This is a genomic window from Streptomyces beigongshangae, assembly GCF_019710745.1.
Classification (GTDB): Bacteria; Actinomycetota; Actinomycetes; order Streptomycetales; family Streptomycetaceae; genus Streptomyces; species Streptomyces beigongshangae.
The window spans coordinates 14,108-95,430 of the sequence record NZ_JAHKJW010000031.1; the positions used below are offsets into that span (position 1 = coordinate 14,108).

The window sequence follows — 81,323 nt, forward strand, 5'->3', positions numbered from 1 at the left end:
CACCACACTGGTAAAGAGCTTTCAGCTGTACCAGTAGGTGGACTGGATCCTTTCGTCGGATCCAGTCCACCCGTTTTCAAGCTGTTCGGGATACGCGATACCGCTGCGAACCCGTCACTGGAGGTGGAGTTGTCCGGGCGGGCTGGTAGCGGTCCTGCAGGTTGCCGTCGTTCCAGTGGTGGCCTCGCACGAAATATTCCACCCGGCCATCACACTCCACGCAGTCGGGATATGGGACATGCGCCCGCTTGTAGGCGGATGCAGCTGCTGCAGGCGGACGAAGCGCGGAAAAGTTACTTCTGGTCAGGAAGTCCTTTGGTGCCTACATCTGCGAAACGGACCCCGAGGAGGATCCAGATTCCGGCAGCGAGGGCGATAAGGATCCAGGCTTCGCTGATGCCTTGGGCCAGGCAGCAGGCGCACCTGCCGGGCACCCGTTCAGCAGTGCGGCACCTGGCCGGACGGCCGGAATACGTCCCAATTGGACCAACCGGTGACCCCCGTGGCGTTGTTGCGGTGGTAGTACCAGGTGGCGATTTTGTTCGGTTCGGTGTGGGGACCGTTCCGGTAGCAGTAGACGGTCGCGCCCTGTCCCGCGTAGCCGAGGCCAACGACCGTGGAGTTGCCGTCAGCTGCCGCTCGTATCCTGACGCCTGTTCCCAGATAGTCGCCTGGAGCAGCAGCCTCTTGGGCAGCGGCTGCGTGCATCTGCGGCGGAGCTTTCTCGACGGCCCCCGCCGCTGGGGCGGACAGGAGTAGGGCGCCGGTAGCTCCGACGACTGCGAGCAGCCCGAAAAGGCGGGCGCGGTGCTGTGTCTGCGTGTTCATGAATTCTCATTTCTCTGGTAGTTCGTGGGCTTGCAGTCGTAGACGATGATGAACCGCGTATGGGCGCCGCCGGTTATGGGGGGCGAGCACGGTCCTATTCGACAGGCACGCACGCCTTCTGCCCGAGGATCGTTGTCTGCGGTGAGCTGAGAACCTTAAGGATGGGATAGACGCATCCCGGAGCCAGGTAGGTGGGAGTGGTCTGAGTGCCGGTGCTTCCGCCGGCCCCGAGGGTATGGATCTCGGGATGCATGTTGGCGAGTCCCCCCTCGGTGTTCTGCCAGCCGAGCTGCACCCTGACCTGGGCGCCGGAATGTTTCCAGTAACCGACGCCGATGACACCGTTTTGCTTCTCGCTGCCGGTGATGTCGATGCACAACGTGCCGTTGCCGATGTCCGTGCACTTCTGCCTATACGCCTGAGTGATCTCCGGCGCTTCGGCATGGGCGGCTACCGGCACCATCGCGAGGCCGACAGCGACGGCCACCGCGGCGAGGGCGTGCAGAACGGGACGCACAGGCATGGGCCTCCTAGGAAATTCGAGGTCGGTTGCTACCGGTTCATGGTCCAGCCGGTGCTCGAAGTCTGCCTGCGCGCTGCCGTGTCCGCGCCTTGATTAGACCAGGTTCGAATGCTCGCCCATTCCGAATGACAGCCGAAAACGGCCATGCCCTCCGTCGGTAGCCCGTCCTACGATCAGGGCAGCCCTCCGGCACGGAGGGCCAGAAGACAGGGGACGCATGATCCGTGTGGAGATGCCCGCTGAGCGGCTGGCCGGTCTGCGGTGGGCCACCTCACCGGTGGGGGAGCTGGCTGCCGCACTGGTCGCCGTGGCCGAGGGCGCAGCACGGCCGTCCGCACCCGTCCAGTCCCCGGCGTCCGCCGAGGTTCGCGTCGCCCTGCGCACCGGCTGCTTTCCCACTCTGTCGGCCGTCGTCCAGGGCTATGTGGCCTATCTGCCGGAGTTGTTGACACCTTCTCCGCCCAGCTTTCTGCCATCGGTCGAGGAACAGCTCCACGCTGTGGCCACGGCACGAACGGAAGCGCTGCGGTCCCAGTTCACGGCGTTCCTCGCCGGGGGCGCCGCACGCCGCCGACGCTGCTCATGGTTGAGAGAAGGTGAACTGGGTGGAGTCGACGAACGCGTCCGTGCTCGCATTGAGGCCGCCGGCACCGATCTGCCCGACCGGCTGGCCGCTGAGCTTCACCTTCTGTGGTCGACGGTGTTCGCGACCAGATGGGCTGTCTTCACCGCGGGGTTCGAGGAATTCATCGAGCGGCACAGCGCGGTGACGGCCCGTGAGGGCCTGAGAAGTGCGCTCTCCGCTCTGCACTCCGCACTTAGCTGGCAGAACAGCGCTCTGGAGATCGCTTCGGAGCACCGGGGTTCGGTCACGGGCTCCCACCACATCACCCTGGTCCCCACCCTCTACCTGGGCCGAGTTGGACTGCACGCTCCCCAGCGTCCCGACGCCGCCCAACTCGTTGTCCCCTTGTCCCTTACCAGGACCGGCCCTCCACGTATGGAGCCTGTCCTGGGTGACACTCGGATGCGCCTTCTGCAAAGCATCGACCGGCCTCGGACCACCACAGAGCTGGCCGCACTGCATCACCTCACCCCCGCAACCGTCTCCTTCCACCTCTCCCGCCTTCTGGACGCGGACCTGGTCGGACGGCAACGCGAGGGGCGCCAGGTCCGCTACCACCGCACAGCCAGGGCCCATAACCTGCTGCGCGGCGCGGGCCGTCCTTAATGAGTGTTTTAGTCGGATTAGTGGCTGATTCTGGCGAATGCGCTCCGGTCCGCGGTGCTGGTCACTACCGTCGTGACCGGGGGCGCACGCGGCCTCGACTGCGGTGAGCCAGCCCGAGTCGGCGTCGAAGGCGACGGCCGCGACGTGCCCGGCCAGGTCCGGGGCGATGGCCACCCACCGCTCGCGCAGCGTGGCGTCGGCGGCCGGGAGTTCCCGGGCCCGCTCGGTGACCAGCGCCCCGAGGACGTCGCCCAGGCCCATCGGGTCGCGCCCGTCGCGCCGGGCAGGTGCGGGGCTTGGGCTGCTGCGCGCGGCCGCCGTTCTTGCGTGCCGCCTTCTTCGCGGCGCGCAGGGTGACCCGGGCCAGGTCAACGCCGCTGGGCTGCTGTTCCTGGGACATCAGGCCACCGCCCCGGCGAGCTCCTGAGCCCGGTGGCGGGCGCACACAGGGCGGCTCGGCAGGGGCGTGCGGCCGCACGGGGCATGCCCGTCCCGGCCCGAGCACACCCGCTCCGCGTTCACGCCCGGAGCCGGGGGCGCCTGGTCGGCGGCCAGGGCGGCGGCTTCCTCACGGCACAGCTTGCACAGGCCGTCCTCGAGGGCTCGGCCGGTCAGCATGATCCGCGCACCGCAGTCGCCGCAGTCACCGCGCGGCGGACCGTCCGGCACCCGCTGCTGCACCACCATGGCCGGGGCCGGCTTGGCGGTCGCGTCGTCCAGCTCGCACGCCGCGCAGCGCCCCGACGGGTTGGGACGGTTGCCGTGTTCGGGGCACAGGCCCCGGGCGATGCGCTGCTCGCGCTGCCGGGCGGCGGCCTTGTCCTGGACGACTTGCGCGCAGATCTCGCACGCAGCGCCGGTCCGCCAGATCACTCCGGCTTCGCAGTCCTGGTAGCCGCAGCCCCACCTGGGCAGAGCCACCCCCAGCAGCCAGCGGCCCGGGTCCCGGATGTCGCAGAGCATCACCTTGGCCCGCCGGGCGGTCAGCCGGTGCTGTAGCCGCTCCGGGTCGGTGCCCTCACGCAGCTGGCGGCCCACCTCACGGGCCACCTTCCGCGCCACGAAATCGTTCACCTGCTCCAGCAGGCAGTGCACCGGCTCCAGCACGGCGTAGATCTGCGCGTTCATCGCCAGCCGCGGGCCGTCGTACGACCGGGCCACGGCCCCGCTTCGACTGCTGCGGTTCTTCGGCTTCGAGGGAGAGGGCTGGGTTTGTCCACCCGCGCGAAGCGCGAGACCACCCTCGCCCGCGACAGCCGCAGCTTCACCACCGGCCGGGTTTTCCACAGCCCCAGCCGCCCTACCCACCTGTACCTCGCCTACGCCGGGTGACAAGAGCGCTCGCCCGTCATCAGGTGAGTCAGTCATAGGTACTTCCCTATTCGCGAGGGATCCCTCACCAACCGGGGAACCCGATCCCTCACCAACTTGGGAACTGGCCGCCCCCTCAGAACCACCGTTCACAGCCGCCTTACCGGCCTCCGGGACATCGCCGCGAGGGTCGGCGGGGACGTCCGCGCGGGCCTCCGGAGCAAGGTCGTGCGCGATGTACAGGTTCCGGCCCCGTGCCCCCGCACGCCGCTGCACTGTCATCCAGCGCGCCGCCTCCACCTCGTCCACGACCGCCGACGCCGCCGTCACCGATAGCGCCTCGCCGGTCTTCTTGCCCGAATGGTGCTGCAGACACGAGGCGAGTTCCGCCTCCGTCAGCTCGATCCCCCGCGCCTGCGCGTACGCCACCAGCGCGTACACCCGAAGCTGCCGGGGCGTGAGGTCCTCCGCAGTCGCCACAGGCAGCCACACGAACGCCTCCACGCGCGACATCGGCCGCACCGTGCGCACCGCCGACTGCCCCGTCCCGCCCGGCATCGTGCGTCGCTCCGAACGCAGCTCCACCACACCGTCCGGGCCCGGACGGCGCAGCTGGGTCATCCCCCGCTCCACCGACGCTGTGGACAGCCCCAGGTACGACGCGATCGTCTCCGTCCGCGCCTGGCAGCCCTCCGGCCGCGACGCCAACGCCTTCACCTTCACGTACACCGACAGTGCCACGTCCTGGTAGTACGGCGACCGGACCAGACTCATCGGCACACGAACCCGCTGCCGACGAACTAGACCCGCCGGCGCAGCTACCGGCTCCACGACAGCACTCACCGGCCCACCGCCCCGGCAGGAGCGGCGGATACCGCAAGGGCCGAACGTCGCAACATCGACTGTGTTGCCACCGGGCCGGTGTACACGCCGAAGCGGACACCTCCCGGAGCAGCCGGAACGCGCGATTCGTGATCCATCTGCTGACCGTGCACCGAACAGCCTGTGGACAGAGCCCGCGCAGCCCCGATCGCCCCCCGCGCTTCCGCCGGGCGGGCAACAATCTTGGAACCCGTCCCGTCACACGGGACGCTTCCCTCGAGGACGTCGTCGACGGGGGTGTGGACGAACTCCGCGAGCGGGTGGACGAACCGGGCAGCCGACGCCACGGTCGCGTCCGGCGAGCCCGCCCCGAAACCGCTGCTCTGCACGAAATGCACAAGAAGGGACGAGTCGGGCGACGATCCCGTCACACGGGAAGATCGCTGAGCCTGAACCGGGGCGAAACGGACAAGGTCGAGCTGACAGGGAACACCGTTCTCGTGCATTATTACGGGACACCAACCTTCATATGGACGCCCCGACCGCGACCAGGCCCCTGCCAAGGGACCCGACCACGGACGAGCGCTCTGTACGGACGGAGCCCCGAGCGCCGAACGGCCTGCCAAAGCCGCCGGAACCTGGGGTGACGCTGGTGGCTCAACAGAGGCCCCCTGCCAAAGGGGCTCCTGGAGAGCCGGGGTGGCCCGCTTGCCAAAGCGGACCGGGTGCCCGCCTGCCAAGGCGGGGTTTTGCTAGGTGAAGATCAGCTCCATGAGCTGGAGCCCAGAACCGGGGCCAACCGGGGACTGGGCGGCCGACCTGATGGTCGGCGAGACGGGCCGCGCGAGGCCAGTGGATGCCATTCCACCTATTGGCGCGCGCGGCCGATAGCCGCTAGGTCATCCCGACCCCCCTTTGGGGGCCGGCGTCGTGCTGCCCGCATCCAGCTCAGTGACATCGGGGAAACGCTCCGCGAGTCCCTTGAGCAAGTGAATGTAGACCGCGCGATGGGGCCGCCGGGGGTGGGTCTGACCTAGCTCCCAGCGGGCTACAGCCAGGCGCTTCACGCCCACGGCATCCGCGACTTCCTGCTGGGTGAGCCCCGCAGCGAGGCGCAGCTGCTGACGCACTCGCGGCGTCGGCAGGACGTCGTCGAGGAGAGCGTTGACCCGCTGCATGGGATCCGCGTCGGACATGCCCCAACCTCTCATGATCACTGAATCCCTGAAAGATACACCACGGGATCGATCTGGGCCACCATGCAGCGATACGCCGATAGGCCAGTGGGCATCAAGCCTCAGCATGGCTTCAGGACCGAGGCGTAGTAGGACGCGAGCACAGCTTCCGCCCCAGAGCCCTGCGCCGTCGTGACGCGTTGGAACTGCGCCGACCTCAAGTCGCCAGCGACCCGAATCCGAGGGTGCTGTTTGCCGGGAGGGCAGTAACCGTCCTCGCTCGAGGCGAGGCCCTCCAAACCCGCTGGCTTGTTGCCGAGATTGTTCAACAGAGTCTTGACGACGTAGGACTTGCGTTCACCTTGCCGGTCCTTGACCTGCAAGCTCCACTCGTCTCCGTAGGTCATCGGCGACAGGACGACGTGAGAGACGGGCGCGATGCGCACACGGTCATCCCCTGCGACTTCGGCGATCTTGTAGTCATCTGCCGGCGGACAGAGGACATGCAGCGTCGTTGAGCAATTCGGGTGGGTGCGGAGCCACGTTCCGAGGGGGCGGTCCCCTCCGAGGACGTAGGTCCGGCCTGCCAGGTCCGCAGGGTTGGTGCGCCACAGCGGAGGCACGGACATGCGTGCGGGAGCGCTGATCCAGTCGGCGTCGGGAGGGGCCAAGGCGGCCACACCAGTGGCGACCACGATCAGCTGTGCACTCAGTACGCGTCCGTCCTCGAGTACGAGCTCCGCTCGGTCGTCGTAGCCGCTAACCCTCGTCGCATGGCCCTGGACGATGGAGCATCGGTCAGCCTGCTGTAGACGGTCCAGGTCGGCGGCAAGGGCTTCAGCAAGTTGGGGGCCGGTCGACCAGTTGCCGGGGACGTTCTCCAGTGCCCCGATGACGTGCAGTTTTCCGCCTACCGAGTCAGCCTCCACGACGACCGTTCGAAGGTTCAGACTGGCCGCCATCACCGCGGCCGCCACGCCTGATGGGCCGGCGCCGACTACCAGCACATCCATCTCGTGCGGTGTGTTCATGCGTGGGCTCCCTGCGTTCCGCCGATTCGGGACAAGACCACTTCGCTCGTGATCAGTTGCTCAGCGCCGATGTTTCGGGAGGCGAGCAGGAGCGCGGCGTCGTGGTAGCGGGCGCCGCCGGTGGAGGCACAAGCGTCGGTGACGATCCACGGCCGGTATCCCGCCTGATAGGCGGCGACAGCGGAGTCGTATACACACGCGTCCGTGTCGATGCCGCACAGCACCAGATCGGTCCAACCCGCCTCGCGGATGGTCCGGGCGCCCTCAGGGGTGAACACTGACGCCTGGGGCTTGTCGATGATCGCGGCGGCACTGCCTGCGAAGGGGGCCAGTTCAGCAACGAGGGCTTGTTCCTCGGGAGTACGCAATCGCGTCCACTTCGTGATCGTTTCATACGGTGACCCGGCCTCATTGTGGAACCGCGACAGCACCACGGGAGCGCCGACTGCTTGCCAGCCCTCCACCAGCCGAACGACCGCAGGGATGACCCCGCGGCTGTGCTGGTTGATGAAGCCCTGTTGCACATCAATGACCAGCAGTGCTGTTGATCGAGGGTCCACCCACTCCGCCTTCCACATGGCCGTCACGGATTGCTGTCTCGGAGAGCATCCTGGGCGGCGCGCAGCCGATCAGGAAGTTCGCTGGTGGCCAGGATGGCCTCGCGCATCACCCGGTGTTGGGCGGTCTCAGTGGGGCGCGCGGTAGTGAGCCGGAAGTAGGCGCTGCGCAGGAAGCGCCAGCCGTAGGCCGTCGGCATCACCGGGTCCTGGCCGTCTTCGATCGTGTGCAGGATGTGCGACGAGAGGGCCCAGAGAGCCTGTACGTCAAGCTCAAGGGCCACGATCTGGCTCATGGTCAGAGCCCGCTCGTCCTGCTGCGGGTGATAGGCGACACCAGACCAGCCGACGACGCCGCGGGAGACTCCGCCGTCGAATGTCACAGCCTCGGGGTGAGCCCAGCCGTCACGGAACTTGGCTTCCTCTACGCCTGGCCCCAGCGGCACCACATCTGGGTTCTGCCGGTTGACCAGCACTGATGGCGTAGCGAGCAGTTGGAGAGCCGTGTCCAGACCGGCGCTTGACCAAGAATGCGTGCGGAGCTCGTAGGCCGATAGCACGTACTGGGGAATGAGTGACTGGGCAGGCTGGTGCTTGTCGTCGCCGTGGCGGGCCAGCAGGTGAGCCATCCGCTTGCCTACCCAGCCTGGTTCCTTCAGGTACGTGCGGTAACGCCACACCGCCAACTCGGTCAACGACTCGAGACGGTGGTGCTCTTCGAGATGCACCACCGCGACACCGCAGGCGTATATGTGGACCGTCGACGACTGCGCGGAGTGGTGGTCAGCCGGCAGGACTCGCTGCTCCAAGCCGCCTGGCCCTGGCTCGCTTGGCGAACCCACAGCGTAGAGAGGCGTACTGCACTCACCGAGGTACACCGGCAAGAACTTGTGGGAGACCACCATGCACGGTGCCGGACGCGCTGCCGGCTCCGGGATGAGGTGAGCTGACGTTCCACGCAGCGCTGCCAGACGGAGGCTGAACGCCTCCTGTTCCGCCGGGGTGCACTGAAGGAGCGTCGTGTCCAGGATCTGGGCCATCTGGGGACGACAGACGCTCGTCTTGTTCCGCTGCCAGTTCGAGACGGTCCGAGGGCTGATGCCGAGGCGGCCGGCGAACTCGCGCACAGACGCTCGCATCACCGACCTCAACAGCAGCGCCTCCTCACCTGTCCACCTGTCCACAGCGATCACTACACACCCCCTTGGCGGTCACCTTCCAGGCATCAACGGCCCTATTGCCACGCTGTTGCTACACCACTTCCACGGTCGGGCATCTCGCTCAAGGTCCTCGGTGCGGATGCTGGTTCTTGTTGATCCACACCCGCAGTTCCGGCCGGAGGAACCATGGCGATCCCGAGCACACTCCAGTGCCGTGCTCGCGTCGAGTCCTGCGTGCCGTCAGGCATCGAACTCGTAGTCCAGGACGTACGAGGCGGAATCGAGGGTCATCTCGTTGACCTCAACAACTCGCTGGTGGGCGTCGAAGGCTGTCCGGCACATTTTCAGGACAGGGCGCTCAGGGGACATGCCCAGCGTGGCCGCTTCCTCAGCAGTGGGCAGCCGTCCGCGGATCTCCTCCCGGAAGCGAACCGGTCCATGTCCGAGGTCAGCGAGGCGAGCGTAGGTTCCTCCTGGCCCTGTGTCGGCTTGGGTGATCGCCGAACCTTCCACCAGGGCGTAAGGCAGGTACGAGGTGGCGAGCATGACTGGCCGGCCGTCCAGGACGAAGCGCCGGGACCTGGCACAAGCGGTCTCGCCGGCATCCAGGTCGAGCATCTCGGCAATGCGCGCCGGTGGAACGACCTCCTGCACGGAGACCTGGTCGACTGTCAGAGGACGATCTTCGTCAGCCGACCAGATCGACTTCCCGGCACCCCACTGGTCCTGCGCCAGACGCTGAATACCGCGTCGCCGAATAGGGCGAAATGCCTGAACGAACACTCCAGCGCCCTTCCGCGCCTCCGCGAGCCCTTCGTTGGTGAGCGCGCGCAGTGCCCGCCGAGCCGTCATCACGGCAACGCCGTACTGCGGTGCAAGGGCGTTCTCCCCCGGCAGCCGATCACCGGGTCGGTAGTCCCCACGCTCGATCGCAGCCTTCAGCTCGTCAGCGATCTGGAGATATCTGGGCTGTTCAGAGCCCTTTCCGCCTGCCATGTGTCTCCTAACTTCGCTAGCGATCCTAAAGGCTTCGATGCTCAGCGTCAGCTACGGCTTGCGACTTGCATGGCGAGGAAGCATCTCTATCGAAGTTCTTGACATCGATAGAGATGTAACGCACCATCGTACTGCAACTTCGATATCGAAGTTGCGAAGGTGGTCGTCTCGTCAAGAACGACTGCCCCTGCAGCACTGATCAACAGCAGGAGTCACCGTCTCTCCGGAGGCGGGGCAATGGGGTCGAGCCCGCGCTCCCCCGGTCGAGACGCCTGTACCGAATAGCTCCACCCGAACCACCTCTGAACAGCGAAGTTGCGCTGTCTGTCCGCCAGGACCAAACCGGCCGCAAGGCCGGGCCTGGCGCGGCAGAGAGGGCAGCACTCGCCTCACTCGCCCGGAAGGAACGCGATGGCGAAGAACCGCAAGCGACCAGGTCGGACCCGCACCAAGCGCGACAACCGCCGCGAGCCGATGCTGCTCAGCAAGATCGACCCTCAGGAGATCAACGTCCGTGAAGGCGAGGCCAAGTCCCTCGTCTGCCCTGACTGCCGCACCTGGCGCCGGCTGATCGGCGACACGAAGCTAGTGATCCGCGAACACTGCGTCAGCGACAAGGTCACCGAAGGCCAGAAGCACGTCCGGTGCGACGGAAGCAACCAGGTCGTCCAGCTCGACATCCCGGTCGAGCAGTGGAGCGAGGCGATGCTCGCCGCCGACAGCACCGCGACCGGGCGCCGCTCCGCCCGCCAGCACTACAAGCCGCTCCCGGCCCCGGCCAAGACCGTCACCAAGCTGGCCGTGCCCACCGCGCAGACGGCCCTCGCCGCCTACCGGGAGCACTTCAAGAAGTGCCAGAGCAGCGGCGCACCCGGACGCTGCACCGGCAACCAGCGTTGCGCCGCAGGAGCGAAACTTGCCGCAGCCTACGAGCAGCGCAAGGTCCTGGACCGTGAGCGAACCCGATTCGACCGCTCCTACACCGCGGCCGCTGCGAAGAACACCGCAGCCGAGTGGGCCAAGCACCACGAGGCCACGGCCGACGCGAAGACGGCTCTGGCCAAGCGCAGCGGCACGACGGTCGAAGAGGCCAATAACGCCTGCCGAATCCGGCAGGCCGGCACGGTCTCCGAGTTCCGCGGCCCCCTGCTTCCGCTGGCGCCGAAGGACACGGCGGCGCACGAGCAGCGACAGGCCGAACCGGGCAAGCAGTACGCCCGGAAGGCCCCGGCGACGTCGGCCGCCTGACCCTGCACATCGAGACGAACGACCGCGGCCCCGGGATCGCACCCCAGGGCCGTTCAGCAGGTCAATCCGTGAGAGGAAAAACCTTGGCTCCCATCATGACATCTCCCGCGCCTCCCAGCGCACGGGCCGACAACAGCCCGGACATGGACGACATGCTGCGCCGGGCCCACATGGCCGACCAGCGCCGCTCGCAGCGGCCGGCTCTTCCGGCCCGCGTTGCGGGCCTGTACGTCCAGTACCGCGACCGCGGCTTCGTCGCCCACATCACCGCCTCCGAGGCCGCCTTCAGCACGGTGCGCGCCCTGACCGCGTCGGTACCGACGGCGTACGGGGCCGGCCAGGACAGTGCCGACACCGCTGCGTGGCTCGTCTCCGAGCTGTGCGGCAACGCCGTGCGGGCCTGCGGTGACCATGTGCCGCTGGTCGTGGAGGTGTACGTCACCGGGCGCAGCGTCCAGGTGAACGTGCATGACCCTGCCGCCACCGTGCTGCCGTGCCGCAGCACGGTGGCGGCAGCGATGGACAGCGACACCGCGGAGTCCGGGCGCGGCCTGGGCCTGCTGGACGTGCTGGCGCCCGGCTGGGACGTCGTGCCCTCCCCGGTCGGCAAGCAGATCCGCTGCCGCATCGCCCGGTAGTACAGCCCACCGCCCACCCATGAGACAGCCCCGGGGATACCGCCCCGGGGCTGTTTCGCACCCGGCCCTTCTGGGAGATCCACATGAAGCGAGTGTCCGTCGCCCTCGTACGCAGCCACGCCTACGCGCCCGTCTCCACCGCCGCACCGGACCGGCCCCGCGCCGCCTGCATCGGAGAGGACCCCGAGCTGTTCTTCCCGATCGGCGACACCGGCCCGGCGCTACTCCAGATCGAGGAGGCCAAGGCCGTCTGCCGACGCTGCCCCGTGATCGAGAGCTGCCTCCAGGGCGCGCTGGACCGCAACGAGTCGGGCGTGTGGGGCGGGCTGTCCGAGAAGGAGCGCCGCTCCCTCAAGCGCCGCGCGGCCCGCGGGCGCGCCGCGGCCGCCTCCGCCTGACGGGAGCAACAAGCAACTCACTGCCCGCCCTGCAGCACTGCCACCCAATGGCCGCCCGCACCACGGGCGGCCGGCCTTCCGCACGCCTCCAGCCCGGGAGAGTCTCGGGCCCGCATCCCCGCAGGAGAGCCCATGCGCAGCAGCACCCAGCCCGACACCGCGACGACCGGCGCCACGCTGCCGGACTCGCTGTGCACGCACACCCCGAAATGCCCCACGGCCGACAGCCCTGACGCGGAGGCCGCGCACGTCGTGGCCGCTCACCCGGAGCAGGGCTGGAGCCTGCTCTGCAACGCCGTCGTGCTCTTCGACGTTATGTCGATTTCCGGCGCCTGGCATGGCCGTTGAGCTGGAACGTTGCGTGATGGACATGTCTTGCTCGCGAACTGCTATGAGCCCGGATGTGACATCAGCAGCGGGACGGATGGTGCGGCTGCGGGGGCAGTTCTGCGGCTGCTTACTCCTGGGGCATCTCGCGGAGCATGGCCAGATTGCCCACGAGCAGGCCGCCTTCGACTGGCAGCGTCACTCCGGTGATCCATGCTGCGTCCGCGGAGGCGAGGAATGCGACGGCGGCAGCGATGTCGTCGGGTTCGCCGACTCGGCCCAACGGATAGTGACTGGCGGCGTGTTCAAGGGCCTCTTGACGGTTTTCCCAGGCGCTGGTGCGGATGGTGCCGGGTTCGACGAGATTGACACGGACGCCGCGCGGGGCGCATTCGACGGCGAGGGTTCGGGTGAGCGAGGCCAGCGCGGCTTTCGCTGCGCTGTAGGCGTGGCAACCGAAGTGCTGTTCAGCGTTGACCGAGCCGATGTTGACGATCGCCCCTCGCCCGCCGGCTGCTGCCAGATATGGCAAGGCGGCGCGAACGCAGCGGTAGGCGCCGTGCAAAGTGATCTCGAAGTCTTGATACCAGGGGCCGTCCTCATGATCCTCGAAGTGCGTGGGATCGGGATGGCACGAGTAGGCGTTGTTGACGAGAACGTCGAGGCTTCCGAAAGAAGCCACCGCCTGGGCAACAGCGGCTTCAACTGCGGTGCGGTCGGCAACGTCGCACGTATGCGATTCGGCTGTGCCGCCACTGTCGCGGATCGCGGCGGCCACACGCATTGCGCGCGAAGAGTCCCGGTCCGTGACGAGCACGTTCGCGCCGTCCGCCGCGAACCGTCGCGCAATTGCCTCACCGATGCCTTGGCCGGCGCCGGTGATCAATACCCCGTAGCCCTCGAAGCGTGTCATGCGCACACCCTAGGCAGGCGTGATCCGCGCCGACCATGGCACGCGGCAATGATCCGTTCCCTGATTCGAGGCCAATGCTCAGCGGCCACCGATCACGGGGCTCGCCTGCCCAACGGACAGGGCGCGGAGTCGTCGGATCTTGCTTCAGCCAGACGAAGAAGTCCCGCAGGTCGTACGCGTAGCTCTGCACCGTGTTCGGCGAGGAGCCCGTCGCAGCCAGGTACGCGAGGAACAACTCGATCGCGTCGACGGGCAGGCCGTCGCTCCCCACCACGGTGTACGAGACGGGAACGTCCTCGGACAGCCGCAACCTCTGAACAGCGAACGACACACCACACCCCAGGACGACATGGACAGGCGAACAGAGCCCGTCCATGTAGCGCCGAAAGGCCCTCCTGTGACAGCGAGTTGGACATCAAAGACACCCAGAAGGCTGATCGGCATAGTCGAGGACACCGGCGAGCTGCTCCCCGACGGACGCGTCGTCGCCCCGCACCGGCCCTTCGCGGTCGCGGCCTGACTGACGGTTGCCTGATCCGCCCGCACCGACCGCCGAACTCCGGCGGCCGGAACGGGCGGTGACTGAGAGCCGGACAGCCCGGACGACCGGCCCCGCCGGTGCACGCGATACGAGGAGAGCCCATGGCACAGCAGCCGCAGACACAGCCCGCCGTACGGCCGAAGACCCACTACATCAAGGGGGAGATAGTCCTGTTCCGCGACGTCGAGCGGTTCTGGCTCGGTCTGCCCGGCCACACCTTCGTCGGCCGGGTGGAGCGGTCCTGGACGAACGTCCACAACGGCAAGCTCCTCTACGACCTGACGGAGCTGAGCGGCAACCGCGCCCGCGCCGGGATCGACCCCGACTACATGCGGCCGCTCCCGGCGGCCGACGCGATGCACGACATCGACACCGCGCCGCTGAGCGAGCCGGACACCGGGGCGATGACCCCGGCCGCCGTCGCCTGGCTGCGCCAGCACCTCGCGCAGGACAACAGCACGCTGCCCGTCCGGCGCTGACCACCACAGCACAACGGCCCTCCGAGTCCCCGGCATTCAAGCTGCCGGGGCCCCGGAGGGCCTGGGGCGACCTTACCCACCACCGCAGATCCACGGTGCCCCTTCTCGGAGGCGCCCGGAAGAGAGAGGACATTCCGTGGCCACCAAGCCCGCCGCACGCCGCCGGCGCCCCGCGGCGAACCCGAAGCCCCCCAACGGGCGCGCCAAGGCACCGGCGCCACCGGCTTCCGTTCCCGCCCAGGCCGCCGCCCTCGAGGAGACGGTGCCGCTGGTGCACCCGGAGGCCGACCCGGTCCTGGCCGACGCCGCCGACCGGGCCGCCGACGTCATCGACCTCGCGCGTGAGGAGGCCGCCGCCCTCCAGGCGGAAGCCGAGAGTGCGGCCGCGCGTACGGTCGCCGCCACGCACGAGCAGGTCACCGTGCTGATGACCGAGGCGCAGACCCGCGCTGCGGGCATCACCGACGGTGCCGACCAGGAGGCCACCGCGCACCGCGCGGCGGCGAAGAAGGACCTGGAGGCGGCGCGCGGTGAAGCCGACCGGCTCCTGACGGAGGCCCGTGACCGTGCCAAGGCTCTGGTGACGGAGGCCCGAGCGCAGGTCGCTGACCTCACCGAGCTGGCCGCCACCGACCGCGCAGCCACGGCGACGGCGGTTGCCGAGCTGCGCCGCCTGGCGGAGGCCGACCTCACCGAGCTCGGTGCCCTGGTCGACCAGCGCCGCATCGAGGCCGGCCAGATCCTCGCCCGCGCCCAGGAGCAGGCCGCCGCCCTGGTGGCCGCGGCGCAGCGGGAGGTCGACCAGGCCCGCGAGCGGTTCGCTCAGCTCGCGGCGACGGCGGCTGAGCAGTACGACGGCCGCCGGGCGGAGGCGGAGGCGCTGTACGCGGACGCGGTCAAGGCCGCCGACGAACGGCGCCGCGAGGCCGACGACCGCGTCGCGGCCGCGCACTCCGAGGCGGAGGCCGCCCGCACCGAGCTGCGCGAGAAGCTGCGCGCGCTCACCGACCAGTTCGACGCGGAGGCCGCTGCCAAGCGCAAGGTCCTCACCGACGAACTCGCCGGACTCAAGGCCGCCTGCGACAAGCAGCGCGAGCGGCTGCGGGAGGAAGCCAAGACCGTCGCGGTGCAGCTGCGCCAGGCCGCCCAGAAGGAAGCGAGCCGCATCACCACCGAGGCGGAGCGCAAGGCGAAGACAGTCACCGAGCGGGCGAAGGCCGATGAGGCCCGTGCCCGCCGGCTGCTCGATGAGGCCCGCGAGGCGAAGAAGTCCGCCTCCCGCTGGAACGGCTGGCAGCAGAACATCAGCCGCAAGGCGTGGAAGACGGCCCCGTGGATCGCGCTCGCCGCCGGCGTCGGGCTCGCCGCCTCCGGCGAGTACGAGCTGGCCCGCATGGTCGGCATCAACCAGTACGTCGCCCCGCTGCTGCCGGTCAGCATCGACGTCTACTGCGTCACGGCGTTCCGGGCCAAGAAGGACATCCCGTACGCGCTGCTGCTGATGGCGTCGGCGAACGTGACCTACCACCTGTCCGAGCAGGCGCACCTCGTCAAGGATGGGCAGTCGGCTCCCTGGCAGCTGACGACGTTCGTGGTGCTGATCTTCGTGGCGGTCATCTGGCGCGTCCACACGCTCATGCACGACGACGGTACGAACAGCCACGGTGCTGCGGCCGCTGCGGTCGGCCGTACCGGTACGGACGGCGGAAACGGAATGCCCGCCCGTACAGGGACGCACCGGCGTACCGACGGATCGGACGCGGTGTCCTCCGGCCGTACAGAGGGCGCGAGCCACGACCTGTACGCCGCGCACAACGCGGTCCGCACCGACGGCGCGGGCACCGGATGGGACGGTACGGACCCTGTACGCCCCGCCTCGCACCCGCCGCATGACGGCGAGGCCGAAGCGGCGGTGACCAGGGCATACAGCGACCGTACAGGCGGCGTACACACCCCCTCCGAGGGGGCGGCGCGTACAGGTACGGCGGCTGCCGGGCGTACCGGGACGGCCAGCGCGACCGTACAGGGACGCACCGGTGCCATCAGCGTCCGTACACAGCCCAACGGCGAGGGTGTTCCGGGGGCCCGTACAGGTACGGATGGCGCGTCCTCTCCCGCAACCGGAACCACCGGTACGGGAGGTACGGAGCGTCCCGGTACGCCTGTACGGACGGACGAGGAACTCCTGCCGCTCGTACAGAACCTCCCACGCGGCCAGGACGGGTTCGTGACGCTCTACCAGGTCCGCAACCAGCTCTCCGTCAACAACAACCGCGCGGTGCGCCTGCTCTCCAAGGCCGGCCTGCTGCGCCCCGAGGACGCGGACAAGCACCTGACGTGATCCGAGTCCGGCACACACCAGTGAGGGCCAGCCCGAAGGAAGCGGGCTGGCCCTCACTGCGACTGCCGGAAGACAGTCGACAGCCCCCGAGTACAGCAGATCCGACCCCCACGGAGGACCCCGTGAGCACCGAAAACAACGGCCAGCCCTTCTTCGACGACCCGCATGCGGCGCTGCGCGAGATCGCGCAGAACCCCGACGCCTACGCGCACTACCTCGCGGACTTCCACCGGGTCGTGCTGGACATGCAGGCCAAGCTGGAGATCCTCCAGCGCGAGGCCCGCGTGCACTGCCGCGGGGTCCGCGTGGACGGTGACAAGTGGGGCCAGGCTTTCCTGCGCTCTTTCCCGGTGGAAAACTCGCTGAATGGAGTCCTCAAGGACCTCAAGAGCGTCACATCGGGACTGGAAAAGAGCACGCATAAGCGCCACGCCCACGACGAAAAGGTGAAGGAGGTTAAGAAGATTCGAAAGGAAAAGGCGCAGATCAAAGCGCGTAAGAACAATCCGACGCTCCAGGCCGCCCCGGAAAACCCGGGTCAGCAGGGTGCGCAGAGCCCGAATCCGGGCTATGGTGGTCCCACGTCGATTTACAATCTGGACCGCAAGGAGTCGGCGTGAGTGCAGGTCGCCCGCTCACGAAAGCAGAGCGGAAGGATTTCAACCGTGCGGAACACGAGCGCAAAATCAAACAGGATTTGGTTGAGCGGCACGGCAAGGACCTCGGCACTTTCTACGCCTGGCTTCGGATTGTGAATATCCGGGGCACGCAGGCTTCCCGCGACGGTGACACCGCGTACATCCGCGAGGTGGCACTCGCCCTGCACAACGTCCACAGCCGCCACGTCGGCTAGGCGGTGTCTTCAAATGATCATCCCTGGTGGATCATGACGGCGTGATACGTCGTCATGAACTGTCTGATGCTGAGTGGGAGTTCGTCCGGCCGTTGCTGCCCGTGTCGTTGCGGGGGCGGAAGCGGCTGGATGACCGCAGGGTCCTGAACGGGATCGTGTGGAAGTTCCGGACCGGGACGGCCTGGCGGGATGTGCCCGGGCGTTACGGGCCGTGGGCCACGCTGCATACACGTTTTCGCAGGTGGGCGACGGACGGGACGTTCGAGCGGATGCTGCGGGCCGCGCAGGCGAAGGCCGACGCGGCGGGCGACATCGACTGGCTGGTGTCGGTCGATTCCACGGTCGTCCGGGCCCATCAGCATGCCGCCGGGGCTCGAAAAGAGGGCTCTGCGACCCGGCCCTCGGCCGGTCCAGGGGCGGTCTGACCAGCAAGATCCACCTGGCCTGCGACGGCCGGGGCCGTCCGCTCGGCTTCGTCGTGACGGGCGGCAACACCAACGACTGCACCCGGTTCACCGCCGTGATGGAACAGATCCGGGTGCCCCGGATCGGACCCGGCCGTCCCCGCGTCCGGCCCGATCACGTCCTGGGCGACAAGGGCTACAGCTCGAAGGCGATCCGCACCTGGCTCCGCCGCCGCGGCATCCCGCACACGATTCCCGAGCGGGCCGACCAAATCGGCAACCGGGCCCGGCGGGGCAGCCGCGGCGGCCGGCCGCCAGCCTTCGACCGCGAGGCGTACAAGCACCGCAACGTCGTGGAGCGGTGCTTCAACCGCCTGAAGCAGTGGCGCGGCATCGCCACCCGCTACGACAAGACCACCCAGTCCTACGAAGCAGCCATCACTCTCGCCTCACTCCTGATGTGGGCGTGACATTTGACGACAGAACCTAGCTCCCCGCGCCCCGCACGAAGGGCCGCTCCCGATCCCCGGGAGCGGCCCTTCGGCGATCCCAACGCGTGCCGCGCGTGCCGCGTGCCGCGCGTGGCGTGCGCGCGCGTACGCGAGGCCGAAGCCGACTGTCAAGCCCAGGAGGAGGAGTCGCGTGTCCGACGACACCGACAGCAACGTCATCAACCTCCCCACTCGGGGCAGCGATTCCGGCGGAATGCCGGATGCCCCTGACGCCGGGGATCTCTTTTATTCCGAACCGTCCGGCAGCAGTGCGGACGACGGCGCTCCTCCGGACTCCCCGGAAATGGCGACCGGGGAACTTCCGGCCATTCGCGGCCCTATTTCCCCGGAAGTCGCATTGCGGGAAACGGGAATGCCTGACGCCCCGGATTCCGAGGAGGAAGAGTACGAAGAAGGCGAATACAAGCAGCCTCGTTCTCTCGCCGATCGCCTCGGTGACTGGCTGGAACTCCGTCTGGAAGTGGCGCGGGACCGGCACGCCGGTGAAGCGCCGTTCCGTGAGGCGGAAATTGCGCGTAAGGCCGCGCTTTTGGAGGCCCGCACCGCTCAGGAAACCGCGATGATGGAGCAGAATGCGAAGCTCCACACCGCGCAGATGAAAGCGAAGTCGGACAAGGCGGCGGCGCGCGGCAAGGCCGACGCGGCGCGGTCCTCCGGCTCCGGCCTGGGCGCAGACAAGGGCGGCCGCTCGAAGGCCGGCGGCGGGGGCGGCTCACGCGGAGGCGGCGGCAGCTCCGGTGGCTCCGGTCGCGGCAAATCCCCCAAGGGTGCCGGGAAGGGCTCTGACCGCTCCGCTGGCGGCGGCAAGGGCCCCAATCAGTCGTCCGGCGGCCCGAAAGGCCGCCAGAACGGCTCTGGAGGCTCCGGGTCGGGCAAGGCCGGTACAGGCAAGGGCAGTTCGGGCGGCTCCGGCGGCAAGAACGGCTCGGGCAGTACCGGGACCGGCAAGGGCGGCTCGAAGGGTGACGGCGGCAAGTCGAAGGACTCGCCGGCGGCCAGTCCCCGGGCCGAGCGGGCCCGCGGCCGCCAGGAGCGTGCCGCCGCCCGCCAGGCGGCACGCCAGCAGCGGCGCGGCGCCAACCAGGCCGCCAACCTCGCCGATCGCAGCAAGGACCGCGACCAGGACCGCGCCGCAGTCCAGGCGGCGCGCGAGGAACGCCGCAGGGCGAAAGCCGAGCGGAAGGCCGCGGCACGGGCGAAGCGGGAGGCGGCCAAGGCCGCCGACGACCGCACCACCCTGGGCGCGGCCGTCGGGCAGGAGGCGCAGCGCCGCTGGGACAAGCGCCGCGCGGCGGAGAAGGACAAGGCCGCGAAGGACGGCAAGGCCAGGGACGACGCCAAGGACGCCACCGGCGACAAGGACTCCGAGACCACCAAGAAGATGACCAGGGACGACCCTGAGAAGCCCTCAGACGGTCCGAAGGACGACTCCGCGACCAAGGAGCCGGAGGACGGCAAGAAGAGCGGCGAGAAGCCGTCTGACGCCTCCACGGACACGGACGCGAAGGACGGCACAGGGACGGACACCGACCCCAAGGCCGACGACGTCAAGGACCCGCCGGACGCCGACGACAGCGACGACGAGCGCTCCTTCAGGGAGTGGTTCAAGGACTTCTTCACCAAGGCCGGCGAGGACAACGCCCCGCCCGAGCCGGAGGAGTCCTCAAGGCTTCGGCCCGAGGACCTGGGCGACGTCACGGTGGAACGCCCCGGCGGCCCGACCCGCAGCCCGCAGCCCGAACCGACTGAGGACGACATCCCGGATGCGGTCATCGTCGACGACCCGTCCGACCCCTTCGGGGCGCACGTCAGCAGCCCGGCGAGCCTCCCCCGCGCGCCGGAGCCCCACACCCAGCGTCCCGGCACCAGCCGACCCACTGCACAGGAGGATCCCGTGGCATCGGAGGTCAACAAGCCCGCGTCGGGCCAGGCCCGGATGGCAGCCAAGCACCGCACCGACATCACCTTCGGCGAGTACCTGATGGAGATCGTGAACATCGCGATCGCCGCAGCCCTCGACAAGGACCGCGCCCAGGACCTGGCCGTCGCGCTCGGCAAGGTCGCCGACGCGCTGCGGGACATGGCGGCCGACCTGGTGGGCGATCACAACATCGCCACCGAGGTCGTCAACCAGATCACCGACCTGGCCGACGCCGCGGAGCGCATGAAGCAGCTGGCCGAACGGTGCGCCACCGAGTGCGAGATCGCCTCGGAGGCCGCCCGGCTCGCCGCCATGTCGGTCGGCCGCGTCTATGGCCAGGACGTCCAGGCCATGGACGACGCGGGCCTGGCCAACGCCTCCTCCGCCGCCCACCACGACTAGAAGGAAGGGTTCGCCGATGAGCGACCTCGCACCCACCACCGGCGGTGCCGCCCAGACGGACGGCGACAACCGCTACAAGGCCGTCCAGCAGAAGCTCAAGACGCTGGGTCAGGCCATGGACCTGGCCAGCAACGAACTCGAAGCGCTGCTGCGCAGCATGCGCACCAATGCCCAGCGCTCCGAGGGCCTGGCCGTCGACATCGCCAACGCGGAGCTGGACCGCAAGTTCGTCGAGATGACCAACCAGGTGTCCGTCGCCCTGGGCGGCGCCGCCGTCGAAGTGCGCAAGCTGCACGAGACGGCCCAGGAGGTTTCCGGTCTCGCCCACGACACGCGGCGCACCCATGCGCGGCTGTACGAGGGCCTGGACGACATCCGCTCCAGCCGCAGGGAGCGCACCCCCAAGCCGGGCTTCTTCGCCCGCTGACCCGCTCCCGCCGAAACCCCTGATGGGCGGTCCCTCCACGACGGAGGGGCCGCCCATCGCCACACCCCGAAGGAGAACCCCTGTGTCCGTGCCGCGCAGCGTCGCCCTGGAGCGCACCTTCTACACCCTGACCGCCCCGGTCCTCGCCGCGGCCCCGAACCTGTTCGCCGACAGCCCCGTCAACACGGTCGTGCAGCTGGCGGGCGCGGCCGGCGTCGGCGGCTGGGTCCTGGCAGCCAAGAGCGACGAGCCCGGTGCGGGACGCAAGATCCTGCGCTGGTCGCCGCTGGTGCTCGCGGCCGCCGTCGACATCGCCGCGCGGAACACGATCGGCTGGGGCCCGTGGTGCCTGGACGGCATCCTCGCCGCCGGCTGGGCGACGGCCGGCCTGCTGGTGATGCCCTTCTCCCGGCACACCCGCCGCCGTCACCGTCCCGCGCTCGCCGCCCCGGCCCCCGCCCCGCAGCTGCAGCCCGCCGCCGAGCCGTCCCTCGCGCAGCCGGACGACGGCGCCGACGCCTTCACCCGCCAGGTCCGCTGGCTGTGGGAGACCCGCGGCCTGCCCGGCCGCACCATCGTCATCACGGCCACCCCGCACGCGGGCATGCCCAACGACCTGTCCCTGCTGCTGCGCTCCTCCGAGGCCGGACGGCCGATCTCCAGTCTCACCGAGGAAGCGGTCGCCGCCGCGTTCGGTGTGGAGGTCGCCGACGTGCGGATCGAAGAGGTGGTCCGGCAGTACGGACGCGAGGGCGGACCCGGCTGGAGGGAAGTCCACGTCACCCCCGACATGAACGAGCGCCGCCGCAAGGCCCCCACCACCCACGAGTGGTGGGCCGACCGGATCGCCGGCGGGCCCGTACCCGGCTCGGAGTTCATCAAGAAGGTCCGCGATGGCGAGCGCAAGGTCACCCACTACATCGCCCAGGTCCCTGACGAGCTGGGTGAGCCGCGCGTCAACCAGCACACCCTGGCCGCCGCGCTGAAGACCAAGTACGACGAAGGCCGGCTGTTCGTCACCGTCGACGGCAACCAGGTCCTGGTCTCCCTGTGGGACTCCAGCCCGCTCGCACAGATCTTCCCTGCCACGAAGGAGTTGCTGACCCCGGACAAGGACGGCCGGTGGGTGACCGGCTACCTCGGCAACGGCCAGCCCGCCCGCAACCGCGTCTACACCGACCGGGGCGCCGCCCACGGCATCTTCGTCGCCCCGTCCGGAGGCGGCAAGACCCAGCTGATGGGCCTGCACATCGCCGCCGACGCCCTGTTCGGCGCCGTGGTCTGGCTGGCGGCGGAAGCCCTGGACGAGAAAGCCGCCAAGCTCGGTGAGTACACCGACCGCTACGGCATCGGCGCGCTCTACATGATCCGGCTCCTGCGCACCCTGGACGCGCTGATGGAGATCCGCGGCGAGATGCCGTGGGACGACGGCAGGGTCTACGACTGGGACCCCAGCCTGCCGGGCTGCCCCTACCGGATGCTGTCCGCCTACCTCGATGAGTTCCTCTCCGCCGCCCGCAACGGCGACTACGGCGCGGAGATCATGGACCTCGCCGAGAAGGTGTCGGTCAAGGGCCGCAAGTACGGCATCGGCCTGAAGGTGGCCGGCCAGTCCATCTACGTGCAGGACGGCTTCACGCAACTGCTGTGCGAGAACCTGCGCGAGAACTGCATCCCCGTCGTGCTGAAGGTGGCGCCGAAGAAGGTCGCCGACATGTTCAAGGCCCTCGGTATCTCCTCCGAGAACACCCCCGAACCGCTCCCCCGGTCGTTCTCTCCTGCCGAGGCGGGCCGGATCGAGCGGGTGATGCGCGGGGAGCCCGAGCCGCCCGCCGACTCCAACACCGGTGGTGCCGGGTGGATCGTCGAAGCCAAGCAGCCCGAGGTCCTGCGCACGCTGTTCATGGACTTCAAGGCCGGCCTCGACAACTACTTCCCCGACACCATCGCCACCCTCACCGACCACGAGATCCGCGAACTGGAAGCGCGGGACCTGTGGTTCGACTGGACCGAGCCGCCCCGGCCCGGCGAGTTCGGCGACGAGCCGAACAGCGACGAGGACGAGGACGACGAGCCCAAGAAGGGCGGCGGCAAGCGCCGCGGCGGCGGGGGCAAGTCCGCCACACGCCGCGACACGGTCACCTCGCCCCGCCAGGCACTGGAAGCCATCAAGAACCTCTCCGGCGTCTGACCCACCCCGCACACCCCGCAGGGCCCGGCCGCATCCCGGCCGGGCCCTGCTCACACCTGAAAAGGACACACCGCCCATGGCCGTATCGATCTCCGCAGTCGTCCTGCTCGGCATCGTCGTTTTCGTCCTCATCCGGGGCGGCTCCGTACGCCTCGGACCCGCCCTGGCCTGCGCCGCCTTCGGCTTCTTCCTCGCCTCCACCGGCGCCGCACCGTTCATCACCGACACGATCACCGCCGTCACCGGCTTCATCTCCAGCATCTGAACCCGCCCCGGCCGCCGGCGTTGAAGGCGCCACACCCCCCGCGCCTTCGACCGCCTCCAGGGAGCTGCTCCGATGCCTCAGACCCACTCCGCCGCAGACCAGGCCGCCCCGACCACGGCGCCGCCTGCGCCGCCGACGGCACTGTCCCTCGAGGAACGCCTGACGTTCACCAACGCGTTGATGACCGCGCGGCTGGACGAAGCGAAGGTCGCCTACGAGGTCAACGCGGCGTACATCGAGACCGAGCCCGTCGACCTCACCGACGTCGTCACCGTCCCGCTGACCCCGACACTCCAGCCTCCGCCGGAGTCCTACCCCACCCCGGTCGCGGCCCTCCTCCAGCGCGCCCACCACCGGCTGCTCACCGGCGGCTGGTGCTCCGGCGCCCTGGTCGACGAGGACGGTGCCCGCTGCATGCTCGGTGCCATCCGGACCGAGGCCCGCGGCGACCGCGGCCTGGAAGCGGATGCGGCCGCCGTGCTCCTGGACGCGATCCGCCGCACGTTCGGTGACCACGTCGACTCCGTGCCGTCTTTCAACGACGCGCACGGCTTCGGCCGCGTCCCGCTCCGCATGGTCGACCAGGCCGCACACCTCGCCAACGCCCGCGGCCTCTGACTGCTGCTCCGGACCACCTGCCTCGTACCTGAACCCTTCGCGGTCGGGTACGGGCCAGGCCCTCCGGCCTCGTGGCCAGTCGCAGCCGGTCCCGCCGCGGCCGTAGTCATCGACCCCGCCCCGAGGGCTGCCTGCTGACCGCAGCCATTGCCTCCAGGCCCGCCGCTCACCGCGTGGCCCACTCGCACTTCTCCCTGCCCACCCACCGACACTCTTGGAGTTGCCCCGTGCAGTCCAACGACCACACCCACGGCCAGAACCGCCAGGAGCTTGCCTACCTCCCCGTGCCCTTCCCGAAGGCGCCGCCCAAGGAGCTGCGGTTCGCCGCTCTGCACGCCTGGTGGGATACCGCATGGGAAGAGGACGGCGTTCTGCACAACATGTGGGCGGACATCCTCAGCGCCCCCGGCGCCGGCCTCCGGCACATGGCCCCCTGGATCCGCGCCGTGCTCATGACGGCCGGAGTCTCCTTCGCCGTGCTGATGGCCCAGGCCGCAGGCGAAGTCCTCCTCGATGCGCTGCACCAGCTGCTCACCGCCGTGCCCACGGTGCAGGTCGGCGTCGACACCTCCAGCGGCGTGGCCGCCGTCGTTGACCAGCCGGTGCGCACGTACATCGCGCAGCACTCCGCCGGCCTCCCGGTCGAAGCCTCCACCGTCTACACACTGTGGCTGCTCACCGGCCTCGTCGGCCTGGTCCTCGGCTACCTCTCCCGGAACAACGGTGTGCGCGCACTGTGGGCGGCACACGGCGCGGCCACCGTCGGGATGGTTGGGACGGCCACCCCGGACGCCAGCCGCGCCGTCGCGGTCGGCCTCGCGGTCCTCGCCTGGGCGTCCTTGTCCGCGTTCGCGCTGCGCGGCCTGACCCTGCGCCGCCGCGTCGGCTACCCGGCCCGTCCGGCGGTGACCGCTGCCCGGCCCGAGGTCTACGTCTACGTGACCACCCCGGCCGCGCCCGCCGACTAGCACCCGCACAGCAGCTGCCCCTTCCGCAACTGACCTCCGGTCGCTCCGCCTGGTCCTCGCCCACCCACTCCTGGGTGGGCGAGGACCGGACAGGCCGACCGGCCGCTTCACACCGCGCCCGCCGACGAACAACCGGCGGGCGCGGTGCTTGCTGTCCACCGACACCTGGAGGAACCGCTCGTGCTCATCCCCCGCCCGCGCCGCCGGATCGGCCGGCCCCGCCTGCAGCGCCCCGGCCCCCCGCTATCCCGCGCCCCGGCGTCGGCTCCCCGGTATCTGGAGCAGGTGATGGCCGACCAGGACGAGGACCTGGTCGACGTCGACCCGTACGACCCCAGCGACGGCTCCGTGCCGGTCTTCCGGTGGAAGCAGGCCGGGCGCGAGAACCTCGCGACCCGCCGCCAGCTGCGGGAGATGGGCCTGAGGCCGGGAGGCCACGGGCCCATCGCGCGGATCGAATGCCGCGGCGGCAAACGCTTCGCGTGGCTGTACCGGATCGACCTGGCGAAGCCGAAGCTGCCGATGACCCTCGCGAAGGAAGCCGCACTCGACAAGGCGATGGCCAAACGCCAGTCGTGTCCCGGCCCCTATGGCCGGCGCTACTTCCACTGCATCCCGCTGAAGACCTTGGGGTCGTGCCTGGAGTGCTTCGACGGCACGCCCGCCGACCCCGCCTCCTACATCGCTCCCCCGGTCAAGCACTTGCTGGACGCCTGATCGGAGAGGACACCCGCCCATGAGCACCCGGAGCGGCTGACCGGACCGGGTTCCGCCACACCGCACACACCATCGCCCCAGCCGGGCCGGCCGGGGCGATGGCATCGCACAGGGCGACCGCAGCATCGGCAAAGAAGGCTGGCCGCCCCGCTCCCTCACCCTTTCGAGATCAGGAGAAACCCAGCATGACGCATCGCTCCGCCCTCTTCGCCGCCGTCCTCGGCCTGGGCCGCGCCGGGTCGAACATCGGTGATCATTTCGTTCAGTCCGACTACTGCGCCCGCGTCAAGGGCGCCACCGACGACAAGCCCGTCCACTACGCCGCCACCCCGGACGACGAACCCACCATCCACGGCACAGCCGACGGCATCAAGGCCTGCGCCTGGCACGTCGCTTCTGTTGGGCTGGTGACCTAGGAGCCCTCCCCTCGGTAGGCATCTGTGCTGGTCAAAGTCTCAAGGACCGGTGCAACGGTGGCCGACAGATGTCGTGCATGGCATACGAGATCATGGGCGCGGACCGATCGGGGAAGACACAGGGGGTAGAGGAATCATGGTGGCGTTCCACGCATCCGCGCTGGACGGAGTGGCCCGAAATCCGGCGCTGCCGGAGTCGTTGCTGCTGCGCCTGCTCGCCTTCGGGGCAGACGGTGACCGTCCGCCCCGTGACGTTCTTCACCGGGCCGGACTCCCCGAGTCGGCCGTCGCGCTGATCCTGGCCCACCCGAACCCGGGGGCCCGGATCGATTTCGCCATGAGTGCCAGGGCGGAGCCTGCACAGCGGGCTCGGCTCGCGGACGATCCTTCTCCCAAGGTGCGGGCAGCTCTCGCATATGGACCCGAGGTGTACGGTCCGCGCGTAAAGGTCGCGCCGCTCCCGGATGTTGTGTGCGCCCGCCTGCTCGACGACCCGGATCATTCCGTACGCGCGGCCCTGCTGGAGTCGCCCCATCTGGCGCCATCGTTCGTGGCATCGATGGCCACTCATCACTGTGCGGCAGCGCGTCGGGAAGCGGTGCGTGCATGGGAGGCCCTGTCGGCGGGCGAGCGGTCGGCACTGCTGGCCGACCCCGACCTCGAGGTGCGGCGGGCCGCCGAGCTGCAGGAGTGCCGGCGGGACGCCCGCGTGACAGCCGACCTCCTCCGCGACCCGAAGTCCGCCGCCGAGGCGCTGCGCCGCGGACTCCTTGACCGTGCCGGCGCCGAGCGGTGCGTCGCCGAGCGGATGCACCTGACCTCCCTCGCCGAGAACCCGTCGCTGCCCGCCGACCTCGTAGAGAGGCTCGCCGTGGACCCCGAGGAGGCCGTACGGCTGGCCGTCTCCCTTCGGCCCGAGCTGGACGAGACGCGGCGTATGGCCATCGACTTCACGGCCGGGGACCTCGACAGGGGCGACGACGTGTGGTGGGTACGGGACGGGCTCGCCTACCCCGAGGTAATGCGCCGGGCCGCGACCTCCGCTCACCCGCTGCTCCAGCGCGCCGCCGCCCGAAGCCCCCATCTGCCGCCTGACCTGCTGCGCCTGCTTGCACGCGTCGAGGACCCGGTGGTGGAGAACCTTCTGGGCATTCACCACCCCGACACTCCGGAGGAGGTCCTGATGCGGGTGTTTGCGCGGCTGGGTGGGACGTTCTCCGCCTGGATGGCGGAGACGCACCCTCGGTTCCCCCGCGAGGGCCTAGCCACCCGCTACGCGAACCACCCCGACGGGAACTACCGCCGGCTGGCCGTACGGGATCCGGCCGCCACGCCGGAGCTGATCGAACGGCTCAGCCACGACCCCGTTGTCTGGACGCGTCAGGCGGCGGCCCGCGACCCGCGCCTCCCGTTCCACCGGCTCCGCGAGGCCCTCCTCGTCCCCGAACTGGCATCCAGCGCGGGTGCCAACCCGGCGCTCCCCCAGGACGAGATGGCCGCCGTCCTGGACCGGGCTGGCGTTCCCGCCTGACCGCCGGGCGGAACCGACTTGCTCGCACCCCAAAGTGAAGGCTGCGATCCACCGACCAGCGGTTGGTATCTGGGTTCGCAGGTCAGCGGGGGCGGTGAGGGGTGCTGATGAGTTGGGTCATCAACTGGCGGTTCGTGGCTCGGGATGCCTGGAGGTCTTCTTCGCGTTCGGAGAGCTGGTCGCGGAGCTCGGCGACTTGTTGTTCAAGGTGGTCGATCTTCCGCTGGAGGGTGTCGATGTCGGTGGGAGCGCCGAGGCCAGTGGCGCGCCAGGCGTCTTGGCCAAGGGCTTCGGACAGGCGTTGTTCGAGGCGGGCCACATGGCCCGCAAGGCGGGTGTTGCGTTCGGTGAGGTTGGCCAGATCGCTCAGCAGGGAGTTCCGGCTGACCTGCGGTCCGTTGGTGTTGTTGGGCGGCTGGGCGGCCTTGGCTGCCACGGCTGCGTGGAGGTCGCCGTGGCGGTAGATCAGGCTGCGGTGGACGCCGGCCAGGCGGGCGACGGCGGAGACGCTGATCGGCTGGCCGTCGCGGGTCAGGTCGTCGAGCGCGGCCAGCACGCGCCTGCGGCGGCGGGTGGAGTCATCGGTTCGGGCCTGGGCGAGCCGGTCAGCCGGAGAGGTTGGCTTCATGCTTTCCGTTCGAGTGGAAGGCCACCTGCGGCTGGCAGGAGGGTGGGCATGCCGAGCTGTACGGCGCGGGACCGGCGCAGGGCCGAGGTGGCCTGACGGATCTCCTCCCGTTCTTCGTCGGTGAGGGCGTCGAGGTTGCTCTCGACCCTGCGGATCAGACGCCGCAGGCGACTGATCTCCTCCTCGGACGGTGTTGCTTCCGCCCGAGCCCAAGCGTCGAGCTCGGTGGCCGCGGCCAGCCGTTCCCGGTCTCGAAGCAGGGTGTCCAGGTAGGTCCGCAGGTCCGGAAGGTAGGAGGGGTCGGTGCGGAAGTGATCACAGCCCAGGCATCGGAACCGGAACGGGCAGGCGTGTCCGCCGGCTTTGACGTTGCTGGGCTCGGCGCAGATCCCGAACGGTACGGCGACCTGCCCGATCCGCATCCGGGTGTGCTCGTGGTCCAGGAGGGCTTTGGCCTCGTCCCACAGCCGGCCGCCGTGTCGGTCGAACTGGAGGGTGACCAGCCGGTCGACGGCCTGACGCGTGCGCTTCTCGGAGACCCGGTAGTACGTCTGTGTAGTGCCGAGGGTCTTGTGTCCCATCAGCTCCCGCAGCACGTCTACCGGCGTTCCGGCATCGGCGTGCCGTTGGGCGTAACTGTGCCGGTAGGCGTAGAGCGTGATCCGTGCCTTGTCGAACTCCTCCCCCGCGGCGGTGAGCAGAGGCGGCATAGTGTTCAGCCACTCGCGATGGAGTTGGGAGAGGAACATCGACCGGTAGGGCTTGGTGCCGTCCGGGTTGAAGTTCGGGTTCGGGAACAGCGCGAGCTGGTCCGTGGGGGTGTCCGGGAAGCGGCCGCGGACGCGGTCGCGCTGCTCGCGGATCATCGAGGCGGTGGTGTCCGGGATCGGCAGCTGGCATCGCAGCCGGTTGTTCTTGAAGTCGGTGTAGACAAGGACGTGCTTGCCGTCCGCGTCGGTCTCCAGGCAGTCCCAGGGAAGTTTTTGCACCTCGTCTGGGCGGCGGCCGGTGTCGATAAGGATCTCTACCGCGATCCGGGCGTGCCGCCCTCCGGCCGGGGCTCCCGACCGGCCGTTGCGCCGGCTGGTCTCCAGGGTGTCCAGCCGTGCGCACAACTGGGCCAGGATCTCGTCCGGCAGAGCCCGCCCACCGCCCTCGTCCTCTGGTGGCCGGGGAATGTCGCCCTTGCGGAACGAGAAGTCGTCGGGCAGTCCGGCCAGCATCTGTCGGGGCCGGGTCAGACCCATCTCACGGATCTCGCGCAGGAACCGTGCGCACCATCGGCAGATCGTCACTCGCAGGTTCGGACTGATCTGCCCGGTGTGCTCCAGGTAGGCCAAGCGCTGCTGGAAGACCTCGACGTCGGTGCGGCGCAGCCGCTCCGGAGCGTCCCCGTGGTCCTCGCGGTTGATGCGCAGGCTGTCGGAGAGCCGCTCCAAGCAGACGACCATGGACATGAGGGAGTTGGGGATGTTCCGGCCGTAGCGGCGGGGAATGGCATCCACCACCCACGCCTTGGCCGCCCGCCGCAGCCACTCCTGACTCAGGCCGGTGAAGTTCATGGTGCGGCCCTTGCCCAGCCCGAAGACCTCCGCGTCCCACACGTCCTTCAGCTGCTCCAGTTCCGGCGTGGCCAGACCGACGCGGATGTCGGCCGTCATCGACTTCCACACCCCCGCCATCCGCGTGTTCGCCTCGACCATCAGCTGGCTCAGACTGGTGACCTGCTGGGCGCGCGCCGTGTCGCACAGGGCCTTGAACGCCGTGTGCAGCAGCCGGACGTGCCGGTCCAGGCGCTGCTGAGTCCCGAACAGCAACTCGGCGACGACGAGGTCCGGTAACCCGCGAAAGCTGATCAAGGTGCCGTCGTGGACCGCCGGCGCGGTCCGGGACCACAGCCCGAGATCGACGTCCGGATCCTTTCGCCTCGCTTCGTTCCAGCTCCAGCGGTGCCCCGCGCAGAATCCGCCGCGATCCTTACTCTGCCGGTGACACGCCGCCGCCGAGCACGGCTCCAACGCCGGCTTCGGCCCCACCCGCGGATCGAGGACGAAGTCCTCGATCGTCTCGATCCCGAGGCGGTACTTCTGATCCATGTGGCTGAGGCAGACCGGGTTGTCGAACGACCTCCAGACCCGCTCGCACCCCGGCACCCGGCACGGGCCATCGGTGCCCGTGAAGACCCGAACCGCTGTCGTCAGGAAGTCCTCCAAGTCCTGCTCGCCGGCCCGCCACCGTCCCCGGCAGGTGGCGCAGAGCGGAGCGGCACCGCCCAGACGGGCAGGCGCGATGCAGTTCCGCACGGCACAGGACCGGTACCCGATCAAGGGATGATCCGGCGACGGCCGTGCGATACGCAGCCGCTCGTCCCAGCCCAGCCCGACCAAGAAGTCCTGCCGCACTCGCGAGAACAGCCGCTCGGCCTGGGCGTCCTCCCGCCCGCTGTCGGGCGGCGGTGCCAGTGCGGCCTCACTGTTCATGAACGGACCTCCTCGACGAGCAATCCCACGCGGTCGACCGCGGCCCGCAGGCGCTGCGGCGACGGGTGGAGGTAGACCTGGGTGCTGGTCACCGAACGATGGCCCAGCAACTGCTGGACCTCGTCGATGGCGGCACCGGCCTCGACCACGTTGGTGGCGAAGGCGTGCCGCAGAGAGTGCGGATGAACCACCCGCTCCAACCCCGCCCGCCGGGAAAGCCGCACGAGCAACTCGTTGACCGCCCCAGGCTTCACCGGTGCCCCGGCCGGCGGCCGGGCCAGGTTCACCAACACCATGTCGCTGAGCGCAGCCTCAGCACATCTCGCACGCTCCACCGCGTACTGGTCGAACGCCTGGACCACCAGGAAGTCCACCGGTACCGCCCGCGACCGACGCGATTTCGCCCACGCACCCGAGCCGTTGTCCCGACGCACCACGTGAAGGTGCGAGCCCGGCACCGAACAACCCAGGTGTCGGGCATCCACGACGAAGTGGATGTCCTCTCGGCGCAGACCCACCGCTTCCCCGCGGCGCAGACCCGCGCGCGCCATCAGCAGCACGATCAGTCGATCCCGTGCCGTCCGGCAGGCCCGCAGCAGGGCCACGACTTCGTCGTCGCTGGCCCGGTCGACCGGTGCGTCCGGGACAGCGGCCCGATGCCGGGCCCGGGCGTAGTAGCGGGGCCCACTCGCCTCACCACGAACCTCGACAGGAAGGTCACGATCATCAGCGACTTCGTAGAGCATGCCCAGCACCGCCACCGGAGCGTTGCCCACGGCGACCTGGTGCTTCAAGAACTCCCGCACCCCGGCCAGGATCGTGTTCACCCGGCGGGGGCCTCGAACCGGCTGTTGCCCCGGGCCGGGGACCACCGGATCCCCATCCAGCCGGGCGTGCCGCAGCCAGAACATGAACGACCCGAGACGACCCGCGCACTCCCGCCAGTCGAGACCCGACCGGGCACACCAGGTCAGGAACAACTTCATCGCGCCTGCGTACGTCGCGGTCGTCGACTCGGCCTGGTCCCGGCCGAACCGCACGTGCCGCAGGAACTCATCCACCTCGGCAATCGGCGCGAGCTCGTCTTCGTCCAGCACCGTCCAGTACCGGTCACCCGACGGCATCCGTACCACGAACGGCCGCAACCGCACTTTCCTGTTCTCGATCACGGGCGCATCTCAGCAACAGGTGCAACGTCCGCGACACCGGTTCAGGAACTGTCGGCCACAGGTTCACCGCCCAGGGTGACGCGACAGTGCACGACACCTCCTGAAACCCAAGGGAACGTCGCCTCCTACACCGCCGTTCAGGTAGGCGCCGCTGTGGCCATCACGCGCTCCTTCGGCTACCGCGTCCCTGCCTCCGCCCTGCTGGCTGGGGCTGTCATCAACGGCCTGACCCACGCGATCATCGACCGGGGTGCCGCCTTTCTGTGGCTGGCCGACAAGACCCGCAAGCGCGGCTACATCAACCATTGCCAGGCCGTGCGTGTCGATGACGAGGGCGCCGTCAGCAAGGAGACCAACGGGCCGGGAACCGCCTGGATGGAGCTGGACGTTCTCTGCACCAAGCAGTCATGTGATGGCAACCACATCCTGGGACGACCATTGCACGTTTCGAGATTTTGACGCCTCTCTGTGGGGTGGAGCCCCAACGGAACGTTGGGGCTCCACCCCACAGAGAGGCAAAAAATCTTGCTGATGGCATTGCACGTTTTGAGCTTCAGGGCGCACTTGATAGATGACGGCAGGCTCCCGGCTTGGCTGTCTCAACGGGACCCCGCCGTCCCCACTCGGGCAAGGGTTGAAGGCGGCGGGGCCCAATAAAGATCGGATAAGTTCAGTAACTAGTCCACCCCGGCGGGTAGTTGTAGTACCCCGGGGTTTTTGTGCTGCCCGTGAATCGGTGAGAAAGTAGGCCCAGCCGATAGCCGGCCGGTCGCTTCGTTGCGCTTCGCCAACATGCCCGAGTGGGGACGACGGAGCGACCTTCACTAAGGGAGCCACGTCTTTGGCGCTCGTTAAATTCAATAGTGCGCTGTCCCGTTTCGAATCCATGCAGAGCATGGTTTCGTGTATGGGACTCACCGTATTCTCCTATCTGGCCGGAGTGATCTTTCAGGAGATTCCCCCGACCTTGGAGGAAGTGCGGATGGCTGGTCTGATCTGTGGGTGGGTCGGACTCGGCATCTGTCTTCTGGCGAACGGGTCCGTTAAGAGCTTGAAGCTGATCACGAAGATCGGTAACAAGTCTCTGGACTGGTGGGTTCGGAAGTTCTGGACGAGTTCAGCTCGTGCCGCTCGCATAGGAGCGGTGGAAGCGATTCATCCGGACTCCCCTCCGGTAGGAGATGAAAACTGACCGGGAGTGACCCGGAGGCGGCTCGGCCTCGATCGCCTGCGATCGAGGCCGAGATTGCTCGCATCGCTCACGACGAATTCCTCAATCTCAAGTCCTATCTGGTCAAGAGGCTAAAGGTCACGAAAGAGGACGCGGAGGAGGCTGCGCAGGACTCCATGCTGAGCCTTGTCAAGGCCGTGAGGAATGGCACGGAAATCGAGAATCCCCGAGCGTGGTTGCGCCTGGTGGCTTCACGCAGCGCCTTCCGAAAGTGGAACGATAGCGAGATTCCTCTGGGTGAATTCCCAGATTCCGAGGATGGGCCGACAGAGGATTACATCCTCACCCGACTCGTTCTGTATGACTTGATTAAGGAGATACCAGACGAGCAGAGGCAGGCATTCCTGCTTCATCTTGAGGGGTATCAATCCGTCGAGATAGCGATACTGCTTGGCAAAACTTCTGCGACTGTCAGGTCGAACATTCGCTATGCGCGGAAGCGTCTTCAAGCGTCTGTGGACTGGAGGGAATGAGAGGGCTGGTAACGGTCAATCGGGATGACTGGCCCTCAGCTGAGGGAGCCCTAGGTCGACTGGACTGTTGCGCGCGAAGCGTCGGGTCTGTTCGCGTTTGCCCCGAAGGAAGGTGAGCGTGAGGTCGATGCCCTCGACCTCACCTTGCCACTTCTCCAGAAGCGCTCGTTGTCGACGACCAATCAGGTCCTCCTCGATCTCATCGAGGCGGGACAGCATCTTGGGGTTGATGCTGAGCATCGGGCAGCGGATGCAGGCTTCTCTGAACTTCCGGCTCTTGTGTGGGACCAGTGCTCAGGCGTCAGGTTTGAATGGGAACGGCTTCCTCGTCTGGGCTAGTTCCCGAAGAATGAGGACCTTCGTGGCTTGCGGGGTTCGACCAACGACCTCCGTTTCAAAGAGGCATTCGAATGATGCATGCGATGATGCCAATTCTGCGCTCGTGGTCTCCGTGAGCAGCCTGGCCCCGGCCCAGCTGCCGTAACCGAAGCTACCTGCGACGATCAGGGTGGGAACCTGCGGGTTGAACGGGTTCCTGGTTTTCACCACGATCCCGTAGTCGGTTACTTCGCCCTGTCTCAGCAACCTGGGGGCGTAGGTCCGTTCAGTCTGGCTGTCTTGGATGGAGACATCGTGGGGAGTACGTTGCCTGAAGCCCAGTGAGCATGGCAGGCGCTTCATAATTTCATCTGTGATCGCGTTGGCGTCTGGCCCTCCGATCAGAATGAGGGGGTTGCGTCTTGCCTCACCGCCCACCCGGTCGCTATATGTGATCACGGGAGACGGCGCGCCAATTCGAACGAAGTGCTGCTGGATCTCGGATAGCGCGAAGGCGTCGCCCACTCCGATCAGACCTGACGGCTCCCATCTGGAAAACTGATGCAAGCCGACCACTAGTGTGAGATCAGGCTTGGCAAACTCGCGCCAGAATTCCCGGAATTGACGGCCTTTTGCTCGGCTTGCGGAAGCGGCTTGTCGAGGTGACTCTCGCAGTCGGTGCCGTGCTTCCAGCCAGGGTTTCGGGTCATGTCCGCATGCCTTGACGAACTTCTCCAAGGTGCTCGGTCGTGGGACATCGGTTGCACCGTTGATCATGCCGTGGATCGTCGAAGCGCTGAGCGTGCTCTCCGCAGCCAGCGCCTGAATACTCAACCCGCGTGCGTCGAACAGCCGTGCCAACTGCTCGATCAGATCTTCGCGACTGTGAATCTGATCCGGATTGATCCGCGCCATCTCATCCTCCGGATCGGGGCGTTCGCTGCCATTCGGAATGGTAACCCGAATGCCTTGTGACCTGGATAGATGAGCATTTTCGCGCGTTGTTGACCATTGCTGTCGCTTCAGAATGCTCGGAGCGTACAGCCTGTGCTCACCAGTCAGCATCGTTGACGAAGGAGTTTTGGTGAGCAGGAAGAAGGGTCGTCCGGTGCGCGACGCGGCACCGCCGAGCGACACAGTCACGCAAACGCTCGGCATCATCCTCGACAAGGCCATGGCCAGCTGGTCCGCTGTCCTGCGTCTCACTATGGCTTGCATCGCGCTGTGCCTGCCTGTGGCGGCAGCTGTAACGGTGTATCTCTTCCTTCACTGACCTTCAGCTGTAGTTCATGGTGGGTGGCAGGCGGTGACGCCGATGGCGGCGTTTCTCTGGATGTGATCAACGTTGCTTCACGCGAGATCCGCTGCTTGCGCCGATCTTCTGGGTGGGACGGGAATCCCGAGGTCGACAACCATGTGCCGTCCGGCGCGACGGTCGAGCTGGGCGAGTTTGTCCTCGGCTCCGGCGAGGCTGACCCGCAGGCCCTCGACCTCGCCGAGCCAGCCTTCCGTCTCGGCTTCGGCGATGCGGGCGATCAAGTTGTCGCGGATCTCGGCAAGCCGTGCCCGTTGGGCCGGGTCAGGTCGGAGGAGCGAGCATCTGACACAAGCGTGCTCATGAATGCAGGGGGATCCGAAGGCGCGTGCGCAGGTGCCGATGGACACCTTCCGCTTCTCGAAGTGGGCGAGGAAGGCGTCCCACTCATCCTCTGTCGGGATCCGGTACTCCTCGCCGGGGCGGGAGGCTCGTCGGCGGGCGATGAACGCCCGGTGGGCCTCGATCGTCTCGGCAGGGTAGATCGCCTTGTATCCGATCGTGGTGTCGATGTTCTTGTGACCGCAGATGACTTGGGCAATGTGCGGGGGCAGTCCGTTCATGATGGCGTCGGTGACGAAAATCCTTCGAAAGTCATGGGGAGAGAAGGACAGTGCCTCGCCTTCGGCGTTGGTCAGCCCGGTCGCGGCCAGCGCATTGATCAGCAGTTTGCGGATCGCGGTCGGTGTGAAAGCGCGGTGCTCGGAGCCGATGCCGCGCTGGAACAGCAGCGGCATCGGCGGGTTCCAGACCTTCTCGCGGACGTCATAGGCAGCCACCAGCGGAACCATCCCGCCGGGACCGCGCAGTCGACTGATGATGGCGCTGAGGACGTCGGCGAGTTCTGGGCTAACCAACAGGAGTCGCTCGGTGTCGGTCTTGGACGGAGCGATCTGCAGCAGCGGCACGACCTCGCCGGTGGCCGGGAGCCGGTACTGGGTGACGCTGTGGTGCGTGAGTTCCAGGAGTTCCTCGTTGCGAACGCCGGTCAGACGCAGGACCTCGATCGCGGCGAACGCCCAGAAGGCTTCCTCTTCTTCATAGGACAGGTTCCGTCGGCGCCCGCTGGAGGTCTCTTCGGCCCACGTGAGGTGGCCTGCGGCCTTCGGAGCGATGGCTCTGCGCAGGGCTCGGCCGGTGCCGGGGATCAGTTCTCCAGGCTCGGTGTCTCCCGCGACCTGGAGCAGGCCGGCGGCTTCACGGCGCCGTCGGTCGGTGGTGCTGACCAGGATGGGGAGGACGGGCAGCCGCTCGCGGGTACGCTGATCCATCCGGGCTTTGCGTCTCTTGCGTTCCTTTGCCTTGTGGATCTCGTCGTCGCTGATCGGGCAGGGCACGGCCCATGGCCCCCAGCGGGCCGGTTCCTCGGCCGCCCATTGCGCGATGTCGAGGTAGAACGCTCGGACGCGCATGAGTTCGTCCTTGGCGTTGAGTCGCGGGCTGGAGACCTCGACGCTCTTGCCGTCGGGACCGACGACGTTGCGCTTCTTGACTTTCAGGTCGTCCTTCCAGGCGCGAGCCACCGCCGGGGGTAGCCGCAGTGAGTCGATTCCCGGTGCCAGAGCTTCGATCCGGGCCCAGAACAGGCCCGCGAGCGTGCGCGAGATCGCGTCCAGGCTGGCGAAGTCCAGCGATGGTTGGCGCTCGCGCAGATAGTCCACGATCACGTCGCGTACCGGTTGGCACCGGATCCGGTAGCGGTCCACCAACTCTTCGATGCTCAACTGGCCCAGGGCGAGCCCGAAGGCACGAATCGTGGCAGGGGCATCCTCGGGGAAGATGCCCAGGGCCCGCAGCCGCAGGTAGAAGTCGACCTTCTTCTGCCCGCCGCGGGCGTGCACCCGGCGCTGGGTGTCGACGAGCTCCACGCAGTCGCCGACGGTGATGTCGCTGATCCGTCCGCCCTTGCAGGCCAGCAGGGTGGCGATCCGCGTCGCGGCGATCTGCGCATCCTTGCGCGAGGTCGCTGGCCCGGCGGCGGCCAGCTGGTGCAGGCGCGCGAATCCGTCCGGGTCTCGGACTTCGGCCATCACGGAGGCGAGATACCGGTGCGTGCGGGTGAGCATCCACGGCAGAGCAGGACGGATGACGTCTCCGCAGATCAGCATGAGCAGCCCGGAGGTCAGGTCTTCCCGGTCATGCGATGGTGAGGGCCCGCACTCGCTCAGCCACCGCTGTGGGAGCTCCACCCAGGCGGCTCCGCACAAGTCCTCGGCCCCCGTGGCCATCCAGCGCTGCTGCCACGTATCCCCGGGCTGGCACGACAGCCAATGCAGCAGCTTGGTCACCCCACGGCGTCGTCCGGCCCGGGTGCCGTTCGCCGCAGGCAGGAACGGCGGCGCCGTCAGGCGTCGCAGCGTCTCCTCAGACGACTGCGCGGTCTGGGACCACCACCGCTCCGCGGTCCGGGCCGGGAACTGCTCGCGTAGCCGACTGTTCCGCGCCTGGGCCTGCTCCGCGGTCGCGTTCGTGATCTCCAACGGCTTGCGCGTCGCGTGCTTGACGACAGCTGTCATGACGAGCGCCCGAACAGGACGTCCAGCGACGCCGGGTCGTAGCCCGGTGCCGGCAGCGGAGGTGCCGGCTGGATGTCCTCGCGGGCCTGGCGTGCGTGGTGCGCCAGCACGCTGGCCACGACCTCGTCCTTGTGCGGCGTCAGATATACCTCCGTGGCGGACAGGTGAGCGTGTCCGAGCACCCACTGCACGTCGGACAGCGTCAGCTTCGGGTCGCGCACCATGCGGGCGGCCGCGCTGTGCCGCAGGTCGTGAAGTGTCCAGTCGGCGCCGAGCGAGGCGTTGACGCGCTCGAACATCCGGTGGGCACCGTGGTAGGTCAGGGGGCGGATCGGGTCTCGCCGTGTCCACCACACCGGCTGAGTGCGGCCTCGCGCAATCTGGCCTTGTACCTCCTGCTGGTAGAGGCGAAGCCATACGAATGCGTCCGCCGATGCCGGCACCTGCTGGACCGCCCGCGAGCCCTTGCGCACCACGCTGATCAACTGCTGGCCGGGGTCGACATCACGCTGACGCATGCCGATCAGTTCCGAAGCCCGCACCCCGGTGGAGATCCAGAAGGCGACCAAGGCCCGGTCGCGGTTGGAGGGCAGCGCCGCAAACAGCTTGTTGAACCATGCTTCTGGAATCGAGCGCGGGATCCGCCGCGGCAGGCTCGGCCGGTAGCGGCCCACCTGCTCGGGCCTCCAGCCGTCCATCGGATTGTGGTGCGTGTGAGCCCGCCCAGAGCGGCGGGACAGATCCAGCGGGAACGGATTGAGCAGCGGGCCGGTCCCCGCATCACGGTGCACATCGTAGAACCGGCGCAGGACCGTCTCACTGTGTACGACGGTGGCCGGAGTGTATCCGGATCCGGTCGACGGCTTCCCGGTCACCGGGTTCGCTGCACCGCCTCCCCGTGCCGCTCGCGGGCCCTGGGCCTTGACCTTCCTGGGTTTGACGGTCTCTTGGATCCAGCAGCTGAAGTCCCTGGCCTCTCGACGGGTCGCCCGGTTCCAGGAAACGTCCACGGCCTGCAGGAACCGCCACCACCGCAACAGATCCATCCCGTAGGAACGAACCGTTGACGGGGCTTTCCCCGCGGCCAGCAACTCCTGAAAGTAGACGGCGACCGCCCCGACGGCCGCTCCGTCGGGATCGATCAGCCGGTAGGGCTCGTACCGGTCGCCGGTCTCCACCAGCCGACCCCACCGGGGAACCACCAGGGCCGCCAAGTCTCGTCGGGGAACATCGTTCATCACAACCGGAGACCGTAGTGCTCGATGACTCTATCCGCCCACTGAACTGGGCATTCTCCCGGCTTCGTTCAGTCAACGGGGCGTGTTCGTGCGCGCATGGCGTCCCATAGGGGCGGCCGCAGGAGCCGAGTTCGATGCGGCGCTTGTCGAAGTGCTCCTGGAAGTCGCTCCACTCCTCAGAGGTGGGTGCCCGGTACTCCTCCATCGGCCGCTCGGCCCGGCGCCGGGCGAGGAACTGCTGGTAGTTGCTGATCACGTCCTCGTTGAAGACCGCGACGTAGCCGCGGGTGGTGCGGATATCGAGATGTCCGAGTAGGGCTGCCCCGATGTGGATCGGCAGGCCGTTGTTGACCAGTTCCGTCGCGAAGAGCCTTCGGAAGTCGTGCGGCGCGAACTTGACGCCCTCGAACTGCGGGTGCGTGCGGGTGAGCGCTTCGCAGGCTCTTCTGATGGCCCGCCAGAGGGTGGTGGTGGACATGCCGCGCTGCGTGCCGCCGTGGAAGTTCTGGAACAGGTAGGGCAGTGGTTCGCTCCAGGTCTTCTCGTGCGGGTCGTAGCGGACGCAGACCGGGACGGCGCCGTGTTCGTGGCGGTGCCGGCGGATGATCTGTGCGATGACGTGGAAGAGCTCGGCGGCCATGGGGACGACCCGTTCGCGGTCGCTCTTGGACGGGCTGATGACCAGCAGGGCCACGACTTCGCCGTTGGGCCGCTGGTATTGCCGGACGCTGAGGTGGGTCAACTCGGTCAGTTCCTCGGCTCGCACTCCCGCGAGCCGCAGCGTCTCGATGATGGCCCACTGCCAGAAGGCGTAGTTCTCGTCCCGGGAGATGTGTACCAGTTCGCCGGTGGTCCGGTTGACCGCGCGGACCGGTGGGCGGTTGTGCCGCTGGTCCTTGGTGGAGACCCGGAGCCAGGTGACGCCCTCGGCGGTGAACTCCTCACCGTTTTCCACCTTCAGCGCGGCATCGAGCAAGCTCCGCAGGCGGTGCCAGGTGTCGGTGACGTGCTGGGACAGGATGGGAAGAAGGGGCTGCCGGTCGCGGGTGCGGTTGGCCATGCGTTCTTGGAGGCGGCGGCGCCGGACCTGGAACCACCGCAGGTCGGAGTCGAGGATGGGGCAGGGGGCGACCCATTTCGCCCAGCGTTCCGGCTCGGCGGCGGACCAGGTGTGCAGGTCGAGGTAGAGAGCGCGGACTGCCATCATCGGCCCGTCGACGTCAAGCCGTGGCTTGCCGTCGGGCAGGACCATCAGCCATTCCTTCCATGCCGTGAAGGTTTCTTCGGACAGCCTGAGGTCCCCCTGGTCGGGGTTGATCTTCTCGATCTGCTTCCAGAAGACGCTGACCAGAAGGTTCGTCAGCTGTCGCAGGGTCGAGTAGTCCAGGCCCGCGGAGCGGCGGTGGATGTACTCGACCAGGAGGTCCCTGACCTCGCGGTTGCGCACGTTGTGGCGGTCGACGGCCTCGTCGACGGGGATCTGGCCCCGGGTGACGGCGCCGCGCAGGCTGCGGGGCGTGGAGGACGGGAACTGGCCCATCTCGTGGAGGATCGGCCAGGACAGGGCGGCGCCGAAGCAGCCGTTGCCCCCGGTCAGATCGTGTTTGCGGGACTCGACGGAGTAGTGCAGCAGGGCCTCGGGCGTCAGGTCCTTCAGGTCGATGCCGAAGACGGTCAACGCGCAGCAGACGTCGAACTTGGCTCTGCCGCGGCGGGCCTGGCTCATGGGCAGCTGGTCGGCTCGCTCGCAGAACTCCTCCAGCCACGGGTCCTGGGCGACACCGCGGAACCAGGGCGAGTAGTGGAAGAAGCGGTTGCAGCGGAAGCCCAGCAGGGTGGGACGGACCAGCCGCAGGGCGAACGCGTAGCCGGTCGCGCGGTTCAGCTGGTTGTGCAGGTACTTGTTGTCGCCGGCCGCGTCGCTGACCGGCCGCCCCTCGTCGTGTCCGGACGCCTCCCACCGCTCCTGCCAGGTCGCCCCGGGAAAGGCGGCGAGGTGGTGGAGGAAGGGCCGCATGGCGCTGCGCTGCTTCCACTTCAGTGCCTCGGAGTTGGAGAAGTGATCGGCGGTGAGCTGGACGATCTCCTCCGCCGGCATCGTGCTGAGGTCACCCAGCGAGCGGGGCGGCCTGGACGGCGCCGGAGGCAGGGCCGGGGTGACGGCGGTCGGCGTGTAGATGCCTTCCGGGACGGGTCCCTCGCCCTGGTGGCGGCGGACCCGGTTGGTCGTCGGGCCCTTGATCCGCTGGCTGTTTCCGACCTTACTGCCCGGCACCGAACACCGCCTCGATGTCGTCCGCGGCGTACTGAGTCGGCCACGACGCCGGCTGAACCGGCCGGGCGTAGAAGGCCGCGAGCTTGTCGAGCAGGTCGTCCAGGCCGACGGCCGTGTAGAGCTCGGTGGTGCTGATATGGGCGTGACGCAAGATCGTCTGTACTTCGTGCAGCTTCAGTTCCGGATCGCGGGCCATCCGCTTCGCGGCCGTGTGCCGCAGGTCGTGCAGGGTCCAGTTCGCCCCGAGGACCTCGCATGCCCGCTGGAGGATACGGCGGGCCGCCCAGTAGGTCAGTGGCCGCGGCTCGCCCCGCCGGGTCCGCCAGACCGGCATCCCGTCCGGCGGCAGGCCGCCCTCATCGAGGTAGGCGGCCAGGTAGGCCAGCCCTTCCGGGGAGGTCGGGACCGGCTGTCGGGCCCGGGTGCCCTTGGAGATCACCCAGAGCTGGCCCTTGGTCCACTCGATGTCTCCGAGCCCCACTCCCAGCAGTTCGGAAGCGCGGGAGCCGGAGGCGAGGTAGTTGGACAGCAGGGCCTTGTCCCGGGTGCATTTCATCTGCGCGAACAGCTCGTGCCACTGGTCGTCGGGTATGGACCGCGGATGCCGGACCGTCAGTTTCGGCCGCAGCCGGGCCCGCCGGTGCTGTTGGCGGACCTCCAGCGGCGACCGGTGGGCCAGTGCGGCTCGGCGGGCCGCGCTCTCCGGGACCGGGTTGATCAAGGGGCCTCGGCCGAAGGGCAGGTGGAAGGCGTAGAAGCCGTGGACGACCGTCAGGTTGTGGGCGATCGTCGACGGCGCGTATCCGGCCCGCAGCGTCGGCTTGCCCGTCTTCGGGTTGACGGATCCGGGCGGGTGGCTGCCTGGCCGTGTCCGTTGGCGCTGGGGATTGCGGGCGTGACGCAGCCAGCCCACCAGGGCGGCTGTCTCGGCCTCGGTGACCTGTTCCCAGCCCACATCCAGGGCCCACAGGACCCGGAGCCACCGCAACAGGTCGTAGCCGTAGCTCCGGCAGGTCAGCGGACTGACGTCACCCAGCAACCGGTCCCGCAGGTAGCTGCTGACCGGCTGTACCTCGCGGCCGGCGCCATCCACCACCAGCCACGGCAACGACGGCGTCGTACCCGCGACCACGGCCCCGATCTGAGGAAGCCGTACCCGCCCGTCAATCAGATCTTGATGAAGCGAAGGAGTTTCATGCACGACCGAATGATCACGACTCACGGCCCCCGGATCGAGCGGGCCCCCGAGTTAGTGCAGTTAACAGACCCCGCCCTGCACCGGGGCATCGGCGTTGGCGCCGCAGTCGTCACCACCTGGCTCACCACCCGCCCCGGCGGCCGCCGGTGACCCGCACCCGCATCGAACGCGTCCGCGCAGCGGCAGGGATCGCCTCGCTGACTCTTCAACAGATCGAGGACGACCTCACCGCCGGCGACGTTGACCAGGAGGAGCTCGCCGCGATCCTGCGCGAGCTCATCGAGGACACCGACCCGCCCGGCGGCTTCCTCGCGGCCCTCGCGCAGATGCTCACCGCCGCCGCGCGCCGTGCCGAGCAGGTCGAACCGGACCGCGACGGCGACGCCTCGTGTCCGCTGCACGAGGCCGCCGCCCTGATCACCGACAACGCCGGGATGCGCCTGATCTGGGCTGCCCGCGCCCTTCACCCGCAAGGAGACCTCTGAGATGGCGAGCAAGAGGGCGACGAATCCGCCCCGGGGACAGTGCACCCAGTGCTGGTACCACGCCTACGCCAGCCGCCAGGCCCACGCCGGACTCGGCCCGCGCCAGGACTGCCCGCAGTGCGCGGACCACATGAAGAAGGGCTGTCCCGCCCACATGATCGTCCGCTGACGCCGCTGCGCGAAGCCCCGCCCTGTTCACCGCCCGCGCCGGGCAGCGCCTGATCTGGGTTGCCCGGCGCCCTCACCCGCAAGGAGATCTCGCATGACCGAGCTGATCTACCCGCAGATACCCGAGCACAGCCTGATGGTCCTGATAGGCCCGTCCGGCGCCGGGAAGTCCACGCTCGCGCGCACCTGGCCCGCCTCGCAGGTCCTGTCCCTGGACGCGCTGCGTGAGGCGGTCAGTGACGACGCGGGCGACCAGGACGCGACGGCCGAAGCGGTCGACGTCCTGCACCTGATCCTGGAGCGCCGTATGGCGCGGCGTCGGTTCACGGTCATCGACGCCACGAATGTGACCAGGGCGGCCAGGCAGCCGCTGGTCGCCGCCGCGAAGCGGCATAACATGCCCGCCGTCGCAGTCGTTGTCGCCACACCGCTCGACGTCTGCCTGGAGCGGCAGGGCCTGCGACCGGACAACCAGCGTGCGCCCGAAGACGTCGTCCGCTCCCAGCACCACGCGATGGTCCACTCGCACCAGCGGCTCGCCGCCGAAGGATTCACCATCGCCTTTGCCGACACCCTGTACCGCCTGGAGCCGTTCCTGAAGCAACTCTCACAAACCCGGGAGGACGGCCTCCGGCGCGACGGCAGCGAGGGCCTGCTCCTGGTCCGCCGCTTCTTCGGCCCCGAGATCCTGCCACTGTGGCGGTGGCAGCCGGGCCCGGCCCAGAGAACTGGCCGGGACCGCGTCGCGGAGATCTGCCTCGGACAGCAGCACCTCACCCTGGCATTCCGCCACGGCGTCGACAACGAAGGCGACTTCGACTTCGACTTTGGCTTCGACGTCCTGCTGCCCTGCCCCTTCGACCCGGAGTGCGCCGGGCAGGCGTGGGCGCCGGTCTACTCGGTCACCGACCTGCACAAGGCGCTGACTGGCCTCATGGACAAGGACCCGGACATCATCTGCACCGTTCACGGCCGCCCCGACGACGTCGACGACCACGAGGCCGCCGACGACGACCACGAGGACAGGACGGGCCTTCAGACGCAGCCCGCGGACGCGGTCCGCGCGTGAGCCGTGCCGCCGACGCTTCGCCGCACAGCCAGAACCCGCCGCGCCCTGGCCACTCCGGGCGCCCACTGCTTCCCCGGGAAGGACATCCCATCATGGGCATCACGATCACGAACACGTACGGCACCGCGCACCACGTCAGCGAGACCAACCCGGCCCGCGTCACCAGCTGCGACCGCTACCGGTTACCGCTCGTCGGCACCATCGTCCCCGGCAACCCCGGCTACGAGGACATGGTCGAGATCCTCAAGGACAACGGCCACGACACCCGCCCAGAGGGCTACGGGCTGATCTTCCTGGAGTCCGAGGAATTCTCCGCGACCTACTTCGGGTCGATCGCACAGATCGAGCAGTACAAGCGCGACAACGCCGACGGCACAGCGACCTTCGACGCCTCCCAGGGCGTCATGTACGCCCAGTGGCCCCACGGCAAAGGCTGGGACGACTTCCTCCCCCGCACCTTCTGGAACGTGGCTGCGTGCGGCGGGATAGCGGACGGCGTCGGCCTCGTCACCGCCTTCGCGCACACCGAGATCCCGGGCGCGGAGGTCATCGTCTACGAGTTCGAAGGCAAGTGGCTCCCCGACAGCGAGCCGCAGCAGCTGGTCACCTACCACTGCACCGGCTGCCACCTGGACACCTTCCACGACTGCGGGCACGTCCACGAGAACACCAGCCCCGACAGCCGGCGCTGGGCTGCGCGCCAGGCCCGCCAGCACCTCATCAGCGCCCACCGGCACGGCGTCGGCGACACGAACAGCGCCTGCCGCCCCCACAACGGCGCCATGCTGCGCGCCGTGAACGCGGCCGCTCGCGAGATGTGGGGCACCACGGGCAACGCCCTCCCGGACACCGACGACGCGTACTGCGCGACCAAGGGCCCCTGCTCGATCATCCGCGAACTGCGGGCCGGAGTCCGCCCGCCCACCTACCGCGCCTGACGGACGTACCGTGCCGCCCCGGTCTCTCCGCACGACGGAGGCCGGGGCGGTCGCGGTGGTCCCTCAACACCGAGGCACCAACACCGAGCAGAGAGGAGCTGGACGTCATGCGCCTGCACATCTACGAGGTCGACGTCCCGATCCACGACACCACCGACCCGGACCGGCGCGGTCTGCACGTCTTCACCGGCGTCGCCGCCTCCCCGGCCGCGGCCCTGCGCCGCGCGCATGAGGTGTACGACGCCGCGCTCGCCGCGCACACGGCCGGACTCGAGGTGCCCGGCAAGCAGCCGGACAGCTGGGGAGCGCGCGGGCTTCGGCCCGGCTGGCAGATGGAGTGGCCCGCCGCGAAGTCCGGCCTGTGGCACAGCCCTGTCAGCTGGACCACCCGCAACGGCTTCGTGCTGTAGCTCCGCCCCGAGACAGCCGCACTTGCTTGGCGGCTTCGACGACTGTCCCGGGCCCACCCAACCCGTACGAGACGAGAGGGAGATCCTCAGTATGGACTCCGTCATGCACCCGCGGGGCCGGTTCGGCCCGCGCACCCTCCTCCTTACGGCGGGCGTCGTGCCGCCGGCCGGGCGGGGGCGAGCCGCATGAGCCTCGCCACCCTGCCCGAGGGCGACTGGATCCGCGGCATCACAATCCGCCAGCCCTTCGCGACCTGCATCCTCGCCGGGAAGACCCCGGAGAACCGGCCCGCCAACTGGCTTATGTCTAGCTTAAGTAGTGAGCACTGCACCTGACCAGCTCATTCTCGTCAAGGACATGTAGTCGACGCGGTCGCCCGGCACATGGCTGAGCGCGACCCGGCCGCCCGCCGCCGTAGGTGAGCCCTCAAAAGTTGGCCTCGCGGCTATTTGCTCCCTGGTGTCCGAACCAGGGCTACTGAACCGTGATCCAGATTTTGTCACGCTCTTGATTGCGCTTGCGTTCGCTCCCTGTCTCCTCGATCACACGCTCTCTTCCCGACGGACGGAGAAGGCACCCGCGGCAGCCGCCAGGACTGCCGTCTCCGCGGCCCGTTTCGGGAGTTGCGGGTCCGGATCGGCACGCAGGAGCACCAGCTGGTGGTAGAGCGGCGCCGTGGCGGCGATCAGCAGGCTTCGTGCGTCCGTGTGCTGTGCGGGGAGTTCACCGCGCTCGATGGCGCGTTCGACGAGGATCTCGCACTGGGCGTACCGGTCCGTCCACAACTGCGTCTGGGCTCGCGCGGCCTGTTCGGAGTGGAACGAGGCGGCCATCAGGGCGATGGCGAGCGACGGCTGTACGACCAGGGATTCCTGGATTTCTTCGTTGAGGGCCGTCAGATCGCCGCGCAGGGAGCCGGTATCCGGCGGCTGCCAGTCGATCTCGCCGGCGGCGTCGATGACGTCGACGAGCAGGCCGCCGACATCGCGCCAACGCCGGTAGACCGTGGCGCGGTGCACTCCGGCGCGCGTCGCGACACCCTCCATCGTGAGTCCTTCGTGACCGCCTTCAGCGAGTTCGGCGCGCACCGCGTCGAGAACCTGGGCGCGGATGCGGGCGGTGCGACCGCCCGGACGGCGGTCCGACGTCGTGTCCAGTGGGTCTGTCATCGGCAATCAGTATCCGGTTGATCAAGGCGGCAGGGCTGTGCCAGCATCTTAACGCGACAGCTGTCGCCCTAGGTTCACTAGAGAGGAACCGCCTCCTCGATGCCGCCCGTTCCCGCTGACCCCACCGTGCTCCACCCGATGCCCGAGCACCCGCGCGTGGTTTTGCTCAAGCCGCTGGTGAAGTCGCCGCTGATCAAGGTCGGTGACTTCACCTACTACGACGATCCGGACGACCCGACCGCATTCGAGACGCGCAACGTCCTGTACCACTACGGCCCCGAGCGGCTTGTCATCGGCAAGTACTGCGCGTTGGGGACGGGCACCCGGTTCATCATGAACGGCGCCAACCACCGCATGGACGGTCCTTCCACCTTCCCGTTTCCCACGATGGGGGGTTCCTGGGCGGAGCACTTCGACCTGATCACCGACCTACCCGGCCGGGGCGACACAGCTGTCGGCAACGACGTGTGGTTCGGCCACGGCGCCACCGTCATGCCCGGTGTACGCATCGGCCACGGCGCGATCATCGCCGCCGGCGCCGTGGTCACCGGCGACGTCCCCGACTACGGCATCGTCGGCGGCAACCCCGCCCGGCTCATCCGCACCCGCTACGACGCCGCGGACATCGCTCGGCTCCTCGCCGTGGCGTGGTGGGACTGGCCCGTGCAGCACATCACCAGACACCTACGGACGATCATGTCGGGGACCGTCGCCGACCTGGAGGAGGCCGCCGCGCAGATCGACCAGCCCTGACTCGCGTCCTCGCCACACCGCCCGCTCCCGTCCCGCGCCAGAAACGAGTGATCGCCCATGTCCCGTCCCCGCGCCCATATCGCGATGGTCGGCGTCCCCATCGTCAGCCATGTCCTGCCCAGCCTCGCGCTCATCCGTGAGCTGGTGGACCGCGGGCACCGGGTCACCTACGCCAACGACCCGTTCGTGGCCGACCGGATCGAATCCGTCGGCGCGGAGCTGGTGCCGTGCACCTCCACGTTGCCCGTCGAGGACAACGACTGGCCTGCCGATCCCATCGCAGCGGCGAGCCTCTTCCTCGACGACGCCGTCCAAGCGCTCCCGCAACTGCGCGCCGCCTACGACCATGATCCGGCCGACCTGTACCTCTACGACATAGGCGCCTATGCCGCGCGCGCCCTCTCCGAAGCCCAGGGCCGTCCCCTCGTGCAGCTGTCCCCGACGTTCGTCGGCTGGGACGGCTACCAGGAGGAAGTCGTGGCTCATCTGCGAAAGCTGCCGGGCGCCGACGCGTACCGGGACAGGTTCGCACGGTGGCTCGTCGACTGCGGTGCGACCACCACGGACGTGGACACGTTCTCCGGCCCGCCCGCCCGAGCCCTTGCCCTGATCCCGAGAGCGATGCAGCCGCACGCCGATCGAGTCGACACCGACACAGTGACCTTCGTCGGCCCCTGCCTCGACACCCGAGCGGATACGGACGGCTGGACCCGCCCGGCGGACGCGGACAACGTGCTGCTGATCTCGCTCGGCTCGGCGTACACACGCCAGCCCGCGTTCTACCGCCAGTGCATCGCCGCCTTCGGCGACCTGCCCGGCTGGCACGTCGTACTCCAGATCGGCAGGTACACCGCCCCCGAAGAACTCGGCACCATCCCGCCCAACGTCGAGGTGCACTCCTGGGTCCCGCAGCGCGCGATCCTGGAACAGGCCGACGCCTTCGTCACCCACGCCGGCATGGGCGGCTGCGGCGAAGGGCTCCTCGCCGGCGTTCCCATGATCGCCGTGCCGCAGGGAGCCGAGCAGTTCATGAACGCCGACCGGCTCGTGGAACTCGGAGTCGCACGCCGTGTGGACACCGCTGACGCCACCGCCGAGACCCTTCGCGCGGCGCTGAACGACCTGGTCACGGATCCAGAACGCGTCGACCGGTCCAAGCAGCTGCAGGCCGCCGCCCGGGCCGAGGGCGGCACCCCGCGCGCTGCTGACCTCCTCGAGAACATGCTGGCAGCCGCCGAAAACCCGCGCTAAGAACACTGCCGCTTCGGTGATCGTGCTGCAGCGTTAGGTGGTGGCGCCTCCCGAAGTGGTCGCCGTCTGCTGTCCGTTCTCCTGGGCATAACCATCTCGAGGAGACGCGCCACGGAGCCTGCGGATCTCTCCGTATGCGGTCTCCAGACGCCCGGCGAGGTCGCTGTTCTCCGCTCGCAGCTGCTTGATCCGCGCGAGCGCGGTCTCCAGCCGTCGCTGGACGGAGGAGACCGACGCGGGCTGTGAGCCGGTTCGCTCGGTGGCGGGCTGCCGGTCCTGCATCTGCCTGATGGCGGCCACGAGGTCGGGCTGGGTGTATAGCCATGATCTTGAAACGCTGGCCGCCTTCGCGATCGCAGCGAAGCTGGTCCGGCCGCCGGTACGTCTGGCTGCCGAGATGGCCTTCTCGGCGTCACGGCGAGCGCGTTCGCTGCGACGCCGGGTGGCCTCGGCCAGGGCGGCGGTGTTGTCAGCTGGCGGCATCAATGTCCTCCACCTGTCCGCCGACGATGATCTGATTCTCGGTGGCCCCTTCGAGTGAGTTGATGATCGTGTCGAGCTTGCCAAGGGTGCGGCGGTTCTTCTCCGCGACCCGGGCAAGCCCGGACTGCTCGGCCTGGGCAATGAGTTCGCTGGTTTCCTGCCGCTGCTGGCGGTGCTGCTGGAGAAAGTCGCCGGTGGTGATGAAGAACCGGCAGTCCAGACAGGGGTTGGCGTACTCGCAGTCGGTCTGCACCGGGGCTCCACAGTAGCCGTTGGGCAGAGTCACCTTCGCGCGGACCAGGCTCATCTTCGCCCAGGCCGCCCCAGCGAGCGGGTGGTCTGCAGCGATCTCTGCCTTCTGCCCCTCGTGGTTGACCTTGAGGGCGTTCTCCCAGTGCCGCCGCAGCGTCTTGTCGTGGAGCTTGGCGTAGACGGCGGTCATGGCCGGCGACATGTGATCGAGCAGGGTCTGAATCACAGGCTGGGGAACGTCGGCGTTGATCATCCTGGTGGCCAGGGTGTGCCGGAACTGATGGAAGGTCACCTTCACCGGGCGGCCGTGTTCGTCGGTGAGGCTGAGCCGCTCCAGCCAGATCGCCAGGTGGTCGCGCAGGCGGCGGTCGCTGACCGGTTTGCTGCCGTCGACGTTTTTCAGCGCCGCGGGGAAGAGCCACTTGCAGCCCTGCGGGAAGCGCTCAAGGACGGCCTGCTGCTGGCGGCCGATCTCGGCCGCGAGTTCCTCGCTCAGCGGGAAGAACGCAGGACGGTCGTGGATCTTGCGGTTGAGCCAGGCCAGGTAGGGGTTGTTCTCGGCGTCCCGGACGATGCAGTCGAAGGGCAGCCAGCGGGCGTCCTTCGTGCGCAGACCACAGGCCATGAGGATTTTCAGCAGCACCCGTCCGTCGTCGGACGGGAACTGCGCGATGGCCTCGGGAGCCTCCAGCTGCCGCATGAGGTGCTCGGGGATGAACCGCGGCTTCAGCCCGCGCGGTTTGGGCGCGTCATCGTAGATCAGCGCGCTGCGGGCCAGGTCGGGCTGCCACTCGTAGCGGTGCACGTCGCGCAGGAAGACACCGACGCAGCTGATGGCGCGCGAGCGGAAATGCTCGCTGTGCCCTTCGGCCTGCAGGACAGCGAACCAGGTCTCGATGCGGACCCGGTTGAGCGCCGCCGGTCCGGCATCGACGCCGTCGACGTCGGCGAAGTGGCAGGCCAGGCGGGTGATGGCCTGGACGCTGGTGGTCAGGCCGGCCGGGTTGCTGCCGCGGGTCAGCCGCCATCGGGCCCAGCGCTTGGTCAGATCCCGCAGCCAGGGCAGGGGAATGCCGCCGAAGTGCAGGCGGCAGCAGTCCTCGTTGGCCAGGTCGAGCAGCCGAAGATCCCAGCTGTCACGAGGGAACTGGTCGGCCCACGGATCGTCGGCGATCAGCAGCCGCTGCAGCTCGAACCGGGTATCGCGGACGAACGCGTAGGACAGCGACTGGTAGCCCTTGCGCGCGACGCGGCAGAACTCCAGCCACTGCGTCTCGTCCCAGTCCATCAGGCTGCGCACGCCCGATTCGCGGATCCAGCTCAGCGCGCGGGTCACCGTGCGCGGAGCCGTGTGCCGGTCTCCGATGTCGACCCGGCGCTGCAGCCCGAACTGCACCTCCAGGCAAACCTGGCGCCCCAGGTCGTGAAACCTGATGTAAGGGTCGCGCCGCAGCTCCAGCCGCTTGAACCACTTGATCAACTGGTCGTCCGGAAGCTCGGGATGGCCGTTGTTGCGCCAGCGGATGTAGTGCCGCCGGCACAACACCGAACCAGGTCCGGTTGTCCACCACGGACAGTCGGGCAGCACACAGTCCCGCTCGCCGTGCGGCGGCGCCTCGTAACGCGTCGTGGCCAGCCACGCGTCCAGGTCCGGTGCCCCGGCCGCCTGCCACAGTTCTGTGTGGCGGGTGCAGATCCGCGGCGAGCACCCGTTCATCGAGCGGCGGCAGCCCGTCACTGCGCAGCCCCGGATCACGCGATGGTGCCGGTGATAGGCGTCCTCGCCGGGCACCCACACCTCGAACTCGGGGCGTCCTGCCTGCACCCACCGCTGGTAATGCGCGGTGCACAGCCGCTTGACCGAGTAGCTCAGCATCCGCTCACACGACGGGATGCGGCACTCGCCCTGGAAGAACACCCGGCTGTCACGCGGCGGATAGAACTCCTCGCCCCGGAACTCTCGCCGCACGACCTCCATCAGCCGCTCCAACAGACCGGCCTGCGGCTGGACGCGCTCCAGCGTGCTCACTCCCCCACGCTCCCGTTCCTCAACAGCCCTGCCGAGACAAGGACTTCCCGATGATCCTCCACCGTCAGATGCGCGTAGATCTGTTCCGTGACCTGCGACGACGAATGCCCCAAGAGCTCGGCCACGACCTCGACGGGAACCTTGGTCCGCAGCAGCCGGGTCGCCCAGCTGTGCCGCAGTACATGCGGCGTGAAGTGCCCGATCCCCGTCCGCTTGCGCAGCCGGGCCGCCAGGTCCTCGATCGCACTGCGGGTCATCGGCGCCCCAACCGGCGGCCGGAACAGGTTCACGAACACGTAGTCGCAGTCCAGCGTCCCGTACTCGCTCTCCATGTAGTCGGCGTAGGCGTCGAAGATCTCGGTCCCGGCCGGGACCGTGCGGGCCTTGAGGCCCTTCACCCGGGCGGCGTTGACGTTGCACTCGCGGGGAACGACACGCACCTCCCCGGCCCGCAGTCGCAGATCCTCGTGCCGCAGCCCGAGCGCCTCCCCGATCCGCAGCCCCGTTTCCGACAGCAGCACGATCAGGAACCGGTCCCGCAGGTTGGTGCAGGCGTCGACCAGGCGCCGGATCTCGCCCGCGGTCACCGTGGCGGGCACCTTGGGCGCAGTGGCGATGCGGATCGGGCTGTAGGTGTCCGGCCCTGGCCCGTGGCGCCGGGTGTGCGCCAGCATCGGCACGTACCGGCCCATCGGCCGCGGCCCGGCCAGCTCACCCAGCAAGGCCGGTACGGTCTCGTCCCGGCGGGCATGGAACCGGTACAGCCCGGCGAGCGCGGCCCGCTTACGTACGAGGGTGGTGTTGCCAACCGCGGGCGGCGTGCTCGGCAGCTGGTACACGCCGGGCTGACGGGCCGGGCGCGGTCGCTGCAACCAGACGAAGAACTCCGCGAGGTCCTCCAGGCCCAAGCACCGGAAGTCGGCGTCGCGTTGGCCGGTCCACTCGAAGAAGTCCCGCAGGTCGTGCGCGTACGCCTCCACGGTGTACGGCGAACGTCCCGTCGCGGTCAGGTGGCCCAGGTACACATCCGCTGCCTCGACGGGCAGTCCGCCGTCGTCGATGACGGTGTACGACACCCGATCGGAGTCCGGAACCCGCACCCGCTGCACTCGCATAGCTCACTGCCTTGCGTCGACGACATGACCGCACCGGGTGTCCATGACGGGCCCCCGACACTGCCCACTTCAACGACGAAGACGTCGAAGACGGCACGCAGCGAGCTGTTCATAAACTGGCCCTGGCGCGGCTGGGTCCTCCTCCACGCCGGGGGGAAGAAGCCGGAGCCCGCGGTGCTGCGCGACCCGCTGGTCGCCACCGCGATCCGCGGCCACGAGCTGCACCAGGGAGCGGTTATCGGCATCGCCCGCCTGGCCGACTGTCACCTGGACCAGGGGCCCGAACGGTGCACCAGCCCGTGGGCGCAGCGCGGCGCGCACCACCTGGTCCTCGCCGACGTCCAGGAGCTCGCCCTGCCCGTGCCCGCCGCGGGCGCGCTTTCGGCCTGGAGGCCGACGGCGGACCTGGTCGGGCAGGTGTTCCAGCAGCTGCCCGGCTTCCGGCCGTGACCCGCAAGCGAGGCAAGAAGCCGCTGTTCGAGCCGGGCTGCGTCCCGGCTCCCGGCGGCTTGCTGGACTGGCGTGACGGCCGGCATTTCGACCGCTGGCAGGACCTTCCCTGCGCGCTGTGCGACAAGCCCACGCCCATGTGCTCCCACTACGGCGAGTTCGTGCACAAGGCGTGTGCTGAGGACTGGATCGCCGCGAACCCCACCGAGGCCCGCCTCGGCCGGTTCGCCTCCGACATCCAGCCCAAGCGCCGGCGCGACGACAACCACGCCTGATCTTCCCCTCCCTCCTGTTGCGGGCACCGGCCGCCAGCCGGTGCCCGTCTTCGCATGCACGGAAGGACCCCCTATTCATGGCGACCTCCGCCATCACCGGCCGGCCGACGCTCACCGTCGGCCAGGCCGTCGCCCTGACCCTGCTGCGCGACGGCTACACCCAGCGCACCATCCAGACCCGCACCGGCATCGCCCCCGATGACCTCTACCGGCTGGCCACGCTGCACTCCGTCACCGCCCCGCACGGCACCGTGGAAGGCCACACCTGCCACGAAGCCGCCGCCGAAGAGCCCTGCGGCCACTGCGAGCTGGCCCGAGCACGCGCCGACTCCCGCGCCCGCGCACGGCAGCGCAAGACGATCCCCGCAACCGCGCGGGCCCGGCTGCTCGCCGCTACCCGCCGCAGGGCGGTGCACCGATGACGTCCCTGCGCAGCACCAACGCGACGCCCTCCGCGAAGAGCCACCGGCCGCACGACGCCGACCGTGCCCTCGCGTATCCCGAGCCGCCCGCCTCCCCGCTCTGGCACCGCCACGGCCCGAAAACCCGGCCGATCACCCCGGAGAAACAGCGGCGCAACTGCGAACTCCTGCTCCTCGCGCAGCGCACCCCCCGGCCCCGCTCCCCCCGTCCCACCGACACCCCGACGGAGACCAGCTGATGGACACCAAGCACTGCGCCGTCGACGGCTGGGTCGACGACATCCCCGCCCCCGGCCCGCACGGCACCGCCACATTCGATCTGATCGTCCGGCCCGCCGACATCGACACCGTCGCCGACGACGCCCCCGACACGGTCGTCCCCTGCACCAGCGGCGACCCCCGAATTACCCACGAGCTGCTGAACGGCATACAGCCCGGCGACCTGCTGCGCGTCACCGGCACCCTGGTGCAGCCGCAGGCCCCCGGCGAGGACGCCCAGCTCACCGTCGACGCCCTGGAGGTCCTGGACACCGCGCTCGTTCCGGTCCTGCGCGACACGGTGCTCGACAGGTACGGCGACTACTGCGTCATCTTCGACGCCGACCGCGACCAGGTCCCCGTCTTCACCGCGAGCGGGCAGTGGGTCGGCCTGGCCGACAACCCCGACACCATCACCACCCTGATCGACATCCACGAGCGCGTGAACGGCGGTGACGCCTGATGCCCACCACCGACGACCGCACCGTCCTGGAACGGTTCCCCGCCGGAAGCCCCCGCGGCTCCTGGCCGGCGGAGGAATACGCCGCCGCCCAGCGCGCCCAGGGCCACACGGACGCCCACGTCGTGATGGACCTGCCCAGCGACCAGTTCCTCGTGGTCACCGACACCACCGGCTAGCACCACACCCCGCAAGCACCTGCATCCCCCAGCGCCGCGCCCGCTCCCTAGGCGGGCGCGGCGCTCACGTCGGCACCACCTGCAGACCACCGACCCTCGGCCCAGGAGAGACACCTCATGAGCGAGTACACGCCCACCGACATCACACCGCCCGAACTGCTGCCCGCGGCTCTGACCCACCACGTGCCCAACTGGGCAGAGGCAGCGCCCACACCGGCCGACGTGCACGACTGGAATCAACGCCAGGCGTCCGCGCTCATTCCGTTCGAGCTCGATGACCAGGGCTGGCCGATGCACCCCCACGGCCCTACCGGCCGCACCGGCCGCAACCTCGGCAAGTGGGGCGAGAACGCCGCCGCCGACCCGATCGTGGTAGCAGGCAGCGGCCAGCAGCGCCAAGTTCTGCTGATCACCCGGGACGACATCCACGTCGAAGCCATCCCCGGCGGCATGGTCGATCCCGGCGAGACCGCCCCGGCCACTCTCGTCCGGGAACTGCGCGAGGAGACCGGCGTAGACCTGGCCGACCACCGCCCCGTGATCCTCGGCAAGGACCTCGTGGACGACTGGCGCACCACCGATCACGCATGGGTCGTCTCGACCGTCGCCCTGTACCTGCTGCCCGTCCCGGTGACCGCCGTCGCGGGCGACGACGCGGCCGACGCGAACTGGTGGCCCTTCGCCTCCCTCGACCAGCTCGACGCCGCGATCACCGCCGCCGGACGCACCCTCTACGCCGCACACCGCCCGCTGCTGCAGCGCGCCCTGGACCACCTCGCCACATAGGGAACCGGCCTGCCCGGGGCGCCTGGCGTTCGACCACGCCGACATCCTCCGTGCGGCCGCGGCCCTCATCCCATTGAGACACCACACCGAGACACCGGAGCGCCGCGCCCGACCTCCCCGGCCGGGCGCGGCGCTCCACCCGTTCCTGCCCTGCACCAGCGCCTTGGAGGCACCTTCGTGGAACCCGTCCGCCTGATCTCGTTCGGCTACCTGCACCTGCCCACCGACCCGGACGGCCAGCCCGTCCTGCCCGCCGCCGACCGGATCGAAGACGTCCGCGACCGGCTCCGCGACCCGGCCGTCGCCCGCGACATCCTCGACCTGGACGGCTTCCACCCCCGCGTCCAGGCTGTCGTCCTGAACACTCCCGGCGCCCGCGAACTGCTCGCCAACCTCACCGACTACGCGGCCCTTCCCGCCGGACCGCGCCGCATCGCGATCGGGTGCGCGGGAGGCCGTCACAGGGCATGCGGCCTCACCGAAATCCTTGCCCACGAACTCCGCGACCGCGGCCGCGAAGTTGAAGTCGAGCACCTGCACGCACACCTGCCGCGCGTCCTCAAGGCACCCGCCAGCACCCGTACCTTTCACCTCGAGCAGGAGACCGACCGATGATCCGTCGCTTCCGCCGCTGCGGCCACGCCCTCGGCGCCATCTCCCCCGAGGACCAGGCCGTTGTCGACCAGTTCCGCGCGATGCTCACCGCCGTACGCAACCCGCAGCCCTGGACGCCCGGCCGCGCCCAGGACGTCGCCGTGCGGGTCGGCCCGTTCATCGAGCGCGCCCATCCCAGGCCCGGCGACGACCACGGCCCCGACATGATCGCCGTCGCCCTGATCCACCCCGACGGCGGCCACGCCGCGGCCTACCTCCACGGCCGCCAGCTCGGCTACACCGAACGCGGCTGGCTCCGATGTAAGACCACCGCGATCCTTGGCTTCTGGCAGCCCGGCTACACGATGCTCACCCACGCCGCCGCCCGCCTGCCCCTGCCCGACGACCTCGGCATGGACTCCGCGCGCTACGCCCTCTACCTCGAGGCCCGCAAACGCGACGACAACAGCCGCGACGGCTTCACCCTGCTGCGCGTCGGCCCGTACACCCAGACCCGGCACGCCCAGCAGGACTACGAGCGGCTCACCGCCGCGCTGGACGGGCGCGAGACCACCCTCGTGCCCGGACACCACGTCTCCGTGCGGTACGGGCCGTTCGACGTGAGCGACCACCAGCTGTTCGCCGACCCGTACGAAGCCGACGCCATCGTGCTCCTGGACGCCGCCGTCGCGGGGGCGAGCGCGTGACCGGCCCGGACCTGTACGAGATCGAGACCAGCGAGGGCGACGACGGCGCCATGCACCCCGTCGAACAGCTCTGGATGCCCGGCGAGGACGCGGTGGAGAACGGCTTCCTCGCCCACGGCGATCTGCACGTCACCGGCCTCGACGGCCTTACCGACGACCATCTGTATCCGGTCGCGTTCCTATTGCTCGGACACCAAAGGTGGGCCGACATCATCCAGGCCGCCGTCGCATACATTGACCGCGTCCACGGCTGGCGCAACCTCCACCTGTACCCGGGTGACGATCCCTCGGTGCTTATCCCCCGGATTCCGCGAGCTGTCCACGCACACGGCGTCTTCCTACGGCATGTACATCCGAACCCGGACTATCCATGCGCCTGCGAGTGGGAAGGCACCTGGCGCATGGTCTGGGCGCCGACCACTGAGCCTGGCGCCGTCCCGGTCACGGCCATGCGCCACCCAGTTGCACTGGTGACTGCCGCCGGTATCCCCAACCTTGATGAAGGTGCGCCCGCGATCTGGGCTACATGACCGGCCAAAGGCTGGCTTCCCCACGTCTTCTACGTGGGGAAGCCAGCCTTTTTGCGTCTCAGGTACTTCGCAACTTCAGATTCTTAGCCGACTGTGGAGTCAGGCGGACTGTTCTTGATGCGGAAGCTCCTGCAGCAGCGCGCTGTAGGCATCGGGATGCTGCTCACGCAGGATCTTCAACCATACCCGGGCGCCCTCCACGAAGGCATCCGGCTCCATCTTCAGATGCAGGTGAGTGACCACGGAGAAAGGGCTGTCGTACGGGAGCCGGCGAGGCTGCACGCCCTCTCCACGCGCCTGTTTCTCCAGCCCTTGCGTCTCCGAGGTATTAACGGCGTTAACGGTTCCGGCGGCAGGAGCACCCGGGGCCGTCTCACCAGCGGGGGTATTAACGGCGTTAACGGCGCCGACAGCCGGAGCGCCCGAAGCCGTCTCACTGCTGGAGGTATTAACGCCGTTAACGGTGGCGCCTTCGCCGTCTCCCTTTGCCACGGGCTGACGCCGGCGCTGACGCGGCGTCTTGGCGGCCACGATGGCCTTCTGTGCCTCGCCCGCCTGCTCCTTCTTCGGGAGTCGGCCGATCCGGCGGGCCGGTTCCACCTTCAGCTCGCCGCTCTCCACCTGCTTCTGCAGATCAGGTGTGAGCTCCAGCAGAGCCATCCGCTGCGACACCCAAGCAGGCGTCTTCCCCAGCCTCCGGGCAACCTCGCCCTGCGACCCGTGAACTTCCACGAGTCCCTGAACTGCCTTCGCCTGATCCATGGGCGGGACGTCCACCCGATGAATGTTCGCGATCAGCGCGGACTCAAGGATGTCCGCCGCGCTTGCTGCGAGTTCGTCATTGACGTCGATACGCAACTCTTCAAGGCTGGCCAGGTGCGCGGCCGCCAGGCGCCGGTTGCCGTCGATGACGACGTACTCGGCTTCACCCAGCGCCTCCTCCTGCCCAGGGTGGGCCGTCAGGAAAGCTGTCCGGCGGGCCACCGTGACGGGCTGGATCTGCCCCTTCGCGCGCAGAGAGTCCGCGGTCTCTTCGACGCTGGTGAGTTCCTCGCGCGGGTTGAACGGGTTGTGCGCCAGCAGCTTCAGCTCAACCGAGGCAGGCGGCCTCTTGCCCTCTCCGGACATGATCTGCGAGCGGGTTCGGATACGGCGCGGAGCTTCCTGCTCACCGCTCTGCGCGGTCTCGTCCACGCTGAAGCCGCGGGTGACCCGCTGCTGGCCGCTCTTCTTGCTGGTGTTCCTCATACCGCCAGTTCCTTCGCCAGGTCGCGCATCGCCTGCGCATGTTCGCTGTCCGGTGCGTACTCGAGCAACGGAATCTCACCGTCAGCGGCCTCCCGGCCCTCCTTTAGGTCACCAATCACCGCCAGGACGGGCGGGGCGGTGCTCTTCTCCCACTCGTCCTTGTTCTCCTTCACGAGCTTGCCGCGACGGCTGTCGTACGCATTGATGACCAACCCCAGGTAGTCGACCTGGATCCGGCCCTTCGCGCACAAGTCGTCCTTCTGCGACTTGAGCAGACGGAAAGCACGGTGGGATGCCTTATTGGCCCACACCGGAGTGATGACCCCCGAGCGGTCGGCAAGTTCACCTTCACGACGCCGCACGTAGTACAGAGCGGTGTCCATGTTCAGCCCGAGGCTGGGCGGGCCATCGATGATGATGACGTCGTAGTCCGCCTCCAGCGGCTCCAACGCNATGATGATGACGTCGTAGTCCGCCTCCAGCGGCTCCAACGCCCGCTCCAGAGCAGCCTCGCTGAAACTCACCTTGGACAAGACGACGTCGCGGAGGAACGCGTCGTCGGAGGCCGGCAGCAGATGCAACCGCTCACCGAAGCGCTCCTGGTCCAACGCGACCAGCAGATCGTGTATGTCGCCCTTCGCGCTGCCGTCCATGTGCATCATCAGCGTCTCGACGTCGTCCTCGTACATGAGGTCCTCGAAGCCGAGTTCAGCAGTGAGGTGGCCCTGCGGGTCGTAGTCCACGATCAGAACACGATGGCCAGCTTCCGCGAGGGCCTGCGCCATGCCGGAAGAGATGAATGTCTTGCCGACACCGCCCTTCTGGTTGGCCACTATGACCCGCACGACCGGTTGCGACACCAACGGGGTCGTAGGGGAAGGATGGTTGTCGAGCCACAGAGTCAACGCCTGTGCGAGCCCCTGCACATAGGTGATGCCGCGATCCGAGCAGACGGCCTTGAACTCGTCAGGGCCACCTACCGGGAGGAACGTCCCCCATGTCTTAGCACCCTCGGTGTCGACTTCAGGGAGGTCATCGGCTTCGTACCAGGCCTTGATGGCGTCCTCGGTTGCGTCCTGAATGTCCATTCCGTGCTCAAAGGCGCGGATCTTCAAACGCCTGCGCAGCTTGGGAGTGAGAGCAGTAATTAGCTTCTCTCGCTCTCCTCTAGGGCTCGGGATGCTCATACGGCCAAACTTTACTAGGTCTGCTTCTCGATGAGGCGTAAGCGGTCCGAACGCCACCTGTCTAGTAGCCGCCTCAACGGCGAGGCCGGGGCAGCCGACGTGAGGAGGGAAACACAAAGGTCCCTTCCGCAGGACAAGCTGTCCCGCCTCGCGTCGGCTCAGAACCGATGCTTGGGTTGCGGCCCTGTCGGCGGAGCCCGGCGTTGACACAGGAGGTGGCCATTCGCGTTGCTCTGCTCGAATCGACTTGAACGCCGGTGCACGTCCCCCGGCTGTGGTCGCGCCTGTATCCGGCGACCGGCCGCGAGGGCTACGTCCCGGTCGCGTTCGTCTTCACCGGCAAGACGGCCGCGCAGCGCGAAAGCCGCATCCGACGCTTGGAGCACGCCGCCCGCCGCTACTTCGCCGGCACCCCCTACCCGGGCAGCGAGGCGGGGATCACGGCAGTCGGCTACCACCAGGCGGTGCCCGTGGTCGTCACCGAGCTGGAGCGCATCACCACCGACCCGGCCGCAGCCGCGGGGAAGGTGTGGCGCAGGCTCGGACGGCAGGAGTGGCAGACCTTGAACGAGGCGCTGGACAACCCCGACGGCGACCGGCTGCACGCCGTACAGTCGAAGGAGGCCCACCGCCGGCGGCAGGAGCGTGAAGCAGCGGCGAAGGAGGCACGCCGCCCGGTGTGCGCCCGGTGTGGGGCGAAGTTCACCGATGAGCGCTGGGAGTACCTGCTGAGTCGGGGAAGGCTCGGGGCCGACCGTACCGACAAGCTGTGCGGGCCGTGCCTGGACGAGTACTACGCCCAGCTCGAAGCCGAGCGTGTCGCGCGGCGGCAGGCACAGGAGGACGCCGCGCGGGAGGCGGCCGAAGCGGACGCGAAGAAGGGCCGCGGCCTGTTCGGGCGTCGCCGGTAGCGCGGCACGGCGTGGGATCTGGCCTGACCCACGCCGCGCCTGCCCCCGGCCGGTTGCCGCGACGCGACGCTAACGAGGCCGGTGCTCTACGCTCCCGCCCGCTCGGTCCCGCGACCGCCTCTCCACCCGGGAGACCGGCGCGGCCGGGCGGAAAGGAATCGTCACCATGACCTTCATCGAGCCCGGCCTGCGCGTCCGCGACGGCTTCGCCGAAGGACCGCTCGCCAACGCCGCGCTGTCCCGCGCGGCCCGCGCCGGGCAGCTCCTCGACGAACTCCAGGAGCAGGCGCCCACGATGACCGACGGCCAACTGCGCGACGGCGTGTACCGGGCGCTGCGCCGCTTCACCCGGGAGCAGCCGCCCACGTGCCAGGTCGACAGCATCACCGCGCTGATCCGCCGGGGAGTGCGCATCGACTGGCCCGTCTGCGACCGTCTGCCAATCGGCTGCCGCCCCTCACTTTGAGGGCCAGGGCAGCCGGCACCCAATCGATGTGCAGGCGCTGTGGAAACTGTGGCGTCGGGTGTGAGCGAGGCGGTAGGCCATCGATGCATCGGGGAGGGTAGCGACTCCGTTCTCACGCCCGTGTTGGCCGACGTTCTTCCCCACCCCGCTGCACGCCGCATTCGGCGATCTGCCTGCCGACGAAGTGCCATGTGGGCTCTCGCTGGCCCTCAGGTACGGGCCTGCCCATCAGGCCGGCGAGCAGATCGAGGGCTTCCTGGCTAACGTAACGATCAGGGTCGGGAGACTGCAGGTGACGGCGCAGCAGGTCTGCATCCAGGCCTTGCTCCTGGAGATACCCGGCAAGTGTGCCGACCAGCAGGAAGTTGTAGGCGAGGGCGTCGGTGAGGGCGTAGAGCACCAGACGGTGCCAATCCCCCGGCTGCTCGATGTGCTGGTGTGCCGCGCGGACGGCGTCATCCAGATGTCGCTGGCTCCAGCGAACAAAGTCCTGGACGAGGGCGATCAGCTCGCCCGGTACCACCCTCGCGTTTGCCTCGCTGCTTGGCGCCCTTGCTGCGGTTCGGGCCTGGGGAGCGGGCGGGAGAGTGTTGCGGATGTCCTGTAGGGCTGCCCGACGGTTCATCCCAGTGAGACTTTCCTGCCGTCGCGCTGCGTTCTTACGTGCGTGCGATGCCATCGTGGTCCTCGTGCGCGATCCCATGACTCGGCGCAGACAGTGGCTAGCCACGAATCTCCTGCTGCGATGACGCGGCGCGTCTAGGGCCTACTAATCCTCCGGTCATGGGCCGGACGGTCTCAGCCGGGCACCGTCGCGGCAGCGTCAGGCGGCACCAGCGACCTCAACGAGCTGATGCCGCAGGGGTCACGGAACGCGAGATTAGAAGTAGGGTCCTGGCGCGTCGCGGCATGGAGGATGATCGGACCATGCCCAAGAAGCCGCCGCCCCCTACTTACGTCGACCAGCTGCTGTCCGAGCTGGTGGACATCGAGACCTCCTATGCCTCGGTCCTCAACAACTCCCAAGTGCGAGGGAGGCAGTTGGATCCAGGGGCGGTTCAGGTCCTCGGTCATCCATGGGCCTGGGTGTCGAGCACTCCCGAGGTTGAGGCCAGCCGGATGGAACTCCTGCGGCAGGTACGCGACTGGGCACCGCGGTTCCGGCTTCTCTTCCCTCATCCCACGCCAGCTGTACAGCGCAGCATGGACGACGGAATCCGCCTGCTTGAGGACTGGCTGGTCCGCGAAGGCCGAGTGAAAAACCGCGCGCCCCAGGACATCCCGGGAGCAGTGACGCGGCTACGGGAGACCATGGCCGCACTGCGTGGGCTCGTTGAGCTGCTGCCGCAGGACGACTGGCCGGTACGGCTGGTCGTTGACACAAATGCCTTGATGGACGACCCCGACGTCACGGTCTATCAGGACGCCGTTGATAGCCCGCGCTACATGGTTCACCTCCTGCCCGTGGTACTCCGCGAGATCGACGACCTCAAGCGCAACAACAACCGCCCCGAGCGCCGGGAGGCCGCGAAGAAGGCTGACCGGAGGCTGAAGGCGATGCGCGACAACGGAGACGTCCGCAAGGGTGCCCGCGTCGCGGGCGACGTCTACGCCGTCTTCGAGCACATCGAACCCCGCGCCGACGGGCTCCCCACCTGGCTGGACCTGGGCGTCCCCGACGACCGCTTCATCGCCTCCGCACTACTGCTGCAGTCCGCACACCCCGGCTGCAAGCTGTACGCCGCGACCAGTGACATCAACCTGCAGACCAAACTCGCGGCGGTCGGCCTCCCCTACGTCGAGGGTCCTGCCGCCACGTGAGCCGACGGCTGACTGCCGTCAGGACCGTTACCTGACCACCATCACTCAGGCCCGGCCTCGTTCGCTGCTACGCGGTGTCCCCTCCTGATGATCGGGGCGCTCAGCCAACCAACACGCGACCCGCGCCCGCAAGACGGCCTTCGGCCAGGGGCCGGTCCAAGATGTCGTGGGTCCCGATCCGGTGCCATATGACGTGCGGTGTACCGGCGATCTTCTCCCCGCCGTACGCCCACGTTGCGCCTCCGTCCGGCGCCCAGGTGAGCTCGTAGACGCCCGGCGCGCAGCGCACCCCCTTGATCCGTAAGCCGGGGCGGAACGGGCGGCCGGTACGCAGGTCGGGGACGAAGGCGTCCAGGACGACGCGGCGGAAGCGCCGGCGCTGGGCGGGGGGTGAGGTGCTGGAGGTCGGCGGTGAAGCGGGGGAGGGTCTCGAAGGTGGGCACGGTGGCCTCCTGCGGGCAGCACGACGAAGCCCCCGGCGGGTGCCGGGGGCTGCTGTATGCGGTGCTTCCTTGGCGCTCGGTGGCGCTCAGCGGTGTTCGTTGGTGCCGTTCGGGTCGTGTGGTGTGCGCTGCCGGAGAGCGATGACATTCGTGTCCGGCCCGGGGCCGCGTTCCGCCCGGCGGGCACCCGGGAAGAAAGTCTGGCTGCTGCTCCCGCCGGGCGGGACGTCCCGCTGATCGGCCTGTTGTGGCAGGTCCAAGCGGTGTGGCGTGGCCTGCATGATGGATATCAAGCTCGTCCGGGACGGTCAGATGTACCGCTACTACTCACGCGAGACGGTTGTCGGCGACGGCCGCCGCCCACCACGCACGCCGCTGCGCGCCGCCCAGGAGCAGGCCGGGGTCCCGGCCGGGCGATGGATGGGCCGCGGCCTTGCCACGCTCGGACTGACACCAGGCGAGGAAGTCACCGAGGCGCAGTTGCGGAACCTGTTCGGCGAGCGCGGCCGCCACCCGGACGCGGACCGGATCGAGGCCGGCCTGCTCGCCCAGGGCGCGTCGGCGAAGAAGGCGTTCAAAGCCGGTGCCCTCGGGCGCCGGGTGACGGTCACCGGTGCCGACCTCACCTTCCGGCCGCAGCCGACGATCTACCTCCTGTGGGCGCTGGGGGACGAGGAGACCCGCAGGGTGATCGAGGCCGCGCACGAGCGGGCGATCGAGCGGGTGCTGGAGTGGATCGAGGACGAAGTCGCGGTGATCCGCTACGGCAAGGACGGCATCTACCGGGTGCGGCCGCCCGGCGGTCTGGTCGCCGCCCGCTTCCGCCACTACGAAGCCCGCTCCGGGCGGCCCTTGCTCCACGACCATCTGCTGTTGTCCGTGAAGGGCCAGCGCCTGGACGGGAAGTGGGGCTCGATCCACACCACGGCCCTGCACGAGAACACCGTGGCCGCCTCCGCGCTCTACAGCGAGCTCGTGGCCGCGGAGGTCTGCGAGGCGCTGGGGCTGGCGACCGAGCCGCGCACCGTCACCCCCGGGCGCCGGCCGGTGATGGAGATCGCCGGGGTGCCCCACGAGCTGATCCGCTGGACTGCCCGGCGCAGCGACCAGATCGCCGCCTGCCTGGCCGAGCTGGAGCACGAGTACGTCACCGCCGTCGACGACGACGGCGAGCCGCGGTTCCTGCCCGTGGTCTCCGAGCGGGCCCGCGCCAGGCTGAACGCCGTGGCCGCCCGCAAGACCCGCCCGCCCAAGCAGAAGACCCGGCCGCTCGCGCAGCTGCGCGCCTGGTGGAAGACGAGCGCGATCCTCACCTCCGGTGTCGCCGCCGACGTCATCACCTCCCTCCTCGAGCACGCCCGCGCCGCAGCCGCGGCGATCCGGGCCAAGGTCGCCGCCGTGGTCGATGTCGCCCTGGCGGCCGTCGACGTCACCGCGACGGTGTTCGTGATGAACGAAGGCGGCCGCTTCCACCGCCGGCACCTGCTCGCCGAAGCCCGCCGCCATCTCGCCCTCGTCCTGCGCGGCCGCCGCCGCGAACCCCAACTGGACGAGAAGATCGTGGCCGCCGCCATCACCACCCACTGCCTGGACATCAGCGAGCCGAAGACCGTACGCGGCCTGGAGGCCGGCTACCGCCTCTACACCGCCCGGTGGGCCCTGTCCGACCTCCCCGCCCGCCGCCGCCCACCAACTCCCGCGCCAGGCCCGAACGGGCAACCCCCGGCCGACCCCGGCGAGCCGGCTGCACCCCGGCCCCCGGGCCAGGAAGCGGGGGAGTGGGAGATCCCCCGCCTCCCGCTGCAGTACGAGCGAGCCGTCCTCGCCGGTGCGGCGGTGCGGGAGAAACTGCGCACCACCGCCGCCGCTGTGCGTGGCCGGGCGTACGACGTCGCCCGGCACCAGCAGGCGGCGATGCCCGAGCAACTGCTTGCGACCGCCGTCGCCAGCCCCGGGCGCGACGACCAGGAGCCGGAGGCCGGGCCCCGGGAGGCGATCGACATGAAGGCGCTGCGGTCCTTGAGAGAGTCCCGTACGGACGTGGAAGCCCTCGATCTCACGGCCGATCGGCTGCATCACCTCCAGGACGCGTTCGCCAAAATGGCCGACAACTCCCGCGCCCGCGCGGACCTCTACGCCGAACAGGACGACGTCGACGCGCACCCGGTGCGCCAGGACGACCAGCGGGCGCACCGCCCGCAGGAGCCCGGACCGCACCGTGGCCGGGGGGCCGGCCACTGAGTGGACCCGATGCCGTGGCGCGCACCAAGAATGCAACTGCACAGTGTGATGCATTCTCGGTTAGTTAGTAATGGTTCGCCCTGTTCTGAGGTGAGGGAAGGGCGCTGGCTTAGGGGGTGGGTAGAGACAAGGGCTCATCCGGCGGGATTACGAGGGCGGGCAGGACGATTTGGCCGTCGATATAACGAGCCGTGCGGTGTTGCTGGTGCCAGGTCCGAAGACCTGCCCAGACAATGGCACGTCGAGAGGCACGGGCTCGCCGGTTCCAATCCCGGCGCTGGGCTTTCCACTGTCGGTGCTGGATCCGGTTCACCTGCATGGCTACGGCATCGGAGGACTCGCCAGGGTGCAAGGCTTCAGCGATCTTGGCGATAGCGGCCGCGATCGCGCGGATCAGCAGTATCAGCAGTATCAGCAGAAGTGCGTCCTGCATCGGTTCGCCAGCGGCCACTAACTCGGAGATCAAACCGTTCATGTCATCCTCGGGATGTCGGGGATCTTCACCTGAAGTCGCCAGCTGTAATTTAGTGAACCCGGTACCTGCCTGAGGTACGAGAAGGGCCCCCGGCCGCCGGGAGCCCCCGTAATCTCGTCAAGAAGCACTTACAACTGGGCGACCTGTCCGGGCAGTTCGGTACGCACCGGCTCAGCGGTGTCAGGCGCAAGGACTAGCCTAGGCAGTTCGACAGCAGGTGCTGGTGTGAAGAGCCCCAGCACCCACGAGAAGGTTGCATTCCATGCGGTGATGAAGACTGCTGCGAGTGTGGCGAGAAGAGGCATTTTTAGCTCCTGTTTCTGACCGGCCCGCTCCTACCCCCGTAGGGATCGGACCCGTCTTGAGACCACCCCGCGACTGTTGGCGCAGGTCGGGGCAGCCGCTCATGAGCGATTCCTTGTCGGAGGCCGCCCCGCGACTGTTGGCGCAGGTCGAGGCGGCTCATCAATTGGGACAGTGGGACGGTTCTCCCATTTGAGGGAACGGCTAGCTCCCCCCGCCCCTGTACGGACCGTGAACAATGCCCGTACGGGAGCGGGGCGCTCTAGTCCTCCCTCTCCCTTTCACGCGGCGGGTGGAATCCAAGGTGTTCGAACTTGCCGTCCTGCCAGGCTTTCTTGACCTTGCGCATGGCCTTCCACTTCAGCGTGGCGACCGCCCGCGCGGTCGTAGGTGGGTCCAGCCACTCGGCGACGACCGAGTTTTCCTCACCGAGAACCTGCGTCAGGACGTAGACATCGGCCTCGCGCTTGGACAGCACACCGGAACTGCGGATTCCCTGCACAGCCTCGATCAAGTCGTGGTTATAGGAGAGGATGCCGTTCAGCTGAGGATCGCTCAGGCTCTTCGCCTGCAGGTAGTCCAGCTTCTCGTCACCGACGAGAACTTCGATCGTGGCGCGCAACTTGCTCAGCTTGTTGGTCACACACCGGTTGAGGTACTTCTCAAGGTGTTCGACCGGACCTTTGTTCGTCAGCACGCGCTCGAAGCTGATGACGATCTTTTGCCACATGTCCTCCGCCTGCATGCGGCCGACCTGTTTGGTCATGCGTCCAAGGTGAAGAGGGCCCTGCTCTATGGCCTGCTTGAGCTGCTCGCGGGCCTCAGCCGACATGACAGGCGCAGTAACTGTCGAGACATCGGTGTCGGAATTGGTGAGCCAGTCCGCAGGACGCGACGCTTCAACTACTAGCTCGGGGGGTGCCGGGCGTTCGCCGCCGCGCATCGCTTCAGCCATCTGGTGCTCCGGAGTCGAAACGAGTGGGACACCACCTCTCAGTCAACTCGGAAGTACTTCATCACCGTCTCTGGCAAGGTTTTTTTGGCGTGTCTGGGCGTCTTCCTGGGCTCAGTGGGCTGGAAATCATCGACCACCACCGCGACCCCAGCGGCCCGACCAAGGTTCCTAGCGACGCTTGGTCGGGCCGACGGCACACCCCTTGCTCGAGTTGGTGTGGCCCGCCGCGGCTGGTCCTTCCCCTGGACCGGCCTCGCCGCCGACCGCCATCAGGTCGCGGACAAGGGGTGGGTGTTCACGATGGTCGCCACGCGCCTGCAGGAGGGGCATGCCGAGCGGCCCCGAGCCCATTGGGCGGCCTTCCCTCGCGCGGGCACGCTACTGGCCTCCCAGGGCCGGTGGAGGACGCCAACGCACAAAGGGAGAGACCGGATGATGGCCGACCACAGGCGCCCGCCGTACCCTGACCGCACCGCCGAACGGCCAGCACCGGGAGGGCTGGTCGGCCGGGCAAGCCGCCGCAGTCTCCTGCCGTCGGCGCTTGCGATCCCACTGCCGTACCCACTTCCGTGCCGGGCACGAGTGCTGACCGCATTTCCGCAGCACACCGTGGCTTTTCGGTGCGGCGACGCGTCGTCACAACCCTCTTCTCTCCTCCTCTCACTGACCAAGCCCTGGGAAATAGGTTGGGGTGGGGTGTCAGTGGTGGAGGCGATCATCGGGTTCAGGGCGCGCCTGGTGCCCTCTGCGGCCGGGCGGGACCGGCGCCCGGCCGGTGGCCGGTCGCGACGCATGGGAGGGCGGGGCTGATGGCGAAGCGCAAGACGAACGAGGCGGGATCGTCGACCGGACTGCGCGCCGATGTGCTGCGCGCGCTTGGGGTGCTCAAGGCCGCGACGGCGGATCAGATCCAGCGTTTGTCCTCACCGCACCTGACGTACCGGCACACCACGAAGAAGACGGCGGCCGCACGGAAGGAGGCGCGCACCGCCTCCCATCGCGGCGCGCTCAACGACCTGAGACGGCACGGCCTGTCCGTCGACGGCGGCCGCACCCGAGGGGGAGAGGAGGTGCGCCTGCTCACCAAGGACGGGCTGGCCGCCGCCGGGCTCGAGTTGGACCGGGGGCCGGAGGAGATGGGCGGCATGCCCAAGAGCGCCGGCCGCTCGGGTGCCTCGCACGCGATGACGGTCAACGAGACGATCCTCGCGATGATCCGCCCGAAGCCCGACCCGGACCTGGTGGCCGGTGAGCCGGCCGAAGCCGTCGCGGCCGCCCAGGCCGCGGTTGACGCGCCCGATGGGATCGGCACCATCACCTCCTACGCCACCGAGGTCGCCCTCCCGTCGACCGGCACGTGGAAGAACCCCGGCGTGGGGGGCGCGTGGGCCGACATCGTCCTCATCGCCCCGGAGGCCGGGCTGCCGCTGTTGTTCATCGAGGCCGACAACTGCACCGAGGAAGCCCCGATCATCGCGGCCAAGTTCGACAAGTACATGCGCCACTTCCACCGCAAGGCGAAGGACACCGACGGCCACGAGAAGCCGATGTGGCGCACCCGATGGTCCGCGCCCGATCTCCGGTGGGGCGACGCGACTCACCCGCCGGTCCTGCTCGTCTTCCACCAGGTCGGCAAGCGGTCCGCGCTGAAGCAGATGGAGCGGGTCGCCGACCTCACCCGCGAGCACTGGCAGGGCCAGTGGGCCGAAGGCGGGTTCCGCATCTACAACGGGAAGATGCCGATCGTGGCGACCACCCTGGACCTGCTGCGTGAGCACGGCCCGGCCGGGCCCGTGTTCTGGCGTTTCGGCCGTGAGGGCCGACAGAACCTGTGGGAGGCGATCGGCAACCCCCGCAAGGATGCCTTCCTCGCTCGCCGCTCGGAAGACGCGCGGCGCCGCCAAGCGCAGGAAGCCGCCGAACGCGAGGCTCAGCGCCCGGTGTGCGGGGACTGCGGGCAGAAGTTCACCGACGACCGCTGGAAGGCCAGCACCGCGGTCGAATGGGATCACGGGGACAGCCACCCGCATCTGTGCGACGACTGCAAGTACCGGGCGCTCGAAGCGGAGCAGCAGGCACGCGTGGACGAACGCGAGTGCCAGGAGCAGGAGCACCAGGAGCAGGAGGCAGCGCAGGCCCCGAAGGCTGGCGGCTGGCTCGGACGACGTCGGCGCAGCTGACCCGGGCAAGCCACCCCGGCAGCGCGCGGGCTTGCCCAGGGCCGCCTGGGCAAGCCCGCGTTGTCGGTGGCGGCTGCGAGGCTGGAGGACGTGGACAGCGACGAAGAGCAGCTGCTGCGCGGCCGGATCTACGGCTCCGACCACGACCACCCGGGCCCGAAGCAGGGACGGCGCTACGCCGAACTGGTGGGCGGGCCGCTGGACGGACTGCTGCTCGACATCACCGGCTGGAGGCCGGAGGAGATCAACGACGGTGTCTCCCTCCTCACGGAGCTCGGGCAGTTCGGCCCCGGCGGGCGGGCGCTGTACGACCCGCGCCCCGGCGACCCGGCCCGCTGGGACTGGGGCGGCGACAGCCCCTGACAGCCCGCCACTCGGTCGGGTGAAGTCACCGCAGCGGCGGAACTCTCCCCGGGCGCCCGGGCGTAGTGCCGTACATGGACCCGATCAACGAGGTGCACGTGAGTGAGCCGGGCCTGGTCGTCGTTGACGTCGCGGCCGCCGACGACGCCACCGCCCTGGCTTTCCAGCAGCTGCTCGCTGACCGGTGGGCGACGGCGACAGCGGAGCAGACGACCCGCGACGTGGGCGAGCCCGGTGTACGGCTGCGCTGCTACCTGGACTTGAGGCAGCCGGTCGGCTCGGATGCTTCGGCCCACGTGCCGCCGCAGGTCTTCACAGAGGTACAGCGATGACGATCGCCCGTCAGGTGGTGCGGTCCCCGGCCAGCCGTTGCTGTGCGGCGCGTTCCACGAACGGTTCCAGGCCGCTCTCGGGGTGCAGGTACACGTAGCGGTCGGCGGCGTGGATCTGCACGGCGTTGAGGCGGTCGACGAAGGACCGGGGGACGGTGAGCGTGACGTCCTCGGGGCCCAAGGACAGCAGGTGCTTCGGGCCGATGGGAAGGATGAGGGTCTGAGCGTCACCGAACGCCATGCCGTACATGGTGCGGCTTTCCTTCACGGACAGCGTCAGGGCCGGGTTGTCGCCGATCAGGAACTGGCCCGTCTCGGGCGTGATCACCTCCAGCCGCCGCGTCGACACCAGGTCCCGCATTTTGTGGAAGGTGTCCTCGATGCTGGTGCGGAAGAGCTTGCCGCTCTCGCGGTCGCGCATGATCGTGGACCGTTCGATGAGGCGTTCGGCGAAGGCGCCCAGGGCAGCCGGGCCGGACAGATACAGGCCCGTCTCGCGCAGTGCTTCAAGGCGCAGCTGCTCTGGGTACTGGGTGAGCACCTTGGCGAGCAGGCGTGTGCGGGCCCGCTCGATCGAGTCGGTGTGCACGTCGCGGTAGTGGAGCGACCGGACGTAGTGGAGCACGACCAGGTCGCGCAGCACGTCCACGTGAAGAGGGTCGGCGAACGGAGTGCCGGCGTGCACGGCGGCGAGCGCCGCAGGCACGCGCCTCTCCACGTCGCCCCACAGTGCCTCAACGGATGGGGAGTCGACGGCGACGAAGTCCTTGACCCAGCCGCATCGGCTGGTGGGCATCCGCTTGTGCACGCGTCCGGGGTTGTGCAGGTCGAACGGGAGCAGCTGGAGGCTGCCGCCCTTCGGCTCGGGCGCCGTGAACTCTGTGAGCAGGACCTGGGATATGAGGTGCTGCCGCGATGTCTGCTGTGCTGTTCCCACACGCCGAATTCTGCCAAGTGCCCCTCGCCACCCGCTCAGAGTTTCCCGGCTGCCGATCCGCAGGGTCACCGGTCAGTGCAGCCGGACCACGGTGACGACCGAGTGCCGGGTCGTGCCCGCCACGACCTCCACCACCACCACGTCACCGGCGGCGGGGGTGTAGGCGTCGCCGGCCTTCGTGGACGCCCGCCCGGCCTGGAGGACCAGGTGCGGGCCGACGACGGAGGCGAGCGCCGTGGTCAGTCGCTGGGACAGCGCGACGCATCCGTCGGGCAGCCGTACGGCGAGTGCCTTCGGATGTCGCGCGGTGCCGGTGAAGCCGACCACGGTGACGTCGACCGTGTCCGCGTGCCGGACCTTCGACCAGATCCGGCTCGCCTTGTAAGCCGAGCTGAGGGGCTTGGCCACGATCCCCTCCACGCCCGTCCCCTCAAGGGCTGTGTACCAGAGCAGAGCCTCGTCCCGGTCGGTGGTCGACCACACCGGCTCGATCGGCGGGCCGACGGCGGCGAGCACGTCCAGGAGGACCTGGCGGCGCTCCGAGTACGGGCGCGGCCGCAGGTCGAGGAAGCCCGCGGCACTGCCCTGGACCGCGAAAGGATGGGGGCATGATTCAGCTCCCCACTCTTGCCGCCGACCAGCCCGGCGACCGCGCCGCGCAGCTCGCCGTCACCCAGGCCCGGCGCTCCGAACACCCGACCCGCACGACCTGGGGGCCCTATGACGCTGCGCCCGCACATGACTACTGGGACTGGCAAGCGTTCGTCGTGGACGGCGAGGGCGACCTGTGGATCCGCCTCACCGGCGACGGTCCGCACAAGGGCGAGTGGCAGCTGCGCGGTTACAAGCTGCGGCTGCCCTTCGAAGAGAAGAGCAAGCCGGCGCCGTGGCAGGATCTGGCAGCCGCGTACGGGCCGCTCACGGACCTCCCCGGTGACTGGTACCGCGAGCGCAATGAGATCCTGGAAGCGGTCGCCGGAGCGATGAGCGACATGGACGACATCCTCTTCCACGCCTGGGGCGCCCACAGGCTCGGCACCGACCGCGAACACGGCCCGCTGGTCGACGACGACGCCAGGGACGACGACATCGTCCGCCACGCCCAGAACGTCGCCGACCGGCTGACCCAGCAAGCCGCCCGCATCCGCACGGCCCTGGCGGCAGCACACCTGGTCACGCCCTCAGAGCACACAAGCTGACCAACGACTGCGGCCCCTCCCGGCGCCGACGCAGTCAAGGGCAGCGCACACCGTCGTTCCCTAACGAAAACCGCTGCCCTTGCGGTGGTTGACCTGCGAACATCGGGCAAAGCGTTCGATGAGGCGAGGAACGATGGCTGACTTCCCATTCGGCATGAACGACTACAGCGTCGGCGTCCAGGCGCAGCAGACCGTGACCTTCACCCCGGGCTGGGACGTGCACCGCCTCGTCCTGACCTTCGACGTGACCGGCCGCGGCAACTACACCGTGGACGCGCCCTTCCTCGTCTCCGGCGACCTCTGGGTACACGACATGCCCAACCCCGCCAGCTACATCGGCGCCCTGCACGCCCCGAAGGGACCCGTTGGGCTGAAGCCGTTCACGAGAGACCTCACGCTGGAGACAACCGTGACGGACCGGCAGCTGCGCGGCCTGGAGAAGCTGCGCGCTGGCGCCGACCTGTCCCTGCGCGCTCACCTCGCCCTGACCGCCCTGGCCGAAGCGAAGCACTGGCCGGTTGCTCAGGACCAGGAGATCATCCGTATTCCGCACGCGACGTGGAGCAACGCCCTCACCCAGCTCGATGCCGGTGCTTTCGTCGATGTCCTCATCCCGATTACGACCGTGGAGGCTCGGGCCACCGGTGCACGACGGATCCGGGAAGCGAAGGCCGCGATCCGCGACGGCCGGTACGAGCACGCCGTCGCCCTCGCCCGAGCGGCTCTCGATCCCGTACGCGAGGCCTGCGACACCCACAAGGTCAACATGGAGGCGTTGAAGAAGAAGCCGGCGGAACGGGATCAGGAGGAGCGCTGGGCGGTGTTCATCCAGAGCGCCTTCAATCTCTTCAGCGGCGCCCCGCACGATGACGCGGGCACCACTGAGAACTTCACCTGGACCCGAGCCGACGCCGTCGCGGCCGTCACCGCCGCCGCAGGCATGCTCGCCCGGCTGGAAGACCTGCCGTAGCGCGCCAGCGGCCACTGCCTTCGCGGGACGCCCGTGAAGGCAGCAGGATGGTGCCATGACACCGGACGAACAGCGCCGCGCCAAACTTGCTCAGGTCGCGATCACCAGCTACCTCGGTGACCGGTTGACGGCGGCCAAGCGCAACGCCGAGCTGGCGGTCGGCACGCCGGATGCCGACCAGCGCCAGACAGAGTTGCAACAGGCCAGTGACCGGCTGACCCGGTGGCTCAAAGACCAGCAACTGGACGAAGACACCGTGCGCGAGGTGTCCGACGCGTTTCTGCAGGCGATGGAGGATGGCTACACGCTGGTCATGCGCACCGGCGGAGGCGGAGACGCCGACGTGCACTCCACCCTCCGGCAGCGAGCCGCTGTGACACGCGATTGGCTGCGCGACCAAGGCCACGATGTCCCCGACTACCCCAAAGAGCCGGGGCTGTGAGCAAGGCGGGGCTCCCGGCATCAGTGGGAGTGGGCCGGGCATAAGTCCTGCCCGGCCCACTCCCACTCCCGCACCTGCGCGCTACGCCCATCGCATGCCAATCGCGGACAGCTGCTCGCGCCGGTCCTCCGACAGCGTCGCCGCGCGCGAGCGCTGGTTCCCGATCCATGCCCCCAGACGGAACTGCAGTTCCCATCCCTCGTCCGAGAGCACGGTCTCCACGTGCTTGCGGGGGACGATCAGATGGCCCTCACGCTCATAGAACTGCTTCGCAGCGGCCAGGTTGGCGGCCCACTTGTCGGCCTGCGTACGGCGCGGCTTGGGCTTCTCTTCCTCAATGGCGGGCTCGATCCCGAGAACCTGCTCCAGCATCCACTGCTGCACCCCGGTGAGCTTGTCCCAGCCCAGACGCTGGGCACGCACCCACCGCCCGAGGTCCTCGCCCTGGCGCAGGACGTCACCCGGCTCGGTCGGCAGCGCCCCGCCTTCGTCCAGGTGCAGCCGGGTGAGGTGGAACGCCCGCTGCCACTCCACCGGCCAGGCCGGGCACCACGAGGCGTCGATCTCCTCCAGCTGCTCCCGTCGATCCTCCGACAACGCCCCGGCCACTGATCCCACCGGCAGACCCTCGGCCCGCCGCTGCTCGATCTCGGCTGCCTTGCGGGCGGCGGCCCGGGCGTTCTTGAGCCAGATGCCCACCTTGGCGCCCTGGTAGGTGGCGTCCAGTGGGGCCAGGAGGTGCCCGTTCTCGGCAGCCCACCCTCGGGCGGCGGCCAGGCTCTCCTCCCACGCGACGTCGAAGTGGGACCACACCATGCCCAACTTCTCCAGCTGTGCGATGCGGTCCTCGTCCATGTCCCCGCGGGCGTAGAAGCGGCGGGCATCCGCGATCCACTGCCCCAGCGGGAAGTTGGCCAGCGAGGCCGGCCACCCCTCAGCCTGAGCCCCCTCACCTGCGGGCATCCGGTACGTGAACGGCACCTTCAGGTCGCCCACATCACGCGCGTACAGCACGGCGGCCTCGATCCCACGGCGCCAGTGCTCGTGCTCGGGGTTGAGGACCCGCAGGTTGATGAACGCGGCCAGCGCGGCAGGGTCACGCGGCGTGGAGAACTTCAGCAGCGCCTTCGCCGGAGCCGAGGCGCCGCCCTCGCCGGTGCCCTCCTCCTTGCCCTTCTCGCGCGTCTGGACGCCCCTGGAGCGGCTTTGGGCCTGCTGCTCAGCGAGCTGCTCGACGATGCGGGCGTCGTGCGCGCGTAGGGCCTCCAAGAGTTTCGCGAGGCCGCCGAACGCCCGGCTCGTGAGCATGTTGTCCGCCGTCTCCCCGGGGCCCAGCACCACGGGCACGACCAGCGACGCCATCTTGCCCTCGCCGGGCTGCATCCGCAGCGCTCGCCCCACGGCCTGGACCAGGTCGGGCATGGAGCCGCGCACGTCCGCGAAGTACACAGAGTCACAATTTCGGGTGTCTACGCCTTCGCCCAGCACCTTCACCGAGCTCAGGAAGCCTTTCTCCACGACGGTGCCGTCCGTGGTGATCCCGTCGGCGAACTCCCCGAGAACCCGCCGCCGGTGGATCGGTTTGTGGTCACCGCACAGCCAGTCCGCCCAGACGGTGGCCGGGTACAGCTCCGGGTCCGCGTCGTGCAGCTGGGCTGCGACATCGGGAAGGCCGGCCGCGAAAGCCTCGGCTTCCTTGACCATGTGATGGAAGGAGAGTGTGCGGCGAAATCCCTCCTCCGAGGCCGCCTTCACTAGAGCCGTCTGCAGCGCGGCGAGCCGGGCCCCCCGCACCTGGTCCGACCGTCCCTCGGCACCGAGCAGCATGGCGGCCTGGAGCTGTGTGTCGGTGACGTCCACGCACACCACCTGGTACGGCGCACAGATTCCCCTGTCGATGGCCTCCGACAACGTCAGCGTGAAACACCTGCTGCCGAACGGCGAGTTGGGGTCGTCTTCCATCGAGGCCACCAATTCGCCCGGCGCGCCCTGCTCGGAGTCCTCGTCCAGTTGCCACAGCCGCGGTGTGGCCGTCATGTACAAGCGGCGCAGTGACGGGATCCGGGTGTTGTCGTGCACGACCGTCCATGGCCTCCCGATCCGGCCAGAAACCCGGTGGGCTTCATCCACGACGATCAGGTCCCACCCCGGTACGCCCCCCTGATGCGCCCGCTCAAGCGTGCCCAGCCCGAGAGAGGCGTACGTGGCAAATACGGTGACCTTTTCCAGGTGACAGGTCCACTCCACCAGCTCGTCCACGTGGGTGGTGTTCGGGAAGGACACCTCCTCCCCACGCAGCGAGGACACCCCGACCATCGGGCCCGTCCGGCCGCCAGCGCGCCAGGAAGCCTCGGTCTGGGCGAGCAGATCCAGCGAGGGCACCAGCACCAGGACCCGGCCCGCGCGAAGCTCCTCAGCGCTCCGAGTGGCCACGAGGCTCTTGCCGGACCCGGTCGCCATGATCACCTGAGTCCGGAGACCACCCTCCGGCACAAGAGATCTCGCAGGCAACTCAAGGGCGCGCAGTACCGCGTCCACGGCTTCGCGCTGATGAGGGCGTAGCTTCACGAGCCGGCCTTTCTATGCACGGGTGTGGGAACGTCGGGTCAGGTGGCGTCGTAGGCGAGTTTGGCGAGCCGCAGGGCTTCGGCCAGGCTTTCGTCGCCCTTGAGGTCAACGCTGACGCGGTATTCCCGGTGTCCGGTGGTAAGCGTGCGGGCCGTGCTGATGTTCAGGTCGCTGAGCTGCTCGTCGGTGTAGTTGAGCCGGAGGTTGATCCTGCTGAACTCGGGATAGATATAGGCGAAGCCGCCGAAGGGGGACCCCTGCTTGCGTAGCCGCAGGTAGCGGCTGTAGTCCAGCGGAGCCCCGGGTTGGGCGGTTTTGCGCTTGATACCGCGGACCACCACGTTGTTCCAGCTGGTCGTCTTCCTCATGAACTTCACGAACAGCTCGGAGGCAGGGCTGTCCTGCAGCAGTGCCCGGACGGCGCCCTGGCCCTCGTCGGGTACGCCCGGGATGTGCAACGGAAGGCCGTTGCGGACCGGGTTCGTCTGTGCGGAAGTGCGCACCACGGTCGAACCGCCGATGTGGGACTGAGTCAGCTCGTGCAGTACCTGAGACGCGTCCAGCTCCTCGGGCGTGCCTTCGAACTGGAACACGGTCAGCTTCACTGGTCCTCCTCTAACTGTAGCTACCTACCGGAAGATGCTACCTTCCTCGCCATAGTATGGCAGCTATGGGAAGCAGGGAGAGTGTGAGTGGGTCGCTGAAGGCCGCAGTGCTGACTCTGGGGTTAGCCGTCGCGGTCATTGTGTCGCTGGGTGTGGCTGCTGTGGCATGGGCTCTGGCCTACCGCGAGAACGCATCGCCTTCTGCCATGTGGGGCAGGGCGGGTATGACGTTCGTCGCTGCGATGACGCTGTTGATCGGCGTGGGCGGATTCGTACTGCTAGCGCTCACGAGCTGAGGGGGTCTCGTCGGAACGGCCCTGGATGCGGAGAAGGCGTCAGCAGTGCGGTAGCCGATGCTCACCCGGTTCAACTTGCCCGCTTCGGGGATCGCTTGTTACGCCCAAGAGGTCGCCCGTGATGGCAGTTTGAGCGGTGCATTCTCTGCGCGTGGGCGTGTCTCGCCACACAGCGGTACACCCCGCTACTCAGGTTTCGGTGATGGTGCGGTTGTTGATGTGGCGGACGGTATCTGCGGCTGTACCGCCGAGAGCAGGGTGGTCGTGGTAGGTGGCGAGCATGGCAAGGGAGGAGTGGTCACCTACGCGGGCAAGCAGGCGCAGCACCGTGGCAGTGCGGTCGTCAGGCCTGGGGTGCGCGAAGAGCGAGGTCAAGTGATCGGGGGCGGTCAGACCGTGGTGCAGCACAGTGCGAGCCTCGGCGGGGAAAGCGTCGATGATGCGGCCGAGCGCGCTGGTACGGGGATCCTGGGCGAGCATGGCCGCGTATTGGAACTGGTGCAGTGGATCGACTGCGGCGTTCAGATAAGGCCCGGCCAGCTGCTCCCACAGAGAAGCACAACGCGCGTCTCGTTCGTGTGAGCCGAGGCCGGGGCGGTGGAGCCAGAACAATATGTGGCCGTAGCAGCGCCAGGCGTCCGCGTCGGTGCTCTGGTGGCCGTCCAGGAGCGGGGGAGGCGCGGGCAAATGGGTGGCACAGCCTTCGATGCCGAGCAGATGGCAGCTCACGGCATCTCGCCAGAAGGGAGAACGCACTCGCAGGTGAGAGGCCCAGTACTGCAGGGCCGGCAGCCCGTCCGGGTGCTTGGCGCGTACCAGTTCCTTGAGGAAGACGTCCGTGAATAAGGTGGCATCCCCCTCACGTACGGCGAGAATCAGCAGCGCGCGGCGCGCGGCCGGTTCCAGAGCGTCGATCGCTTCGACGAACGGTGCAGCGACGACGTCTTCGAACTGGCTCTCCAGGATCCTCTGTGCACGGGTGTGCGCATTGGGCTGGTTCGGATTGGCGAGAAGCGAAGTGATCTCCTCTGTGACTTCGTCGGCGGCGTAAGGCGAGGTGACCTGGCCGTAGCGGTGCAGTGCCTCGACGAGCATGGTGGAGACCCACACGTCGTCGGTGCGCAGACTGTTCAGCAGCTCGATGATCTGCGCCGTGGTGACCTCGTCCGCAGTGGTGCGGACACCGGTGAGCAGATCGAGGCCTGCAAACCGCAGCTGATTGGCGCCGCTGTCCCAGGCACTGGTGAACAGCGCCGGCGCCAGCGCGGCGGCCATGGGATCATCCGTCCCTTGCAGGAGATAGCACAGCAGGACGGTCAGTCCGACGTCGCTGTCATCCAGGGATGTGATCCACTGCTGTAGTTCGTGCGCTCCTGCGGCCTGGTGACGGCTCGTCTGTCCTGGCCGCGGCCAGGACAGACGAGCCGCATCCACAATCACCGACGCAGGCAGGCGAACACCCCCGGTGGATGTCGTCGGCCCGTTCAATGCAGCGGCGATCAAGCTCGGTACTAGGTGCCGAGAGCGCCTCGCTGCCGGCGCGACGCCACGCAGGAAAGCCTGGTCGGTCTCCCGCAGAAGCCGGGCCAGTGTTCCCAGGAGGCGCCCGTCGCGGGCAGTGGTGCCGACGGCTGTGAACACTGCCTGCTCGTAACCGCTCCAGGAACGGTTCGGCCTCACGGTATATGTGCTGTCGGTGCACACCACCTTGCTGGTAGCCGCCGCCTCAGCAGCGGATTCCAGACACGCACCGGCTTCGGTCAGCACCACTTCATCGACCACCGGCCCCAAGCGCCCCCGCAACGCCTCGGTGAGCACGTCAGCGTCGGGTAGCTCGCGCAGCAGACTGCGTACCGCTTCCGGATCGTTGTGCAGCGACACTGCCCAGGCAACCAGCTCGCGACGGTGCGGCCGGTTCAGTTCACCGGCTAATTCCGGCATACTTCCGCAGCGCCACATCAAGGCCTCTGTGGCAAGCAGCCAGGCGTACAACTCGTGCCGGAACTCCACCCTGTGATGCCGCACCCGCACCACAGACGATCCCAACACCTCGTCCACCGTGCTCACTGCCGCTCCCTGTGCGGCCAGCAACTGGGCTGCGCTCCGCCGGGCTTCAGCAAGCGACAACCAACCGGTCAGCCGCTCGTCCATTAGCAGCGCCCAGCGGTGAAGCACCTGCCGCGCGAGCGTCGGCTGAGAGGTGCGCTGCAGCTGTTCACCGACACGGGCTTCCAGCAAAGCGGCCCGACCTGCTCCTGGAGGCAGGCGCTGAGCGAGCTGTGCAGCCAAGGACAACTCGAAAGCGGTATCGAACACCGCCCAGTCATCCCCGTCCGGTCCAACTACCTCCTGGCCGGCCCCATGTGAGCGAAGCAGTGCCACACGCTGCTGCGAATCCGGATCGGCTGTTCTCAGCCGGGCACCACTCAGCGCCGCGGGCACGCGCACGAACTGCTGGCTGCTGATTACCACCGTTGCTCCGACGCGGAGACACCAGGCGCCGACTTGCTGCACCAGCCGCTCCTGCAGCCGGGAGGGGCACTCGTTGACCGCATCCACGAGCAACACGGCCGGCAGCTGCCGCAGCCGGGCGGCTTGCACCAAGGCCTGTGCGCCCTGCCGGCTGAAGGGGGCCACGCACTCATCGAGGCTGTCCTCCAGGCGGCCCTCGTAGACGCTCGCCCGCAACAGGATCGCCAGCCAACCGGCCTGCATCAGCCCGAGGGCCGCGTGCGTCAGAGTATGGCTCTTGCCCATCCCCGAAGCCCCGACGACCTGAACATGACGCCCAGGCCGCATCCACGCCGCCAGCTCCGCCGATGACACCTGCTCCGTACCGTTCTGGTCCTCCAGAGTCAGCGGAACCAGCTCATGCAAGTCCTCGCTCAGATAGGTGCCTAAGTGGGCCGCATAGTCAGCCAGCTCCTGACGATCAGCCGCACTGCTGCTATCGGCCCGTTCCTGCTGAGCGGACAGCGGCCGGCAGAACACTCGCATCGTGTGCTCGCCGAAGAACCGCAGCACCAGGTCCGGCAAAGCGAACAGCATGTCGGACAGCTGCTGCCGACCCCACAGATCGATCACCAGGTCATGATGCTGCCCACGCAGCCGCGCCAGCTCTATATCGACCTTGGTATCGCGGACATCCGCCGTGGTAACGATCACCAGACGCCCCGCCCCGAAGGGCCGACTCCCCTCGGTATACGTGAGCACAGCCTTACGCAGATCAGAGACGGTGAACTTCTCGTACTTCTTCGCCTGATACACCACAGCAGAACGCGAGGCGAAGGACGCGACGACGTCGACCCCCTCCTGCGCCTGGCCACCACGCCCGAAGGGCCGGGCCTCTACGGCGTGGTCGACTCGGATTGCCAGCGCCACCACCAGATGCTCTAGTGCCTCCCAGGACAACTCCTGCGTGCGCAGCAGCAAGGGTGCCGTAGCCGTCAACGGTGACGGCACAGGCAGCGCCGAGCCTGCCTGGACATCACCGGACCCGGGAATGACGTCAGCTCTGTCATCGCTGGCCACTACGTCCTCTGCCCCTTCCTCACACACTGAAGCATGTGACTTAACGGTCTTCCCTCCTGGGCCCGCCTGGCCTTCCATAGTGCTGTGACTGCCGCTAGCCACGGGCGAAAAAACGGGTAGGACTCGGACGAACTACTGCGGCATCATACGGGAGTTGTCATTACGCCAGGAGGGGCCATGGGGAGGGCAAGCCGACGCAGGCGAGAGCTGCGTGAGTCACCGAAAACGGAAGCAGAAAGCCTCAGAAGAGCCAACCGCTATGCATATAGAGCGCAGCGGCGCGCAAGCAGGCGTGGATCCACCATGGCTGAGTATGAAGAAATGGCTGCTAAAGAGAGCAGGCATGTACTGGAAGCACTGATAGCGCGCCACAATGCCCGCATGCTGGCCATGGCAGAAATACCTCCCGAAGCCGTTAAGCCTGTGAGCCTTTTCCAACCTCATGCCGAGGCGTGATGAAGGACGAGGACGGCCTGGACGA

86 protein-coding genes and 3 pseudogenes are annotated in these 81,323 nt (G+C 68.6%); 55 read left to right on the forward strand and 34 right to left on the reverse strand.

What is annotated here, in order from left to right; translation table 11 throughout:
- Positions 1 to 438 precede the first annotated feature (438 nt).
- Together KM933_RS23390 and KM933_RS23395 are read right to left on the reverse strand one after the other, a co-directional pair.
- Positions 439 to 828 (reverse strand): hypothetical protein, encoded by a 390-nt coding sequence (locus KM933_RS23390; RefSeq protein WP_221355298.1) that lies wholly within the window; start codon positions 826 to 828, stop codon positions 439 to 441.
- Between the two features lie 94 nt (positions 829 to 922).
- Positions 923 to 1,351, reverse strand: coding sequence for a hypothetical protein (locus KM933_RS23395; RefSeq protein WP_221355300.1), 429 nt, complete (start codon positions 1,349 to 1,351; stop codon positions 923 to 925).
- A gap of 217 nt (positions 1,352 to 1,568) precedes the next feature.
- Between KM933_RS23395 and KM933_RS23400 the strand changes: the two genes are divergently transcribed.
- Positions 1,569 to 2,582, forward strand: a complete 1,014-nt coding sequence (locus tag KM933_RS23400) for an ArsR/SmtB family transcription factor (protein ID WP_221355302.1) — start codon at positions 1,569 to 1,571, stop codon at positions 2,580 to 2,582.
- Between the two features lie 399 nt (positions 2,583 to 2,981).
- Here the strand turns inward: KM933_RS23400 and KM933_RS39585 are convergent, their stop codons facing one another.
- Positions 2,982 to 3,743: a hypothetical protein gene (locus KM933_RS39585; protein ID WP_260334056.1), complete on the reverse strand. Its 762-nt coding sequence runs from the start codon at positions 3,741 to 3,743 to the stop codon at positions 2,982 to 2,984.
- 607 nt (positions 3,744 to 4,350) lie between these two features.
- On the opposite strand from KM933_RS39585, the gene KM933_RS39590 reads away from it, so the two are divergent.
- Positions 4,351 to 4,644, forward strand: a complete 294-nt coding sequence (locus tag KM933_RS39590) for a hypothetical protein (protein WP_260334057.1) — start codon at positions 4,351 to 4,353, stop codon at positions 4,642 to 4,644.
- Positions 4,645 to 5,614: 970 nt separating this feature from the next.
- Here the strand turns inward: KM933_RS39590 and KM933_RS23410 are convergent.
- The 5 genes from KM933_RS23410 to KM933_RS23430 all read right to left on the reverse strand — a co-directional run bounded on the left by KM933_RS23410 (position 5,615) and on the right by KM933_RS23430 (position 9,634).
- Positions 5,615 to 5,911, reverse strand: coding sequence for a helix-turn-helix transcriptional regulator (locus tag KM933_RS23410; RefSeq protein WP_221355305.1), 297 nt, complete (start codon positions 5,909 to 5,911; stop codon positions 5,615 to 5,617).
- A 101-nt stretch (positions 5,912 to 6,012) separates the two neighbouring features.
- A complete protein-coding gene (locus KM933_RS23415; protein WP_221355308.1) occupies positions 6,013 to 6,921 on the reverse strand; it encodes an NAD(P)/FAD-dependent oxidoreductase in 909 nt (302 codons plus the stop codon).
- Positions 6,918 to 7,508 (reverse strand): cysteine hydrolase family protein, encoded by a 591-nt coding sequence (locus KM933_RS23420; RefSeq protein WP_221355310.1) that lies wholly within the window; start codon positions 7,506 to 7,508, stop codon positions 6,918 to 6,920. The genes KM933_RS23415 and KM933_RS23420 overlap by 4 nt, the downstream gene beginning before the upstream one ends.
- Positions 7,505 to 8,209: a hypothetical protein gene (locus tag KM933_RS39595; protein WP_260334058.1), complete on the reverse strand. Its 705-nt coding sequence runs from the start codon at positions 8,207 to 8,209 to the stop codon at positions 7,505 to 7,507. The genes KM933_RS23420 and KM933_RS39595 overlap by 4 nt, the downstream gene beginning before the upstream one ends.
- 669 nt (positions 8,210 to 8,878) lie before the next feature.
- Positions 8,879 to 9,634 (reverse strand): GntR family transcriptional regulator, encoded by a 756-nt coding sequence (locus tag KM933_RS23430; protein ID WP_221355314.1) that lies wholly within the window; start codon positions 9,632 to 9,634, stop codon positions 8,879 to 8,881.
- Positions 9,635 to 10,045: 411 nt separating this feature from the next.
- On the opposite strand from KM933_RS23430, the gene KM933_RS23435 reads away from it, so the two are divergent.
- From KM933_RS23435 to KM933_RS23450, 4 genes are all read left to right on the forward strand, one after another.
- The gene (locus KM933_RS23435; protein WP_221355315.1) at positions 10,046 to 10,882 is read left to right on the forward strand and encodes a hypothetical protein; all 837 of its coding nucleotides are present in this window, start codon (positions 10,046 to 10,048) and stop codon (positions 10,880 to 10,882) included.
- A 95-nt stretch (positions 10,883 to 10,977) separates the two neighbouring features.
- On the forward strand, positions 10,978 to 11,520 hold the full coding sequence (locus KM933_RS23440; protein WP_260334059.1) for an ATP-binding protein: 543 nt from the start codon (positions 10,978 to 10,980) through the stop codon (positions 11,518 to 11,520).
- Positions 11,521 to 11,603: 83 nt separating this feature from the next.
- Entirely contained in the window at positions 11,604 to 11,918 is a 315-nt protein-coding gene (locus KM933_RS23445) for a WhiB family transcriptional regulator (RefSeq protein WP_221355320.1), read from the forward strand.
- Between the two features lie 189 nt (positions 11,919 to 12,107).
- Positions 12,108 to 12,266: a DUF5999 family protein gene (locus tag KM933_RS23450; protein ID WP_308013522.1), complete on the forward strand. Its 159-nt coding sequence runs from the start codon at positions 12,108 to 12,110 to the stop codon at positions 12,264 to 12,266.
- 109 nt (positions 12,267 to 12,375) lie between these two features.
- On the opposite strand, the gene KM933_RS23455 is transcribed toward KM933_RS23450, so the two are convergent.
- Positions 12,376 to 13,158 carry an SDR family NAD(P)-dependent oxidoreductase gene (locus tag KM933_RS23455; RefSeq protein ID WP_221355324.1) on the reverse strand — a complete coding sequence of 261 codons (783 nt, stop codon included), beginning with the start codon at positions 13,156 to 13,158 and terminating at the stop codon, positions 12,376 to 12,378.
- Positions 13,100 to 13,393, reverse strand: coding sequence for a site-specific integrase (locus KM933_RS39600; RefSeq protein WP_308013523.1), 294 nt, complete (start codon positions 13,391 to 13,393; stop codon positions 13,100 to 13,102). Before KM933_RS39600 ends, KM933_RS23455 begins: the two co-directional genes overlap by 59 nt.
- Here KM933_RS39600 and KM933_RS40330 point away from each other — a divergent pair.
- The 16 genes and pseudogenes from KM933_RS40330 to KM933_RS23535 all read left to right on the forward strand — a co-directional run bounded on the left by KM933_RS40330 (position 13,350) and on the right by KM933_RS23535 (position 27,744).
- On the forward strand, positions 13,350 to 13,475 hold the full coding sequence (locus tag KM933_RS40330; protein ID WP_308013524.1) for a hypothetical protein: 126 nt from the start codon (positions 13,350 to 13,352) through the stop codon (positions 13,473 to 13,475). The two genes, KM933_RS39600 and KM933_RS40330, sit on opposite strands and share 44 nt — an antisense overlap.
- A gap of 80 nt (positions 13,476 to 13,555) precedes the next feature.
- Complete coding sequence (locus tag KM933_RS23465) at positions 13,556 to 13,678, forward strand: DUF5999 family protein (protein ID WP_221355326.1); 123 nt, start codon at positions 13,556 to 13,558, stop codon at positions 13,676 to 13,678.
- Between the two features lie 122 nt (positions 13,679 to 13,800).
- Positions 13,801 to 14,178 carry a hypothetical protein gene (locus tag KM933_RS23470; RefSeq protein ID WP_221355327.1) on the forward strand — a complete coding sequence of 126 codons (378 nt, stop codon included), beginning with the start codon at positions 13,801 to 13,803 and terminating at the stop codon, positions 14,176 to 14,178.
- Positions 14,179 to 14,314: 136 nt separating this feature from the next.
- Positions 14,315 to 16,519: a coiled-coil domain-containing protein gene (locus KM933_RS23475; protein ID WP_221355329.1), complete on the forward strand. Its 2,205-nt coding sequence runs from the start codon at positions 14,315 to 14,317 to the stop codon at positions 16,517 to 16,519.
- A 122-nt stretch (positions 16,520 to 16,641) separates the two neighbouring features.
- Positions 16,642 to 17,139, forward strand: a complete 498-nt coding sequence (locus tag KM933_RS23480) for a hypothetical protein (protein WP_221355331.1) — start codon at positions 16,642 to 16,644, stop codon at positions 17,137 to 17,139.
- A complete protein-coding gene (locus KM933_RS23485) occupies positions 17,136 to 17,372 on the forward strand; it encodes a hypothetical protein (RefSeq protein ID WP_221355333.1) in 237 nt (78 codons plus the stop codon). The genes KM933_RS23480 and KM933_RS23485 overlap by 4 nt, the downstream gene beginning before the upstream one ends.
- A 44-nt stretch (positions 17,373 to 17,416) precedes the next feature.
- A pseudogene (locus KM933_RS23490) lies at positions 17,417 to 18,246 on the forward strand (IS5 family transposase).
- A 172-nt stretch (positions 18,247 to 18,418) separates the two neighbouring features.
- Complete coding sequence (locus tag KM933_RS23495) at positions 18,419 to 20,611, forward strand: ATP/GTP-binding protein (RefSeq protein WP_308013516.1); 2,193 nt, start codon at positions 18,419 to 18,421, stop codon at positions 20,609 to 20,611.
- A gap of 16 nt (positions 20,612 to 20,627) precedes the next feature.
- Positions 20,628 to 21,038 (forward strand): conjugal transfer protein TraB, encoded by a 411-nt coding sequence (locus tag KM933_RS23500; RefSeq protein WP_221355335.1) that lies wholly within the window; start codon positions 20,628 to 20,630, stop codon positions 21,036 to 21,038.
- An 82-nt stretch (positions 21,039 to 21,120) separates the two neighbouring features.
- Complete coding sequence (locus KM933_RS23505; RefSeq protein WP_221355337.1) at positions 21,121 to 23,229, forward strand: chromosome segregation protein ParM; 2,109 nt, start codon at positions 21,121 to 21,123, stop codon at positions 23,227 to 23,229.
- A gap of 76 nt (positions 23,230 to 23,305) precedes the next feature.
- The gene (locus tag KM933_RS23510; RefSeq protein WP_221355338.1) at positions 23,306 to 23,494 is read left to right on the forward strand and encodes a hypothetical protein; all 189 of its coding nucleotides are present in this window, start codon (positions 23,306 to 23,308) and stop codon (positions 23,492 to 23,494) included.
- 72 nt (positions 23,495 to 23,566) lie between these two features.
- Positions 23,567 to 24,112, forward strand: coding sequence for a DUF6197 family protein (locus tag KM933_RS23515; protein WP_221355340.1), 546 nt, complete (start codon positions 23,567 to 23,569; stop codon positions 24,110 to 24,112).
- Positions 24,113 to 24,339: 227 nt separating this feature from the next.
- Positions 24,340 to 25,080 (forward strand): hypothetical protein, encoded by a 741-nt coding sequence (locus tag KM933_RS23520; protein ID WP_221355342.1) that lies wholly within the window; start codon positions 24,340 to 24,342, stop codon positions 25,078 to 25,080.
- A 288-nt stretch (positions 25,081 to 25,368) separates the two neighbouring features.
- A complete protein-coding gene (locus KM933_RS23525; protein ID WP_221355344.1) occupies positions 25,369 to 25,797 on the forward strand; it encodes an RRQRL motif-containing zinc-binding protein in 429 nt (142 codons plus the stop codon).
- Between the two features lie 185 nt (positions 25,798 to 25,982).
- Entirely contained in the window at positions 25,983 to 26,213 is a 231-nt protein-coding gene (locus KM933_RS23530) for a hypothetical protein (RefSeq protein ID WP_221355346.1), read from the forward strand.
- Between the two features lie 136 nt (positions 26,214 to 26,349).
- Positions 26,350 to 27,744, forward strand: a complete 1,395-nt coding sequence (locus KM933_RS23535) for a Mucin-2 (RefSeq protein WP_221355348.1) — start codon at positions 26,350 to 26,352, stop codon at positions 27,742 to 27,744.
- Positions 27,745 to 27,826: 82 nt separating this feature from the next.
- On the opposite strand, the gene KM933_RS23540 is transcribed toward KM933_RS23535, so the two are convergent.
- Genes KM933_RS23540 through KM933_RS23550 form a run of 3 tightly spaced genes read right to left on the reverse strand, consistent with a single transcriptional unit; the run spans position 27,827 to position 32,021 of the window.
- On the reverse strand, positions 27,827 to 28,372 hold the full coding sequence (locus KM933_RS23540) for a DUF6262 family protein (protein WP_221355350.1): 546 nt from the start codon (positions 28,370 to 28,372) through the stop codon (positions 27,827 to 27,829).
- Positions 28,369 to 30,852, reverse strand: a complete 2,484-nt coding sequence (locus KM933_RS23545; protein ID WP_221355351.1) for a tyrosine-type recombinase/integrase — start codon at positions 30,850 to 30,852, stop codon at positions 28,369 to 28,371. Before KM933_RS23545 ends, KM933_RS23540 begins: the two co-directional genes overlap by 4 nt.
- Complete coding sequence (locus tag KM933_RS23550; RefSeq protein ID WP_308013517.1) at positions 30,849 to 32,021, reverse strand: tyrosine-type recombinase/integrase; 1,173 nt, start codon at positions 32,019 to 32,021, stop codon at positions 30,849 to 30,851. The genes KM933_RS23545 and KM933_RS23550 overlap by 4 nt, the downstream gene beginning before the upstream one ends.
- 153 nt (positions 32,022 to 32,174) lie before the next feature.
- Here KM933_RS23550 and KM933_RS23555 point away from each other — a divergent pair, with 153 nt between their 5' ends.
- From KM933_RS23555 to KM933_RS23565, 3 genes are all read left to right on the forward strand, one after another.
- Positions 32,175 to 32,480: a hypothetical protein gene (locus KM933_RS23555; RefSeq protein WP_221355353.1), complete on the forward strand. Its 306-nt coding sequence runs from the start codon at positions 32,175 to 32,177 to the stop codon at positions 32,478 to 32,480.
- Between the two features lie 448 nt (positions 32,481 to 32,928).
- Positions 32,929 to 33,213 (forward strand): hypothetical protein, encoded by a 285-nt coding sequence (locus KM933_RS23560; protein WP_221355355.1) that lies wholly within the window; start codon positions 32,929 to 32,931, stop codon positions 33,211 to 33,213.
- 98 nt (positions 33,214 to 33,311) lie between these two features.
- Positions 33,312 to 33,725, forward strand: coding sequence for an RNA polymerase sigma factor (locus KM933_RS23565; RefSeq protein ID WP_260334070.1), 414 nt, complete (start codon positions 33,312 to 33,314; stop codon positions 33,723 to 33,725).
- 15 nt (positions 33,726 to 33,740) lie between these two features.
- Here the strand turns inward: KM933_RS23565 and KM933_RS23570 are convergent, their stop codons facing one another.
- Positions 33,741 to 33,965, reverse strand: a complete 225-nt coding sequence (locus KM933_RS23570) for a recombinase (RefSeq protein WP_260334062.1) — start codon at positions 33,963 to 33,965, stop codon at positions 33,741 to 33,743.
- Between the two features lie 54 nt (positions 33,966 to 34,019).
- On the reverse strand, positions 34,020 to 35,108 hold the full coding sequence (locus tag KM933_RS23575; RefSeq protein ID WP_221355357.1) for a helix-turn-helix domain-containing protein: 1,089 nt from the start codon (positions 35,106 to 35,108) through the stop codon (positions 34,020 to 34,022).
- Positions 35,109 to 35,127: 19 nt separating this feature from the next.
- Between KM933_RS23575 and KM933_RS23580 the strand changes: the two genes are divergently transcribed.
- Positions 35,128 to 35,316: a hypothetical protein gene (locus tag KM933_RS23580; protein ID WP_221355359.1), complete on the forward strand. Its 189-nt coding sequence runs from the start codon at positions 35,128 to 35,130 to the stop codon at positions 35,314 to 35,316.
- 77 nt (positions 35,317 to 35,393) lie between these two features.
- On the opposite strand, the gene KM933_RS23585 is transcribed toward KM933_RS23580, so the two are convergent.
- The 5 genes and pseudogenes from KM933_RS23585 to KM933_RS23600 all read right to left on the reverse strand — a co-directional run bounded on the left by KM933_RS23585 (position 35,394) and on the right by KM933_RS23600 (position 42,519).
- Positions 35,394 to 37,874 carry a site-specific integrase gene (locus KM933_RS23585; RefSeq protein WP_260334063.1) on the reverse strand — a complete coding sequence of 827 codons (2,481 nt, stop codon included), beginning with the start codon at positions 37,872 to 37,874 and terminating at the stop codon, positions 35,394 to 35,396.
- Positions 37,871 to 38,572, reverse strand: a complete 702-nt coding sequence (locus KM933_RS39605) for a tyrosine-type recombinase/integrase (RefSeq protein WP_260334071.1) — start codon at positions 38,570 to 38,572, stop codon at positions 37,871 to 37,873. Before KM933_RS39605 ends, KM933_RS23585 begins: the two co-directional genes overlap by 4 nt.
- Before the next feature lie 306 nt (positions 38,573 to 38,878).
- Positions 38,879 to 39,112 (reverse strand): annotated as a pseudogene (locus tag KM933_RS40335) (site-specific integrase); the annotation flags it as partial.
- Between the two features lie 277 nt (positions 39,113 to 39,389).
- Positions 39,390 to 41,210 (reverse strand): annotated as a pseudogene (locus tag KM933_RS40340) (site-specific integrase); the annotation flags it as partial.
- 163 nt (positions 41,211 to 41,373) lie between these two features.
- The gene (locus tag KM933_RS23600; protein ID WP_308013518.1) at positions 41,374 to 42,519 is read right to left on the reverse strand and encodes a tyrosine-type recombinase/integrase; all 1,146 of its coding nucleotides are present in this window, start codon (positions 42,517 to 42,519) and stop codon (positions 41,374 to 41,376) included.
- Between the two features lie 212 nt (positions 42,520 to 42,731).
- Here KM933_RS23600 and KM933_RS23605 point away from each other — a divergent pair, with 212 nt between their 5' ends.
- From KM933_RS23605 to KM933_RS23625, 5 genes are all read left to right on the forward strand, one after another.
- Positions 42,732 to 43,070 carry a hypothetical protein gene (locus KM933_RS23605; protein ID WP_221355363.1) on the forward strand — a complete coding sequence of 113 codons (339 nt, stop codon included), beginning with the start codon at positions 42,732 to 42,734 and terminating at the stop codon, positions 43,068 to 43,070.
- A 1-nt stretch (position 43,071) separates the two neighbouring features.
- A complete protein-coding gene (locus KM933_RS23610) occupies positions 43,072 to 43,239 on the forward strand; it encodes a pRL2-8 (protein WP_221355365.1) in 168 nt (55 codons plus the stop codon).
- A gap of 93 nt (positions 43,240 to 43,332) precedes the next feature.
- Positions 43,333 to 44,307: an ATP-binding protein gene (locus tag KM933_RS23615; protein ID WP_221355366.1), complete on the forward strand. Its 975-nt coding sequence runs from the start codon at positions 43,333 to 43,335 to the stop codon at positions 44,305 to 44,307.
- Positions 44,308 to 44,399: 92 nt separating this feature from the next.
- Positions 44,400 to 45,245 (forward strand): hypothetical protein, encoded by an 846-nt coding sequence (locus KM933_RS23620; RefSeq protein WP_221355368.1) that lies wholly within the window; start codon positions 44,400 to 44,402, stop codon positions 45,243 to 45,245.
- Between the two features lie 107 nt (positions 45,246 to 45,352).
- Entirely contained in the window at positions 45,353 to 45,655 is a 303-nt protein-coding gene (locus KM933_RS23625; protein ID WP_221355370.1) for a hypothetical protein, read from the forward strand.
- 543 nt (positions 45,656 to 46,198) lie between these two features.
- Here the strand turns inward: KM933_RS23625 and KM933_RS23630 are convergent.
- Positions 46,199 to 46,825 carry a TetR/AcrR family transcriptional regulator gene (locus tag KM933_RS23630; RefSeq protein WP_221355372.1) on the reverse strand — a complete coding sequence of 209 codons (627 nt, stop codon included), beginning with the start codon at positions 46,823 to 46,825 and terminating at the stop codon, positions 46,199 to 46,201.
- Positions 46,826 to 46,924: 99 nt separating this feature from the next.
- Between KM933_RS23630 and KM933_RS23635 the strand changes: the two genes are divergently transcribed.
- Together KM933_RS23635 and KM933_RS23640 are read left to right on the forward strand one after the other, a co-directional pair.
- Entirely contained in the window at positions 46,925 to 47,578 is a 654-nt protein-coding gene (locus KM933_RS23635) for a CatB-related O-acetyltransferase (protein WP_221355374.1), read from the forward strand.
- A 57-nt stretch (positions 47,579 to 47,635) separates the two neighbouring features.
- The gene (locus tag KM933_RS23640) at positions 47,636 to 48,829 is read left to right on the forward strand and encodes a macrolide family glycosyltransferase (protein WP_221355376.1); all 1,194 of its coding nucleotides are present in this window, start codon (positions 47,636 to 47,638) and stop codon (positions 48,827 to 48,829) included.
- 33 nt (positions 48,830 to 48,862) lie between these two features.
- On the opposite strand, the gene KM933_RS23645 is transcribed toward KM933_RS23640, so the two are convergent.
- Genes KM933_RS23645 through KM933_RS23655 form a run of 3 tightly spaced genes read right to left on the reverse strand, consistent with a single transcriptional unit; the run spans position 48,863 to position 52,669 of the window.
- Positions 48,863 to 49,312, reverse strand: a complete 450-nt coding sequence (locus KM933_RS23645) for a DUF6262 family protein (RefSeq protein WP_260334064.1) — start codon at positions 49,310 to 49,312, stop codon at positions 48,863 to 48,865.
- Positions 49,299 to 51,593, reverse strand: coding sequence for a tyrosine-type recombinase/integrase (locus KM933_RS23650; RefSeq protein ID WP_308013519.1), 2,295 nt, complete (start codon positions 51,591 to 51,593; stop codon positions 49,299 to 49,301). Before KM933_RS23650 ends, KM933_RS23645 begins: the two co-directional genes overlap by 14 nt.
- The gene (locus KM933_RS23655; protein WP_308013520.1) at positions 51,590 to 52,669 is read right to left on the reverse strand and encodes a tyrosine-type recombinase/integrase; all 1,080 of its coding nucleotides are present in this window, start codon (positions 52,667 to 52,669) and stop codon (positions 51,590 to 51,592) included. The genes KM933_RS23650 and KM933_RS23655 overlap by 4 nt, the downstream gene beginning before the upstream one ends.
- Before the next feature lie 63 nt (positions 52,670 to 52,732).
- Here KM933_RS23655 and KM933_RS23660 point away from each other — a divergent pair, with 63 nt between their 5' ends.
- The 10 genes from KM933_RS23660 (at position 52,733) to KM933_RS23705 (ending at position 57,369) form a co-directional block, all read left to right on the forward strand.
- Positions 52,733 to 53,158 carry a hypothetical protein gene (locus tag KM933_RS23660; protein ID WP_260334066.1) on the forward strand — a complete coding sequence of 142 codons (426 nt, stop codon included), beginning with the start codon at positions 52,733 to 52,735 and terminating at the stop codon, positions 53,156 to 53,158.
- Positions 53,155 to 53,433, forward strand: a complete 279-nt coding sequence (locus KM933_RS23665; RefSeq protein ID WP_221355378.1) for a hypothetical protein — start codon at positions 53,155 to 53,157, stop codon at positions 53,431 to 53,433. The genes KM933_RS23660 and KM933_RS23665 overlap by 4 nt, the downstream gene beginning before the upstream one ends.
- A gap of 77 nt (positions 53,434 to 53,510) precedes the next feature.
- Complete coding sequence (locus KM933_RS23670) at positions 53,511 to 53,855, forward strand: hypothetical protein (RefSeq protein WP_221355380.1); 345 nt, start codon at positions 53,511 to 53,513, stop codon at positions 53,853 to 53,855.
- Positions 53,852 to 54,094, forward strand: a complete 243-nt coding sequence (locus KM933_RS23675; RefSeq protein WP_221355381.1) for a hypothetical protein — start codon at positions 53,852 to 53,854, stop codon at positions 54,092 to 54,094. The genes KM933_RS23670 and KM933_RS23675 overlap by 4 nt, the downstream gene beginning before the upstream one ends.
- On the forward strand, positions 54,094 to 54,576 hold the full coding sequence (locus tag KM933_RS23680) for a hypothetical protein (protein ID WP_221355383.1): 483 nt from the start codon (positions 54,094 to 54,096) through the stop codon (positions 54,574 to 54,576). Before KM933_RS23675 ends, KM933_RS23680 begins: the two co-directional genes overlap by 1 nt.
- Positions 54,576 to 54,752 (forward strand): hypothetical protein, encoded by a 177-nt coding sequence (locus tag KM933_RS23685; RefSeq protein ID WP_221355385.1) that lies wholly within the window; start codon positions 54,576 to 54,578, stop codon positions 54,750 to 54,752. The genes KM933_RS23680 and KM933_RS23685 overlap by 1 nt, the downstream gene beginning before the upstream one ends.
- Positions 54,753 to 54,869: 117 nt before the next feature.
- Entirely contained in the window at positions 54,870 to 55,538 is a 669-nt protein-coding gene (locus KM933_RS23690) for an NUDIX domain-containing protein (RefSeq protein WP_221355387.1), read from the forward strand.
- 177 nt (positions 55,539 to 55,715) lie between these two features.
- Positions 55,716 to 56,153 (forward strand): RapZ C-terminal domain-containing protein, encoded by a 438-nt coding sequence (locus tag KM933_RS23695; RefSeq protein ID WP_221355389.1) that lies wholly within the window; start codon positions 55,716 to 55,718, stop codon positions 56,151 to 56,153.
- Positions 56,150 to 56,839, forward strand: coding sequence for a hypothetical protein (locus KM933_RS23700; RefSeq protein WP_221355392.1), 690 nt, complete (start codon positions 56,150 to 56,152; stop codon positions 56,837 to 56,839). The genes KM933_RS23695 and KM933_RS23700 overlap by 4 nt, the downstream gene beginning before the upstream one ends.
- Complete coding sequence (locus KM933_RS23705) at positions 56,836 to 57,369, forward strand: hypothetical protein (RefSeq protein ID WP_308013521.1); 534 nt, start codon at positions 56,836 to 56,838, stop codon at positions 57,367 to 57,369. The genes KM933_RS23700 and KM933_RS23705 overlap by 4 nt, the downstream gene beginning before the upstream one ends.
- Positions 57,370 to 57,468: 99 nt before the next feature.
- Here KM933_RS23705 and KM933_RS23710 read toward each other — a convergent pair whose 3' ends face one another.
- Both KM933_RS23710 and KM933_RS23715 read right to left on the reverse strand, forming a co-directional pair.
- The gene (locus KM933_RS23710) at positions 57,469 to 58,617 is read right to left on the reverse strand and encodes a ParB/RepB/Spo0J family partition protein (RefSeq protein ID WP_221355394.1); all 1,149 of its coding nucleotides are present in this window, start codon (positions 58,615 to 58,617) and stop codon (positions 57,469 to 57,471) included.
- Positions 58,614 to 59,804 (reverse strand): ParA family protein, encoded by a 1,191-nt coding sequence (locus tag KM933_RS23715; protein WP_221355397.1) that lies wholly within the window; start codon positions 59,802 to 59,804, stop codon positions 58,614 to 58,616. Before KM933_RS23715 ends, KM933_RS23710 begins: the two co-directional genes overlap by 4 nt.
- Before the next feature lie 257 nt (positions 59,805 to 60,061).
- Here KM933_RS23715 and KM933_RS23720 point away from each other — a divergent pair, with 257 nt between their 5' ends.
- Positions 60,062 to 60,715: a hypothetical protein gene (locus KM933_RS23720; RefSeq protein WP_221355399.1), complete on the forward strand. Its 654-nt coding sequence runs from the start codon at positions 60,062 to 60,064 to the stop codon at positions 60,713 to 60,715.
- 166 nt (positions 60,716 to 60,881) lie between these two features.
- A complete protein-coding gene (locus KM933_RS23725; protein WP_221355401.1) occupies positions 60,882 to 61,181 on the forward strand; it encodes a hypothetical protein in 300 nt (99 codons plus the stop codon).
- 112 nt (positions 61,182 to 61,293) lie between these two features.
- On the opposite strand, the gene KM933_RS23730 is transcribed toward KM933_RS23725, so the two are convergent.
- Positions 61,294 to 61,704, reverse strand: a complete 411-nt coding sequence (locus KM933_RS23730) for a hypothetical protein (protein WP_221355403.1) — start codon at positions 61,702 to 61,704, stop codon at positions 61,294 to 61,296.
- A gap of 404 nt (positions 61,705 to 62,108) precedes the next feature.
- Between KM933_RS23730 and KM933_RS23735 the strand changes: the two genes are divergently transcribed.
- Positions 62,109 to 63,002 carry a PIN domain-containing protein gene (locus KM933_RS23735; RefSeq protein ID WP_221355406.1) on the forward strand — a complete coding sequence of 298 codons (894 nt, stop codon included), beginning with the start codon at positions 62,109 to 62,111 and terminating at the stop codon, positions 63,000 to 63,002.
- Between the two features lie 722 nt (positions 63,003 to 63,724).
- Entirely contained in the window at positions 63,725 to 65,686 is a 1,962-nt protein-coding gene (gene mobF / locus KM933_RS23740; protein ID WP_221355408.1) for a MobF family relaxase, read from the forward strand.
- A gap of 109 nt (positions 65,687 to 65,795) precedes the next feature.
- On the opposite strand, the gene KM933_RS23745 is transcribed toward mobF, so the two are convergent.
- Both KM933_RS23745 and KM933_RS23750 read right to left on the reverse strand, forming a co-directional pair.
- Positions 65,796 to 66,161, reverse strand: a complete 366-nt coding sequence (locus tag KM933_RS23745) for a hypothetical protein (RefSeq protein ID WP_221355410.1) — start codon at positions 66,159 to 66,161, stop codon at positions 65,796 to 65,798.
- 565 nt (positions 66,162 to 66,726) lie between these two features.
- A complete protein-coding gene (locus KM933_RS23750) occupies positions 66,727 to 67,419 on the reverse strand; it encodes a hypothetical protein (protein WP_221355412.1) in 693 nt (230 codons plus the stop codon).
- Positions 67,420 to 68,228: 809 nt separating this feature from the next.
- Here KM933_RS23750 and KM933_RS23755 point away from each other — a divergent pair.
- From KM933_RS23755 to KM933_RS23765, 3 genes are all read left to right on the forward strand, one after another.
- Positions 68,229 to 69,599, forward strand: coding sequence for a replication-relaxation family protein (locus KM933_RS23755; RefSeq protein WP_221355414.1), 1,371 nt, complete (start codon positions 68,229 to 68,231; stop codon positions 69,597 to 69,599).
- Between the two features lie 90 nt (positions 69,600 to 69,689).
- Positions 69,690 to 69,962 (forward strand): hypothetical protein, encoded by a 273-nt coding sequence (locus KM933_RS23760; RefSeq protein ID WP_221355416.1) that lies wholly within the window; start codon positions 69,690 to 69,692, stop codon positions 69,960 to 69,962.
- Positions 69,963 to 70,036: 74 nt separating this feature from the next.
- Complete coding sequence (locus KM933_RS23765) at positions 70,037 to 70,294, forward strand: DUF6207 family protein (RefSeq protein WP_221355417.1); 258 nt, start codon at positions 70,037 to 70,039, stop codon at positions 70,292 to 70,294.
- Between the two features lie 10 nt (positions 70,295 to 70,304).
- Here KM933_RS23765 and KM933_RS23770 read toward each other — a convergent pair whose 3' ends face one another.
- Both KM933_RS23770 and KM933_RS23775 read right to left on the reverse strand, forming a co-directional pair.
- Complete coding sequence (locus KM933_RS23770; protein WP_221355420.1) at positions 70,305 to 71,231, reverse strand: DUF4238 domain-containing protein; 927 nt, start codon at positions 71,229 to 71,231, stop codon at positions 70,305 to 70,307.
- Between the two features lie 72 nt (positions 71,232 to 71,303).
- Positions 71,304 to 71,747, reverse strand: coding sequence for a DNA ligase-like domain-containing protein (locus KM933_RS23775; protein ID WP_221355422.1), 444 nt, complete (start codon positions 71,745 to 71,747; stop codon positions 71,304 to 71,306).
- A gap of 92 nt (positions 71,748 to 71,839) precedes the next feature.
- Between KM933_RS23775 and KM933_RS23780 the strand changes: the two genes are divergently transcribed.
- The 3 genes from KM933_RS23780 (at position 71,840) to KM933_RS23790 (ending at position 73,842) form a co-directional block, all read left to right on the forward strand.
- A complete protein-coding gene (locus tag KM933_RS23780) occupies positions 71,840 to 72,430 on the forward strand; it encodes a hypothetical protein (RefSeq protein WP_221355424.1) in 591 nt (196 codons plus the stop codon).
- A gap of 133 nt (positions 72,431 to 72,563) precedes the next feature.
- Positions 72,564 to 73,400: a hypothetical protein gene (locus KM933_RS23785; RefSeq protein WP_221355426.1), complete on the forward strand. Its 837-nt coding sequence runs from the start codon at positions 72,564 to 72,566 to the stop codon at positions 73,398 to 73,400.
- Positions 73,401 to 73,455: 55 nt separating this feature from the next.
- Complete coding sequence (locus KM933_RS23790; RefSeq protein ID WP_221355427.1) at positions 73,456 to 73,842, forward strand: hypothetical protein; 387 nt, start codon at positions 73,456 to 73,458, stop codon at positions 73,840 to 73,842.
- Positions 73,843 to 73,923: 81 nt separating this feature from the next.
- Here the strand turns inward: KM933_RS23790 and KM933_RS23795 are convergent, their stop codons facing one another.
- Positions 73,924 to 76,410, reverse strand: a complete 2,487-nt coding sequence (locus tag KM933_RS23795) for a DEAD/DEAH box helicase (protein ID WP_221355429.1) — start codon at positions 76,408 to 76,410, stop codon at positions 73,924 to 73,926.
- A 38-nt stretch (positions 76,411 to 76,448) separates the two neighbouring features.
- Positions 76,449 to 77,015 (reverse strand): hypothetical protein, encoded by a 567-nt coding sequence (locus KM933_RS23800; protein WP_221355430.1) that lies wholly within the window; start codon positions 77,013 to 77,015, stop codon positions 76,449 to 76,451.
- Between the two features lie 65 nt (positions 77,016 to 77,080).
- Between KM933_RS23800 and KM933_RS23805 the strand changes: the two genes are divergently transcribed.
- Complete coding sequence (locus tag KM933_RS23805; protein WP_221355432.1) at positions 77,081 to 77,311, forward strand: hypothetical protein; 231 nt, start codon at positions 77,081 to 77,083, stop codon at positions 77,309 to 77,311.
- A 189-nt stretch (positions 77,312 to 77,500) separates the two neighbouring features.
- On the opposite strand, the gene KM933_RS23810 is transcribed toward KM933_RS23805, so the two are convergent.
- A complete protein-coding gene (locus KM933_RS23810; protein WP_221355434.1) occupies positions 77,501 to 80,842 on the reverse strand; it encodes an NACHT domain-containing protein in 3,342 nt (1,113 codons plus the stop codon).
- A gap of 303 nt (positions 80,843 to 81,145) precedes the next feature.
- Between KM933_RS23810 and KM933_RS23815 the strand changes: the two genes are divergently transcribed.
- Entirely contained in the window at positions 81,146 to 81,298 is a 153-nt protein-coding gene (locus tag KM933_RS23815) for a hypothetical protein (protein ID WP_221355436.1), read from the forward strand.
- Positions 81,299 to 81,323: the final 25 nt, after the last annotated feature.

Excerpts from the sequence above, each read along its gene's own strand:
- KM933_RS23390 (WP_221355298.1), bottom strand. The coding sequence starts at position 828 with ATGAACACGCAGACACAGCACCGCGCCCGCCTTTTCGGGCTGCTCGCA.
- KM933_RS23395 (WP_221355300.1), bottom strand. The coding sequence starts at position 1,351 with ATGCCTGTGCGTCCCGTTCTGCACGCCCTCGCCGCGGTGGCCGTCGCT.
- KM933_RS23400 (WP_221355302.1), top strand. The coding sequence starts at position 1,569 with ATGATCCGTGTGGAGATGCCCGCTGAGCGGCTGGCCGGTCTGCGGTGG.
- KM933_RS23410 (WP_221355305.1), bottom strand. The coding sequence starts at position 5,911 with ATGTCCGACGCGGATCCCATGCAGCGGGTCAACGCTCTCCTCGACGAC.
- KM933_RS23415 (WP_221355308.1), bottom strand. The coding sequence starts at position 6,921 with ATGAACACACCGCACGAGATGGATGTGCTGGTAGTCGGCGCCGGCCCA.
- KM933_RS23430 (WP_221355314.1), bottom strand. The coding sequence starts at position 9,634 with ATGGCAGGCGGAAAGGGCTCTGAACAGCCCAGATATCTCCAGATCGCT.
- KM933_RS23435 (WP_221355315.1), top strand. The coding sequence starts at position 10,046 with ATGGCGAAGAACCGCAAGCGACCAGGTCGGACCCGCACCAAGCGCGAC.
- KM933_RS23440 (WP_260334059.1), top strand. The coding sequence starts at position 10,978 with ATGACATCTCCCGCGCCTCCCAGCGCACGGGCCGACAACAGCCCGGAC.
- KM933_RS23445 (WP_221355320.1), top strand. The coding sequence starts at position 11,604 with ATGAAGCGAGTGTCCGTCGCCCTCGTACGCAGCCACGCCTACGCGCCC.
- KM933_RS23455 (WP_221355324.1), bottom strand. The coding sequence starts at position 13,158 with ATGACACGCTTCGAGGGCTACGGGGTATTGATCACCGGCGCCGGCCAA.
- KM933_RS23470 (WP_221355327.1), top strand. The coding sequence starts at position 13,801 with ATGGCACAGCAGCCGCAGACACAGCCCGCCGTACGGCCGAAGACCCAC.
- KM933_RS23500 (WP_221355335.1), top strand. The coding sequence starts at position 20,628 with ATGAGCGACCTCGCACCCACCACCGGCGGTGCCGCCCAGACGGACGGC.
- KM933_RS23510 (WP_221355338.1), top strand. The coding sequence starts at position 23,306 with ATGGCCGTATCGATCTCCGCAGTCGTCCTGCTCGGCATCGTCGTTTTC.
- KM933_RS23515 (WP_221355340.1), top strand. The coding sequence starts at position 23,567 with ATGCCTCAGACCCACTCCGCCGCAGACCAGGCCGCCCCGACCACGGCG.
- KM933_RS23525 (WP_221355344.1), top strand. The coding sequence starts at position 25,369 with ATGGCCGACCAGGACGAGGACCTGGTCGACGTCGACCCGTACGACCCC.
- KM933_RS23530 (WP_221355346.1), top strand. The coding sequence starts at position 25,983 with ATGACGCATCGCTCCGCCCTCTTCGCCGCCGTCCTCGGCCTGGGCCGC.
- KM933_RS23535 (WP_221355348.1), top strand. The coding sequence starts at position 26,350 with ATGGTGGCGTTCCACGCATCCGCGCTGGACGGAGTGGCCCGAAATCCG.
- KM933_RS23540 (WP_221355350.1), bottom strand. The coding sequence starts at position 28,372 with ATGAAGCCAACCTCTCCGGCTGACCGGCTCGCCCAGGCCCGAACCGAT.
- KM933_RS23545 (WP_221355351.1), bottom strand. The coding sequence starts at position 30,852 with ATGAACAGTGAGGCCGCACTGGCACCGCCGCCCGACAGCGGGCGGGAG.
- KM933_RS23560 (WP_221355355.1), top strand. The coding sequence starts at position 32,929 with ATGGGACTCACCGTATTCTCCTATCTGGCCGGAGTGATCTTTCAGGAG.
- KM933_RS23570 (WP_260334062.1), bottom strand. The coding sequence starts at position 33,965 with ATGCTCAGCATCAACCCCAAGATGCTGTCCCGCCTCGATGAGATCGAG.
- KM933_RS23575 (WP_221355357.1), bottom strand. The coding sequence starts at position 35,108 with ATGCTGACTGGTGAGCACAGGCTGTACGCTCCGAGCATTCTGAAGCGA.
- KM933_RS23585 (WP_260334063.1), bottom strand. The coding sequence starts at position 37,874 with ATGACAGCTGTCGTCAAGCACGCGACGCGCAAGCCGTTGGAGATCACG.
- KM933_RS39605 (WP_260334071.1), bottom strand. The coding sequence starts at position 38,572 with ATGGACGGCTGGAGGCCCGAGCAGGTGGGCCGCTACCGGCCGAGCCTG.
- KM933_RS23610 (WP_221355365.1), top strand. The coding sequence starts at position 43,072 with ATGGCGAGCAAGAGGGCGACGAATCCGCCCCGGGGACAGTGCACCCAG.
- KM933_RS23615 (WP_221355366.1), top strand. The coding sequence starts at position 43,333 with ATGACCGAGCTGATCTACCCGCAGATACCCGAGCACAGCCTGATGGTC.
- KM933_RS23620 (WP_221355368.1), top strand. The coding sequence starts at position 44,400 with ATGGGCATCACGATCACGAACACGTACGGCACCGCGCACCACGTCAGC.
- KM933_RS23625 (WP_221355370.1), top strand. The coding sequence starts at position 45,353 with ATGCGCCTGCACATCTACGAGGTCGACGTCCCGATCCACGACACCACC.
- KM933_RS23630 (WP_221355372.1), bottom strand. The coding sequence starts at position 46,825 with ATGACAGACCCACTGGACACGACGTCGGACCGCCGTCCGGGCGGTCGC.
- KM933_RS23635 (WP_221355374.1), top strand. The coding sequence starts at position 46,925 with ATGCCGCCCGTTCCCGCTGACCCCACCGTGCTCCACCCGATGCCCGAG.
- KM933_RS23640 (WP_221355376.1), top strand. The coding sequence starts at position 47,636 with ATGTCCCGTCCCCGCGCCCATATCGCGATGGTCGGCGTCCCCATCGTC.
- KM933_RS23645 (WP_260334064.1), bottom strand. The coding sequence starts at position 49,312 with ATGCCGCCAGCTGACAACACCGCCGCCCTGGCCGAGGCCACCCGGCGT.
- KM933_RS23660 (WP_260334066.1), top strand. The coding sequence starts at position 52,733 with ATGACCGCACCGGGTGTCCATGACGGGCCCCCGACACTGCCCACTTCA.
- KM933_RS23670 (WP_221355380.1), top strand. The coding sequence starts at position 53,511 with ATGGCGACCTCCGCCATCACCGGCCGGCCGACGCTCACCGTCGGCCAG.
- KM933_RS23675 (WP_221355381.1), top strand. The coding sequence starts at position 53,852 with ATGACGTCCCTGCGCAGCACCAACGCGACGCCCTCCGCGAAGAGCCAC.
- KM933_RS23680 (WP_221355383.1), top strand. The coding sequence starts at position 54,094 with ATGGACACCAAGCACTGCGCCGTCGACGGCTGGGTCGACGACATCCCC.
- KM933_RS23685 (WP_221355385.1), top strand. The coding sequence starts at position 54,576 with ATGCCCACCACCGACGACCGCACCGTCCTGGAACGGTTCCCCGCCGGA.
- KM933_RS23690 (WP_221355387.1), top strand. The coding sequence starts at position 54,870 with ATGAGCGAGTACACGCCCACCGACATCACACCGCCCGAACTGCTGCCC.
- KM933_RS23700 (WP_221355392.1), top strand. The coding sequence starts at position 56,150 with ATGATCCGTCGCTTCCGCCGCTGCGGCCACGCCCTCGGCGCCATCTCC.
- KM933_RS23710 (WP_221355394.1), bottom strand. The coding sequence starts at position 58,617 with ATGAGGAACACCAGCAAGAAGAGCGGCCAGCAGCGGGTCACCCGCGGC.
- KM933_RS23725 (WP_221355401.1), top strand. The coding sequence starts at position 60,882 with ATGACCTTCATCGAGCCCGGCCTGCGCGTCCGCGACGGCTTCGCCGAA.
- KM933_RS23735 (WP_221355406.1), top strand. The coding sequence starts at position 62,109 with ATGCCCAAGAAGCCGCCGCCCCCTACTTACGTCGACCAGCTGCTGTCC.
- mobF (WP_221355408.1), top strand. The coding sequence starts at position 63,725 with ATGATGGATATCAAGCTCGTCCGGGACGGTCAGATGTACCGCTACTAC.
- KM933_RS23745 (WP_221355410.1), bottom strand. The coding sequence starts at position 66,161 with ATGAACGGTTTGATCTCCGAGTTAGTGGCCGCTGGCGAACCGATGCAG.
- KM933_RS23750 (WP_221355412.1), bottom strand. The coding sequence starts at position 67,419 with ATGGCTGAAGCGATGCGCGGCGGCGAACGCCCGGCACCCCCCGAGCTA.
- KM933_RS23755 (WP_221355414.1), top strand. The coding sequence starts at position 68,229 with ATGGCGAAGCGCAAGACGAACGAGGCGGGATCGTCGACCGGACTGCGC.
- KM933_RS23765 (WP_221355417.1), top strand. The coding sequence starts at position 70,037 with ATGGACCCGATCAACGAGGTGCACGTGAGTGAGCCGGGCCTGGTCGTC.
- KM933_RS23780 (WP_221355424.1), top strand. The coding sequence starts at position 71,840 with ATGATTCAGCTCCCCACTCTTGCCGCCGACCAGCCCGGCGACCGCGCC.
- KM933_RS23785 (WP_221355426.1), top strand. The coding sequence starts at position 72,564 with ATGGCTGACTTCCCATTCGGCATGAACGACTACAGCGTCGGCGTCCAG.
- KM933_RS23790 (WP_221355427.1), top strand. The coding sequence starts at position 73,456 with ATGACACCGGACGAACAGCGCCGCGCCAAACTTGCTCAGGTCGCGATC.
- KM933_RS23805 (WP_221355432.1), top strand. The coding sequence starts at position 77,081 with ATGGGAAGCAGGGAGAGTGTGAGTGGGTCGCTGAAGGCCGCAGTGCTG.
- KM933_RS23815 (WP_221355436.1), top strand. The coding sequence starts at position 81,146 with ATGGCTGAGTATGAAGAAATGGCTGCTAAAGAGAGCAGGCATGTACTG.